The organism is Streptomyces tyrfis, from assembly GCF_037034285.1.
GTDB lineage: Bacteria > Actinomycetota > Actinomycetes > Streptomycetales > Streptomycetaceae > Streptomyces.
Map to the genome: position 1 here is coordinate 173,015 of NZ_JBAGJZ010000003.1, position 82,758 is coordinate 255,772.

The window sequence follows — 82,758 nt, forward strand, 5'->3', positions numbered from 1 at the left end:
GCCTTCGTACGACATGGGCCGAGCGGGGATACTCCCGCGGCTCTCCATAGTCCGGTACCCGCCCTCGACTCGTCGGTGACTGCACGCCGAGTACAGAGTGCGCGGCACGGTCGCCGCGCCGGACCACTGAATGGAAGTCACCCCCTAACGACCGTTATCGACCTCCATTGCCCTCTATCGACAGTTCTTGTTCGAGACTGCTCGGCCGGCTCAGCTCCCGGACTGGTTCCGGTCCTCGTCGGGCGGGGCGCCCGGCCGCGGGACCCGCCGCGGGAGGCTCCTCACGGTGCGTACGTGCACGGCCACCCCTTCCTGATCACAAGTTCGAACGCGGCCGATAGCATCCGGCGCATGGACCGCAGGGAACCCCGGCTGACGCACGCCGTCGCGGACGGTGTCGCCACCGTCGTCATCGACAACCCCGCCAAGCGCAACGCGATGACGGCCGCGATGTGGCGCGCGCTGCCCGTGCTGCTGGAGCGGCTGGCGGCCGACGGCTCGGTGCGGGCGCTGGTGCTGACGGGCGCCGGGGACACCTTCTGCGCCGGGGCGGACATCTCGTCGCTCCGCGCCCCGGCCGGATCCGGCGGCGCTTCTTCGTCCGGCGATCCCTCCTCGCCCGACGGCCCCTCCCCGTCCGGGAAGACGGCCGGGTCCGGCGGTCCGCCGGACGGTCCGCAGTCGCTCGCGGTGGCGGCGGAGGAGGCGCTGGCGGCGTTCCCGCTGCCGACGCTGGCGGCGATCCGCGGCTACTGCGTGGGCGGTGGCAGCCAGCTCGCGGCCGCCTGTGACCTGCGGTTCACGGAGGAGGGCGCGTCGTTCGGGGTGACCCCGGCCAGGCTGGGCATCGTCTACCCCGCGTCGTCGACCCGGCGGCTGGTGGCGCTGACCGGGCCCGCCACGGCGAAGCATCTGCTCTTCTCGGGCGAGCTGATCGACGCCGCGCGGGCGCTGCGGTCCGGTCTGGTGGACGAGGTGCTGCCGGCCGGCGGCCTGGACGCGCGGGTCGACGCGTACACGCGGACGCTGGCCGCGCGTTCGCGGCTCACCCAGGCGGCGGCGAAGGAGTTCGCCGACGGACGCCGGGACCGGGACGCGCACTGGGCGGAGCAGGCACGGCGCAGCGGCGACACCGCGGAGGGCGTCGCCGCGTTCCTGGAGCGGCGCGCGCCGCGGTTCGCCTGGCCCGAGGAGCCGAGCTGACGGTCCCTCGGGCGCGCGCCGCCGGGCCCGTGCCCCGTACGGTCCCCGGCTCGGCGGCCCCGCCCGGGCGTCCGGTCCGCCCGGGCTTCGGGCCGCGTCCGGCGCCGGGGGCGAGGCGGCGGCCTACCGGCCCTGGAGGAGGACGGGCGCGTTCCCGGCGCGGAACTTCTCGACCAGGGCGGCCGGGGCCTTCTCCGGCGAGCCCGCGTCGTAGGGCGGCTGCGGGTCGTACTCGGTCAGCAGCTGCACGGCCATGGCGTGCTCGTCGTCCACGAGCCGGCCGGCCAGGGCCAGTCCCATGTCGATGCCGGAGGAGACGCCCGCCGCCGTGACGTACTTGCCGTCGAACACCACGCGCTCGCCGGTCGGCTCGGCGCCGAACCCCCTCAGCGCGTCCAGCGCGAGCCAGTGCGAGGTGGCGCGCCGCCCGTCGAGCAGTCCGGCCGCCGCGAGCAGCAGCGATCCGGTGCAGACGGAGGTGGTCCAGGTGCTGGTGGCGTCGGCCGCGCGCAGCCAGCCGAGGAGGGTCTCGTCGTTCATCCGGTCGCGCTGGCCGGGGCCGCCCGGGACGACCACCACGTCCGGCGTCGGCACGTCCGCGAACGTCCGGTCGGCGACGAGCGCGAGGCCGCCGCTCTCGTTGCGCACGGGTCCGGTCCGTTCGGCGACGAACACGGTCTCCGCGCCGGGGAGGTGCTGGAGCATCTCATAGGGGCCGACGGCGTCGAGCGAGGTGAAGCGGTCGAAGAGTGCGATGGCGATCTGCATGGTTCCTCCGTGGTTCGTCGGGTGGCCCAGAAGGGCCGGGAGGGGTCCGGTCATCCCCCGGCGGGCCGGGGGCGGAAGCGTCGGCGGTATTCGGCGGGGGCCGTGCCGAGGGCCTTGACGAAGGCGCGGCGCATGGCCTCGGGGGTGCCGTATCCGCAGGCGTGCGCGATGCCGGCGACCCCGTCGGTGGTGTCCTCCAGCAGGCGGCGGGCGTGTTCGAGGCGGACCCGGTCGACATAGCGGCCCGGGGTGAGGCCGGTCTCGGCCCGGAAGGCCCGGGCGAAGTGGCGGGGCGAGAGCCGGGCGCGGGCGGCCAGTGCCTCGACGGTGAGGTCGGCGGCGGGGTGCTCGGTGATCCAGTGCTGGACCTGGCGCAGCGGTTCGCGCCGGGCGGTCTGCGCGGTGAGCTGCGCGCTGAACTGGGCCTGGTTCCCGGGCCTGCGCAGGAAGACCACGAGGTTGCGGGCGACCGCGAGGGCGATGTCCCGGCCGTGGTCCTCCTCGACGAGCGCGAGGGCGAGGTCGATCCCCGCGGTGACGCCGGCCGAGGTGGCCAGCCGGCCGTCCCGTACGAAGATGGGGTCCGGGTCGACCTCGACGGCCGGGTGGGCGCGCGCGAGGTGGTCGCAGACGCTCCAGTGCGTGGTCACCCGGTGCCCGTCCAGCTGCCCGGCCTCGGCCAGCAGCAGCGCGCCGGTGCAGACGGAGACGAGGCGTTCGGCGCGCGGGGCGTGGTCCCGCAGCCAGTCGACGAGCGCCGGGTCGGGGGCTCGGGTGCCCTCGCCGCCGGGGACCAGCAGGGTGTGCGGCGGCTCCGCGTCGGCGAGTGCGGCGTCCGGGACGAGGACGAGGCCGCTGCTGGTGCGCACCGGGGCGCCGTCGAGCGACGCGGTGCGCAGCCGGTACCCGGCCCCGGGGAAGCGGGCGGCCCCGGCGAAGACCTCCGACGGCCCGGTCACGTCCAGGCTCTGGACGCCGTCGAAGAGGACGACGAGTACGGATCGCTGCGCCATGTCCACCATCCTCGGCGGCGGCGCGGGCGGCCGCAATGACGAGGTTCCCACCTTTTCGGCCATCGCCCGCGGGCCGTGGACGTCGGGCCGCTCCGGGGGGTGACGGGCCGCGGCGGGCCACCGTAGCGTGCCGGTATGACTACTCTGCCGCCGCGCGCCGGACGCCGCTGCCACCACGTCGTCAACCCGCTGCACTCGACGGTCTACTTCTCCCCCGACCTGGGCAAGGAGTTCGGGGAGCTCGGCGTCGACGATCCGGCCGCCGTCTACTTCGCCGCGCGCGGGGCGGCGCTGGGCGCCGTCGGGCCCGGCGCGGTCACCGCGGCCTTCTACAACTTCGACCACGCCCTGGTGGCCCGGCACCTGCCCGCCCTGTGGTCCGCGGTCCCGCCGCAGGCGGCCCTGGACGCCCGGCTGCGCGCCGCCGACGCGACCCTGCGCCGGCTGCTGGGCGAGGAGGCCGTCGCCTCCGCCGAACTGGCCGAGGCGGCCCGGCTGGCCCTGCGCGCCGCCGAGGCGTGCACCCGACACGCCCGGCCGCTCTACGCCGCGCACGCGGATCTGCCGGTGCCCGAGGAGCCGCACCTGGCGTACTGGCACGCCGCGACGCTGCTGCGCGAGCACCGGGGCGACGGCCACGTCGCCGCCCTGCTCGCGGCCGGTCTCGACCCGCTGGAGGCGCTGGTCTCCCACACCGCGACCGGCAAGGGGTTCAGCCCGCGCTGGCTCCTGGCCACCCGGGGCTGGTCGCAGGACGACTGGGACGCGGCCGCCGGCCGGCTGCGCAGGCGCGGACTCCTTGACGGCGAGGGCGAGTTGACGGCGGCGGGCGCGGCGCTGCGGGCGGAGCTGGAGGAGACCACGGACCGGCTGGACCTGGCCCCGTACGAGCATCTGGGCGCGGCGGGCGTGGCCCGGCTCACCGAGCTGGGGGGCGGATTCCTGACGACGGCTCTGGCGGCGGGCGCGTTCCCCGCCGGCCTGGTCGGCAGGGACTGACCCCGGCGCCGGCCGGGCCGTGACACCCGTCACGGCGGGGAAGAAGCCGTGACGGGGTGGCCGGGCGACACGGCGCCCGGCCACCCGGCACAATGCAGGACGAAGGGGCCCCGCCCCGTGAGCACGACCAGTACAGCCCGTACAGCCCGTACGAGAAGGCGAGTCGGTAGAACCGTGACGACGTCCATCGAAGGCAGGATCGCCGAGGAGCTCGGCGTACGCGAGCGGCAGGTGAAGGCGGCCGTCGAGCTGCTCGACGGCGGGTCGACCGTGCCGTTCATCGCGCGCTACCGCAAGGAAGCGACCGAGATGCTCGACGACGCCCAGCTGCGCACCCTGGAGGAGCGGCTGCGCTATCTGCGGGAGCTGGAGGACCGCCGGACGGCGATCCTCGACTCCGTGCGCGAGCAGGGCAGGCTGGACGAGGAGCTGGAGGCCCGGATCAGGGCGGCCGACACCAAGGCGCGTCTCGAGGACATCTACCTGCCGTTCAAGCCGAAGCGGCGCACCAAGGCGCAGATCGCCCGGGAGGCGGGGCTCGAACCGCTCGCCGACGGGCTGCTGGGCGACCCGTCGGTGGAACCGTCGGCCGCTGCCGCCGCCTTCGTCGACGCGGACAAGGGGGTCGCGGACCCGGCGGCCGCGCTGGAGGGCGCCCGCGCGATTCTCACCGAGCGGTTCTCGGAGGACGCCGACCTGATCGGCGAGCTGCGCGAGCGCATGTGGACGCGCGGCCGGCTGGCGGCGAAGGTGCACGAGGGCAAGGAGGAGGCGGGCGCGAAGTTCGCCGACTACTTCGACTTCGCGGAGCCGTTCACCGAGCTGCCCTCGCACCGGGTGCTGGCGATGCTGCGGGGCGAGAAGGAGGGTGTGCTCGACCTGGTCCTGGAGCCGGAGGAGCCCTCGGAGACGCCCGGCCCGTCGTCGTACGAGGGCATCGTCGCCCAGCGCTTCGGGGTGGGCGACCGGGGCCGTCCGGGCGACAAGTGGCTGGGCGAGACCGTGCGCTGGGCCTGGCGGACCCGGATCCTGGTGCACCTCGGCATCGATCTGCGGCTGCGGCTGCGCACGGCCGCGGAGGACGAGGCGGTGCGGGTGTTCGCGTCGAACCTGCGCGATCTGCTGCTGGCCGCACCGGCCGGGACGCGCGCCACGCTGGGGCTGGACCCCGGTTTCCGCACGGGTGTGAAGGTCGCCGTCGTCGACGCGACCGGCAAGGTCGTCGCCACCGACGTCATCCACCCGCACGTGCCGGCGAACAAGTGGGACCAGGCGCTGGCGAGGCTGGAGCAGCTGGTGCGGACGCACGCCGTCGAGCTGGTCGCGATCGGCAACGGCACGGCGTCCCGGGAGACGGACAAGCTCGCGGGCGAACTGATCGAGAAGCACCCCGAGTTGAAGCTCACCAAGGTGATGGTGTCGGAGGCCGGCGCCTCGGTGTATTCGGCCTCGGCCTTCGCCTCGCAGGAACTCCCGGACATGGACGTGTCGTTGCGCGGCGCGGTGTCGATCGCGCGGCGGCTCCAGGATCCCCTCGCGGAGCTGGTGAAGATCGACCCGAAGTCGATCGGGGTGGGGCAGTACCAGCACGACCTGTCCGAGGTGAAGCTGTCGCGGTCGCTGGACGCGGTCGTCGAGGACTGTGTGAACGGTGTCGGGGTGGACGTCAACACCGCGTCCGCGCCGCTGCTCTCGCGGGTGTCGGGGATCGGCGCGGGTCTCGCGGAGAACATCGTCGCGCACCGCGACGCGAACGGGCCCTTCCGGTCGCGCCGGGCGCTGAAGGACGTGGCGCGGCTGGGCCCGAAGGCGTACGAGCAGTGCGCGGGCTTCCTGCGGATCCGGGGCGAGGACCCGCTGGACGCGTCGAGCGTGCACCCGGAGGCGTACCCGGTGGTGCGGACGATGGCGAAGCGGACGGGCGGGGACGTGGCCTCGCTGATCGGGAACACCGGGGTGCTGCGGTCGCTGCGGGCCGACGACTTCGTGGACGCGAAGTTCGGTCTGCCGACCGTCACCGACATCCTGAAGGAGCTGGAGAAGCCGGGCCGCGACCCGCGTCCGGCGTTCCGTACGGCCGCCTTCAAGGAGGGCGTCGAGAAGATCGGCGACCTGGAGTCCGGCATGGTGCTGGAGGGCGTGGTCACCAATGTGGCGGCGTTCGGCGCGTTCGTGGACGTCGGGGTGCACCAGGACGGTCTGGTGCATGTGTCGGCGATGTCGCGCACGTTCGTGAAGGATCCGCGGGACGTCGTGAAGCCGGGCGACATCGTGAAGGTGAAGGTCCTGGACGTCGACATCCCGCGCAAGCGGATCTCGTTGACGCTGCGGCTGGACGACGAGGCCGGCGCGGCCGGTCAGGGCGGCCCGCGGCGGGAGCGGGGCGGGCAGGGCGCCCGGCCGCCGCGGCCGCGTCAGGGGCAGGACCGGCGCGGCGGCGGCTCCGGCCGTCCGGCGCCGGCCCCGGCGAACAGCGCGATGGCGGACGCGTTGCGGCGGGCCGGGCTGGCGGGTCCGGACCAGGGCGGCCGGAGGCGCTGACCCCGGGGCGGGCCCGGGGCCCGGGCCCGCCCCGGGTCCCGGCCCCGGGCCCCGGACGGCCGTTCCCCGACGGCCCCATGGGCGCGGAGACCGCCTCGCGGGGTCAGAGTTCCCGGACCCCGCCGTCCACGACCTCGACGCGTCGGGTCGTCCGCACCGCCTCCAGCATCCGCCGGTCGTGCGTGACCAGCAGCAGGGTTCCCGGGTAGCCGCTCAGTGCCGATTCCAGCTGCTCGATCGCGGGCAGGTCGAGGTGGTTCGTCGGCTCGTCGAGGACCAGCAGGTTGACGCCCCGGCCCTGGAGCAGGGCGAGCGCGGCCCGGGTGCGCTCGCCCGGCGAGAGGGTGGTGGCGGGGCGCAGCACATGGTCCGCGCGCAGACCGAACTTGGCCAGCAGCGTGCGGACTTCGGCGGGTTCGGTGTCGGGCACGGCCGCGCAGAACGCGTCCAGCAGCGACTCGGTGCCGTGGAACAGTTTCCGCGCCTGGTCGACCTCGCCGACCACCACGCCGGAGCCGACTGTGCCGTGCCCGCCGTCCAGCGGGATCCGGCCGAGGAGCGCGGCGAGGAGCGTGGACTTGCCCGCCCCGTTGGCGCCGGTGATCGCGACCCGGTCCGCCCAGTCGATCTGGAGGGAGACCGGGCCGAGGACGAAGTCGCCCCGTGCGACGCGCGCTTCGCGCAGGGTCGCGACGACCGCGCCGGACCGGGGCGCGGCGGCGATCTCCATCCGCAGCTCCCACTCCTTGCGCGGTTCCTCGACGACGTCGAGTCGTTCGATCAGTCGCTGGGTCTGCCGGGCCTTCGCGGCCTGCTTCTCGCTGGCCTCGCTGCGGAACTTGCGGCCGATCTTGTCGCTGTCGGTGGCCTTGCGGCGGGCGTTCTTCACGCCCTTGTCCATCCAGGAGCGCTGCATCTGGGCGCGGCCTTCGAGCGCGGTGCGCTTGTCGGCGTACTCCTCGTACTCCTCGCGGGCGTGCCGGCGGGCCCGCTCGCGCTCCTCCAGGTAGGCCGCGTATCCCCCGCCGTACAGGGTGATCCGCTGCTGGGCCAGGTCCAGTTCGAGGACCTTGGTGACCGTGCGCGTCAGGAACTCGCGGTCGTGGCTGATGACGACGGTGCCGGCGCGCAGCCCGGAGACGAAGCGCTCCAGCCGTTCCAGTCCGTCGAGGTCGAGGTCGTTGGTCGGCTCGTCGAGCAGGAAGACGTCGTAGCGGGAGAGCAGCAGGGAGGCCAGGCCCGCGCGGGCCGCCTGGCCGCCGGAGAGCGCGGTCATCGGCAGGTCCAGGCCGATGGTGAGCCCGAGGTCGGCGGCGACCTCCTCGGCGCGCTCGTCGAGGTCCGCGCCGCCGAGCGCGAGCCAGCGTTCCAGTGTCTCGGCGTACGCGTCGTCGGCGCCGGGCGCCCCGTCGACGAGGCCCTGCGTCGCCTCGTCCATCGCCCGCTGGGCGTCGGCGACGCCGGTGCGGCGGGCCAGGAACTCCCGCACGGTCTCCCCCGGGCGCCGCTCCGGCTCCTGCGGGAGGTGGCCGACGGTGGCGGCGGGCGGCGAGAGCCGCAGTTCGCCCTGTTCCGGCCGGTCGAGCCCGGCGAGCAGCCGGAGCAGGGTCGATTTGCCCGCGCCGTTGACTCCGACGAGGCCGATCACGTCGCCGGGCGCGACGACGAGGTCGAGCCCGGCGAAGAGGGTGCGGTCGCCGTGCGCGGCGGCGAGGTCCTTGGCAACGAGAGTGGCAGTCATCAGGGTGCCGATCCTACGGGCCGCGCCGCTCCGGCCGCGGGCCGCGGGCGGCGCGGCCGGGGCGGGGCGGGGCGGCCGGGCGGGGCGGCGGGGACCCGGTGGATCCCCGGCCCGGGTCAGCAGCGGGGGTCGGGCCGCGCCTCGGTGAGGCGGTGGGCCGCGCGCGCGTCCAGCAGGAGCGGGACCAGCTTGCGGGCGGACTGCCGCAGCGGCACGTACGCGCCCTTCCCGTCGGGGCGGGCGGTGACGCCGTGCAGGGCCAGCTCGTCCTTCACCTCGCCGTACTGCCGGGCGGTGAGCCGGTATCCGCACGGCGGGTCGCGGAGGACCTGCCCGGGGGCGGGTTCCTCGTTGTCGGCGCCGCCGAGGAAGACCGGGCCGCGGTCCTTGAACCCCGCCGCCCGGGACGCCGCGGTGGCGGCCGTGATCCGGCCGCGTCGTTCGCGTGCGAAGTCGAACAGGCCGTCCAGCGCGGTGAGCTGGGAGTCGACCCGGCGACGCCGGTTGAGCGCCGGGTCGGCCTTCTCGGCGTCGTCGAGCGCGTCGACGCGGGACTCGATGAGCAGGCCGACGGCGTGCTTGAGCCCCGCGGCGTTGCGCAGGATGCGTTCTTGTCCGTCGCCCGCGGTCTGCTCGACCGGGTCGCCGGTGACCGGGTCGGTCCAGATGCCGTAGAGGCCGCTGCTGTACCCGGCCCTGCCGGCGGCGGGGCGCACATGGTCCTCGGCCAGGGTCCGGGACTCGTCGTGGACGCGGTCGGAGGTGTTGAGGTTGCGGGGCCACAGGACGAAGAGGTCCTTGTCGTAGTAGGGCGGGGTGGCCCCGTACTCGTGCAGGTCGTAGATCACGTCCGGTCTCCGGTCGCGGATCACCGCCGCCATGGCGCGGGCCTCGGCGGTGTCCAGCGCGATGTGGTCGCGGTTGACGTCGGTGCCGTCGGAGTTGCCCCGGGTGTCCGCGGCGCGCCCGTCGGGATTGGCGGTGGGCACGACGAGCACGGTGGTGCGGGAGAGGAAGGCGCGGGTCGAGCGGTCCCGGGCGCGAGCCAGGTCGCGGACGGTGCTCAGGCACGCCTCGCGGCCGGACGGCTCGTCGCCGTGCTGGCTGCAGATCAGCAGGACCGTCTCCGCGGCACGGCCCCGGCTCCCGATCCGGACGAGCTGGAGCGGGCGGCCCCGCTTCGTGGCGCCGATCCGTTCGACGGAGACCAGGTCGCTGCCCCGGTCGACGGCGGCCAGGAAGGACTGTTCCTCCTCCTGGCTCGTCCAGCGGGCCCCGCCGGTGGCGTCGAAGCCGGTGCGGGGCGGTGCGGAGGAGGCGGGCTCCGCCGCGGCGGGCACGGTGACCAGCGGCATCGCGAGCAGAGCGGCCGCGACGGCCGGGGCCGGGTTCCGGCGGACGGATGCGCGCGGCGCCGGTATGCGGGGCTTCATGAACGGCTTCCTCCCGGGATGCGGTCGGCGGGACGCGGCGGCGTCACCCCCGCGGCGCGCACGGCGTGCGGTCCGGCCGCCGCGGGTGCGGAGCCCGTGGTGGCGCGTACCAGCGCGGCGGCGCCGCCGACGATCGGCAGCTGCGCGGACGTGCGGGCCAGGTCGAGGGTGAGGGTCGGGGTGGTGTCCGGCGGGTCGATGAGGTCCCGGTCGGTTCCGGCGAGGATCAGGGCGAGGCGGTGCCCGGCCGGGACGACGTGGTCGGTGGCGGCGAGCCGGAGGGTGACCGTGCGGGCCCGGCCCGGGACGAGCGGGCCGCCGTGCCCGGTGGAGGTGCGGGCGCCGAGGTCGGCCCAGCCCCGGCTGACGACGGTCTCGCCCACGGCGACCGTGTCGGCGCGGGTCTCCTTGAAGCAGGAGCTGTCGCCGGTGGTGCTCGCGCCCCAGCAGGTGCGCCGGTGGAGGGTGGTGATGCCCTCGCCGGACGCGCCGTAGTCGCGGATGGTGTCGGGGCCGATGTCCACGAGGACGGCGGAGAGGTGGGCGCTCGACGTGCTCGGGGCGGCGGTGACGGTCACCGTGGAGGATCCGGAGAGCCGCAGGTCGCGGGCGAGCGGCCCGGTGCGGAACCCGGCCTTGGCGGCCGTGGTGCGGTCCAGGTCGGCGGCCCAGTCCAGCTCGCCCCGCGCCGGGTCGTCGGTGAACGTCTCGGTGGCGCCGGGGCGGGCGGGCCGCAGTCCCAGGACGCCGACGCCGGGCGCCTCGCCGGGGCCGGGGCGCAGGGCGACGGCGGCGGTGGTGCGCGGCGGCCAGGCCCGGTCGGTGGTCCACTGGCCGGGGCGGCGTTCGACGTCGGCCATCGGTTCGCGCTCGATGCCGTTGTCGTAGCCGAGCAGGTAGTGGTCGAACCAGCGGTGCAGGGTGTCGACCCACTCGCGGCGCCGGTAGTCGAACGGGTCCACGTGCCCGGTCCCCGAGAGCCAGATCTTGCGCTCCACGCCCCGGGCCGCGAGCGCGTCCCACCACTGGCCGAGGTGCTTGGTGCGGACGTTGAGGTCCTGCATGCCGTGCACAGCGAAGACGCTGGCGCGCACCTTGCGGGCGTCCTTCACGTAGTCGCGCTCGGTCCACAGCGGGGTCCAGTCGCCGGAGCGGGGCGCCCCCTCGACGAGCCGCCGCTGGACGGCCGCGCACCGCCCGCGCGCCTCCGGGCTCTCCACGCCGTCGGAGAGCCACTCGGGTCCGCTGCCGTAGAGGGGCGCGCCCTGGGCGAAGTAGTAGTCGTACCAGGAGGAGATGGCCCCGATCGGGACGATGGTCCGCAGTCCCTCCACGCCGGTCGCCGCGACGGCGTTGGCGATGGTGCCGTCGTAGCTCTTGCCGATCATCCCGGTGCGGCCGTCGGTCCAGCGGGCGGTGGCGCGCTCGCCGCCGGTTCGGGTGGTGTAGCCGCGGGCGCGGCCGTTCAGCCAGTCGACGACGGCCTTCGCGGACCGCACGTCGGAGGGCCCGCCCACGTCGACGCAGCCGTCGGAGCGGTTGGTGCCGGCCAGGTCGACGGCGACGAAGGCGTAGCCGCGCGGCACGAAGTAGTTGTCGTAGTACAGCGGGAACCGGACGGGCCGGCCGTCGGCGTCGTACGTCTTGAGCTGGCTCTCGTTGCCCCGGCCGCAGCAGGAGTAGTACGGGCTGGCGTCCATGACGACGGGGATCTTCCGGCCCTGCCGGGCGGGTTCGCGCGGCCGGACGATGTCGACGGCGACCCGGTCGCTGCGCCCGTCCCCGTCGGCGTCCAGTCCGGTGTCGACCCAGACGGATTCGCGCACGGCGTTCGCGTACGAGTAGACGGGTTCGCTCCGCGGACCCGCTCCCGGGCGAGCTCGGAGGGGGTCCGCGTACCCGCCGGCCGCGCGGCCGGTCTCCCGGCTCCCCGACGGCCCGGTGCTCGCGCCCTGTGCCCCCGCCGGGGCGAGCAGAGCGGTCGTCAGGGCGGCCACGGCCGCCACCACCAGCGATCTGTACGTCTTGCGGGCGCCCCGCGCGCGAATCGGCATGGGCGGAAGGTACTCCCGGTCAACTCCCTTGCGACAGAGGGCGACCGGCGATGAACACGACGTGCTCACGCCAGATTTGGCGACGGCCGCCGTGTCGGCCGGATGGCGAACGTGTGACAGCGAAGGCCATGGACATGACTAAAAGGAAGTTACTCCGCATAGGGTCCTGAGAACAGCTCAGGAGCTGATCCGCACCGACGACTTGGAGCATTCGTGCACCGTAGACTCATCGTCCCCGGCGCCCTCGCGGCCTCCCTGCTGCTGGCGATCCCGGCCTCGGCCGCCGGAGGCACCGTGGGCGCCCCGGGCATCGGCGACCCCTACTACCCGGCCAGCGGCAACGGCGGCTACGACGTCTCCCACTACGACCTGCGGCTGAAGTACCAGCCCGCGACCGATCTGCTGGAGGGCACGGCGACGATCCTCGCCACCACCACGCAGGCCCTGTCCCGTTTCAACCTCGACTTCGGACTGGACGTGTCCGAGGTGCGGGTGAACGGCAAGCAGGCCGGCTTCGCCCGGAGCGGGGAGCAGGAGCTGGAGATCACCCCGTCGTCGGTCCTGCCCAGGGGCAAGTCCGTCTCGGTGGTGGTGCGGTACGCGGGGAAGCCGTCCGAGGTGAAGATCAACGGCTGGACCTCCTGGGTCCGCACCCCCGACGGCGCGGTGGCCGCGCAGGAGCCGGAGTCGGCCGCCTGGTGGTACCCCAGCAACGACCATCCGCTGGACAAGGCGACGTACGACATCTCGGTCTCGGTGCCGGACGGCCTCCAGGCGATCAGCAACGGCACGCTCCAGTCGCAGAGTTCGAAGCTGGGCTGGACCCGCTTCAACTGGCGCTCCAGCAAGCCGCAGGCCACGTATCTGACGACGCTGGCGATCGGCAGGTTCGACATCACGACGGACACCACGGCGGACGGCCTGCCGGTCGTCAACGCGTACAGCAGGAACCTCGGCGCCAACGGCGGCGCGGCACGCGCCAGCATCGAGCGCACCACCGAGGTCGCGGAGTGGCTGACGGAGGTGTTCGGCCCGTACCCGTTCGACGCGCTCGGCGGCTACTCCCCCGACGTCACCAGCGGGTTCGCGCTGGAGACGCAGACCAGGCCGTTCTACAGCCCCAAGCAGTTCGCGAACGGCGCGAACGTCTCCGTGATCGTCCATGAGCTGGCGCACCAGTGGTACGGCGACAGCGTGTCCGTCAAGGGCTGGAAGGACATCTGGATCAACGAGGGCTTCGCCCGGTACAGCCAGTGGCTGTGGTCGGAGAAGGAGGGCGAGGGCACCGCGCGGGAACTCGCGGACCACACCTACGCCCTGCACCCGGCGGATGACCCGTTCTGGACGGTGAAGCCGGGCGACCCGGGCCCGGACGACCAGTTCGACGGGGCCGTCTACGACCGCGGGGCCCTCGCCCTCCAGGCCCTGCGCGACAAGCTGGGCGACGAGACGTTCTTCCGGCTGCTGAAGGGCTGGCCGGCCGAGCACGCGTACGGGAACGCGAGTGTGGGCGACTTCGTGGCCTACGCCGAACGGGTCTCGGGCAAGCCGCTCGCCGGCTTCTTCGACACCTGGCTGTACCAGCCCACACGGCCCGAGGCCCCGGCGGCCGGCGCGCGTGCGCTGCGCGCGCCCGAGCGGCCCGCGTCGTGGCAGCGGATCGCCGCGACGAACACCATCCACGACCGGCACTGACACGACGTCAGAACGGCGGTTCGACGGACCCGTTCCGTTCCACGGCGGACGTCGCCGCCCTCTCTCCCCCGGAGGGCGGCGGCGTCCGCTCCTCGCGCCGGGCCGACGCGTCCACGGGCGGGCCCCGGCCGCTACGCTGGGGCGTCGACGCCGCCCGGCCGGTCCGGTCCGGCCGTCCACGGCCCGTCCGCCCGCGCACGAGGAGCGTCCCTTGACCGGTCCGGCCCCCGACTCCCGCCGCGAGACCCGCCCGACGCTGGAGGCGGTGGCGGCCCTGGCCGGGGTGTCCCGGGCGACGGCCTCCCGGGTGGTGAACGGCGGCGCGGGCGTGCGGCGGCCGCTCGTGGAGCAGGTGCGCCGGGCCGTCGACGAACTCGGCTATGTGCCGAACCACGCCGCGCGGACCCTGGTCACCCGGCGCACCGGCGCGGTCGCCGTGATCATCGACGAGCCGGAGTCCCGGATCTTCTCCGACCCGTTCTTCTCCCGCCAGATCCGCGGCATCAGCCGTGAACTGACGAGACACGACACCCAGTTGGTGCTGCTGCTGGTGGAGGGCGGCGGGGACTGCGACCGGGTCGCCCGCTATCTGGCCGGCGGACATGTGGACGGCGCGCTGGTCTTCTCGCTGCACACGGGCGGCGGACTTCCCGCCGTCCTCCGCGGGTCCCGTGTGCCCACGGTGCACGGCGGCCGCCCCGCCGACGGGCGCGCGGACCCGGCGGCCGTCCCGTACGTGGACTGCGACAACCGGGGCGGGGCGGCCGAGGCCGTCCGCCATCTGGTCGCCCTGGGCCGGTGCCGGATCGCGCACATCACCGGCCCCCTCGACCAGACCTCGGCGCTGGACCGGATCGACGGCTACCGCGATGTGCTGCCCGACGCCGATCCGGCGCTGCTGGTGACGGGCGACTTCACCGCCGAGGGCGGGGCCCGGGCGATGGCCCGGCTCCTCGACCGGGCACCGGGCCCGGACGCGGTGTTCGCCGCCAACGACCTGATGGCCTCGGGCGCCCTGCGAGTGCTGCGCGAGCGGGGCCGCCGGGTGCCCGAGGACGTGGCCCTGGTGGGGTTCGACGACATCGCCTCGGTCGCCGAGGCCACCGATCCGCCGCTGACGACGGTCCGTCAGGACATCGAGGGAATGGGCCGCTTGATGGTGCGTCTGCTGATGCGGAGGCTCAACGGCACGGACGGCGCCGCCGAAGAGGAGACCGGCCCCGTGATCACCCCGACCGAGCTGGTGCGCCGGGCCTCGGCCTGACCCGCCCGCCCCGGCCCCGGAGCGCCGCCCGGTGCGCCGCCCGCGCCCGGCGCGCGTACGGCAGATAGCGCAGCCGTTCGGGGAGCAGGGGGACGACGCGCCGCACCACCGCGCCCAGCCGCCGCAGCCTCCGTTCCTGGGCGTCCGTCCACTCCAGCCCAAGCACCGCGCGCGCCTCCGGCGGCATCAGGCCGACGGTGACGAAGCGCCGGAACCGGGCCAGCGGCGGCAGCAGCACCGGCCACAGCGCCCTCAGCGCCAGGCGCAGCGGCAGCGGCCCCCGGTCCGGCGGCGGCACGGGGCGGTCGGTCGCGATCAGGTCCTCGACGACCGCGTTCCGCTCGATCTCCTCGGCGAGCACCTTGTGGAAGTACGGCCAGAACTCCTCGATCGTCTGCGGCATGTCCCGGTCGCGGATGCCGAGCACCCTGCCCACCTGGAGCCACTCCCGGTACAGGGCGCGCTCCTGGGCCTCGGTGAACGGCCGCAGGAGATGCCGCGCGGCGTGCCGGTAGACCGGGAAGCCGGTGGCGTGCACCCACGCGTAGGCGGCGGGCGACAGCGCGTGGTACGGCCGGCCGCGGCTGTCGACGCCCCGGACGGAGCGGTGCAGCCTGCGGAGCCTGCGCCCCTCCGCGGCCGCCTCCTCGCCCCCGTACACCCAGAGCTGGAGCGAGCGCAGGGACCGCTCGCCGCGCCCCCACGGGTCGGTGCGGTAGACGGAGTGCTCGTCGACGCCCGCGCCGACCGCCGGGTGGGCGACCTGGAGGGTGAAGGCGGCGGGCAGCATCAGCAGGGCCCGGACGTCGCCGGAGATGGTCCAGAGCACCCCGCCGGGCGGTGGCGGCGCGGGGTCGTGGCGTCCGGCTGCTGCGGTGCTCATGCGGTGCTCCCGGCGGTCGGCCGGGCACGCGGTCGGCTGCCCGGTCCCGGTACGGACCAGTATGCGACGCGCGCCCGCCCCGCGGACCGGCCGGAGGGCGCCGGGCGGCGCGGGCCGCCCGTGCCCCGCACGCCGGGCGGGCGTGTCGCACCGGGCCTCCCGGGCGCCGCACTCGCCGCCGGGCCGGGCGGCTCAGTCGTGGTCGTACACCGTGACCGCTATGTCCCGGCTCAGCAGCCGCCGTTCCAACAGGGGCTCGATCCTGGACCAGGTGCCGCCCGCCAGCCCGCAGCCGATCCGGGGCATGTGGACGGACGCCCCCAGCTCGACGGCCCGGCCGGCCACGGCCTCCAGCGCCGTGTCGATCGCCTCGTAGCGCACCGGCACCCCTTTGCTGCCTCTGCGCATCCCCCGCTGCCCCACCATGTTCGCCACCCAGACGTACGGGCTCACCTGGACGAACTGCGCCGCGCCGAGACCGAAGTCGTTCCCCGCCCGCTCCCGGTGCCAGCGGCGGTACGCCGCCTCCGGCTCGGGCCAGCGGCGCGAGAGCGCCAGGACGAAGCCCTTGCCCCATCCGCCGAGGTCGTTGCAGACGTGCGCGATCAGCTTGACGCCGCCGCCCTGCGGAGCGGTGGCGTCGCCCCGGATGTACGTGATCTCCGACATGCGGCCACCGTACGGGCCGCCACTGACAACGGGTGCGGTGCGGCCGGGGCGACGGGCCCGACACCGGCCCGCGCGCGTTCGACGGGCCGCCGCCGAGCACTTTCACAAGAATGGTGAGACAGCAATACTGTTGAACCGATGGGGGCGGTTGCGCCGGGTCACCGCCGGGCCGGAGTGCGAGGAGCAGACATGGCGACCGGGACCGAGGACCCGACGACGCTCACCGTGGACGAGCTGGCGGCCCGCGCCGGTGTCACCGTGCGCACCGTGCGTTTCTACAGCACTCGCGGCCTGCTGCCGCCCCCGGTGATCGGACCGCGCCGCGTCGGGCACTACGGCGCCGAGCATCTGTCCCGGCTCGCGCTCATCGAGGAGCTCCAGCACCAGGGCATGACGCTGGCCGCGATCGAACGCTATCTGGAACAGCTGCCGCCGGATCTGAGCGCGCAGGATCTGGCGATCCACCGGGCGCTGGTGGCGTCCTGGGCGCCTGACTCGGCGGAGGACGCCACCCGGGCGGAGCTGGAGCGGCGGGCCGGGCGGGCGCTGAGCGAGCAGGACATCGCCCGGCTGGCGGCGATGGGCGTGCTGGAGCGCGCGGAGCCCGTCGACGGCCGCTACCGCGTGGACCGGGGGCTGTTGCGGCTCGGGGTCGAGCTGCTCGGCGTGCCGATCGCCCACGAGACGATCCTGGCCGCGCGCACGGTGCTGCTGAAGCACTCCCGGTCCGCCGCCCAGGAGCTGACCCGGCTGTTCCGGGACGAGGTGTGGGGGCCGTACCGGGAGCGGGAGTCGGATCCGGAGCATGTGGCGGCGATGAAGTCGCTCTCCGCCCACATGCAGCCGATGGTCCTCCAGGCGCTGGTCACCGCGTTCCAGCGCTCGTTGCGCGAGGAGCTGCGGGCCGCGTTCACGGCGGAGTGAACGCGGCCCGCCCGGCCGGGCGTCAGTCGTGGAAGGTCTCGCCCCGCTCGGCCTTCTCCACGAGCAGCGCGGGCGGCAGGAAGCGGTCGCCGTACCGTGCGGCGAGTTCCCGGGCGCGGGCCGTGAATCCGGGCAGCCCGCCCTCGTACCCGTTGATGTACTGGAGCACGCCGCCGGTCCACGGCGGGAAGCCGATGCCCATGATCGAGCCGATGTTGGCGTCCGCGACGGAGGTGAGGACGTTCTCCTCCAGGCAGCGGACGCTGTCCAGCGCCTCGGAGAACAGCATCCGCTCCTGCATGTCGGTGAACGGGACGTCGGCGCCGGGCCGGGTGAAGTGCTCGCGCAGACCGGGCCAGAGGCGGGTGCGGCCGCCGTTCTCGTCGTACTCGTAGAAGCCCGCGCCGCCGCTGCGGCCGGGGCGGCCGAACTCGTCGACCATCCGGTCGACGACCGCGTCCGCCGGGTGGGCGTCCCAGACGCCGCCGGCCTCCTCGACGGCCCGCCTCGTCTCGTCCCGGATCTTGCGGGGCAGGGTGAGCGTCAGCTCGTCCATGAGGGACAGGACCTTGGCCGGATAGCCGGACTGCGCGGCGGCCTGCTCGATCGACGCGGGCTCGACGCCCTCGCCGACCATGGCGACGCCCTCGTTGATGAACTGTCCGATGACGCGCGAGGTGAAGAAGCCCCGGGAGTCGTTGACGACGATGGGGGTCTTGCCGATCTGGCGCACGAGGTCGAAGGCGCGGGCCAGGGCCTCGTCGCCGGTCTTCTCGCCCTTGATGATCTCGACCAGCGGCATCTTGTCGACGGGCGAGAAGAAGTGCAGCCCGATGAAGTCGGCGGGGCGGGCGACGCCCTCGGCGAGGACGGTGATGGGCAGGGTCGAGGTGTTGGAGCAGAGCAGGGCGTCCGGCGCGACGACGTCCTGGATCTCCTGGAACACCTGGTGCTTGAGCGCGGGGTTCTCGAAGACCGCCTCGATGACGGCGTCGCAGCCCGCCAGGTCGGCCGGGTCGGCGGTCGGGGTGATGCGGGCCAGCAGCTCGTCGCGCTTCGCCTCGGTGGTGCGGCCCCGGGAGAGCGCCTTGGCGAGGAGCTTCTCGCTGTACGCCCTGCCCCGGGCGGCGGCCTCGGCGGTGACGTCCTTGAGGACGACGTCGATGCCGGCGCGGGCGCAGGAGTACGCGATGCCCGCGCCCATCATCCCGGCGCCGAGCACGGCGACCTTGCGGACCGTGCGCTTCTCGACGTCCTTGGGGCGGCCGGCGCCGGAGTTGACGGCCTGGAGGTCGAAGAAGAACGCCTGGATCATGTTCTTGGCGACCTGGCCGGTGACGAGCTCGGTGAAGTAGCGGGCCTCGATGGTCAGCGCGGTCTCGAAGTCGACCTGGGCGCCCTCGACGGCGGCGGCCAGGATGTTGCGGGGCGCGGGCATCGGGGCGCCGGCGGTCTGCTTCTTCAGGTTGGCGGGGAAGGCCGGCAGGTTCGCGGCGAACTTCGGGTTCGACGGGGTGCCGCCGGGGATCCTGTAACCCTTGACGTCCCAGGGCTGCCGGGACTCGGGGTGGGCGTCGATGAAGGCGCGCGCCCGGTCGAGCATCTCCTCGCGGGTGGCGGCGACCTCGTGGACCAGGCCGTTCTCCAGGGCGCGCCGCGGGGTGTACTGGGTGCCCTGGAGGAGGACCTTCAGCAGGGCGTCGGCGATGCCCATCAGGCGTACGGTCCGGGTGACGCCGCCGCCGGCGGGCAGCAGACCGAGGGTGACCTCGGGCAGGCCGATCCGGGAGCCGGGGGCGTCGAGGGCGATGCGGTGGTGGCAGGCGAGCGCGATCTCGTAACCGCCGCCGAGCGCGGTGCCGTTGATGGCGGCGACGACGGGCTTGCCGAGGGTCTCGATGCGGCGCAGGGAGTTCTTGATGGCGGTGCCGGTCTCGAAGACCCGCCGGGCGTCCTCGGGGCCGACCTTGATCATGTCCTTGAGGTCGCCGCCCGCGAAGAAGGTCTTCTTCGCGGAGGTGTAGACGATGCCGCGGATGGAGTCCTGCTCGGCCTCGGCGCGGTCCGCGACGGCGGCGATGGAGTCCTTGAACGCCTGGTTCATCGTGTTGGCGGACTGGTGGGGGTCGTCCAGCACCAGGGTGACGATGCCGGTCTCGTCCTGTTCCCAGCGGATGGTCGTGCTCTCGGTCATGGGTGTTCTTCTCCGTAGGCAGGGGTGGCCGGGGACGGTCAGAGACGTTCGACGACGGTGGCGATGCCCATGCCGCCGCCGACGCAGAGGGTGACGAGGCCGTACCGCTGGTCGCGCCGTTCCAGTTCGTCGATCAGGGTGCCGAGGATCATCGCGCCGGTGGCGCCGAGCGGGTGTCCCATCGCGATGGCGCCGCCGTTGACGTTGATCCTGTCGAGGGAGAGGCCCATGTCCCGGGCGAAGCGGAGCACGACGCCGGCGAACGCCTCGTTGATCTCGACGAGGTCGATGTCGTCGATGGTCAGTCCGGCCTTGGCGAGGGCCTTGCGGGAGGCGGGCGCGGGGCCGGTGAGCATGATGGTGGGCTCGGAGCCGGAGACGGCGGCGGAGACGATCCGGGCGCGCGGCGTGAGCCCGTACCGTTCGCCGGTCTCCCGGTTGCCGATCGCGACGAGCGCGGCGCCGTCGACGATGCCGGAGGAGTTGCCCGCGTGGTGGACGTGGTCGATCTTCTCGACCCAGTGGTACTTCTGCAGCGCGACGGCGTCGAAGCCGCCCATCTCCCCGATGGCGGCGAAGGACGGCTTGAGGGAGGCGAGCGTGTCGGCAGTGGTGCCGGGGCGCAGGTGCTCGTCGTGGTCGAGGACGACGAGGCCGTTGCGGTCCTTGACGGGGACGACGGACCGGGCGAACCTGCCGTCCTTCCACGCCTCGGCGGCACGTTCCTGGGAGAGCGCGGCGTACTCGTCGACGTCGCGCCGGGAGAAGCCCTCGATGGTGGCGATGAGGTCGGCGCCGATGCCCTGCGGAGCGAAGCCGGTCTGGAAGCTGGTCATCGGGTCCATCGCCCAGGCGCCGCCGTCGGAGCCCATCGGGACGCGGGACATGGACTCGACGCCGCCCGCGAGGACGAGGTCCTCCCAGCCGGAACGGACCTTGGCGGCGGCCAGGTTGACGGCTTCCAGGCCCGAGGCGCAGAAGCGGTTCTCCTGGACGCCCGCGACGGTGTCGGGGAGGCCGGCGGCGACGGCGGCGATGCGGGCGATGTCGGAGCCCTGGTCGCCGAGCGGGCTGACCACGCCGAGGACGATGTCGTCGACGGCCGCCGGGTCCAGGCCGGGGAAGCGGGCGCGGATCTCGTGGATGAGGCCGACGACGAGGTCGATCGGCTTGGTGCCGTGCAGGGCGCCATTGGCCTTGCCGCGGCCGCGCGGGGTGCGGATCGCGTCGTAGACGAACGCTTCGGTGCTCAAGTCAGCAGCCTTTCGAGGGTGGTTGGGCGACGAGGGCCAAAGGGGCGGCGGGAAGGCCGGACGGGGCGGGTCAGGCGAGCAGCGACCGGCCGATGATCTCCTTCATGATCTCGGTCGTACCGCCGTAGATGGTCTGGATGCGGCCGTCGGTGAACGCCCTGGCGACTGGGTACTCCGCCATGTAGCCGTATCCGCCGTGGAGTTGGAGGCAGCGGTCGGCGACGCGCTTCTGGAGTTCGGTGGCCCACCACTTGGCCATCGACGCGTGCACGGCGTCGAGCCTCCCGTCGGAGTGGTCGACGACGCACCGGTCGACGAAGGTGCGGGTGACGGCGCATTCGGTGGCCATCTCCGCGATCTCGAACCGGACGTGCTGGAGCTTGGCGAGCGGCCGCCCGAACGCCTCGCGTTCCTTGACGTACCGGGTGGTGATCTCCAGCAGGTGTTCGGCGGCGGCGATTCCGGCGACCGCTATGCCCATCCGTTCCTGGGCCAGGTTGGTCATCAGGTGGACGAAGGCGCCGTCGCGTTCGCCGAGGAGGTTCTCCTTGGGGACGCGGACGTCGCGGAAGAAGAGTTCGGCGGTGTCCTGGGACTTCTGGCCGATCTTGTCGAGGTTGCGGCCGCGCTCGAAGCCCTCGGCGCCGCGCTCGACCACGATCAGGGAGAGGCCCTTCGCCCCGCCCTCGGGAGTGGTCTTCGCGACGACGACCACCAGGTCCGCGAGGATGCCGTTGGAGATGAAGGTCTTCGACCCGTTGAGCAGCCAGTGGTCGCCCTTGTCCTCGGCGGTGGTCCGGATGCCCTGGAGGTCGGAGCCGGCGCCGGGTTCGGTCATGGCGATGGCGGTGATGGTCTCGCCGCTGCAGAAGCCGGGCAGCCAGCGCCGTTTCTGTTCGTCGGTGGCGAGCCCGGTGAGGTAGGGGCCGACGATGTCGTTGTGCAGCCCGAGGGCCAGGCCGGGGGCGCCGGCGCGGGTGAACTCCTCGGCGAGCACGGCGCTGTAGCGGAAGTCGGCGGTGCCGCCGCCCCCGTACTCCTCGGGCACGGCGAGGCCGAGCAGGCCCTGCCGTCCGGCCGCCCGCCATGCCTCGCGGGAGACGATGCCGTCCTTCTCCCACTGCTCGTAGTGCGGGAGGACCTCCTTGCCGAGGAAGGTGCGGACGGTTTCGCGGAACGCGTCGTGCTCTTCGGTGAAGATCTGCCGCTGCACTGCGGGCCTCCTGGCTCGGGGGTGGTGGTCGGTCGGGGTTCGCCGGGGCCCGGGCCGGCTCCGGCGGCGGTCCTCGGGCCCGTCACCCGGAGCGGGCGCCGTCGGTCCCCGAGAGCCGGGGGACGTCCCAGTCGGCGGCCACCGTCCCGTTGTCCGCGCCGGGGCGGGCGGGGCCGGTGCGTACCGCGGTGGGGGTGGCGGAGAAGCGGGGCGCCGGGGCGGGCTGGGTGAGTCCCCCGTGCTCGACGAAGGTGGCGCGGGCGGCGAGATGCGGGTGCCCGGGGGCCTCGCGGAGCGACAGCACGGGGGCGACGCACGCGTCACCGCCTTCGAACACCTCGGTCCATTCCGCGCGGGTGCGGGTCCTGAACCGTTCGGCGACGAGGGCGCGGAGCTCGTCCCACCGTGTGACGTCCCAGCGGTCCGGGGCGTCGTCGCCGAGGCCGAGGAGGGTGCGGAACTCGTCGTAGAACCGCTCTTCCAGCGGGCCGACCGCCATGTACCGCCCGTCGGCGGTCTCGTACGTGCCGTAGAACGGGCAGCCGCCGTCCAGCAGGTTGGAGCCGCGCCGGTCCTGCCAGCCGCCGGCCGCCAGCATCCCGTGGATCATGGTGGAGAGGTGGCTGGCGCCGTCCACGATCGCCGCGTCCACGACCTGGCCCCGGCCGCCGGGCGTACGGGCGTGCTGGAGCGCGGCGAGGACGCCGACGACGAGGTAGAGCGAGCCGCCCGCGTAGTCGCCGACCAGGTTGGCCGGGACGGCGGGCGGCTCGCCGGGCCGACCGATCATGGAGAGGGCGCCGGTGAGGGCGATGTACGCGATGTCGTGCCCGGCCGCTCCGGCGAGCGGCCCGTCCTGGCCCCAGCCCGTCATCCGTCCGTAGACGAGCCGGGGGTTGCGGGCGAGCGCGGCGTCCGGCCCGACCCCGAGGCGTTCGGCGACGCCGGGGCGGTAGCCCTCGATCAGGATGTCGGCGCGCCCGGCCAGTTCGAGCACCGTGTCCGGCCCGTCCTCGGCCTTGAGGTCGACGAGCACGGACCGCTTGTTGCGGTTGGTCAGGTCGTACGCCGGGTCGATGCCGAGCCCCGGACCGCCGGGGCGGTCGACCCTGACGACGTCGGCGCCGAGGTCCGCCAGGAGCATGGCGGCGAACGGCCCGGGCCCGATGCCCGCCAGCTCCAGCACCCGCACCCCCGCCAGGGGGCCGTCCGGTCCGTGCTCCGTCGTCGTCATCGAGCCCCCAGCGGTATGACACAACTGATGTAACAGCGATGATGCTAAGAACGCACCGCGCTCCGCACAAGCCTTTGGGGCGAGCAAGCGCTTGGTCCTGTCCGGGATCCTCCCCCACGGGCGCCGCCCGGCCGCGCATCGCCACGGCTGCCGCCATCCCCACGGCATGCCGGTGTCCGGCAGCCCCGCGGCGGGCTGCCGGACAGCGTTCGTTCTCGGCGGGACCCCGGCCTCCGCCCCGGCGGACCGGCTCATCTTTCGGCGGGGTTGGGCCTCCCCCTCAGCGGGACCAGGCGCAGTGCACATGGCGGCCGTGCCCGGGGTCGCCCGGGCCGAGGACCTCCTGTGCGCCGAGCTTCCTGCACGTGGCCATGAACTGCTTGTGCGGGGCGCCGCTGCCGACGTGGCGGCCGTTGATGTGCGTGACGTCGAAGGCGATCCCGGCGTAGTGCCGGGAGTTGCCGCTGTGGTCGCCGCCGACGATCTCGGAGACCGACAGCCGGTAGCCGTACTGGGTGCGCAGCTTCAGCAGCCCGCTCAGCATGCGGGGATCGAGCGGGACCCGTCGGTTGGGCTTGTCGCCCCACGGGCTGGTGAGCGCGCCCTTCCCGACGGCCGTGTCGACGATGTTCTGCCGCGCCGTCGACCCGGCGTGCCTGCCGCCCGGGTGGACGGTGGCCAGCGCGATCTGCTTCTGGGCCAGGATCCGCTCGGCCAGGGCCGCCCGGTCGCCGGCCGGCTTCCCGCCGGTCAGCAGGGCCGCCCAGGTGGCGGGCCCGACGACGCCGTCGGCCGTGAGACCGGCCGCCTTCTGGAACGCCTTCACCTTCGCCGTCGTCGTCGCGCTGAAGGCGCCGTCGACGGTCACCGCCTGACCGCGCGCCTTCAGCAGGGTCTGGGCCGCCTTCACGGCCGCGCCCTTCGCGCCGCCGCGCAGGGTGGTGACCAGCCTGGTCCAGGTGGCGGACCCGACGACGCCGTCCGGGGTGAGCCGCTGGGTCTTCTGAAACGCCTTCACCTCGGTGGTCGTGGCCGGTCCGAAGCTCCCGTCGGCGGTCACCGGCCGGCCCCGGAAGGTCAGCAGGTGCTGGAGCGCGGTCACGCCCGCGCCCTTGCTTCCGGCCTTCAGGGTCGGCCAGTCGGCCGCCGCCGGAAGCGCGGCCGCGTCTGCGGCCGCCGGGCGGACGCCCGCAGCGGCGAGGGAGGCCGCCGGTCCGGTGAGGACGGCCAGGGCGGCGATGCCGGCGGCGAGCCGGACGGCGGTGCGACGAGCGCGGACGGACGGTGTGTTCATGGAGCACTCCTCGGATGTGGGGCGGCCCGGGATGGGGCCGGAGAGCGGATGGCGTGGGTGATGAGTCCTGGTGCGGTACGACGGCGGAGGTTCGAGGACGGGGGCGGAGGAGCCCGGTCGGCCCTCGAAGCACCTGGAGGCGCCCCGGCCTCGCCGTGCGTCGGCGGATCGCGGGCCGCGCCCGCCGTGGTCAGCGGGCGTCCGTCCGCGGCGCGCCGCCCTTCGCGAGCGCCGCCAGTTCGGACCGGCCGCCGCGGAAGACGTCACGGTCCACCGGCCCCTCGATCCCGGGAGCCGATCCCGTCCGCGTGTGCTGCCAGAAGGACCAGGAACGCCCGGCGCCCGACACCTCCCGCGGTTCGCGGGAGCCGCTGCCGTAGCGGGCGAGCCACAGCGGATGACCGGCGAACGCCTCCCCCTTGCCGCCCATGCACTCCGCCACGAAGGACGCCCGGGTGTAGACGATCGGGGTGACGCCGAACGCCTTCCGTACCTCCTGGAGGAAGATCCGCGCCTGTTGGGTGCGGAGGCGCCGCGGGCACACCTCCTTGCCGCCGCCCGCGGGCAGCTTCTCCACGTCCAGCACCGGCGGCAGCTCGCCCGCGCCGTCCCCCCGGTAGCCGGCCGCCCGGGCGGTCGCGACGAAGTGCCCCGCCTGGGCCGCCCCGTCGGCCGTGTCCTTCGGGTCGAAGAAGTGGTACGGAGCACGGAACATCGGGGTCCGGGAGACTTCGGCGTAGTCGCGGGCGAACCACGAGTCCTTGCCCGAGACCCCTTGGGTGGCCTTGAGGAAGGCGAAGTCGTTCGCGGCGGCCACCCGGCGCCAGTCGATCTCCGTCGGCCTGTCGCGCCCCTTCGACTCGTGGTTGTGGTGGCTGGTGTCCACCCCGTCGACCGGATAGGCGGAGGGCGGTGCGGCGCCGACGGCCGGGGTGATCAACCCCAGCGCGACGAGAGCCGCGCCCACCAGGGTCCCGGTCAGCGCGAGACGCACTCGAACGGGTGATGACTGAGGCATATTCAAGCCTTCATGTTCGTCGGATGAGCAGACCTCGGATGCCGCCGTCGGCCACGAACGCACAGGTGGGAGCGGCCCTTCGAGGGGCCGATGACGGAGGCGGGGTCGCGGCGCCCGTCGGGCCGGCCGCTCCTCAACTGTGCAGCACCGCACGGGGGTTTCACTACGATCTGCGTCCCGCGAATCGATGCGCCTATGCAGAGCCACCATGCACGCCGCTGAACTGCGGTTATGCACGAAGAAAGTCGAGAAGTGCCGATGACGGACAGCACCGTGACAAACGACGACGAGCATCCGGGGCGGGATCTCGCGGAGTTACTGAGGAGTTGGTGGGAGGCGTCCGCGCGCGACGGCCGCGAGAAGCCCACCCAGCGGTCGCTCGCCAAGCGGCTGGGAATCGACCAGACCACCCTGTCGCGGTATCTGAATCCCGCGCACGCCTCCAACGCCCCGTGCCGGATCGTGGAGCAGTTGCACACGGCGCTGGGGGCGCCGGCGCACGAACTGGTCCGGGCCCGCGCCCTGGCCGAGGCGGCGGCCGGTTCCGCGTCGCCCCGGAGGCGTCCGAGGCCCGGGGGCCGTCCCGCCCCGTCGGCCGCCGCCGAGGACGGCGGCACACCGGCGGCCGTCCGCGACGCGGAGCCCGCGCCCGGGTTCGGCGGCCCGGACGCCGGGCCGGCGCCCGGGCACGGTGCGGGGACCGGCCGGCCTGGTCGCTCCCGCGTCGCGTGGACGGTCGCGGCGGCCTCGGCCCTCCTTCTGCTGCTGGTGGCCGGCTGGAGCGCCTGGTGGCCCGGGCCGGCAGCGGGACGCGGCGGCGCAGAGGCCGTCGCGGAGGTGTCCGACCAGCCGTCGGAGGGCACGGGCTGGCCGCTGGCGCGCAAGGGGAACGTGCTGTGGAAGGCCCGTACGGTGCAGCTGCTGCTGCGGGCGCACGGCTACGACGTGAAGGTCGACGCGGACTACGGACCGGCCACCGCGGAGGCGGTCAGGAAATTCCAGACGGCCCATGCCCTGACGGCGGACGGCAAGGTCGGGAAGGACACCTGGCCGCTGCTGATCACCACGGTCGATTCCCGCACCCGGGAGCCCGAGGCCGTCATGGCGGTGCAGTACCTGCTGCACCGGGCGGGGGTGGCGACCGACAGCACCGGCGCGTACACCCCGTCGACGATGCGGTCGCTGAAGGAGTTCCAGGCGTCCCGGAATCTGCCCGTGACGGGCGTCGGCGACGAGGCCACCTGGCGCGCCCTGCTCAACGCCCAGGGGCCGGATCAGCACAAATAGCCTCGCCCGGGCGGACGGACGGCGTCCGGGTCAGAGCGCCCAGGACACCAGCGTGCAGATCATCGAGACGGCCCAGACCGCTCCCGCGACGATGCCGAGGCTCATGCCCACCGCGACCCGGCGCTGGGCGAGATAGACGGTTCCCGGTCGCGTGGACGTTCGATGTTCAGTCATACGCACCAGTCTGCCCGTCAAGATCGCCGAGCGACATCCGTACGCGTACTCAACTCAATCGGCGTCTCCCGCCCGGCCGGTGCGCCGACCCGGTGCGCCCGGCGGGTCAGGCCGTGGCCTCCCGCAGCGCACGCCGACAGAGCGCGTCCGCCCTGCGGGTCGTCTCCGGCTGACGGTAGTCGCGGGCGAGCAGCAGGGTGTGGGCGCAGGCGTTGTCCAGTCCGGTCCGGTGCCCGACCGAGACGAAGACGGGTTTGACGCCGTCCTGGGTGCGCAGCGCCCGGCCCACCTCCTCGTCGCCGTCGAGCAGCGGCGACCAGTCGCCCCGGCGGGGTCCGGGCCGTTCATGGGCGAAGGTGAACGGGTTCTTGGCGACGCCGAACACCGGAAGTCCGGTGAGCACCCCGAGGTGGCTGGCGAGGCCCAGGCGTCGCGGGTGCGCCAGGCCGTATCCGTCGCAGATCACCAGCCCCGGGTCGACCGGCAGCGCCTCCAGCGCGGCCAGCACGGCCGGGAGCTCGCGGAAGGCCAGGAGGCCCGGGACGTACGGGAAGGCGACCCGGCCGGCGGCGGTGGCCTCGGCGACCACGTCGAACGTCGTCCCGTCGAGGACCACCGCCGCCGCCACGACCACATCGCGCTCGTCGTCGTAGGCGACGTCGACCCCGGTGACCCGGCCGACGCCGGGCGGCGGGCCCGGTTCGTCGAGCACCACGAGGGGGCGCAACGCGTCCTGCACGGCCCGGGCCTCGGCCTCGTCGGCCGGCGTCGTGAACGTTGTCATAGTGCCGTCAAGCCTAAGGGCTGTCCCGTGGGCCGTGTCGTGGGCCGTGCCGTGGTCCGCGGGGCACGGAGGTCCCCGGGGCGGCCGGGCCCCGTCCGGGAACCCGGGAACCCGGGCCATGTCCGTCCCGTAGCCTGGCGATCATGTTCGTACTGGAATTGAGCTACACCGCGCCCGTCGAGCGCGTCGACGCGCTGCTGACGGACCATGTCGCCTGGCTGGACCGGCATTACGAGGCCGGGGCGTTCATCGCGTCGGGACGCAAGAACCCGCGCGACGGCGGGGTGATCCTGGCGGCCGGGGGCGACCGTGCGCGGATCGAGGAGATCGTGGCGGGGGATCCGTTCGTCACGGGGGGCGTGTGCGAGTACCGGATCACCGAGTTCTTCGCGACCAAGACCTCCGAGCAACTCGCCCCGTACCGCGAGCAGTTGCCGTAGCCCGGCCGGGGCAGGCCCCGAGAAGGGGGCGTCGGCGGCCCTCGGGGCGGCCGGGGCGACGCCGCCGCCCCGGACACGCACCGCCCCGGGCGCCGCGGTCCCGGGCGCGCGGGCGCCGCTGCTTCCCCGCGCGTGCCACGCGTCCGTTCTCGCCCGCGGCCCAGCAGCCGCCGTCCGGTGCGCAGTCGACCGTGTCGTACGAGCCGGTGTCGACGGTGCGCCAGGTGCGTCCGCCGTCCCGGGTGAGGTCCGTTCCGGTGGGGCCGAGCGCCAGGGCGCGCGACGTGCTGTGCGGCAGCCGGGCGACGCCGGAGCGGTATCGCGGCGGCGGGGCGGCCGACCGCCGCCGGCCGCGGCCCGCGTCCCCGGTCACGGCCGCCGCGTGGGGCGACGGCCGGTCCGCGCGGTAGTCGCCGCCGACCGCGATGCCGTGACGGCGGTCGCGGAAGGCCGGCCCGAACACACCGCGCGCCGGATCGCCCGCCGGGACCGTCGGCGCGGACGCGGTCCAGGTCAGCCCCCCCCGGTCCGCGGAGTGCAGCACCCGCGCGGTGGCGCCGCCCCCGGTCGCCTGCCAGACGTCCCGGGCGCCGGATGTCACCAGGCACTGGCCGCTCGCGGCGAAGGCCGCCTCGCCGTCCTGGGCCTGCGGCATGCCCGCGTCGGGCAGCACCCGCCGGCTCCGGCCGCCGTCCCCGGTCGAGAGGACGCGGAACCTCCTGTCGACGGGGTCGCTCACCGCGAGCCCGTGCCGGCTGTCGAAGATGGCGAGGCAGTCGTAGCAGGCGCGGGGGTCGGTGTTGCGGAACGACTCCGCCCAGGTCGCTCCCCCGTCGTCCGTGCGGAACACCCGGGACGCCTCGCCCTCGCCGATGGACAGGGCCACCGCGCGCCGGTCGTCGAACGCCTCGATGCCACGGAGTTCGAGCCCCTCCCGCACCGCTCCGGGCGGCGACACGTCGCGCCAGCGGCGTCCGCCGTCGGTGGTGCGCAGCACCGTGCCCCGGGTCCCGGCGGCCCAGGCGGTGCGCCGGTCGACCGCGGCGAGACCCCGGAAGCGGGCGTCGGTCCCGGTGGCGGTGGGCGTCCGGACGGGCCGCTCACCGGCCGGCGGCCGGTCCGGCGGCGCGGCCGCGGCCTCCGGCGCGGCCAGTGCCGCGGTCAGTGCCGCCGCGCAGAGTCCCCATGCCGTCGGCCGAGTCGTCGTTCCCCTGGCCCTCATGGCGTCGGAAGCCAGGCCCTGCCTTCAAACCGCCGCCTGCCGTGCGGCGTCTGACACTTCCCCGAGCTCTCGGCTTCGCTCGAGCAGGGGAGACCCCATTGCTCGCGGCGTTGTCGGAGTCGTCCTCGTACGTCCAGTACGAGGACGATCCTCCGCCTTGCGATCGCACGCACCAGACGCCGCACGGCCCGGCCTCCGGCCGAACGACGGCACTTTGAAGACAGGGCCTAGCCCACGGGCCGGGCTCCGTCCAGGGTGACGGGCGGGAGAACGGGTACACGACCGGTGCGACGGCGCACGGTGACACAACTCACGCCACCGCCCTGTGCACGTGAACGTGGGTTCCGCCGTCTCTGTCGGTGCCGGGAACCGTTCGTCTGGCCGAGAAAGGAAGCAGGACTTGTCCACCGTCATCGAGCAGTCCGTGCAGGCCCGCATGGTCGCGTCCGCGCCGCGGATGGAAACCCTTCCGGCCACTCTGCAGTACGACCGCAGAGACCCGTTCGCCGTGCGCATGGCGTTCCCCGCGAGGGCGACCCTGGAAGGCGCCGAGGTGTCCTGGGAGTTCTCCCGGGAACTGCTCGCCGCCGGGGTGGACGAGGCCGCCGGGGTCGGCGACGTGCGCATCAGGCCGTACGGGCACGGCCGCACGGTGCTGGAGTTCCACGCCGTCGAAGGCGTCGCGATGGTCCACGTCCGCACCGCGGAGCTGCGGCTGTTCCTCGACCGCGCGCAGAAGCTGGTGCCGTCCGGCGACGAGCACCGCTTCCTGGATCTCGACCGGGACCTGACCGATCTCTTCGGGGAAGGCTGACGGGCGGCGGGCCGCTCCGTACGGCGGGCCGGGTCGTACGGGCCCGCGCCGCGTCGTGCCGTGCGCGGGCCTGCCGCGCGGCGGGCCGTGTCGTGCGTCGCGGACCGTCGTGCGGCGGGCCGGGGCGCGCCCCGTGGCGCGTCGTCCGGTCGTGTCGTTCGGCCGCCCCGCCCGGCGGGTCCCGTCGGTCCCGCGGTGCGGGCCGGGGCGGTCGACGCGGAGTCAGCGGTGGAGTAAGGCCCATGCCTTGCAGCCGCCGGTGGGGGTCAGCGCGGGGGCGAGCCCCCAGTCCCCGCCGTGCGAGTCGACGGCGGCGGCCAGCAACCACATGCTCTCGCTGCGGCGTTCGCGGCACTCCTCGGACTTCTCGGCCGAGCCGTGGGGCGGATGCTGGTCGTAGAGGATGACGCGCAGTGCGTCGAACTGCCAGTGGACTCTCAGCAGCATCTCCCGGTCCGGGGTGAAGCGGTAGGCGGAGGCGACCAGTTCGGAGGCGGCGAGAACGGCGGTCTCACGCAGTTCGGAGAGGCCGTGCCGGTCGAGGAGGTCGCCCACGGCTCCGCGGGCGAGGCCGGCGCAGAACGCCCCTCCCGGCAGTGCGAACGAGTAACTGAGGTTGTCCACCATCGGCGGCCGGGGGCCGACCGGTACGGGAGCCGGGAGGCAACGCAATGCGCCCTTCATCAAGATGCTCACATTTCCGGTAATTGTGTTGACGTTCACAACCGGGCTCAGTCGCCCCGGGTGAGACTTGCGCTACCGACGGTAGCGCAAGTAGGAGCACAGTGCTACTACTTGCCCGGTTCCGGTTGTTTCGTTCGACCCCGTCCCCGGAAAGGACCCCGACGTGCCACCCAGAAGCACCCCGACGGCCCGACAGCAACGCCTCGGCGCCGAACTGCGCAAGCTGCGCGAGCAGTCGGGGATGTCGGTCCAGCAGGCAGCGGCCCTGCTCGGCGTCGACCGCACCCGCATCCCGAACATCGAGTCGGGCCGCTTCGGGATCAGCGCCGAGCGGGTCCGCACCCTGGCGTTCAACTACGGCTGTCCGGACGCGGTCCTGGTCGACCTGCTCGCGGAGATGGCCCGGGAGCGCGCCACGGGGTGGTGGGAGGAACACCGCGGCCTGCTGCTTCCGTCACTGCTCGACATCGCCGAACTCGAACACCACGCGGTCGAGCTGGCCACCTCCACCACCATCCACATCCCCGGCCTGCTGCAGACCGAGGAGCACGCGCGGGCGCTCTTCGCCATGGCCGATCCCCCGCTGCCGGGACCGGATCTCGGCGCCCGCCTCGCGCTGCGGCTCCGCCGCCAGGAGGTGCTGGACCGGGACCGGCCCCCGTCCTACGAGGCGGTGGTCCACGAGGCGGCGCTGCGCATGCAGTTCGGCGGCCCGAAGGTGGCGCGCGCGCAACTGGAGCACATCGCCGAGCAGTCCGAGCGGGACCGGATCACGGTCCGGGTCATCCCGTTCACCGCCGGCGGCCTCCCCGGCGCCGGACAGTCGTTCACCTACGCGGGCGCCGCGGCGCCGCAGCTCGATACGGTGCAGCTCGACTCCTCGCACGGTTCGATGTTGCTGGACTCCGACATGCAACTCCGCCGGTATCGCGGCCTGTTGGAGCGTCTGCGCACACTCGCCCTGCCGGTCGGGGAATCACGCGACCTCATCCGAGCCATAGCCCGGGACCTCTGACCCGGCATCGTCGAGAGGACAGACCATGACCGAGATCCACTGGGACGATCCCTTCTGCAGCGAGGGCGCCAACTGCTTCCGCTTCGGCCTCGACGACGAGGGGCGGGCGTACATCGGCTCCACCACGGACGCCGACGTCCATGTCAGCGACTCCGTGGAGGCGCTGCGGGCGCTGATCTCCGCGGTGAAGTCGGGGGCGGCGGACCACCTGCTCTGATCCCCCCGGCCCGACCACGCCGCCGCCCCGTCACCCCCGTCGCCCGGCCCGCGCGGCCGCACGGGCGGCGCCGAGCGGCGCCCTGCGGCGAGCACGACCGCTCCGAGCACGCCGACCGCTCTGAGCGACCCTCCCGCGGGGCCGGCCGGGCCCCGCGGGAGGCTCCGACCGCCCCGGGAAATCCAGACAGGAGATGTCGGGTATCGCGGTTAGCTTCGGCCGCATGAATCACCCCGCCCGCCGGAACACGGACCGGCACATCGTGGTCACCGGGGCGCGTGCGAACAATCTGCGCGACGTCTCACTCGCCATCCCGAAGGAACGGATCACCGTCTTCACCGGAGTGTCCGGTTCGGGCAAGTCGTCCCTCGTCTTCGGCACGATCGCCGTGGAATCGCAACGGCAGCTGAACGAGACGTTCAGCTCGTTCCTGCGCAACCGGTTGCCGAAGCACGAGCGGCCCCGCGTGGACTCGATCGACGACCTGTCCGTGGCGGTCGTGGTGGACCAGAAGCCGATCGGCGCCAACATCCGCTCCACCGTGGGCACCATGACCGACATCTGGTCGGTGATCCGGGTGCTGTTCTCCCGGCACGGGACGCCGAGCGCGGGCACGGCGACCGCGTACTCGTTCAACGAACCGGACGGCATGTGCCCGGAGTGCGACGGCGTGGGGCGCACGGTGCGTCTCGACGTCGGCCGGATCCTCGATCCCGACAAGTCGCTCAACGAGGGCGCGTTGCTGCTGCCGGGGCTCTCGGTGGGCGGCTGGGAGTGGCAGTTGTACGCCGGCTCGGGCCGCTTCGACAACGACAGGCCGCTGCGCGACTTCACCGAGGAGGAGATGCGGCTCCTGCTGCACGGCGGTGGATTCACCGTCCGGGTGAGGACGAAGTCGTCCGAGGCCGAGATGCGGTTCGAGGGCGTCGTCGAACGCTTCACCCGGCTCCATCTGAAGCGGGACACCGAGGGACTCTCGGAGCGGCGCCGCGAGACCGCCCGCCGCTTCACCGTCGAGTCCGTGTGCGCGTCCTGCGACGGCGCCCGGCTGAACGCGGCGGCGCTCGCCACCCGGATCGACGGCCTCTCCATCGCCGACTACGGGCGGATGGAGGTCGCCGACCTGGTGAAGGTGCTAGCGGCGATCGACGATCCGGTGGCCGGCCCGGTGGCCTCGGCCGCCCGCGAGCGGCTGGAGCGACTGGTGGACATCGGCCTCGGCTACCTCAGCCTGAATCGCGAGACCGGCACGCTGTCGGGCGGCGAGGGGCAGCGGCTCAAGCTGGTCCGGCACCTGGGAAGTGCGCTGACCGGACTGACCTTCGTCCTCGACGAGCCGAGCGTGGGACTGCATCCGCGCGACGTCGGCCGGCTGGGCGACCTGCTGGTCCGGCTGCGCGACCGGGGCAACACCGTCCTCGTCGTCGAGCACGACCCGGATGTGCTGGCCGTCGCGGACCACGTCGTCGACATGGGACCGCGGGCGGGCGCCGACGGCGGACGCGTCGTCTTCGAGGGGCCGGTGGAAGGGCTGCGCCGGGCCGACACGCTCACCGGACGCTGCCTGCGCCGCCGGCCACGGCTCAAGGACACGTTCCGGTCCCCCACCGGATGGATGCCGGTGACGGGCGCCGGGCTGCACAACCTCAAGAACGTGGACGCGGCGTTCCCGCGGGGTGTGCTGACAGTGGTGACGGGAGTGGCCGGATCCGGCAAGTCGACGCTGGTCTCGCGGGTGTTCACCGAGGCGTACCCGGACGCCGTGGTCGTCGACCAGGGCGCGATCACCGCGTCGTCGCGTTCGACCCCGGCGTCCTTCCTCGGCGTGCTGGACCCGATCCGCAGGATCTTCGCCCGGGAGAACGGCGTCGATCCGGGACTCTTCAGCTTCAACTCCTCGGGAGCCTGCGGACATTGCTCGGGGCGCGGGGTGATCTCCACCGACCTCGCGTTCATGGACCCGGTGACCGCCGTCTGCCCGGTGTGCGAGGGCCGGCGCTTCGACGACGAGGTGCTGCGCCACCGGGTCGGCGGCGCGTCCATCGTCGACGTGCTGGAGATGACGGCCGCACCGGCCGCCCGCCTCTTCGACGACCCGGCCCTGTCGCGCCGACTGCGCGCGCTCGACGACGTCGGCCTGGCGTACCTGCCCCTGGGCCGGTCGCTCAGCACGCTCTCGGGAGGCGAGCGCCAGCGCGTCAAACTCGCCACCCGGCTGCACCGGACCGGCGTCGTGTACGTGCTCGACGAGCCCACCGCCGGGCTGCACATGGCGGACACCGGCGCGCTCGTCGACCTGCTGGACCGGCTGGTGGACGCGGGCAACAGCGTGATCTGCGTGGAACACGACCTGGACGTGCTCAGGCGCGCGGACTGGGTGATCGACCTCGGCCCCGAGGGCGGCCGCAACGGCGGCGAAGTGCTCTTCCAGGGGACTCCGGCCGGACTGCTCGACCACCCCACCTCGTTCACCGCCGCGTATCTGCGCCGGGACCTGGGCCCGGACCCGGTCCGCGGTCCGGAACCGCCCCCGGCCGACGGGGCCGGAACGCCCGTCTCCTGACCGACGGCCGGAAGGGGTTCGCGAGCGGCTCGGCGGGGTTTGGAGGGGGCCGAGTTGGCGACGGTCTTACCGCCGCTTTAACCTACGGTCTCGTAACCTACGTGTCCGTAGGTAAACCTCCCGTCCCCAGGAGTCCCCCGTGACCATCACCGCTCCCCACCTCGGCAGTTCCAAGGCGTGGACCGACACACAATTGCTGTACGCCCTGGAAGAGGCGGTGGAGCGGGAGCTCAACCGGCACCTCAAGGTCGCCAAGGACTGGATGCCGCACGAGTACGTGCCGTTCTCCGACGGGCGGAACTTCCCGGGCGTCTTCGAGGACGGCGAGGAGTGGCGGGCCGACCAGTCCAAGGTGACTGACATCGGCAGGACCGCCCTGGTCGTCAATCTGCTGACGGAGGACAACCTCCCGAGCTACCACCACGAGATCGCCTCCCTCTTCGGCCGCGACGGCGCCTGGGGCACCTGGGTGCACCGCTGGACCGCCGAGGAGGGCCGGCACGGCATCGTGATGCGCGACTACCTGCTCACGTCGCGCGCCGTGGACCCGGACAAGCTGGAGCGGTTCCGGATGGCGCACATGGCGGAGGGCTTCGAGTCCGACAACCGCCACTCGATGCTGCGCTCCGTGGCGTACGTCGCCTTCCAGGAGCTGGCCACCCGCGTCTCGCACCGCAACACCGGCCATCAGTCGGGCGATCCGGTCTGCGACCGGATGCTGGCGCGCATCGCGACCGACGAGAACCTGCACATGGTCTTCTACCGCAACCTGCTCGGCGCGGCGTTCGAGATCGCCCCGGACGAGACGATGCGGGCGGTGCGCGACGTCGTCGTCGACTTCCGGATGCCCGGTCACGGCATCCCGGGCTTCGAGCGGGCCGCGGCGCAGATGGCGATCGGCGGGATCTACAACCTGCGCATCCACCACGACGACGTGCTCCAGCCGGTCCTGCGCTATCTGAAGGTGCTCCAGATCGGCGGCCTGGGCCCCGAGGGGCTCAGGGCGCAGGAGGAGCTGGGCCTGTACATGGGCGGTCTGAACGACGAGGCCGCGAAGTTCGACGAGAAGCTCGCCGCCCGCAAGGCGCGCATGGCCGCCCGCGCAGCCGGAGCCTGACACCCGCCGGGACCGCCGCCGCAGCGGCGCCCGTGCCGGGGCGGGCACGCCGACGGTCCCGTGCCGGGGCGGGCCCGGCCGGGGTCACACGGTCGCGCGCAGATCCTTCGCGTAGTGCTCGATCGCGCCCCGGTACTGCCGCAGCGTCGGGTCCTCGCTGGTGCCGGCCAGCAGCTCCAGCAGCAGTCGCGCGGACGCGTGGTGCTCGCCGGTGTTGAACAGGGCCATGGCGAGAAACGCGCGCAACGCGCCGTCGTCGGGGAACTCCTCGACCCCGCCGGTGAGGACCTCGACGGCCCGGTCGTACCGGCCCAGCACCCGGTAGGTGCTCCCCAGGCCGAGCAGCGCGCCCCGGCGGTCCTCCTCGGACAGCCCGGCGCCCCGCAGGGCGCGCTCGTAGAACGGCACGGCCTCGGCCTCGCGGCCGAGCACGTCGTGGACCCATGCGGCCTGATACGCCACTTCGGCGTCCTCGGGGTGGGCCGCGGACAGGTCGAGCAACCGCAGCCGGGCTTCCTCGGGGCGTCCCTCGGTACGCAGCCGCACGGCCGCTGCGAGCAGGGTGTCCCGATCGTTTCGCGTCATCAGGACACCCTCTCAGAGCGCCGGGGCGCGAGGACGGTCGGCCCGGGGCGACGCCGGGGCACGGCCCGGTCCCCCGGCCGCCGGACGTACGGCCGTGTTCACCGGGGCGCCCCGCGAAGACCCCACCGCCCCGGAACGTCGCCCGGTTCGTCCGGGCCCGAGGACGGGGGCGGGACGGGCCGACACCGCTGTTCGCCGACGGGAGGGAAGTCCGGGGGAACCGCGCCGTGCGCCGGCCCCGGTTCGGCCCCGGTCAGTTCGTACGCCGCGTCCGGGAACCCCGCACCGGATCCCTCCCGTGCGGCCGCCCGCACGGTGAGGCGTTCGCCCGGGAGGACGGCGAGAAGGGCGATCCGGGAGACGAGCGGTTTGCGCACGGAGACGGTTCCGGACGACCCGCCCCCGACGACGAGGTGGTCGGCCTCCTCGGCCACGAGGAAGGTGAAGAAGCGCAGCAGCTCATATCCGTCGTCGGCCTGTTGCCGTCCGGTGAACAGGCACGTCTCGGAGTCTCCGAACGGAATCAGCGCTCTGCCGTCCAGCGGGGCGGCGGCGCTCCGGGGGTCGGTCGGGTCGAATCCCAGCACGCCGCCGGAGAGGTGTTCCGCGGCTTCCCAGGGACCGTCGTCCTCGCGGGCGGAGAAGTAGAGCTCCTCGGCTACGAGGCCGTCCTTGCGCCGGTGCAGGAGGCAGACGAAGCCGAGGGCGCCCCGTACGCAGACGTCGGCGACGACGCCCGGGGCGGTCTCGTCGAACGCGACGGGCGCGGCCCGCGTCGCGCCGGTCTCCCGCGCGGACGCGGCGGTCAGGGCGGACCGGGCGAATCCCGCCAGGTTCTGGCGCATGGCGCTCCTTCGTCGGCTCGTTCCTCCGCGCGGCACCCCGAGGATCTCACGGGCCGTGAGCCGTTTCTTCGCCGGACATGGGCCGTCGCTCCCGCACGGCGCGGTGGCCGCGGGACCGGCACGGGGACGCGCCCGGCCGGACGGCCCGATCCCCCGACGGGCCGTCCGGCCGGGCGCGGGCCGAATGGTCAGGCCCGCCTGCGCTCGTCCCTGCGCAGCTTCTCCCGCTCCTTCTCGGAGAGGCCGCCCCAGACGCCGAAGCGCTCGTCGTTGGCGAGGGCGTACTCCAGGCAGGCCACGCGCCCCTCGCAGGCGTTGCAGAGCTGCTTGGCCTCACGCGTGGAGCTGCCGGGGGCGGGAAAGAAGAACTCGGGCCCCGCCTGCGCGCAGAGCGCCGTCTCCTGCCAGGCGAGCTCGGGATCGGCCGTGGTGTTGATCAGCATGACGTATACGGTGCCCGGTCGCGATAAACAACCGATCAACGCCGCATCAATGCGGCGCGCCGATGCTTTCCGGTCGACCTTTCCGGCCACCGCCCGCTACGGCCGGGCCGCGTTCCACCCGGCCGGAGCGAATGGCCCGCCGCCGGGTGGTCCGGAGTGTACAGCGCGGCGGGAGGGGAACCGAGGGGTTCCGCGTCGGCGGGTCCGGGCCCCGGCGGAGGCTCCACGGCCGGCGCCGGGCGGCACCGGCCGTGAGGCGCCGGCCCGCCGTCTCGGGCTCTCGGCCCTCAGGCCCGCCGCACCCCCAGGGCCGGGAGCACGGTCTCCGCGACCCGGTACGCCTCCTCCAGCAGCGGGTTGCCGGAGAGGATGAAGGTGTCGACGCCCAGGTCCTGGAACTCCTTGAGCCGCTCGGTCACCTGGGCCGCCGACCCGACGACCGCGGTGCCGGGGCCGGGGCGGAACAGGCTCATGCCCGGCCATAGGTTGGGGTGGGTCTCCAGCTCCCGGGCGTGCGCGGGAACCCTTCCGCCGTGCTGCCGGAACTGGCGCTGCCAGCCCACGCCGTCCTCCCCCGTGCGCTCGCCGAGCTGACGGGCGTAGGTCGCCTCGCTGGTGACGTCGAGGAGCCGGTCGGCGGCCGCCCATGCCTCGTCCTCGGTGTCCCGGACGATGAGGTGGAGGCGCAGGCCGATCCTGAGGGTGCGTCCGTGTGCGGCGGCGCGGGCCCGGACCCGCGCCAGCTTCTCCGCGAGCAGGTGCGGGGGCTCGCCCCAGGTGAGGAAGACGTCGACGTGCTCGGCCGCCATCTCGATGCCGGCGTCGGAGGAGCCGCCGAACCAGAGCGGGATGTGCGGGGCCTGCACCGGCCTCAGCTCCCTGAAGGACGCGCCCGCGTCCTTCAGGTCGTAGAAGCGGCCCTGGTGGTCGAAGACCTCGCCGGCGGTCAACCGTTTCACGATCGACCAGTACTCGGCGCTGAGCCGGTACCTTTCGTCGTGCTCCACATGGAGTCCGTACTCCTGGAGCGCCTTGGTGGAGCCGTTGACGACGTTGAAGCGGAGTCTGCCGCCGAAGAGGTTGTCGAAGGTGAGCGCCGTCTTGGCGAGCAGGGTGGGCGAGATCAGGCCGGGGTGGACCGCCAGCAGGGGCTTGAACCGGGTGCTGGTGGCGGCGGCCAGCGCGCTGCCGAGCGGCCAGACGTCGTACAGGTCGGTGGCCAGCAGCGCGCCGCTGTATCCGAGGCGTTCGACCGTCCCGGCGAGCTGGGTGAGGTAGCCGAGATCGACCGGCCGGCGTCCCTCGGGCTCCCAGGGGTAGGCGCCTTCGCGCGGAATGATGTACCAGAGGACTTCGGTCGCCATGTCGTCACACCGTCCCGCCGGCCGGGGCCCCCGCGAGGGCGTCGGCCACGGTGACCGGCCGGTCGATGAATCCGACGCGGTGGAAGATGTCGGCCGCCTCCTGCTGCTCGGCGAGGAACGCGTCGGTGACGGCCTCGATCCGCCAGGGCAGGGCGCGCAGCGCGGTCTCCCAGTCGTCGGCCGGTCCGCCGAGGTCGGCCGCGGCGATCTCGGCGGCCTGCCGGGGGTGGGCCGCCGCCCACGCGTCGGCGCGCCGGAGGGCGCGGATCAGGGCCTCGACGACCTCGGGGCGGTTCTCGGCCAGGTCCCGGCGGGCGAAGAAGACGGAGCGGTCGGTGATGACGTCTCCGGTGGGGATCAGGGTGCGCAGTCCGCCGGTGCGGCGGGCGCCGGCCAGTCGGTGGCCCTGGGCGACCCAGGCGGTGACGGCTCCGGTGCGCAGCAGTTCCTCGCTGTCCTCGCCGGCGCGGACGGCGGTGATGTCGTCGGCGTAGGAGAGTCCGGCGTCGTCGAGCGCCTTGGCGATCAGGTGGGTCTGCCAGGAGCCGACCGCGAGATGGACCGTGCCGCCCCTGAGGCCGGCGACGGTGCGCACGGGGCTGTCCTCGGGGACGAGGAGTGCGCCGTGCTCGGGGCGGGGCGCGGAGACGGCGGCGTAGACGATGTCGTGTCCGGCCGCCTGGGCGGTGACCGGCGGGGTGGAGCCGGTGCCGCCGAAGTCGATGACGCCGGCGGCGAGGAGTTCGCCGGTGCGCACGCCGTCGGTGTACGGGTGGAAGACGACGCTCTCGCCCAGCGGGGCGAGTTCCTCCTGGGCCAGGCCGAGGCGGGTGAGGTGGTAGAGGTGGTAGAGGGACGGATTGCTGCTGTGGACACCGATGGTGATGGGCATTCAGATCGCTCCGGCTTCGTCGTGTGCGGGGGTGTCGGGGAGTTCGGCAGTGGCGGGGAGTTCGGGGGTACCGGGAGTGGCGGGGGTATCGGCAGTGGCGGGGGGTCGTGCGGGGCGCGGGGCCCGGCCGACCCCGAGTTCGTGGAGGAGTCGTCGGCGCAGGGCCGCGAAGGCGGGGTCGCCGGGGTCGCGCGGCCGGTCGACGGCGACGGGTTCGTCGGTGACGAGGCGGCCGTCGCGCAGGACGGCGACCCGGTCGGCGAGCCGGACCGCCTCGTCGACGTCGTGGGTGACGAGCAGGACGGCGGGCCGGTGCCTGCGGCACAGTTCCCCCACCAGGTCCTGCATCTTCAGCCGGGTCAGGGCGTCGAGCGCGGCGAACGGCTCGTCCAGCAGCAGCAGTTCGGGTTGCCGGACCAGGGCGCGGGCGAGTGCGACGCGTTGTGCCTCGCCGCCGGACAGGACGGCCGGCCAGGCGTCCGCGTGCCGTTCCAGACCGACTTCGGCCAGGGCCCGCAGCCCGTCCTGACGGCGGCCGCGCGGCAGCGCCACGGTGACGTTGGCGAGGACCTTCTTCGAGGGGATCAGGCGGGGTTCCTGGAAGACCACGGTCCGGGACGGCGGCACGAGGACCTCCCCCTCGTCGGCTCCGTCGAGCGCGCCGAGGATGCGCAGCAGGGTCGTCTTGCCGCTTCCGCTGGCGCCGAGCAGGGCGACGAACTCGCCGCGTGCGATGTCCAGCCGCAGTCCGTCGAGCACGGCCCGGCCGCGGAAGACGCGGCGCAGTCCGCGGACCCGTACGGCCGCTTCGGGCCGGGGGGCGTGGTCGCTCACCGGGTGGCTCCCCTCGCGTCGCGCCAGGGCATCAGCACGCGTTCCAGCAGCCGTACGACCAGGTCGGCGGTGAGGCCGAGCAGTCCGTAGACGAGGATGCAGACGGCGAGGACGTCGGTGCGGGCGTAGCTCTGCGCCTGGGACATGAGATAGCCGATGCCGGCCGTGGCGTTGATCTCCTCGGCGGCGATCAGGGCGATGACGCTGAGTGTCATGGAGAGCCGCAGCCCGGCGAGCAGGGAGGGCAGTGCGCCGGGGAGGACGACCTCCCGCACGAGGGCGAGCCGTCCCATCCCGAAGCTGCGCATGGCCTCGACGAGCCGGGGATCGGTGTCGCGCACCCCGCTCGACGTCGACACGTACATGGGGAAGGTGGTGGCGACGGCGATGAGCAGGATCTTCGCGGTCTCGTTGATCCCGAACCAGACCATGAACAGGGGTACCAGGGAGAGGAACGGGATGGTGCGCAGGGTCTGGAGGGAGGAGTCGAGGAGTTCGTCGCCGAGGCGGGTGAATCCGGTGGTGACGCCGAGGGTGAGCCCGGCGGCGAGTCCGATGAGGAGGCCGAGGCCGGAACGGGTGAGGGAGGTGGTCAGCGCGTCGGGCAGTTGCCCGTTCCCCCACATCTCGCCCACGGCCCGGACCACTTCGGCGGGCGAGGCGAGCACGTCGGGGGTGAGGAGTCCGGTGGCGGAGGCCGCCCACCAGAGCGCGAGGAGGGCCGCGGGGCCGAGGGCGCGGACGGTGACGGCGCGGGCCCGGCTCCGTTCCCTGCGGCGCGGGGGGCGCGGCCGAACCAGCCCCGGGTGCGGGACGGCGGCGCTCATGTCAGCTTCTCGACGTCGAGGACGTGGGCGGCGACGTCGACCCGGGTCGTGGTGACCTTCCGCTGTGCGTAGAAGGCGGCGACGTCCTCGAAGCGTCTGATGTCCTCGGGGCGGATGGGGTCGACGGTGCCGCCCCGGCGGAGGAAGTCGGCCTGGATCTCCTTCGCCCTGCCGGTGACCGCGGTCGGGCCGGCGTCGGTGAAGACATTGAGATACGCGTCCGGGTTCCGCTTCTCCTTCGCGCTCGCGTCGTGGAGGTACCGGTAGAGCGCCTTCACGATGTCCGGGTGCTGTTCGACGAAGCCGGTGCGCACGGCGTCGAGGCTGTAGTTGTCGGATCCGATCGCGGCGCCGTCGGCGAGGAAGCGCGCGGCGCCGGTGCCGAGTTCGGCGACGGAGTAGGCAGACCAGACGGCCCAGGCGTCGACCTTGCCCGCGTTGAAGACGGCGGCGGTCTGGTCGGGCCGCAGATAGACCCGTTCGACCGCACCGACCGGGACGTGCGCCTCGGCGAGCGCCTTCAGCAGCAGGTACTCGCCGGTGCCGCCCTGGTTGACGGCGACCTTCCGCCCGGCCAGGTCGGCGACGGAGCGGATGCCGGAGTCGTTCTTGACGAGGATGCCCTCGCCGGCCTCGTCGGGGGCGACCGCGGTGAAGAACTTGAAGCCGGGGCGCTGGGCGAGCGAGGTGATGCCGGAGGTGATGGAGCCGGTCGCGAAGTCGAGCTGGTCGGCGTTCATGGCCTGGGCGGCGGGGGCGAAGGGGCCGGCGCTGCCGGTCCATCGCACCTTGGCCCCGACTTTCGCGAGGGCCTTGTCGAGGCTGCCGTCCTTCTTGCCGACGGCGAGCACGCCCGAGTTGCCGGGGTCGGGGATGCGGACCTCCACCGTGCCGTGCGCGCCGGAGCCGCCGCCGGGGCCGCCCTCGGAGGCGTCGCAGGCGGTGAGGGCGAGGAGCGCGGTGACTGTGAGGAGCGCGGGGGCGAGGGCCGTGCGCGGCGGCCGTGAGCGGTTCATGGTGTCGGTGTCCTCAGAGCTCGGGGGTGGAGGGGCGGTCGGCGGCGCGGGACGCGGCGAGCGCGGTGGCGCGGCGCAGGGGTTCGGGGTCGGCCCAGGCCGTGACGTCGACGGGTTCGGGGAGGAAGCCGTGGGCGCGCAGCGCGGTCTCCTGCGCGGCCAGCAGCGAGAGACGCCGGGCGGAGAGGTCCGGCCGCAGGGCGAGGTGGGTGCCGGGCCGGTAGGCGCCGGCGACGCCCTCGGCGCCCGCCCCGGTCTCGGCGCCGAGGATGCGGGCGACCTCGCCGGGCTGTCCGGCGGCCCAGTCGGCGGCCCGCAGCAGCACGGCGAGGAAGCGGTCGACGAGGTGGGGGTGGTCGTCGAGGAGCCGCTGGTGGACGGTGATGGGGCGCGGGGTGCCGTTGTTGATCCGGTGCCGGGCATCGGGCAGGTCGTCGAGTTCGACGGCGACCTCGGCGCCGGCGCGCCGCGCGGCCTCCACGGCGAGCGCGCCCTTCACGTACACGGCGTCGACGTCGCCGCGCCGCAGGGCCGCGAGTTCGGCGGCCCACTGGCCGTCGTGCCCGGCGGCGGGCACGTCCACGAACACGGCGTCGTCCGGTGCGAGTCCGGCGGAGGTGAGGGCCCCCTCGAAGCCGCGCAGGGCCATGGCCCGCCAGAAGTCGATGGCGATGCCGTGCGCGGGGACGGCGAGCCGCAGCCCGCGCAGCGCCTCGGCGCCCCGGAGGCCGGAACCGGGTGCGACCAGCACGGTCTGCCGTTCCTCGATCCAGGTGAGGCCGATCAGCCGGGTCCGCTCACCGCGTGAACGGGCCCACAGGGCGGGGACGTTGCCGCCCTCGCGGAAGAGTCCCGGCAGGGCGTGGGTGAAGTGGGCGGCCGGGTGGGCGCCGGGGTCGGCGTCCTGGAGGGAGCGCACCTCGATGCCGTCGGGGGCGAACTCCTCGGTGAGCCACCGCCGGTCGGCGGCGATTCCGGTGGCGGTGGGGACGGGGCAGCGGGTGAACCAGAGGGTCGGGGGCAGGGCGGATCGCGTCATGGAGGTCTTCCCGGGGTGCGGTGGGACGGACGGGGCGGTGCGGGGGGCGCGCGGCCGGGCGGCCCGGGTGCGGCCGGGGATCACGAGGGCCGCGGAGCGGCTTCGGAGCGTTCCGGGAACGCCCGGCGTTCTCCGGGGTTGTTCCCGGGACGTTCCGAGAACACCCGGCGTTCTCCGGGGTTTCCGGGATTCCCGGGCTCTTCCGGACTCTCCGGGCCCTTCCGGGCGCTCAGGATGCGGGAGGCGCGTGGCGGCCCGTCCGTCGGAGACACGGGCATCGCGTACGGGACGGGCCCCGGTCCGCTTCGGGACGCGCGGGGCGGCGGGGTCAGCGACAGGCGGCGCTGGAGACGCGGGCCAGGTCGATGTGGCGGCGCAGCGTCAGGGCGAGCGGCGCCGGAGCGGTGCGACCGCGGCCCGCCTGACGGGTTTCGGCCATGGCACTGCTCCCTTCCGCTCGTCGGTGATGATGCCGAGCAGCGTGTCACGGACCCGCCCGGGGTCACAACTCGCTTCCCATGATGTGGGACCGGGCGTGAACGGAGTGTTTCACCGCCCGGGTCACGGGTTCACCGACTCCCGTAATGTGGCAGAAGGATGCTCTCGCCGACGGATCCCGTTCCCTGCCGCGGTTCCCCGTTCCCGTCCCGTCTTCCCTGCCGCGGTTCCCCGTTCCCGTCCCGTCTTCCCTGCCACGAGCGGAGTGTGACCGATATGAGAGAGGGCGCGCAGGCGCGTACCCCCGGCGGCGCGCAGGCGGTGCGCCGCGCCCTGGACGTCCTGCACTGCTTCCACGACAACGGTCCCGATCTCAGCGCGTCCGATCTCGCCCGCCGCCTGGAGCTGCCGGTCTCCACAGCGCACCGGCTGGCCCGCACCCTGCTCGCAGCGGGGTTCCTGGAGCAGGACGCCCTGACGTCCCGTTACCGGCTCGGCCCCGCGGTGACCGAGCTGGGCCGGCTCTCGTACCACCGGCGCGGGCTGCATCTGGCCGCCCCGGAGCTCGCCGATCTCGCGGAGCGCACCGGCGCCACTGCGGACCTGGCGCTGCGCAGCGGACCGCACGCGGTGATCGTCGCCGGCGGTTCGGTCGCCCCGGCGACGGGACTGCGCAGGCCCCTGCACTCCACGGCGCTCGGCAAGGTGCTGCTGGCGTGGGCGCGACCGGGCGAGGGCGGCCCCTCGTCGCTGCCGTCGCTGCCCGCGTTCACGGACCGCACGATCGTCGAACCGGCGGCCCTGGAAGCCGAGTTGGCGAGGGTGCGGGCCGCGGGGCACGCGCTCAACGACGGCGAGTCGGCGTACGGGGTGCGGACGCTGGCGGTCCCGGTGCTGGACGGCGCCGGGCACGCGCGCTTCGCGCTCGCGGTCCGCGCCACCCCGTCGGTGATCACCGACGCGCGCGTCGAGTGGTTCCTGTCGCGCGCCCGGTCCTGCGCGCGGGCGCTGGAGGTGCTGCTGCTCTCCCCGGCGGAACGGCGCCCGCCCGCGCCCTGAGCACCGCCGCGCGCGTCGGACGCGACGCCGCGCGCGGGGGGCCGGGGCCGTGTCGGCGGCGCGTGGCACGATAGAGGCTGCTCGGGGCCGGCGCCGGGCAGGACGGCGGCCCGGCCGCGCGGACAAGAGGAACGCAGATGACAGAGTCCGGACCGGCTCGGGCCGGGGCACTCACGGGGCGGGCCGCCCGGGAGCTGCTGGAGCGGGCCGAGGGGCTGCTGGCCTTGGCGCGCGCGGTGCTGGCCGACCACGCGGGCGCCGTCGACGCCGTGCGGGCGGCGCTGGCCCCGCTGCTGGACGCCCTGGTCGCCCCTGAGCTGGCCGTCATCCCGGTCTCCAGGCTGAAGGACGTCACCGAGGGCCGGCTTCGGCTCGGCGCCCTGGAGCAGGCCGGTTTCACGACGGTCGGCCAGGTCCACGCGGCGAACCGCTACGAGCTCCGTCAGCTTCCCGGCATCGGCGCGCAGACGGCGGACCAGGCCCTGGCGGCGGCCGGTCAGATCGCCCACGCCGTACGGGACACGGTCGGGGTCCGGATAGACGTGGACGACCCCGACGAGGCGACGACCGCACTGGTCAAGGCGTTGCACCGGCTGGTCGAGGCCGGTCCCGACGCCCGCCGGGCGGTGGACGCGGCGGGACGGCTCGTGGCGCGTCTGGAGCCGTTGTCGGCGACGGCGGGCCCGGCCCGGGGGCGGCTGCGGCTGCTGTTCTCCGGGCGGCAGTCCCGGGCCCGGGCGCTGGAGGCCGTGGTCGCGGTGCGCGACGTCGTCGACGAGGCGACGGGGCGCGGGCTGCCCCTGCTGTTCGGGCAGGTGTCGGCCGATCTGCTGCGGGAGGCGGACTCCGACCTCGCGGCCTGGGTGGACTTCGAGGTGCGGTCCGCCGAGTACTACAGCCTGCTCGCGGAGATGTCGGGCACCGGGCCGGACCGGGACGCGGCCGAGGGGTTCATCCCGTCGCAGATCGCCGACCGGGTGCGCGGCCTGCGCCTGGACGACGCGCATCTGCGGGTCTCGCTGCGCGGATACCAGTCGTTCGGGGCCCGGTTCGCGCTGGCGCAGAAGCGGGTGATCCTCGGTGACGAGATGGGGCTGGGCAAGACCGTCCAGGCCATCGCCGCGCTCGCGCACCTCGCGGCGCGCGGCGAGACGCACTTCCTGGTGGTGTGCCCGGCGAGCGTCCTGATCAACTGGGCGCGCGAGGTGCGGGCCCGCTCCACCCTCCGGGCCCTGCCCGTGCACGGCCCGGAGCGGCAGGGCGCGTTCGCCGAGTGGCGGGAGAGCGGCGGGGTCGCCGTCACCACCTTCGACGCGCTGCACACCCTGCCGGCGCCCCGGGACTGCGGGATGAACCCGGGCATGCTGGTGGTCGACGAGGCGCATTACGTCAAGAACCCGGAGACCCGCCGCTCCCGTGCGGTGTCCGGCTGGACGCGGGGCACCGAGCGGGTGCTGTTCCTCACCGGCACGCCCATGGAGAACCGGGTCGAGGAGTTCCGCAGCCTGGTCCGCCATCTCCAGCCCGAACTCGCGCCGTCGGTGAGCACCCTGCACGGGGCCGCGGGTTCGCACGCCTTCCGCAGGGCCGTCGCCCCCGCGTATCTGCGGCGCAATCAGGAGGACGTGCTCACCGAGCTCCCGGCGCTGGTGCAGGTCGACGAGTGGGAGCAGCTCAGCGAGGAGGACCTCACGGCGTACCGGGAGGCGGTGGACGCCGGGCAGTTCATGCGGATGCGCCGGGCGGCGTACGCCCGGCCCGCCGCCTCCGCGAAGCTGCACCGGCTGCGCGAACTGGTCGCGGAGGCCGCCGAGAGCGGGCTCAAGGTCGTGGTGTTCTCGTACTTCCGCGAGGTGCTCGACACCGTCGGGCGGGCGCTGGGACCGGAGGTGTTCGGGCCGCTGGCGGGTAACGTGCCGGCCGCGCGGCGGCAGGAGCTGGTCGACGGATTCGGCGCCGCCGACGGGCACGCCGTGCTGCTGAGCCAGATCCAGGCCGGGGGCACCGGGCTCAACATGCAGGCCGCGTCCGTCGTCATCCTCTGCGAACCGCAGATCAAGCCGACGATGGAGCATCAGGCGGTGGCGCGCGCGCACCGGATGGGGCAGATACGGACCGTCCGGGTGCACCGGCTCCTCGCGACCGACAGCGTCGACGAGCGGTTGCTGGAGATCCTGGCCCGCAAGGAGCGGCTGTTCGACCTGTACGCGCGGCGCAGCGACGTCGCCGAGACGACGCCGGACGCCGTGGACGTGTCGGACGGGGCGCTCGCCCGGCGCATCGTCGAGGAGGAACAGCTGCGCCTCGCCCGGACGGCGGCCGACGGCGCCGGTGCCGCCGCGCTGCCGGGACCCGCCCGGTCGCCCGAGGCCATCGGCGCCGGGGAGACCGACGGGGCCGCCGGTGCGGCCGGGACCGCGGAGGCGCACGGAACTGCCGGGACCGCCGGTGCGGCCGGGGCCGCCGAGGCGAAGGAAACCGCCGGAACCGCCGGAACCGCCGGGACCGCGGAGGCCACCGGGACCGCGGAGGCCGCCGGGCGGGACGGCTGACGGGTCAGGTGCGGGGGCCCGCCGGTTCGCGGCCGGCCCCGGCGGGCGCCTCCCCGCCCGGCCGCTCCTTCCCGGGGGCGGCCTTGCCGGTTCCCGGCCGGTCCGGGGCCGCCTTGTCCGGGGCCGTGCTCCCGGAGGGGGTCTTGTCCGGCGCGGGGGCGGTGTGGGTCGCCGCGTCGTGCGGGTCGTAGCCCGGTACGGTGCCGTCCGGCTTGGCGACGAGCAGCAGCCCGACCATGCCCATGTCGGCATGGCTCTGCACATGGCAGTGGTACATCCACGCCCCCGCGCCGACGCGTTCGCCCGCGATGATCTGGAAGCCGAAGGACTCCGCCGGTCCGACGGTCTTCGTGTCGACGAGGCGGCTGTGGTCGTCCGGCCCCATGAGCAGACCGGTCCGGTTGTCCGCCCAGCGGTGACCGTGGAGATGGAAGGTGTGGAAGTAGTCGCCGTGGGTGATCATCACCACCTCCAGCCGCTCCCCCACCGTGGCGTGGAAGTCGGGCGCCTGGTGGGCCGGCCTGTTGTTGACCGTCGTGTCGTTGAAGACGATCGCGATCGTCCTGTCCGGGCGGACGTCGCCCCTGCGACGGACGATCAGGGGACCGTACAGGCCCTTCCGGATGCCGGTGGTGCCGTGGTCGGTGCCGACGGCGTGGTCGTGGTAGTGCCAGTAGCCCGCGCTGCCCGGCTGCCAGGTGCCGTCCCGACGACGGCCCGGGGTGTGGGTGCGCCAGGTGTAGGTGCGGGTGCCGCCCGGCTCGACCGTGCTCCGGTTCAGCCGGGTCCCGTCGCTGGCGACGTCGTAGTCGACGCCGTGGGCGTGCAGGCCCACCGGCACGTCCATGGCGTTGTGCAACTCGATGTGCAGGGTGTCGCCCTCGTTGAGCTCGATGAGCGGCCCGGGGATCGTCGCCCTGCCCTTCTCCAGGCCGTAGCCCATCTGACCGTCCGCCATCTTCTCGGCGTACAGCTTGAGATGGCGCACCTCGCCGCCGGCCGGTGCGGTTCTCGGCGGGAGCTCCGCCGAGCGGGCCTCGACCGCGTCGAGCGACAACGATGTCACCCCGACTGCGGCCGCCACCCCGCCGCCCACCAGGAATCTCCGGTTGAAGCTCCTTCTGTCCATGATGAACTCCCCACTGCGCTAAGGAATTGACGGAGTGCTTGCGAACGTGACCGGATCGCGAGGCCGCCCGGGATCGCCGGGCGGCGGCCCGTCACCAGGCCGCCCCCGATCGGGAGACTGCGGAGATTACGGAGGTTACGGCGCATGCGGCGGCTCAGCGGTAGCCGGAGTCCGGCGGGGCGCGGCTGCCCCTCGGACGGCCCACACCGCGGCGAGGGTTCCCCTCTCGTCCATACCCTGGACGGAGTTCGTCCCATGGCCGCCGTGGTCACTGGCGGGCTACGAGAAGAGGTCCGACCTCGTCCGCTGTTGCAGCGACCGCAGGACTCGCGCTGTCGCCGCCGGGCGGCGGCGCGCCTCCGGCCGCCTCGGGCTCCGGGTGCACGGCGCCGCGGGTGTGATCGCCTGCCGGGACATCCGGATCAAGGAGCTGTGGCGGCGCCCGCCGGGCCGCCTCGGGCCCGGGCTCAGCCGGCCGCGGCGGCGTGCCGGGGCATGTGGTCGCGGCCGCCGGGGTGCCGGTGGCGCCACACCCAGAACACCGTGCAGGAGACCAGTGCCCAGCCGGCGAGCACCAGATACGGGAAGAGGAACTCGTGCCCCCGGTAGTAGACGGCGGTGTGCTGGGCGTTGACCGAGGCGCCCGGCGGGAGCCAGCGGCCGATGTGCCCGAGCACCGACGGCAGCAGCGGCCAGGACACCGCCCCGCCGGAGGAGGGGTTGCCCAGCAGCACCATCAGGCTCCAGGTGGGCAGCATCGCCCAGCGCCCGATCAGGGTGTTGAACATGGTGAAGACCATGCCCGAGGTGAACATGGTGAACGCCAGAATCAGCCAGGAGTGGACGAACGGCAGGTCCAGGGCGCCGAGCAGCCAGTCGACGACCGCGGCGACGGCGAACGCGCCCAGCAGCGAGTACCCGACGGTGAAAGCGATTCGTTCCAGCGGTGACAGCGCCTTGGCGTGCACGCTCAGCTGGATCGCGCCGACGAAGCCGACGATCACCGCGGCGAGCGAGATGTAGAACAGGGCGAGCCCGTGCGGGTCGCCCTTCTGGAGGGGTTTGACGTCCCGGACCGTGACCGGCACCCCGGTCGTGGCGCCGACCTTCAGCGCGGACTCGGTGAGCAGCTGGGCCACGGTGGCGCCCGAGGCCCCGGCGACCTCCAGGCGGACCCCGCGGCCGCCGGCGCGCATGATCGCGAAGACCTCCTGCCTCTCCAGCGCCTGCCGGGCGCTCGGCGGGTCCGGGTAGGCGTGGATGACGAGCGAGGCGTCGAGCGCCTTGTCCATCGCGGCGACGAACTCCTCGCCCCGCGCCGACTCCGGGCGGCTGACCACGGCGGTCGGGATGCGGTGCGGGGCCGGGTTGGCCATCGCGTAGGTGTAGGAACCGGCGAAGACCCCGGCGGCGGCCGCGAGGATGAACAGCAGCACGGTCGCCGGGAGGTAGGGCGACTTCTTGTACGCGGCCCATTTCTCGCGGGCGTTCAACGGCCGGCCGTGTGCCCCGTGCGGTGCGGAGGGCTCCAGGTCGGATGCGCTCATGCGCCGCCGTCCTCGTCGCGCCGGGCCCGGCTGGGCTGGACTCGTCTCGGCTCGCCGGGCATCTTCGGGTACTCCGGCGGGTACGGCAGGTCGCCGAGCCCGCGGTCCCGCTCGTCCCGGTCGGCCAGTTCCAGCAGGGCGTCGAGCCGGAAGGCCTGGTCGTCCATGTCGGCGTGCACGTCGCCGAGCTCCGCGTAGCGCTTCGGCATGGTCCGGATGTCGAAGTCGCGCGGCCGGGCGTCGTCGAGCTCCTCCCAGCGCAGCGGGGCGGAGACCGGGGCGTGCGGGTGCGGGCGCACGGAGTAGGCGGAGGCGATGGTGCGGTCGCGGGCCGTCTGGTTGTAGTCGACGAAGATCCTCTCGCCGCGTTCCTCCTTCCACCAGGCGGTGGTCACCCGGTCCGGCATCCGGCGTTCCAGTTCGCGCCCGGCGGCGATGGCGGCGCGCCGGACCTCGGTGAAGGTCCAGCGCGGTTGGAGGGGGACGAAGACATGGACGCCCCGTCCGCCGGAGGTCTTGGGCCAGCCGCGCAGCCCGTGGCCGTCGAGTACGGAGCGCAGCTCGTGGGCGGCGCGCACCGCGTCCGCGTAGTCCGTTCCGGGCTGGGGGTCGAGGTCGATGCGCAGTTCGTCCGGGTGGTCGGTGTCCGTGCTCCGGACCGGCCAGGGGTGGAAGGTGAGCGTGCCGAGATTGGCCGCCCAGAGGACGGCGGCGGTCCCGGTGGGGCAGAGTTCGTCGGCGTGGCGGCCGCTGGGGAAGGTGATCCGGGCGGTGGGGATCCAGTCGGGGAGGTTCCTCGGGGCCCGCTTCTGGTAGAAGCACTCGCCCCCGACGCCGTCCACGAAGCGCTGGAGCGTGGTCGGCCTCTCGCGCAGGGCGCGGGTGATGCCCGGGCCCACGGCCAGGAAGTACTCGGCCACGTCCCGCTTCGTGTAGCCCGGCTCCGGGAAGTAGACCTTGTCCGGACTGGACAGCCGGACGGTCCGCCCGTCCGCCTCCAGCTCCACCGCTCTGCCCGCTGCACCCATGACGATCACGGTAGGCCGGGGGCGCATATGCCGCACATCGGGAGAAACAATCCCGCCCTCGGGTGAGAATCGGACCATGGATCTGCCGGTGATGCCTCCCGTGAAGCCGATGCTCGCCAAGTCCGTCACGACGATCCCGCCCGGCATGCAGTACGAGGCCAAGTGGGACGGCTACCGGGCGATCGTGCACCGCGACGGCGACGAGGTGGTGATCGGCAGCCGCACCGGGAAGCCCCTCACCCGCTACTTCCCCGAGCTGGTGACGGCGGTCCGGGAGAGCCTGCCGCCGCGCTGTGTGGTCGACGGCGAGATCGTGGTGGCGTACGACGGCCGGCTGGACTTCGACCGGCTGAGCGACCGGATCCATCCGGCGGACTCCCGGGTGCGGCTGCTCGCCGCGCGGACCCCGGCCAGTCTGGTCGTGTTCGACGTCCTGGCGGTGGGCGACGAGTCGCTGCTGTCCCTGCCCCAGTCCGACCGGCGGACCGTGCTGGAGGCGGCCCTGTCGGCCGCCTCGCCGCCCGTCCATCTGGCCCCGGTGACCACGGACCCCGAGGTCGCCCGGGAGTGGTTCGAACGCTACGAGGGCGCCGGGCTGGACGGGGTGGTCGCCAAGCCGCTCGGTCTGCCGTACCGCCCCGACACCCGGGTGATGTACAAGATCAAGCACGAGCGGACCGCCGACTGCGTGGTGGCGGGGTACCGCCTCCACCGCGGCGGCCCGGGGGTCGGCTCGCTGCTGCTGGGCCTGTACGACGCCGGGGGCGTGCTCCAGCACGTCGGAGTGTGCGCGGCCTTCTCGACGCGTCGCCGCCAGGAGCTCGTCGAGGAGCTGGAGCCGCTGCGCGTCGCCTTCGCCGCGCATCCGTGGGCGGCGTGGGCGGACGCCGAGGCGCACGGGACCGCCCGGCTGCCCGGGTCGCGGAACCGCTGGTCGGGGAAGAAGGACACGTCATGGGTGGCGCTGCGCCCGGAGCGGGTCTGCGAGGTGGCCTACGACCACATGCAGGGCGACCGTTTCCGGCACACCACCCGGTTCCGCCGGTGGCGGCCGGACCGCACCCCGGAGAGCTGCACCTACGCGCAGCTGGAGGAGGTGGTGCGGTACGACCTGGCCGAGGTGCTGTCAGCCGGCGGCTGAGCCGGACGGGGTGGCGCAGGGTTCCTCGCCGGCGCCGCGCTCCGGATCCGCCGACGGGCTCGGGGACGTGGTCGCCGACTCCTCCGGACCGGGCGACGGGGAGCCGGTCGGGCAGCCGGGGCCGGGCGACGCGCCGGGGTCCGGGGTCGCCGGTCCGCTGCCGGTGGGGTCGGGGGAAGCGCCCGGCCCGGTGGGGTCCGGGGTTCCGGTGGGGTGCGGGGAACCGGTGGGGTGCGGGGAACCGGTCGGGGTGGCGGACGGTTTCGGGGACGCCGACGAAGAGGGGCCCGGCGAGGCGCCGGGCTGCGGCCCGACGACGATCTCGCCGCCCGGCGTTCCGGGTCCGCCGACCGGCCGGGTCGGCGCGTGCGGGCCGCCCGCGCCGGGACTCCTCGGGACGACGCCCTTGCCGTCGGCCACCGGGTGGACGCCCTTGCGGTAGAACTCCAGCCAGGACAGCACGGTCCGCAGATAGGTGTCCGAGTGGTTGTAGGCGAGGATCGCCCGGTCGAGATCGGCCTTGGCGGACAGGTCGCGGGACCCGGCGCAGAGATAGGCTCCGGCGGCCAGGGCGGCGTCGTGGACGTTGTTCGGGTCGCGCCGCCCGTCCCCGTTGCCGTCCCTGCCCCAGTGGGCCCAGGTGGAGGGGATGAACTGCATCGGGCCCACCGCGCGGTCGTACCGGCGGTCCCCGTCGTAGACGCCGTGGTCGGTGTCCCGGATCCGGGCGAAGCCGGCCCCGTCCAGCACCGGGCCCAGGATCGGGGTGAGGGTCGTGCCGTGGACGTCGACCCTCCCGCCGCCCGCGTGCCCGGACTCGACCTTGCCGATCGCCGCGAGCAGCTGCCACGGCAGACGGCACCCGGGGGCGGTGCGGCGCATCGTGGCCTCCGCCCTGCGGTAGGCGGCGAGCACGGTGGTGGGGATGCCCGCCTCGGCCCAGGTCCGGGCGGCGGCCGGGCTCTGCTTCACTCCGGGCCTGGGCGCTCGGGGCGTGGCCGGCGGCGGGAGTTCGGTGTGGTAGGAGTCGTCGTTGGGCGCCTGGGACCAGATCACCTCCTCGGCCTCCTGCCGCTCCTTCGCGGTCCGTTCGTGGCGGACGGTCAGCGGCGCCTGGGACGCGGTGAGCGCGGCCATCGCGGCGACCGCGGCCGCGGTGCCGCCGATCCTCCGTCGGGTGGTGCCGGTCAGCCTCATGTGTGCTCGCCTCTCCCCCGGGTCACCGGGTGAACGTGTCGATGGCGGCGATCCGCCAGCTGCCGCCGCGCCGGACGGCGTCCACGGCGAACATGGCCGCCGCGTAGGTCGTCTCCTCGGACGCGCCGGTGCGGGTGTTGCGCTGGTCGGCGTAGATCAGCAGCCGGGCGCGGTCGCCGTCGAGGAGTTCCACGCCGCTGTCGGTGACGGTCGTGGTGAGGACGAGCTTCTGCTTCTGCCCCTGCGCCCGTACCTGGGCGAGCATGTCCCGGTGCTGCTGGACGGCCTTGCCGACCAGGTGGGTCTTCGCCGCCTGCTCGGACTTGGCGGCGGCGGCGTAGTTGTACGAGAAGACCGCGCCGACCGCCTCGGAGATCTGGCCCTTGACCTCGCTGGTTCGGCCGATGTCGGTGAGCGCGGTGTTCTGCCTTGAGGGGTCGTCGCGCAGGCTCGCCGCGGAGCCGAAGGCCCAGGCGGCGAAGGCCCCGAGGAGCACGGTGAGGGCGCAGAGCACGGCGGGCAGGCCGGCCCGGAGGCGGGACGGCCGTCTCCTCCCCGTCGACGTGCCGGGCTCCTCCGCCCCTCGGGCCGCCTCCCGCGCGCCGGCGTCGTCGGAGGAGGTGTCGGAGGTGTCGTCGGAGGTGCTCTCCCCGGCACCGGAGCCGTCGGGCCCGCTCTTCCCGGCACGGGATCCGGGCGCGCCCTCGCCGGGCCCGGCGCCGGCCGCGCCGTCGTCCTCCGCGGCCGGGGCGCGGCCGGGCTCGGCGCGGGGCGCGCCCGGGTCCGCGGGGCCGCGGGACGGTGCGGCGGCCGCGCCGCGTTCCGCGGCGACGGTGGCCAGCCGGCGACGGCGGTTGACGAGGTGACGGGTGGTCGACATGTCCGGGGGTCCTCTCGGTGACGGGGGTGGGAAGGCCGGGGGCGTCAGCCGGCCGTGTCGCCGACCGGCGCCTGGCCGAGGGCGTTGAGTTTCCACCCCTCGGGCGTGCGGGTGAGCTGCCCCAGCATCCGGCTCTCCTTCACCGCGGGTTCGCCCTTCGGGGCGGTCACGATGATGCGCAGCGCGACCATCACCGACGCCTTGCCGGCCCGCTCGTCGAGTTCGGTGACCGCCCCGGACAGCACCTTGGCGGTGCTCACGGTCTGCGCCGCCCGGATCTGCTTCTCGAACCCGCCGCGCCCGTCGACGAGTTGCTTGTGCAGGTCGCCGGTGGTCGAGTCCTCCCAGTCGTCCAGCCCCTGGCCCAGCTTCCGGTGGTCGAGGGTGTTCATGTTCTGCACGGCCTGCTCGCCCGCGGCCAGGGCGTCGTCGCGGGTGCGCGCGTAGGCGGCGCCGTCGTCGTGCGCGGCCCCGTACCAGGACCAGCCGCCCCAGACCGCCGCGCCGGCCGCCGCGACCGTGAGCGCGACCGCCGCCGCGATCAGGGGGTTCCTCGTCGTCCGTACCCGTGCCATCGCTGTCTCTCTCCTGCCGGCTGAACTGGGCTGAGCGGTGGTTGCCGCGGTCTGCTGTCGGACGGCCGTTGGGCCGTCATCGGGACACGATGTCGACGATCTGCCAGTGTCCGCCCCGCAGTTCGGCGGTGACCGACAGCTGGGCGGTGGCCGTGGTGGCGGGTTTCCCCCGCCGCTCGTAGACCTGGTCGAGGAAGACCAGCAGATGGGCGCTGGTGGCGGAGAGCCGGGTGACTCCGGTCCGTACGACATGGGTGGTGAGCGTCAGCCGCTGGTCCTCGGCCTGTTTCTCGACCTGGCCGAACAGGGCCGCGTACTGCTGGAGCGCCTTTCCGCCCAGGAGCCGTCCCGCGGACTCCTTGGTGGCGCCGGTGCTTCCCGGCCCGTAGGAGAACACCTTGCCGAGGGCGCTGCTGACGTCTCCGGTGACCCTGGCGGTCGACGCGGTGTCGGTCAGCGCCAGGTTGTCGGTGGCGGGTGTGTCCCTCAACTGCTGGGCCCTGATGAGGAATCCGGCACCCGCCGCCACCAGGGCGACGACCAGCAGCACCACGGCGCCCGTGCGGAACCGGCGGCCGACGGGCCGGGCGTCCCCCGCCCCGTCGCCCGCCTCCGCCGTCCCTGCCTCCGCCGTTCCCGTCTCCGCCGGGGCGGCGTCGTCGGCGCCGGCCTCTTCGCCGGGGACCGCTTCGGGGTCCGCGCCGGTGTCGGTCCCGGAGGCCGCCTCGGGGTCCGTCCGGTGCGGGCGGGGGTCCGCCGCCGCCTCGTCCTCGTCCGGGGTCCCGACCCGTTCGTCGGTGCTCACCATCGCCGTCCTCCCCCGCTCCTCATGCCGCACCGACCGGAATCGCGGTGAGCGCCTTGACCTTCCAGCCGTCCGCCGTACGGGCCAGCGTGGCCTCGAAGCGCTTGCGCTCGGTGCCCGCCGGGCCGGTGCGCGGGGTGATCCGCACGTCCACGGTGGCGATCAGCCCGGCGGTGCCCGCCCGCTCGTCGAGCGCGGTGAGCGCGGCGTCGGTGACGGTGCCGCGCGCCGTGCCGCCGTTCCTGCGGAGCTCGTCCGCGTCCTTCTCGCGTGTGCGGGCGAGCTGGTCGTGCAGCGGACCGGTGGAGACGTCGAGCCACTGCCGCAGCCCGTCGTCCACGCTCCGGGCGTCCGTGCCGTCCAGGCTGTTCAGCCGGGCGAGATGGTGCCTGCCCGCCGTGAGCGCGGCGTCGCGGCTCTTGGCGTAGGCGAGGGTGTCGTCGCCGCGCGCCCGCGCGTACGACCAGCCGCCGAGCGCGCAGACCAGCACGGCGACGAGTACGGCCGCCCAGCCGCCGAGGCGTGCGGTGCGCGCGCTCACCGGCCGGCCTCCAGTCCGAGCAGGCCGGACATGTCCCGGGGGGCGGGCGCGGTGTCTCCGGTGGCTCCGAGCGCGCCCGGGAGCACGCCCCCGGCGTCGGCCCCGAGACGCAGCGACCCGGGTCGGGCCGGCGCGGGCAGCGGTCCGCCCGTCGGCGCGTTCGCGCTGCCGCGCACGTTGACGCCGGTGCCGGGCGAGGAGGTGCAGCGCGCCTTGGTGTTGACGGCGGGGCCCGCCGAGGTGTCGAGGCCGTTGCGGTAGGTGGTGCCGCCGTATCCGGCGGTGCAGGGCAGCGGCTCGAAGAAGGTGACGGACATGCCGAACCTGGCGCCGTCCTCGTCGACGGCGGTGGCTCCCGCCGCGACCACGGCGGGCAGTTTCACCAGGAGTTCCTCGATGCCGCGCTGCCGGGTCACGGCGACCTCGGAGGTCGTCAGGAGGTTCGCGACGACGACGCCGAGGCCGGGATCGAGGTCGCGCAGCAGTCCGCTGATCTGTCCGGTGGCGTCGGGGGCGGCGGCGATCAGCTTCCGCAGGTCGGCGTCCGAACCCTTGAGCTGGGCCGCGAGCCGGCGGGCGCCGGAGGCGAATCCCTTGAGCGCCTCGCCCTGTTCGGCCTGGGTGCGCAGTACCACCTGGCCGTCGGCCATCAGCTTGGTGTTGACGGGAAGCGCGTCGTCGGCGGCCCGCACGAAGTCGCTGCCGGTGTCCAGGAGGACCTGGAGGTCGTCGCCCCGGCCGGTGAAGGCGGCGCCGAACTCGTCGACGACGGTGCGCAGCGACTCCAGGTCGACCGATCCGGCGAGCGCGTCGACGCTGGTGAGGATGTCGGTCACGGGCGCCGGGACGGTGGCGTCGGCCTGGTAGACGACCGAGCCGTTCGCCAGGTATGGCCCGCCGGTCCGGGTCGGCCGCAGGTCGACGTACTGCTCCCCGACCGCGGACAGGTTGGCCACGACGGCCTTCAGTCCGTCCGGGATGGGCGGGGCGGACTTGTCGATCCGCAGCTCGGCCTCGACGCCGTCGTCGGTGAGTTCGATGGGGCCGACCCGCCCGACCGAGACGCCCCGGTAGGTGACGTTGGAGTGGGTGAACAGGCCGCCGGTCCGGGGAAGTTGGAGTTTCACGGTGTAGTAGTCGCGCAGGCCGACGTAGTGGCCGAGGTCGGCGTACCGGACTCCGAGGTAGCCGAGCACCAGGACCGCGATGATCAGGAAGGCGATGTTCTTCAGCCTGATGGCGAGGGTGATCACCGGTTGCTCCCCTCCGAGGGCGACGGCCGGTCCGGGGCCGGGGCCCCGTCCGGCGATGACGGGGACGTGCCCGGGGCCGCGGTGGCCGGTGCGGTTCCCCGGGGTGTGCCCGACGGGGTCGTGCCCGGGGTCTCCGGGTTCGTCGGCGCCGTCGCGTCCGGGGTCCTGGAGACGGGCGCGGTGACCGAGGGGAGCGGCAGCGGCAGCCCCTGTCCGGCCGACGGCACGGCCGCCGCGCGCGCCCCGGCCGCCGACACCGCGTCCGGGTCGAACGCCGGGATGATCTGCGTGCCGGGCACGGCCGTCAGGTCGAGGTAGACGTTGAGGTAGTCGCCCTTCACCCCGCGCAGCACCTCGTCGGTGAACGGGTAGGTGAGCAGCACCTGGAGGGAGTCGGGCAGGTCGTTCCCGGAGTCCGCGAGCGCCTTGAGGGTGGGGGCGAGGGCCTTGAGGTCGGCGATGGTGTCGGCCTTGCTCTTGTTGACGGTGTCGACGGCGACGGTGGAGAGGGTGTCGAGGGCCCGGAGCATGGCCAGCAGTGAGCCGCGCTGTTTCTCCAGGACCTTCATGCCGGGGCTGAGGTCGGTGAGGACCTTGCCCACCTGCTGTTTGCGGGTGGCGAGGGTGGTGGAGAGCCGGTTGACGCCGTCGAGGGCCTCGGTGATGTCCTCCCGGTGGTCGTCGAGATCGCTGACGAGTGTGTCGAGCCGGTCGAGCATCGACCGGATCCTGGGCTCGTTCCCGGCCATCGCCTTGTTGAGTTCGGTGGTGATGGTCTTCAGCTGGTTGATGCCGCCGCCGTTCAGGAGCATCGACAGGGCGCCGAAGACCTCTTCGACCTCCGGGTTGCGGTTGGTGCGGGAGAGGGGGATCCGGTCCCCGTCGGAGAGGGAGCCCCGTGCGGTGCCCCGTGCGGGCGGCGAGAGCTGGATGTACTTCTCGCCGAGGAGGCTGGACTGCTCCAGGTGGGCGTAGGCGTTGGCGGGCAGCTCGACCTTCGCGTTGACCCGCATGGTGACCCGGGCCTGCCAGCTGCCCGGCACCAGGTCGATCCCGGTGACGCGGCCCACGGCGACGTCGTTGACCTTCACCGAGGACTGCGGGGAGAGGCTGAGGACGTCCCCGAAGTCGGCGGTGATCTCGTAGGGGTGGTCGCCGAGGTCCGCGCCGCCGGGCAGGGGAAGTTGCTCGATGCCGGAGAACTGCGGGGCCCCGCAGCCGGTGAGGACGAGGGCGCAGACGACGCCGGCCGCCACCCGGGCGGTGGCGCCGGCGCCCGCGAGCGCCCCGGGCGCGCGGTTCCTCCCGCTCATCGGCCGGTCCCCTTTCCCGCGTCGTGACCGGACGCGTTTCCCGCGTCGTGACCGGCCGCGCCGGTCTTCGCGGTCTTCCCCGGGGCGTCGGCTCCCGCGGGGGTGCCGTAGACCGTGCCCACCGCCGGCAGCGGCAGTGCGGGCAGCGCGCGGCGTCGTGCGGCGTCCACCGGGGAGAGTCCGCGCAGCGCGGCGGACGCGCCGGTGAGGGGGCCGCCCATGCTGAGTTCGTTGAGGTCGGTCCGCCCGTTGAGGGTGCGGTTCTTCGGGTCGTAGGCGTTCAGCACGTTGCCCGCCGAGAGCGGGAGGACGTCGAGGGACTCGGCCAGGGAGGCCCGCTGGTCGACGAGGGACTGGGTGAGCGGGACCAGCGCGTCCACGTTCTTCTTGAGCGCGGAGCGGTTGTGCTCGATGAAGGTCTTGACCTGGCCCAGCGCGGTGCCGAGCTCCTTGAGCGCGGCGCCGAGGTTCTTCCGGTCGTCGGCCAGGAAGCCGGTCACGGAGTCGAGTTGCTGTTCGGCGGCGCGCACGTCCCCGTCGTTGTCCTTCAGCATGGTGGTGAACGTCTGGAGGTGGGAGAGGGTGTCGAAGAGGTCCCCGCTGCTCTTGTCGAGGGTCTTCGTCGCCTTGCCGAACTGTTCGATGGAGTCCCCGATGTCCTTGCCGTTGCCCTTGAGGTTCTCGGCGCCGGTGTCGAGGAGCCCCGCGAGCGCGCCCTCGGAGTTCGCCCCCTTTGGACCCAGCGCGGTGGCGAGTTCGGTGATGGAGTCGTAGAGCTGGTCGACCTCGACCGGCGTGGCGTTGTGCGCGGCGGGCAGTTCGGCGCCGTCGGCGAGCAGCGGCCCGCCGGTGTAGGCGGGGGCCAGCTGCACGTACCGGTCGGCGACCAGGCTGGGGGCGACGACGACGGCGTGCGCGTCCTTCGGCACCTTGACGCCCCGGTCGACGCGCAGCACCACCTCGACCTCCTTGCCGCGCGGCTCCACCGACTGGACCCTGCCGACCTTCACACCGAGGATCCGCAGGTCGGATCCGGCGTAGACGCCGGTCGCCCGGTCGAAGTACGCGGTGACGGTGCTGCCGCCGCGGTCGTCCAGGGCCATCACCCCGGTCGTGGCGGCGACGGCGACGACGGCGAGTCCGGCGCCGACGCCGATGATGCGGGTGGTTCTCATCTCAGTGGCCGCCTTCCTGCCGGGGAGGCATGCATCCGGTGGCCGGCGGGGTGTCGGCGGGCAGGTAGTTCCTCGGCACGACCCCGCAGACGTAGTTGTCGAACCAGCGGCCGTTGCCGAGGGTGTTGCCGACGAGCCGGTTGTACGAACCGGCGAGCGACAGCACCTGGTCGAGGCTCTTGCGGTTCTTTCGCAGGACCGCGGTGACCCGGCCCAGCGCTTCGAGGGTCGGCCCCAGCTGCTTGTCGTTGTCCTCGACGAGTCCGGTGAGCTGGGTGCCCAGGTCCCGGGTGCCGGTGAGCAGCAGGTGGATCGAGTCGCGGCGGGCCTGGATCTCGCCCAGGAGCAGGTTGCCGTCCTCCAGCAGGGTCTCGATGCTGCTCTTCTTTCCGGCGAGGGTCCGGGTCAGCTGCTTGCTGCTCCTGAGCAGGACGGCCAGTTGCGCGTCGCGTTCGGAGACGGTCCTGGAGAGCGCGGAGAGCCCCTCGGCGGCGCTCTTCACGTTCGGCGGGGAGTTCTTGAAGGTGGTGGAGATGGTCTCGAAGCTCTTGGCGAGCTGCCGGGTGTCGATCTCCCCGAGGGTCTCCCCCAGCCCGTCGAACGCCTGGGTGACGTCGTACGGGGAGGTGGTGCGGCTCGTGGTGATGCGGTCGGCGGGGTCCTGCGGCCGGTCCCCGAGCGGGTCGACCGCGAGGTACTTCTCGCCGAGGAGGGTCTTGACGGCGATGCCCACGGTGCTGGAGTCGCCGATCCAGGCGTCCTTCACCCGGAAGGTGACCTTCACCCTGGCGCCGTCGAGGGCGACCCCGGTGACCTTGCCGACCTTCACGCCGGCGATCCGCACCTCGTCGCCCTCGGTGAGCCCTGCGGACTCGGTGAAGTCGGCGCTGTACACGGTGCCGCCGCCGATGAAGGGCAGCGAGTCGGCCCGGTAGGCCGCGAGTCCGACGAGGGCCAGGACGAGCAGGCCGACGACGCCGACGGCGACGGGGTTGCGTTCCCGCACGGGTCTGATCCTCATGACAGGCACCTCGGCTGGGTGATGGCGATGCCGGTGGGCGGCGGGCTGCCGTCGCTGGTCGTCACGCCGGTGACCCTCGCCTCGCAGAGGTAGAGGTTGAGCCAGGAGCCGTAGGAGGCGAGGCGGCTGATGGCCGTCATCTTGGCGGGGGTCCTCCGCAGGAAGTCCTCGATCTTCGGCGAGTTGTCGGCGAGCCGGTCGGAGAGGCGGCCGAGCTGGGCGATGTCGTCCTTGAGGGGCCCTCGTCCGTCGTCGAGGAGGTCGGCGGTGACGGTGGTCAGGGCGCCCATCGCGGTGACCGCCCGGCCCAGCGGCTCGCGGTCGCCGGCGAAACCGGTGACGAGTTTCTGCAGTGTGACGACGAGGTCGTTGAAGCCCGCCTCGCGGTCGTTGACGGTCTTCAGGACCGTGTTGAGGTTCTTGATCACCTCGCCGATCACCTTGTCCTTGGCGGCGACGGTGCCGGTCAGCGAGCCGACGTGCTGGATGATGCTGTCGACGGTGCCGCCCTCGCCCTGGAGCACCTGGACGATGGAACCGGCCAGTTTGTTGACGTCCGGCGGGGAGAGCCCTTCGAAGAGCGGCTGGAAGCCGTTGAAGAGCTGGGTGAGGTCGAGGGCCGGTGTGGTGCGGGAGAGCGGGATGGTGGAGCCGGGGGCGAAGTCCTCGCCGACCGGTCCGGCGCCCCGGTCGAGGTCGATGTAGCGCTGGCCGACCATGTTGAGGTACTTGATCGAGGCGGTCACCGACGCCGGGAGCCTCCGCCCCTTGCGTACGGTGAAACCGACCTCGGCGAGCCGTCGGTCCGCCACCTCGATGGACTCGACCTGCCCGACCTTGACCCCGGCGATCCGCACGCTGTCGCCGACGACGAGTCCGGTGGCGTCGGTGAACCTGGCCTTGTACGAACGGGTGTCCCCGACACCGGTGTTGGCGATGGACAGGGCCAGCACGCTGGTGGCCAGCGTCGTGACCAGGACGAAGACGATCGACTTCGCGAGCGGGCCCGCGAGGGAACGGCGCTTCACTTGAGCTTCACCTCCGCGCCGCGGAAGGCCGGGCCGATGAGCACGCTGCTCCAGTCGGGCAGGTCCCGCGGCTGGACCTTCAGTGAGGGAGCGACCAGCTCGTTGACGAGCCGGCTCTCCTGCCGGGAGTTGGGCATGCCGAGCGGGGCGTCGGCCGCCGGGACCTCTTGGGGGGCGCCGGGCGCGGAGCCGGCCGCAGGCCCCCGGTCCGCGGCGCGGACGTCCGCGGTCGGCACGGTGTCGCCGACGTACGGCAGCGAGTAGCAGTGCGGGCCACCGGTCGCGTCGTAGACCGGGGTGTCCCGGCCCGCCACGTACTTGCCCTTGGAGGGCACGGTCTTCAGGGTGACGTGCAGCCCCGGCTGGTTCGTTCCCTTGCCGAGCGCCTTGTCCATCGCCGGGACGAAACCGGCGAGGGTGCGCAGGGTGCAGGGGAACTCGGAGGAGTACTTCGCGAGGGTCTCCAGGGTCGGCCGGCCGGTCGCGGAGAGCCGGATGAGGTTGTCCTTGTTCTTCCGCAGGAAGTCGGTGACGTCCTGGGCCGACGCGGTCGTCGAACCGTACAGATCGGCCAGGCCGGCCTCTTGTTCGGCGAGGGTGCCGCTGGTGGTGGTGAAGTCGGTGAGCGCGTCCAGGACGTCGGGGGCGGCGTCCGCGTAGACGCTGCTCACCCTGACGAGCTCCTTGATGTCGGCGTTGAGCGTGGGCAGTTGGGGATTGAGCTTCTTCAGGTGGGCGTCGAGCGTGACCAGGGTGTCGCCCAGTTTCTCGCCCCGCCCCTGGAGCGCCTGGGAGACGGCGGTGAGGGTGGCGGAGAGCTTCTGCGGCTGCACGGCGGTGAGCAGCGGCAGGACGTCGTCGAGGACCTGTTCCAGTTCGATGGCGTTGCTGGAGCGGTCCTGCGGGATGGTGTCGCCCGCCCTCAGGGGCTTCGAGGAGGGGACCTCGGGCGGCACGAGGGCCACGAACCGCTCGCCGAAGAGGGTGGTGGGCAGCATCTGGGCGGTGACGTCCGACGGGATGCTGCCCAGCCTGTCGGGCCGGATGGCGAGGGTGAGCCGGGCCCCCTTCCCGTCGGCCTCGATGGCGCGGACCTGCCCGACGACGACGCCGCGGAGCTTCACGTCCGCGTTCTGGTGCATCTCGTTGCCGACGCTGCCGGTGCGCACGATCACGGTGGCGTCGTGGGTGAAGTCCTTGTTGTACACGGCGACGGAGGTCCATACCAGCGCGACGGGCACCAGCAGGAAGCCGACCCCGGCGAGCCGGCGGCGGATCGTGCCCGTCTTCGTCGTCTGCATCATCCGGCCACCTTCACGGTCGTCGTGGCGCCCCAGATGGCGAGCGAGAGGAAGAAGTCGGTGACGCTGATCAGCACGATGGCGTTGCGCACCGACCGGCCCACGGCGATGCCGACTCCGGCGGGCCCGCCCTCGGCGCGGAAGCCGTAGTAGCAGTGGGCGAGGATCACCATCACGCTGAAGACGAGCACCTTGAGCACGGAGAGCAGCACGTCGTCCGGCGAGAGGAAGAGGTTGAAGTAGTGGTCGTAGGTGCCCTCGGACTGCCCGTTGAACAGGACGGTGACGTAGCGGGACGCCACATAGGACGAGAGCAGTCCGATCGCGTAGAGCGGGATGATCGCGACCACTCCGGCGATGACCCGGGTCGTGACGAGGTACGGCATGGACCGCACTCCCATCGCTTCGAGGGCGTCCACCTCCTCGTTGATCCGCATCGCCCCGAGCTGGGCGGTGAACCCGGCGCCGACGGTCGCGGAGAGGGCGAGCCCGGCGACCAGCGGGGCGATCTCGCGGGTGTTGAAGTAGGCGGAGATGAAGCCGGTGAACGCGGACGTGCCGATCTGGTTGAGGGCGGCGTAGCCCTGGAGGCCGACGACCGTGCCCGTGAAGAGAGTCATGGCGATCATCACGCCGATGGTCCCGCCGACGACCCCGAGTCCGCCGCTGCCGAAGGCGACCTCGGCGAGGAGCCGCTGCACCTCCTTGAGGTAGCGCCGGAGGGTGCGCGGGATCCAGACCAGCGCGCGCAGGTAGAAGGTGAGTTGGTCGCCCGAGCGATCCAGCCAGCCGAGCATGGACATCGTCTCTCAGCTCCCCTTCGCGGGGACGATCTGGAGATAGATCGCCGTGAGGATCATGTTCACGAAGAACAGCAGCATGAAGGTGATGACGACGGACTGGTTGACCGCGTCGCCGACGCCCTTGGGGCCGCCGCGCGGGTTCAGTCCGCGGTGGGCGGCGACGATGCCCGCGATGAAGCCGAAGATCAGCGCCTTGATCTCGCTGATGTAGAGGTCGGGCAGCTGGGCGAGGGCGGAGAAGCTGGCGAGGTACGCGCCGGGCGTGCCGTGCTGCATGATCACGTTGAAGAAGTAGCCGCCGAGGGTGCCGACGACGGAGACCAGCCCGTTGAGCAGCACGGCCACGCCCATGGTGGCCAGCACTCTGGGGACGACGAGGCGCTGGACGGGCGAGACGCCCATGACCTCCATCGCGTCCAGTTCCTCGCGGATCTTCCGGGAGCCGAGGTCGGCGCAGATCGCGGAGCCGCCCGCGCCGGAGATGAGCAGCGCCACGATGAGGGGGCTGGCCTGCTGGATCACGGCGAGGACGCTGGCGCCGCCGGTGAAGGACTGGGCGCCGAGCTGCTGGGTGAGCGAGCCGACCTGGAGGGCGATGACCGCGCCGAACGGGATGGAGACGAGGGCGGCGGGCAGGATGGTGACGCTGGCGATGAACCAGAACTGCTCGACGAACTCCCGTAGCTGGAAGGGCCTCCGGAAGACCGAACGGCACACGGACAGGGCGAGCGCGAACAGCTTCCCGGTCTCGCGCAGCGGCGCGAGCAGCCGGGTCGGCGGCCGGGGCGCCGGTTCCCGGTCCTGCGGTGCGGCGTCGGCGGCGGGCGGTCCGGGGGGCCGCACCGGAATCTCGGAGGTCATGGTCTGGCACCGCCGGCGGCCGGGGCGTAGCTGTTCGTGATGGCGGTCCGGGCGGCCTCGGGGAGCCGGTCCAGCATGCCGAGGACCCGCTCGCGGCGGCGCAGGGCGGCCTGGCGGACCGGCATCCCGGGCGAGGGCTCCAGCTGGGGCACGACGGTGCGCGGGCCGGGGGCGGTTCCGGCGCCGGCGTTCAGCCGCTCGGCGGCGAGAGCGGCCGCGTCCTTCTCCTCGGACATGCCGATGGGGCCCTCCCGGCGCCCGGCGAGGAACTGGGAGACGACCGGCTCGTCGCTGGTGAGCAGCACCTCGCGCGGGCCGAAGGTCACGAGGTTGCGGCGGAACAGCATCCCCATGTTGTCGGGGACCGTGGCGGCGATGTCGAGGTTGTGGGTGACGATCAGCATCGTGGCGTCGATCTGCGCGTTCAGGTCGATGAGGAGCTGGGAGAGGTAGGCGGTGCGCACCGGGTCGAGCCCGGAGTCCGGCTCGTCGCAGAGGATGATCTGCGGGTCGAGCACGAGCGCGCGGGCCAGTCCGGCGCGCTTGCGCATTCCCCCGGAGATCTCGCCGGGCAGTTTGTCCTCGGAACCCAGCAGTCCGACGATGTCGATCCGTTCCATGACGATGCGCCGGATCTCGGATTCCTTTTTCCGGGTGTGCTCGCGCAGGGGAAAGGCGATGTTGTCGAACAGTGACATCGAGCCGAAGAGCGCTCCGTCCTGGAACATGAGCCCGAAGAGTTTGCGGGTCTCCATGATGTCCCGCTCCGGGCTGTTCACCATGTCGACGCCGTTGATGAGAACACGTCCCCGTTCCGGTTTCAGCAGTCCGATGACGGACTTGAGGAAAACCGTCTTTCCGGTGCCGGACGGGCCGAGCATGACGCTTACTTCACCGGCGGGCAAGGTGAGCGACACGTCCTGCCAGATGTTCTGCTTGCCGAAAGACTTGGTGAGGCCCTCGACGACTACTTCGATTCCCATCCCACCTCCTGCGTGCACTCACGAAGTGACAGAAGTGCACCGAGGGGCGCACGTTAAGTTCACCGGGACCGCCAGGACAAGCCCTTGAACAGCCATTTCTCGGAGAGCCCGGCCTTTTGTCACGCGATGACAAACTCCCGCGTACGGTTTGTCGGCCGATGCGCAACCGGGCGGCGGCCGCGGGCGCGTCCGACGCGTCCCGCCGGGCCGCGGGGGCGAGGCGGGAGCATGCCCCCGCGCGCCGCCCCCACCGGGCGCGGGCCGGAGGTCTTCCGGCCGGAGGCTCCCGCGCGCGCAGGTCACGACGAGGTCTCCTTTTCCCGGGGCGGCAACCACCGGGCTCCGCGGCCGAGTTGCTCAGGGAGGGACGTTACGGCCGGGTAACCTGACCGGGCAATAGCGGTTCTCCAAGTTTTCGCGCGCCCGGGCCGGGCCGGGGCGTTCTGCGCGGGAATTGAGCAGAGGGCCGGGGAAACCTGTCATTCGATGACAACTTCCCGCCGTGTCCGGGAAAACGGCCCGACGCTCCCGCGCGGCGGGCCGGCGGCGGCCGGACCGGGGAAAACGGACGCCCGGCGGGGATTCTCCCCGGTCGGCCGTTCCAGTGATGGCCGGTTCCGTCGCCACGGGATGCGCACCGGATGACAAGTCGTCCGCGGACCGCACTCATCCAGGGACGAGAAGTCGCCATCGCGACGACAATGTCGAACGACGGGATTGTGCGGGGTGTTTCCCGCCAGTAACCTCACGGCTCGGTGAAAGGGAGTCCGATCCGGCATGGTTCGCCGGGACTCCGGCACCCGTGCCGCACGCCGATGACCTGTGCGCCCGAAAAACCCTGCCCGAAAAGGCGCCCATTTCGCTGCGTCACAGGCAGACCGAACAACTCCGCCTACTCGGCCGCCCGGTGGCGGCTGCCTGGAGAATAAAGGGGACGACATGAGATCTGGTTCGAGACGGGCGCGCCTGGGGCTGCTGGCCTCCTTCACCGCGCTCGCCGCCTTCGCGTCCGTGGGATCGGCCGCCGCCGCCACACAACTCAACGGCGACTGGGCCCCGTTCACCCGGTGTCCGGTGGACGCGCCGGCCATGCTGGCCGCCGACGGGCTGAACGACACCGCGGTCTGCGTCTCCTCGCACTCGGCGAGCGGCTCCATCAAGCTCGGCAACACCACCGTGCCGGTGGGCGCCAGCGACCTCCAGGTCGGTGTGATCACGCACCCGGGCGGGGGGTCGACGGTGGTCTCGCCCCCCGGCGGCGCTCTGGTGGCCGACTCCGCGCAGATCCCCGGCGGACTGCTCGGCCTGATGTGCCCCAACGGCGTCCCGGTGATCAGCGCCATCTGCGACCAGATCACCAACAGCACGCTCAACCGGGTCACCGCCACCATCGAGTCGGTCGGCAACCCCAGCGACTTCCAGCTCCTGGCCGGTGTCACCACCGGCAAGCCGATCATCACGCTCCCGGTGCGGATCCATCTGGAGAACCCGTTCCTCGGTGACGGCTGCTACATCGGTTCCGCGTCGAACCCGATCCTGCTCCACCCGCAGAACCTGACCCGGCCCACCCCCGGGACCCAGCAGTTCGACGGCGACGGCACGCCCAACGCGGCGGGCCCCATGGGCCGCATCAGCCTGCTCGGCGCCGATCAGACGGACACCTCCTACTCGGTGCCGGGGGCCGGCGGCTGCGGGCTCGGCCTGCTCGACTGGGCGGTGAACCTGAAGACCGGGCTCCCCTCCGCCTCGGGCAAGAACAACGTGGTGCTCAACAACGCCCAGACCTATGTGGCCACGATCAACGACCCCAGCGGCGCCGCCCCGGACGCGGGCAAGCTGATGTCCCAGTACTGGCACTCGGCGGCCCGGTAACCGGCCGGGGGACCGCACGACGGACGGGGCCACCCGAGGGGGAGGGTGGCCCCGTCCGCATGTCCTCGCCGCCTCCGCCCGGCGAACGCGCCGCCCGGCGGCCGGACGCGGGCGGCGGCCGGACGCGGCCTGGGGCGGCGCGGGCCGGGGCGGCGCGGCCTGGGGCGGCGCGGGCGGCGGCTGACGGCCGGCGTCAGCCCTCGGGGGTCTCCCGGCCCGGCAGCGCGGGCACGGTGGGCGGGCAGAAGGTGCTGCTGTCCGAGGGGACGCAGGTCATGCCCTGGTTCATCGCGACGACGTTCCCCGGTCCCGAGATGGCCGCCGTGAACAGGTTGTCCAGGTCCTCGCCGCCGGTTCCGCAGCCGGAGAACGGCGGGATGTCGACCTCGCCGTTCATGGGCCCGCCGCCGAAGACGTTGACGTACTTCGGGAAGTCCCCGCTCAGCACCACCTTGTACGGCTTCGAGGTGCGGCAGTTCGGCCCCACGTCCAGAGGGGTTCCGTTGACCTCGACGTCGTGCAGGCGGAGCGACTGGGTGAAGGAGGCCGTGGCGAAGTAGGTCTTGCTCGTGCCCATGCCGATGTTTCCGGTCGAGATCGTGAGCGGTCCGTTCTCGAACGCCACCTTCGCGGACACGGGCTGGAAGCCGAACGTGAGGAAGGTGGAATCGGCGTCCGGCAGGCTCAGGTTGCCGAGCGAGTCGAGCCGGAGGTAGTAGCCGCCCTCGGCGTTGGCCGCGCGCTGGCCCCGGTGCACGTTCGCCAGGACGCTGATCAGTCCGGGCTTCTTGGCGGGGTCGTTGACGATCATCGCGCCGTTCAGCTTGTACACGTTGGCCAGGCCGACCGCGTAGGCGCAGCCGAACGTCCCGCCGCCGGGGATGTCGACCTCCATGACGTCGGCCCCGGGCGGCGGCTTCGGCGCGTCGCTCCAGTCCGCGGTTCCGGTGGGTGGGTCGACGGGGCACGGGTCCTCGTCGTCGGCCGCCGCGCGCGGCTCCACCGCGATGCCGTCACGGGCGCCGGAGGCCGTGTCCTCGTTCCCGGGTCCGTCGTCGCCCGGGCTCTTCGACGGCCAGGGGTCGGCGGCGCCGTCCGACACGGGCACGGTCGCCAGCGGCGCGCTTGCGTCCTCGCCGGGTTCGCAGGTCACCGTCGCGGCGGCGGATCCGGGCTGCTGGGCGGTGTCGGCGGCGGGGCGCACTCCGAGCGTGAGGCGGCCTGCGGTGAAGGTGGTGTCGCCCGCGGCCGGCAGGGTGACCGACGGGACGGGGCCGGTGTGGACGAGCTCCGTCCCTCCCTCGGCGGGGACCTCGGTCCCTGGGGCGGAGAGGTTCATCCACCGGGCGGTGGCGGACCGGCCCTTCTGCCGGATCTCCACGTCGAGTTCCGCGGTGCTCACCACCGCCTCGGCGCCGGGCGGCAGGAGCTTCTCCAGCTCCGCCCGCGAGAGCCGTACGCCGACCGTCACCGGTCCGGGCTCCAGCGGCGTCCCGGCGACGCCGGACGCCGGGAGGGCCGTGGTGACCTCGACGGCGACCCGCTCGGTCCCGCCGGGCAGCGCGCAGTCGTAGTCGAGGGTCGCCGGTCCGCCGCCCTCCTCCGCGGCGGATCCGGATCCGGACAGCATTCCCGCGAGGAGCGCGGCGGTCGCGACCGAGGCCAGCCGCACCGATCGTCCGCCGCCGGTCACCGTTGTCTTCACCTTCATACTGGCGCTGTCCTCCCTTGGTACGGGTATGGGGAAACGGCCGCGGCCGGCGGGTCCGGCGCGGCCCCCTGGCGCCGGACCCGCCGGGCGGGCCGTCAACGGCCGCTCGGGGCGGCGGCGGACCTGGGTCCGCCCGCCACCCCGAGCCGGTTGTGATCCGGGCTGTCCCCGCCCGGGCCGCCGCGTCAGGACGTGGCGGTGATCTTCTGCTTCGGGCTCACCACGTACTCGGCGTTGAAGCTGGCCACGTCGCCGTTGCTGATCAGGCCGAGGCAGCTGGCGTTGGACGCCTTCAGGTCGCTTCCGGTGCCGTCGATGACGAGGGAGCCCTTGGTGTTGTCGTAGTGCCCGTACACCTTGCCCTTGAAGTCCGCGTTGCAGCCGACGCCGGAGATGTGCGCCGAGATGTCGCTGACGGTGCCGTCGACCCAGTCCGTGTGCGTGGCGTTGGGCTGGAGGACGTTGAGCTTCCAGGGAGTCGCGGCCATGGAGACGGTGAAGGAGATGCCGCCCACGTCGCAGCCGGTGAAGGTGATTTTGTTGATGCTGCCGATGCCGACGCCGTCGGCGCTGCTCGCCTGGAGCGTCCCGGCCGTCACGGAGGAGGAGTCGCAGACGAGCTGGACGAGGGGCACGTCCAGGGTCGGCAGGGTGGCCTTGGCGGTGAATGCGCCGCCCGGGCTGACCGTCCAGGAATGCGACGTGGCGGTGGCCGAGGCCGACGACACGGTCATGCCGATGGCCGCGCCGAGGGCTGCGGTGACGAATGCGGCTCTGCGTGCAAGGGTGTTCACGGTTCCATTTCCCTTCAGAAGGCGTGACCCATGCGGAGAACCCGTCCCGCCGGAATGGCTGGAACTCCGATGGGGGCACAGGACAGAGAAGTGGCAGTCCAACCTGACCGACTGCGAGACCACTTGCGTTCGGCGAAGACGCTACGGTCGGGTAACGTTGCTTCGCAACAGTCACGCCGAAGAATCTCCCGCAGCGCGAATCCCGGTCGGTGATTTGTCGTACGCCGAGTGCCGGTCCCCGAAATCTTGTCCACAAGTGAGTACGGACGGCGCCCCGAGGCCGGCCCCGCCGCCGCTCGTCGGCCCCGCCCGGGGAGGGTTTCACGGCGGCCCGCACTGTCGCGAGTCCGTCCGTTATCGCGTCGCGGCCGCTTCCCGAAGGGACGTTCCCCCTCGCCCGCCGAGCGCGGGAGACCCCCGTCTCCCCGGGGCGCAACAGGGGATTCGGCCGGATCGGCCGACGGTCCCGCCTCGCGCTCGGCCGTATTCCCGGCAGGGGCTGCGGGCCGCGACACCTCGCGAAAGGGATCGTTCCTCAAGGGCCGGAGAGGCGAGTGCCGACGCCGTTCCCCGGCCCTTTCCGCCGGGCGCCGGACGGAACCGCGCCGTCCGGAGAAAGCCTTCGCGCCGCAATCGCGTTCCGCCGCCCTCTTGACTCACCGGCGGCGAGGCGGTCCACTTGTCCACCCGTCGACGGCCGTATCGCATTCCCTCATGTGAGGGCGGTACATATTCTCCGGGAAACCCCGGGAATTCCTGTCACGGAACGACAACCCGGTTCCACCCTCTTACCGGATGAAACGGAATCCGCGAGTCCGGGATTCGCGGCACTCCGCGTCCGCAGCCGCGGTAGGTGCCCCCTACATCTCGTCCTGTCGTGCCTGTGTGCACGGGCGCGCGCGTGGACTATCTTCAGCAGCCCACGTTGGTACGCACCTGACGGCTTGGGAGCGCTCCTCCCACGGCCCACCCCCCACTCGGGCGCCGGAGAGCAAGGGACACAGGAATGCCGGGAGTTGCACAGCCCTCGGAACTCGGAGAGCCGCTCGGACCCCTGCCACAGGAGTTCGCCGCGATCGTGCGTCCCGAGATACCCAGTCTGATCAAGGAGATAGGACTGGAGGTCACCCGGGCCTATCCCGTGTACGCGCGACTGCTCGACGGCCCGTACGGACAGGGCATCCGGGTCGGGGTGGAGCAGACCATCTCCGTCTTCGTGGACCAGGTCGCCGAGCCGACCGCCCCCTCCACCCTGCGCGACGAGATGTGCCGGAGGTTCGGCCGGTACGAGGCGTACGAGGGCCGCACCCTGGACCAGTTGCACGGCGCGTACCGGCTGGGCGCGCGGATCGCGCTGCGCCGGGCCAAGAAGATCGGCCGGCGCTACAACCTCTCCCCCACGATGATGCTCGCCTTCGCCGACGCCCTGTTCACCTACGTCGACGAGCTGGAGGCCCTCTCCCGCGAGGGCTATCTGGAGGTCCGCGCGGCCTCGGCCGACCACATGGGCACGCTCCGGCGCCGGCTGCTGCATCTGCTGCTCGCCGGGCGGCCGGTGCCGCGCACGGCCATCGCCGAACTGTGCGAGCAGACCGGCTGGACCATGCCCGACCAGGTGACGCTCGTGGCCGTGCGCCCGCCGGCGGATCCGGGCGGAGCGGGCGCCGACCGGGACGTCCTCGTCGACTTCACCGACCCCCAGCCGCACTTACTCGTCCCCGGGCCGCTCGACGACGCGCGAAGACGCATGCTCGAACGGGCGCTCCGGGGCCACCACGCCGCCGTCGGTCTGACCGTCCCCGCCGTCAACGCCTCCGACTCGATCCGCTGGGCCCGTCGCGTGCTCGAACTCGTCGACGCGGGCGTGATCGAGGACGGGCCGATCGTCCTTAGCGAGGACCATCTGATCACCCTCTGGCTGCTGTCCGACACGGCTCTCCTCGACCAGCTGGCACGACGCGAGCTGGCCCCGCTCGCCGGGATCAGCCCCAACCGGCGCGAGCGGCTGATCGAGACCCTGCGGATCTGGCTCGACACCCGCGGCACCGCGGCCCAGATGGGCGAACTGCTCGATGTGCACCCGCAGACGGTCCGCTACCGGATGCGCAATCTGGAGTCCATCTTCGGCGAGCAGCTCGTCGACCCCGAATCCCGGTTCTCGACCGAGGCGGTGCTGCGCGCGCTCCAACTGCAACCGCGCGCCGGAGACGACGGCGTCCCGCCCGAACCGCCGGCCGAACGGGCCGGAGCCGGATCACGTGGCGCACGGCAGGTCAACTTACCCTGGAGTAAGGCGAAATAGCCGGTCAGTCCCAAACGGTTGCCACACGGAGACGTTCTCAAGGAGAAACCCGGAACTGTGTGCCGTACACATGGAGGGGTCGGCCGCCCGCCCGGCGGCCGAGCCCGGAACCGTCTCCTGGCCGATCACCGAGAGGGAACCCCCATGACCGCCCCGTACCCGCTCTTCCCCGTGCCGATCCCGGACCGGGTCGCCGCGCTGATCGGCTCCTGCATCCCCCCGCACATCCTGCGGGCGGAGTTCGACGCCGCGTGCGCCGCACGGGAGGTGCGCCGGTTCCGCGGCCCCCTGCTCTGCACCGAGGACCAGGCCGACCGCGAACAGGCGCTCGCGGAGCTGGCGCGCGCCAACAAGATCCTCGCCGCCCATCACCCGCGGCTGCCGGTGCGCCCCGGCAGCGCGTGGTGACCCGCCCGCCCGACGCGCGGGCGGGCGCTCCGGCGGGAATTGCGCCCGGCCCCCCGCACAACGGGCGCCCCGGGGCCCCGGTCGGGCCGGGCGTCCGTCGGCGCGTGCCCGCGCGGGCGGGCCGGACGGCTCTCAGAAATCCGCGGCCACGTACACCCAGGCGCCGTCGAGACGGGTGAAGCGGCTCTTCTCGTGGAGCGCGTCCGGTTGCCCGCCGACGGTGCAGTGCGCCCGGAAGGTGACCGTGCCCGTGGTGTGGAAGGCGCTGCCGCCGGTCGTCTCCAGGACCTCCAGGCGGTCCCACCGCATCGTGGGATCGAAGTCGACGGCGGGCGGCCGGGTGTCCGGGTGCCAGGTGCGGAGCAGATACGCCTCGTCCCGGACGACGAACGCGCTGTACCGGGAACGCATCAGCGCCTCGCAGGTGGACGCGGCGGCCCCGGCGTGCAGACGGCCGCAGCAGTCGGCGTAGGCGCCGGGCAGGCCGCAGGGGCACGTCGACGGGCCGGTGATCGCGGAAGGCCGCTCCGCGCGGGCGGCGGACCGCCTCGGTCGTGTGGTGCGTCGTGACATGCCCCCATTGTCTCCCCCCGGGCCTGTTCCCCGGGCCGGGGCGGCCGTCGTCCTCCACGCCCCGGACAAGCCGCGGGACGGTCGGAACGCGTCGCCGGGGCGGTCAGGGCTTGCGGGCCACCCCGGCGTAGCCCGGGATCGGCTCGTCGCCGGGGACGTCGACGGGCTCGCCCAGCTCCGGACGCCAGTCGGCGGAGAGCGAGACGCCCGGTTCGACGAGTTCGAGGTCGTCGAAGAACGCGGTGAACTCGGCGCGCGTGCGCAGCCGCAGCGTCATGCCGCGGGCCCGGTACACGGCGGACGCCTCCTCCGCCCCGTCGGGGTCGAAGTCCCCGGTGGTCTGCGACAGGACCAGGAAACTGCCCGGGGGCAGCCGTCCGACCAGTCGGTCGACGAGGCCGGTCGCCTCGTCCTCGTCGTCCAGGAAGTGCAGCAGGGCCAGCATCGACAGCGCGATGGGCCGGTCGAAGTCGAGGATCCGGGCGGCCTCTTCGAGGATGAGTTCCGGCTCGCGGGCATCGGCCTGGAGGTACTCGGTGGCGCCCTCGGGGGTGGACCGCAGCAGGGCGGCCGCGTGCGCGAGGACGATCGGGTCGTTGTCGCAGTAGACGACGCGCGCCTCCGGGGCGACCCGCTGGGCTATCTGATGGAGGTTGGGCTCGGTGGGGATGCCGGTGCCGATGTCGAGGAACTGCCGGACGCCGTTCTCGGCCAGCCACCGGGTGGCCCGGTGCATGAAGGCCCGGTTGACCCGCGCCATGTCGCGTCCCCGGGGTTGCAGGGCCAGCAACTGCCGGGCCATCTGTTCGTCGACCGGGTAGTTGTCCTTGCCGCCGAGAAACCAGTCGTACATCCGCGCGGGATGCGGACGGCTGGTGTCGATCTCCGCGGCTCGGGGGTCGTACCCGGTCATACGCGCTCCAGGGGTCCTTGGGTCGGCGGACAGCAGCAGTGTGGGACAGGGACGGGCGGCGACGCCGGGTGTTCGGAAAGAAAGCCGTCCGGTCTGCTGCGGGGTCCTCCGTTCGGATCGGAAGGGTCGGGGCGGTCACGCCGGCCGGGCCGGACCGGCCGGATCGGGGCGTCAGGTCAGGAGGAAGTCCGCCTGACCCGACTTCGCCCCCTGGATGAAGGCGGCGATCTCGTGGTGCGAGTAGATCAGGGCGGGGCCGTCCGGATCGGCGGACTGGCGGACGGCGACCCTGCCGTCGGACAGCTTCATGGCTTCGACGCAGTTGCCTCCGTTCCCGCCGCTCCACGGCTTGTGCCAGCCCTCGGCGCCGAGCTCGGCGGCGGGCATGCCGTTGTATATGGGATCCATCACAGCTCCTTGCGGAAATCCCGGAGGATCTCCTTCGTGCGTTGTGCAGTCGCGGCCTGAGCCGCCATGCGGTCCATGACTTCGAGGTAGGAGGCCACCTCGGCGCGCGCGTCGAAGTAGACCGCGCCGGTCAGGTACTCGCTGTAAACCATGTCGGGGAGTTCGGGGACCCCGAATCGGAAGAGGACGAAGGGGCCGTAGGTGCCCGGGTGGTGACCGGTCGAGAACTCCGCGATCTGCAGGGTCACATGCGGCATCTCGGTCGCCTCGAGGAGCCGGTCGATCTGCCCGCGCATCGCGTCGGCGCCGCCGACCGGGCGGCGCAGCACCGTCTCGTCCATCACCACCCACAGCTTCGGGGCGTCCGGTCCCTGGAGCAGGGACTGCCGCCGCATCCGCAGCGCGACATGGCGCTCGATGTCCTCGGGCCTGGTCTGGCCGACGGCCCCCGTGCGCAGCACCGAACGCGCGTAGTCCTCGGTCTGGAGCAGACCGGGCACGAAGTGCGGCTCGTACATGCGCAGAAGGCTGGCGGCGCCCTCCAGGCTGACGTACATGCTGAACCAGTCGGGCAGCACGTCGTGGTAGCGCTGCCACCATCCGGGCTTGTTGGCCTCCTCGGCGAGACCGACGAAGGCCTCGACCTCGTCGTCCGGGATCCCGTACGCCTGCAGCAGCATCTGGACGTAGGGGATCTTCAGAGCGACCTCGGCGGTCTCCATCCTGCGTACCGTCGCGGGTGCGACCCGTAGCACCTTGGCAGCCTGGTCACGGCTCAGTCCGACCCGCTCCCGCAGATCCTGCAGGCGCTTGCCGAGAACGACCTGACCCACGGTCGGAGCGGACCGCGGTTCGCTCACTTCAGACCTCCCCATGCGCTGTTTGGCAGCAGTGTGCCATGCGCAGGACCCCGTGACACAGTCACTCTGAAATTTTCAGAGTGCCCCTTGCCAAGTGTTCCAGACAGGGGGAGAGTTGGTGCGTGAACCAATTCGCGTAGTCACGACCGTGCTCATTCGCGTGAGATCACGGAGTGTGACGCAGCCCCCACTGTGAGGAATGGTTGTGGCACCTGGCAGTGCGCTCATCCCCCGGCTCGTGGACCTCAGCCCCGGGACGGAAGCGCTCCGGTACTGCTTCGCGCTGCCGGCGCACCCCGAGTCCGTGGCCGGTGCGCGGCGGCTGGCCCGGGCCCGGCTCGACGCGTGGCGACTGGACGAGGTGGCGCACGAGGCCGCGGTCCTGATCGTCTCCGAGCTGGTCACCAACGCGGTGGTGCACACCATGAGCGCCCGTGTCGTGTGCGAGCTGCGCCGCCTGGACAGACGGCTCCGGATAGCCGTGCAGGACCAGGGGCACCAGCCCAGCGGGCCGAGGCTGTGCCGTACCGCCGACGACGAGCACGGACGCGGGCTGATGCTGGTCGACGCGATGAGCAGTGCCTGGGGTTCCCGCTACGCCCAGTTCGGCTCGGGCCGGATCGTCTGGGCCGAGCTGCCGCACGGCTCGGAGCCCTCGTGTTGAGGAACGCCATGTCCCATCTGCGCAAGACACGCCGCACCCACGAGGCCGGGGACCCGGCCGTCACGGGACCGGTGCGGCTTCCGCTGCCGTCCGCCTTCGCGGCGACCCTGGGGTGCGACGCCGTGGGCGTGCCGTCCCGGTACGGCTTCCGGCTGCTGTCCCACCTGCCGCGCGCCGGTTGCGTCTTCGCGGACGCCGACCAGTGGTGGTGGATCGTGCCCGCCGGCTCCGACCTGGATCTGGACTGGCCCGCGCAGGCCTCCTATGTGCGGGGCGCGCGGGTGCCGGCGGTGCGGCCCAGGCTGATCCACCAGCCCGACGGCGACACCCCGTACACCCCGCCCATCCCGCTCTTCCTGATGGTCTGCCAGGTCATGGGGGTCGCGCCGTCCTGGGCGCCGTCCGGCGACGCACGCGCGGTCTCCGCGCCCTGACGGAGCCTGACGCCCCCTCGCCCCAGGGGCCGGACCTCACCGCTCCTCTCCCCCGCTGACCTGCGCGTTCACCGCGCCGACGCCCCGTTCACGCTGCGTTGTCAGTGGCCCGTTCTACTGTGGCGCCACTGATCGAAAACCTGCCGGAGTGCGGGTGGTCCGGGAGTGAAGGGGGCGGAGCCGTGCGCCGCTGGGAGTATGTCGAGGGCACTGCGTCGAAGTTCTGGGAGACCGGGGCCGAGGGCGCCGTCGTGACGGTGCGTCACGGGCGGCGCGGGACCGACGGGATCACTCGGACGAAGGAGTACGCGTCGGCCGCGGCCGCGGCGGAGCAGGTCCGCCGCGCGATCGCGGAGAAGGAGAGGAAGGGCTACCGCGAGGTGGACCTTCCGGACGCGCCCGCGGCGACGGGGGACGCCCGGGAGGCCCCGGCCGCCGGGCCCCTGGTCCTCCCCGACGAGGACACCTTCACCCTGCCCTCCGACTGGAGGCGGGAGCTCCTTCCCCGGCGCGGCGGTATCCCCCGTGCGCGGGGCAGGACGTCGCGAGAGGACCTGGAGAGGGTCGACGCCGCGATCGTCGAGCACGCCTCCTGGATCCAGGAGTTCGTCGACTCCCCGGCCTCGGACGCCGCGTCGGCCGATCAGTTGCGGGCGTATCTCGCGGGAGACCCGGCGCCGACCGGCGCGGCCGCGCTGAGCACGATCGTCCCGCTGCCCCTGTCCTGCTCCGCCTGGGTGGACAGGTGGTGCGACCAGCACGGCCTGCCGTTCGCCGCGCGCGCCGCGGTCGAGGTGCTCCTGGTCGACGCCACCTGGGGATATCAGGGCAACAGCCGGACGACGCCCGCGCTGAAGACGCTCGACCGCCCGCATCCCCCGTTCCGGGCGCGGAGCGACCTGCTGGTGCTGAACCGGGTCCGTACGCTCCTCGCCGCGGCGGACGAGGAGACCTACCGCGCGGCGGTCGAGGCGCTGGCCGGCTGCCGTACCGACGCCGTGCGCAGGATCGTCGTCTCCTACCTGGCGCCGAGCGAGACGGCATGGGTCGACGAGCTGTGCGCCGATCCCGAGGTCACAGAGGAACACGACAGCGGCCTGCTGGCGATGGTGTTCAGCTCGCTGTACTCCGCCGACCAGCCGGCGTGCTTCTCCCGCCACCCCTCCTTCGCCCATGCCAAGGCGCTGCTCGCGACCACGGCCGAGGGAATCGGCACGGCCGTCGGGCCGCTGCTGGCCGCCGTGCTCGACGGCGGCCGGCAGTACGTCGACGCGGTGACGGACGCCGCCGAGGCCCTGGCCGAGATCCCCACCGACGAGGCGTTCCTCGCCCTGCTGTCGCACGCGGATCTGAAGCACGCCCGTCCGGCGCTCCTCGACGCCATGCGCCGCTACCCGGTGCGGGCCGCGCGGCTGCTGGCCGCCGAGTCCCGTCGTGCCGCGGGCTCGGGCGCGAGCGCCGACCGGACGCGCCAGTTGCTGCGGACCCATGTCGCGGCCCACCGCGAGCTGCTGGCCCTCGCGCTCGACGGTCTGGACGCCGAGGCGGCCGAGGTCGTGGGACCGCTGCTCGATCCCGCCGACCGGATCCCCGACGCCCCCGCGGACGTCCTCCCGGCGGTTCTGACGACGCCGCCGTGGTCCCGCCCCCGTGCCAGGGCCGAGGCCCTGGTGGTGACGGGTCTGACGGCAGAGGCCGCGCCCTCCGTCGCGTGGCTGCCCGGCGAGCGGGAGACCTGGGCGGCCTGCTCGTCCTGGTACACGACCAGGCGCGCCGACGGCCGGTGGCCGGGCCGGGACCAGGACGATCCCGCCCTTCGGCACGATCTGAACGAGGGCGGTCTCTCCTCGGCCTGGCTCTACGTCCACGGCCCGGAGGAGCTCGTCGCCCCGTATCTCGCCGACTGGGATCCGACGGACTTGTGGGACGCCGGGGACACGCTCAAGCCGATCGTCGCCCGATTCGGCGTCGCCGCGCTGCCGATGCTGCTGCGCGCGGCGCCCCGCCAGCCCGCCTCGCTCGCGCCGCTGCTGCTCCCGTTCGTCGACGTGCGGGTGGCCCGGCACATGGCGGACTGGGCGGTCCGCCTCAAGTCCGCCGCGGCGACGGCTCGCTCCTGGTTCGCCCGGCACGGCGCTGCCGCCGCCCCGCTCCTGGTGCCCGACGCCGTGGGCAGGGCCGGTGCGCCCCGGCGGGCCGCCGAGCAGGCGCTGCTCGTGACGGCCTCGCTGCACGGCGACGCGGTGGTGCGCGAGGCGGCCCGGGGGTTCGGCGCGAAGGCGCTGGCCGCGGTCGATGTGCTGCTGGCCGCGGATCCGCTGGAACGGGCGCTGCCCGCCAGGATGCCTGAGCTGCCGGCCTGGGCGGAGCCCGCGCTGCTGCCCCAGATCGTGGTCCGGTCCGGCGGCGCGCTGCCGGAGGGCTCGGTGCGCCACGCCCTGATGACGCTGGCGCTGTCGAAGCCCGGCGAGGTGTACCCGGGGGTCGCCGCGTTCGTCGAGACGGCCACGGCCGCCTCGCTCGCCGAATTCGCCTGGGCCCTGTTCGAGCAGTGGCAGATGGCCAACCTGCCCGCGAAGGAGTCGTGGGTGCTGCACGCCCTGGGACTGCTCGGCGACGACGAGACCGTGCGCAGGCTCACACCCGTCGTCCGGGCCTGGCCCGGTGACGGCGCCCATCACCGGGCCGTGGAGGGCCTGGACGTCCTGGCGACGATCGGCAGCGATGTCGCGCTGCTGCATCTGCACGGGATCGCGCAGCGGGTGAGGTTCAAGGGGCTGAAGGCCCGGGCCCAGGAGAAGATCGCCGAGGTCGCCGCCGGTCTGGGGCTGACCGGCGATCAGCTCTCCGACCGCCTGGTGCCGGACCTGGGCCTGGACGCGGACGGTTCGACCGTCGTCGACTACGGCACGCGCAGGTTCACGGTCGGCTTCGACGAGCAGCTGCGGCCGTATGTGCTGGACGAGGACGGCAAGCGCCGCAAGGACCTGCCCAAGCCCGGGGCCCGGGACGACGCGGAGCTCGCCCCGGCGGAACGCAAGCGGTTCATGGCGATCAAGAAGGACGTCCGGACGATCGCGTCGGACCAGGTGCGCAGGCTGGAGAGCGCGATGGTGACCGGGCGCTCCTGGACGGCGCGGGAGTTCGCGGAGCTGTTCGTCGCCCATCCGCTGCTCTGGCATCTGGTGCGCCGCCTGGTGTGGCTGAGCGAGACGGACGACGGGGCGCGCGCCGCGTTCCGGGTCGCGGAGGACCGCACGTTCGCCGACGTGGAGGACGAGGTCTTCGAACTGGCCGAGGACGCGACGGTGCGGCTGGCGCACCCGGTCCTTCTGGGCGGCGAACTGGCCGCCTGGTCCGAGCTGTTCGCCGACTACGAGATCCTCCAGCCGTTCCCGCAGCTGGGCCGCGCCGTGCTCACGCTGTCCGACGGGGAGCGCGAGGGCTACCGGCTCCCCCGGTTCGAGGGGCTGAAGGTGCCGACCGGGAAGGTCCTCGGCCTGGAGCGGCGCGGCTGGGAACGCGGGGAGCCGCAGGACGCCGGGGTGGAGCGCTGGATCTCCAAGCGGCTGGGCGACGACCGCTGTCTGGTGATCGCCCTGGACGGCGGCATCGCGGCCGGAGCGGTCGACGTGTTCCCCGAGCAGATCCTGGAGACGGTGTGGCTCGACGTCCGGCCCCAGGACCACTGGTCCTCGCATGAGCACCCGCTCCGCTTCTCCTCGCTGGACCCGGTCACGGTGTCCGAGCTCCTCGTCGACCTGACCGAGCTCACCGAGGGCGCCGCGTCATGACCGTAGGGAACGAACCGCGGCGCGCCGGGGAGCCGGACGGCGCGACGGGGCCGGTGCAGCGGCCCCCGGCCGAGGTGCGGTACGCGGACGAGCTCGCCGCGCTGCGGGCGGACGACCGCGGGCCCCGGCCGCCCGGCTGGGCGCTGAGCCTGCGCGCGGCGCGCCGCTTCGTCGTCGGTGACCCGGAGTCGGGCATCGGCCGGAAGTTCGTCGGCAACCCCTCGCTCGTGGACCGCGCGCTGGTGACGCTGGCGACGAACCGCGGGCTGATGCTGGTCGGGGAGCCGGGCACCGCCAAGTCGCTGCTCTCCGAGCTGATCGCGGCCGCGGTCAGCGGGGACTCGACCCTGACGGTGCAGGGCGGCGCCGCCACCACCGAGGACCAGATCAAGTACGGCTGGAACTACGCGCTGCTGGTCGCGGAGGGGCCGTCCACCCGTTCGCTGGTGCCGGCGCCGATGCTGCGCGGCATGGCCGAGGGCAGGCTGGTGCGCTTCGAGGAGATCACCCGCTGCCCACTGGAGGTGCAGGACTCGCTGCTGTCGCTGCTCTCCGAACGCGTGGTGGCGATTCCCGAGCTGACCGGGCCGGACGGCATGGTCTTCGCCCGTCAGGGGTTCAACGTCATCGCGACGGCCAACACCCGGGACCGGGGCGTCAATGAGATGAGCGCGGCGCTCAAGCGCCGGTTCAACTTCGAGACCGTGTTCCCGATCCCGGACCTGGACACCGAACTGGCGCTCGTCGAGGCGGAGGCGACGGCTCTGCTGCGGCGTTCCGGGGTGGAGCCGCCGCCGGACCGGGACGTGCTGGAGGTCCTGGTGGCGACGTTCCGGGAGCTGCGTACCGGGGTCGGCGAGCAGGGCGGAACGGGGGTGGGGCCGGACCGCCCCTCGGCGGTGATGAGCACGGCGGAGGCCGTGTCGGTCGCCCATGCCGTGGGCGTGCGCGGCTGGTTCCTGCGCGGCGAGCCGGGCAGCGCCGCCGATGTGGTGGCGTGTCTGGCGGGGACGGCGGCCAAGGACAGCCCGGAGGACCTGGCCCGGCTGCGCCGCTATCTGGAGCAGGAGGTGCCGCACCGTCGCGGGCCGGCGTGGCGGGCCCTGTACGACGCGCGTCATCTGCTGGCCGGCTGATGTCCGCGGTGTTCCTGGGGGTGCGGCACCACTCCCCCGCCTGCGCGCGGCTCGTCGAGCGGACCGTCGAGGAGCTGCGCCCCGCCCATGTGCTCGTCGAGGGGCCCGCCGAGATGAACGGGCGCCTGGACGAGCTGCTGCTCGGGCACGAGCTGCCCGTCGCGGTGTTCGGCCACTACCGCGACGAGGACCGGGCGGCGACGTCCTGGGCCCCGCTGTGCGACTACTCGCCGGAGTGGGTCGCGCTGCGGGCGGGGCGGGCGGCCGGGGCGGAGGTGCGCTTCATCGATCTCCCGGCCTGGCACCCGGCGTTCGCGGAGCGCGCCAACCGGTACGCCGACGCCGAGGCCCGCTACGCGGAGGCGACGGACCGGCTGTGCCGGCGATTCGCGGTGGATTCGCCGGACGCGCTGTGGGACCGGCTGTTCGAGGTCGAGCCTGCGGACGGTCTCGCGGAGCGGCTCGACGCGTACTTCGCCCTGGTGCGCGGGGACGCGGAGGCCGACGCGGGCGACCGGGCGCGCGAGACGTACATGGCGGCGTGGGTGCGGGCGGCCGTCGCCGCGGCCGGGGACCGTCCGGTGCTGGTGGTGACGGGCGGTTTCCACCAGCCCGCGCTCCGGGCGCTCACCGGTCCGGAACGGCCGGCCGACAGCAGCGGCAACGGCAACAGCAGCGGCAGCGGCAGCGGCAGCGGCAGCGGC

General features: G+C 73.4%; 75 protein-coding genes (1 of these 75 running past the window's edge). 24 read left to right on the top strand and 51 right to left on the bottom strand.

Annotated features, from left to right (window positions below; translation table 11 throughout):
- Window positions 1-48, bottom strand: partial view of an ATP-binding protein gene (locus WA762_RS03940; RefSeq protein ID WP_335932902.1) — the start only. 408 nt of this gene lie to the left of the window's left edge; 48 of the gene's 456 nt are visible here — the first part of the coding sequence; it begins with the start codon at window positions 46-48; the stop codon falls past the left edge of the window.
- 303 nt (window positions 49-351) lie between these two features.
- On the opposite strand from WA762_RS03940, the gene WA762_RS03945 reads away from it, so the two are divergent.
- Window positions 352-1,203, top strand: a complete 852-nt coding sequence (locus WA762_RS03945) for an enoyl-CoA hydratase/isomerase family protein (protein WP_335932904.1) — start codon at window positions 352-354, stop codon at window positions 1,201-1,203.
- A gap of 123 nt (window positions 1,204-1,326) precedes the next feature.
- Here WA762_RS03945 and WA762_RS03950 read toward each other — a convergent pair whose 3' ends face one another.
- Both WA762_RS03950 and WA762_RS03955 read right to left on the bottom strand, forming a co-directional pair.
- Entirely contained in the window at window positions 1,327-1,971 is a 645-nt protein-coding gene (locus WA762_RS03950) for a DJ-1/PfpI family protein (RefSeq protein WP_335932906.1), read from the bottom strand.
- A 50-nt stretch (window positions 1,972-2,021) separates the two neighbouring features.
- Window positions 2,022-2,984 (bottom strand): GlxA family transcriptional regulator, encoded by a 963-nt coding sequence (locus tag WA762_RS03955; protein WP_335932908.1) that lies wholly within the window; start codon window positions 2,982-2,984, stop codon window positions 2,022-2,024.
- A 135-nt stretch (window positions 2,985-3,119) separates the two neighbouring features.
- Here WA762_RS03955 and WA762_RS03960 point away from each other — a divergent pair, with 135 nt between their 5' ends.
- Both WA762_RS03960 and WA762_RS03965 read left to right on the top strand, forming a co-directional pair.
- A complete protein-coding gene (locus WA762_RS03960; protein ID WP_335932909.1) occupies window positions 3,120-3,983 on the top strand; it encodes an SCO6745 family protein in 864 nt (287 codons plus the stop codon).
- A 174-nt stretch (window positions 3,984-4,157) separates the two neighbouring features.
- Complete coding sequence (locus WA762_RS03965) at window positions 4,158-6,524, top strand: Tex family protein (protein WP_335932910.1); 2,367 nt, start codon at window positions 4,158-4,160, stop codon at window positions 6,522-6,524.
- A 103-nt stretch (window positions 6,525-6,627) separates the two neighbouring features.
- On the opposite strand, the gene WA762_RS03970 is transcribed toward WA762_RS03965, so the two are convergent.
- From WA762_RS03970 to WA762_RS03980, 3 genes are all read right to left on the bottom strand, one after another.
- Entirely contained in the window at window positions 6,628-8,265 is a 1,638-nt protein-coding gene (locus WA762_RS03970; RefSeq protein WP_335932912.1) for an ABC-F family ATP-binding cassette domain-containing protein, read from the bottom strand.
- 116 nt (window positions 8,266-8,381) lie between these two features.
- A complete protein-coding gene (locus tag WA762_RS03975) occupies window positions 8,382-9,698 on the bottom strand; it encodes a M14 family metallopeptidase (RefSeq protein WP_335932914.1) in 1,317 nt (438 codons plus the stop codon).
- The gene (locus WA762_RS03980; protein WP_335932916.1) at window positions 9,695-11,752 is read right to left on the bottom strand and encodes a Xaa-Pro dipeptidyl-peptidase; all 2,058 of its coding nucleotides are present in this window, start codon (window positions 11,750-11,752) and stop codon (window positions 9,695-9,697) included. Before WA762_RS03980 ends, WA762_RS03975 begins: the two co-directional genes overlap by 4 nt.
- A 213-nt stretch (window positions 11,753-11,965) precedes the next feature.
- Here WA762_RS03980 and WA762_RS03985 point away from each other — a divergent pair, with 213 nt between their 5' ends.
- Both WA762_RS03985 and WA762_RS03990 read left to right on the top strand, forming a co-directional pair.
- Window positions 11,966-13,447, top strand: a complete 1,482-nt coding sequence (locus WA762_RS03985) for a M1 family metallopeptidase (protein WP_335932917.1) — start codon at window positions 11,966-11,968, stop codon at window positions 13,445-13,447.
- A 211-nt stretch (window positions 13,448-13,658) separates the two neighbouring features.
- The gene (locus WA762_RS03990; protein WP_335932918.1) at window positions 13,659-14,711 is read left to right on the top strand and encodes a LacI family DNA-binding transcriptional regulator; all 1,053 of its coding nucleotides are present in this window, start codon (window positions 13,659-13,661) and stop codon (window positions 14,709-14,711) included.
- Here the strand turns inward: WA762_RS03990 and WA762_RS03995 are convergent.
- Both WA762_RS03995 and WA762_RS04000 read right to left on the bottom strand, forming a co-directional pair.
- The gene (locus tag WA762_RS03995; protein WP_335932919.1) at window positions 14,674-15,594 is read right to left on the bottom strand and encodes an oxygenase MpaB family protein; all 921 of its coding nucleotides are present in this window, start codon (window positions 15,592-15,594) and stop codon (window positions 14,674-14,676) included. The two genes, WA762_RS03990 and WA762_RS03995, sit on opposite strands and share 38 nt — an antisense overlap.
- A 192-nt stretch (window positions 15,595-15,786) precedes the next feature.
- Window positions 15,787-16,263 (bottom strand): macro domain-containing protein, encoded by a 477-nt coding sequence (locus WA762_RS04000; RefSeq protein WP_335932921.1) that lies wholly within the window; start codon window positions 16,261-16,263, stop codon window positions 15,787-15,789.
- 189 nt (window positions 16,264-16,452) lie between these two features.
- Here WA762_RS04000 and WA762_RS04005 point away from each other — a divergent pair, with 189 nt between their 5' ends.
- On the top strand, window positions 16,453-17,187 hold the full coding sequence (locus WA762_RS04005) for a MerR family transcriptional regulator (RefSeq protein ID WP_335932922.1): 735 nt from the start codon (window positions 16,453-16,455) through the stop codon (window positions 17,185-17,187).
- Between the two features lie 22 nt (window positions 17,188-17,209).
- Here WA762_RS04005 and WA762_RS04010 read toward each other — a convergent pair whose 3' ends face one another.
- The 6 genes from WA762_RS04010 to WA762_RS04035 all read right to left on the bottom strand — a co-directional run bounded on the left by WA762_RS04010 (window position 17,210) and on the right by WA762_RS04035 (window position 25,393).
- Complete coding sequence (locus WA762_RS04010) at window positions 17,210-19,381, bottom strand: 3-hydroxyacyl-CoA dehydrogenase NAD-binding domain-containing protein (protein ID WP_335932924.1); 2,172 nt, start codon at window positions 19,379-19,381, stop codon at window positions 17,210-17,212.
- A 38-nt stretch (window positions 19,382-19,419) separates the two neighbouring features.
- The gene (locus WA762_RS04015; protein ID WP_335932925.1) at window positions 19,420-20,634 is read right to left on the bottom strand and encodes an acetyl-CoA C-acetyltransferase; all 1,215 of its coding nucleotides are present in this window, start codon (window positions 20,632-20,634) and stop codon (window positions 19,420-19,422) included.
- Between the two features lie 70 nt (window positions 20,635-20,704).
- The gene (locus WA762_RS04020; protein WP_335932926.1) at window positions 20,705-21,847 is read right to left on the bottom strand and encodes an acyl-CoA dehydrogenase family protein; all 1,143 of its coding nucleotides are present in this window, start codon (window positions 21,845-21,847) and stop codon (window positions 20,705-20,707) included.
- An 82-nt stretch (window positions 21,848-21,929) separates the two neighbouring features.
- Window positions 21,930-23,081, bottom strand: coding sequence for a CaiB/BaiF CoA transferase family protein (locus WA762_RS04025; RefSeq protein WP_335932927.1), 1,152 nt, complete (start codon window positions 23,079-23,081; stop codon window positions 21,930-21,932).
- Window positions 23,082-23,361: 280 nt separating this feature from the next.
- Window positions 23,362-24,375: a peptidoglycan-binding domain-containing protein gene (locus tag WA762_RS04030; RefSeq protein WP_335932929.1), complete on the bottom strand. Its 1,014-nt coding sequence runs from the start codon at window positions 24,373-24,375 to the stop codon at window positions 23,362-23,364.
- A gap of 190 nt (window positions 24,376-24,565) precedes the next feature.
- Entirely contained in the window at window positions 24,566-25,393 is an 828-nt protein-coding gene (locus WA762_RS04035) for a glycoside hydrolase family 25 protein (RefSeq protein ID WP_335932931.1), read from the bottom strand.
- 258 nt (window positions 25,394-25,651) lie between these two features.
- Between WA762_RS04035 and WA762_RS04040 the strand changes: the two genes are divergently transcribed.
- Window positions 25,652-26,680, top strand: a complete 1,029-nt coding sequence (locus WA762_RS04040) for a peptidoglycan-binding protein (RefSeq protein ID WP_335932933.1) — start codon at window positions 25,652-25,654, stop codon at window positions 26,678-26,680.
- A gap of 30 nt (window positions 26,681-26,710) precedes the next feature.
- Here WA762_RS04040 and mmpA read toward each other — a convergent pair whose 3' ends face one another.
- Entirely contained in the window at window positions 26,711-26,854 is a 144-nt protein-coding gene (gene mmpA / locus WA762_RS04045) for a morphogenic membrane protein MmpA (RefSeq protein ID WP_335932935.1), read from the bottom strand.
- A gap of 106 nt (window positions 26,855-26,960) precedes the next feature.
- Window positions 26,961-27,638, bottom strand: coding sequence for an endonuclease V (locus WA762_RS04050; protein WP_335932937.1), 678 nt, complete (start codon window positions 27,636-27,638; stop codon window positions 26,961-26,963).
- A gap of 143 nt (window positions 27,639-27,781) precedes the next feature.
- On the opposite strand from WA762_RS04050, the gene WA762_RS04055 reads away from it, so the two are divergent.
- Window positions 27,782-28,078, top strand: coding sequence for a YciI family protein (locus tag WA762_RS04055; protein ID WP_335932939.1), 297 nt, complete (start codon window positions 27,782-27,784; stop codon window positions 28,076-28,078).
- Here WA762_RS04055 and WA762_RS04060 read toward each other — a convergent pair.
- A complete protein-coding gene (locus tag WA762_RS04060) occupies window positions 28,014-29,300 on the bottom strand; it encodes a beta propeller repeat protein (RefSeq protein ID WP_335932940.1) in 1,287 nt (428 codons plus the stop codon). The genes WA762_RS04055 and WA762_RS04060 overlap by 65 nt on opposite strands.
- 400 nt (window positions 29,301-29,700) lie before the next feature.
- Here WA762_RS04060 and ssgD point away from each other — a divergent pair, with 400 nt between their 5' ends.
- On the top strand, window positions 29,701-30,114 hold the full coding sequence (ssgD, locus tag WA762_RS04065) for a spore wall synthesis regulator SsgD (RefSeq protein WP_335932941.1): 414 nt from the start codon (window positions 29,701-29,703) through the stop codon (window positions 30,112-30,114).
- Window positions 30,115-30,336: 222 nt separating this feature from the next.
- Here ssgD and WA762_RS04070 read toward each other — a convergent pair whose 3' ends face one another.
- On the bottom strand, window positions 30,337-30,810 hold the full coding sequence (locus tag WA762_RS04070; RefSeq protein ID WP_335932942.1) for an ATP-binding protein: 474 nt from the start codon (window positions 30,808-30,810) through the stop codon (window positions 30,337-30,339).
- 151 nt (window positions 30,811-30,961) lie between these two features.
- On the opposite strand from WA762_RS04070, the gene WA762_RS04075 reads away from it, so the two are divergent.
- The 4 genes from WA762_RS04075 to WA762_RS04090 all read left to right on the top strand — a co-directional run bounded on the left by WA762_RS04075 (window position 30,962) and on the right by WA762_RS04090 (window position 35,710).
- Entirely contained in the window at window positions 30,962-31,813 is an 852-nt protein-coding gene (locus WA762_RS04075) for a helix-turn-helix domain-containing protein (protein WP_335932943.1), read from the top strand.
- A gap of 25 nt (window positions 31,814-31,838) precedes the next feature.
- Complete coding sequence (locus tag WA762_RS04080) at window positions 31,839-32,030, top strand: hypothetical protein (RefSeq protein WP_335932944.1); 192 nt, start codon at window positions 31,839-31,841, stop codon at window positions 32,028-32,030.
- 223 nt (window positions 32,031-32,253) lie between these two features.
- A complete protein-coding gene (locus tag WA762_RS04085) occupies window positions 32,254-34,593 on the top strand; it encodes an excinuclease ABC subunit UvrA (protein WP_335932945.1) in 2,340 nt (779 codons plus the stop codon).
- A 139-nt stretch (window positions 34,594-34,732) separates the two neighbouring features.
- The gene (locus WA762_RS04090; RefSeq protein WP_335932947.1) at window positions 34,733-35,710 is read left to right on the top strand and encodes an acyl-ACP desaturase; all 978 of its coding nucleotides are present in this window, start codon (window positions 34,733-34,735) and stop codon (window positions 35,708-35,710) included.
- Window positions 35,711-35,794: 84 nt separating this feature from the next.
- Here the strand turns inward: WA762_RS04090 and WA762_RS04095 are convergent, their stop codons facing one another.
- From WA762_RS04095 to WA762_RS04140, 10 genes are all read right to left on the bottom strand, one after another.
- Window positions 35,795-36,295 carry a tetratricopeptide repeat protein gene (locus WA762_RS04095; protein ID WP_335932948.1) on the bottom strand — a complete coding sequence of 167 codons (501 nt, stop codon included), beginning with the start codon at window positions 36,293-36,295 and terminating at the stop codon, window positions 35,795-35,797.
- Between the two features lie 98 nt (window positions 36,296-36,393).
- A complete protein-coding gene (locus WA762_RS04100; RefSeq protein WP_335932949.1) occupies window positions 36,394-37,140 on the bottom strand; it encodes a hypothetical protein in 747 nt (248 codons plus the stop codon).
- 188 nt (window positions 37,141-37,328) lie between these two features.
- Window positions 37,329-37,583 (bottom strand): WhiB family transcriptional regulator, encoded by a 255-nt coding sequence (locus tag WA762_RS04105; RefSeq protein WP_335932950.1) that lies wholly within the window; start codon window positions 37,581-37,583, stop codon window positions 37,329-37,331.
- A gap of 287 nt (window positions 37,584-37,870) precedes the next feature.
- A complete protein-coding gene (locus WA762_RS04110) occupies window positions 37,871-38,947 on the bottom strand; it encodes an LLM class flavin-dependent oxidoreductase (RefSeq protein ID WP_335932952.1) in 1,077 nt (358 codons plus the stop codon).
- Between the two features lie 4 nt (window positions 38,948-38,951).
- The gene (locus tag WA762_RS04115; protein ID WP_335932953.1) at window positions 38,952-39,839 is read right to left on the bottom strand and encodes an ABC transporter substrate-binding protein; all 888 of its coding nucleotides are present in this window, start codon (window positions 39,837-39,839) and stop codon (window positions 38,952-38,954) included.
- Window positions 39,840-40,673 carry an ABC transporter ATP-binding protein gene (locus tag WA762_RS04120; protein ID WP_335932955.1) on the bottom strand — a complete coding sequence of 278 codons (834 nt, stop codon included), beginning with the start codon at window positions 40,671-40,673 and terminating at the stop codon, window positions 39,840-39,842.
- On the bottom strand, window positions 40,670-41,500 hold the full coding sequence (locus tag WA762_RS04125; RefSeq protein ID WP_335932956.1) for an ABC transporter permease: 831 nt from the start codon (window positions 41,498-41,500) through the stop codon (window positions 40,670-40,672). Before WA762_RS04125 ends, WA762_RS04120 begins: the two co-directional genes overlap by 4 nt.
- Window positions 41,497-42,516 carry an ABC transporter substrate-binding protein gene (locus WA762_RS04130; RefSeq protein WP_335932958.1) on the bottom strand — a complete coding sequence of 340 codons (1,020 nt, stop codon included), beginning with the start codon at window positions 42,514-42,516 and terminating at the stop codon, window positions 41,497-41,499. Before WA762_RS04130 ends, WA762_RS04125 begins: the two co-directional genes overlap by 4 nt.
- Before the next feature lie 13 nt (window positions 42,517-42,529).
- A complete protein-coding gene (locus WA762_RS04135) occupies window positions 42,530-43,555 on the bottom strand; it encodes an ABC transporter substrate-binding protein (RefSeq protein ID WP_335932960.1) in 1,026 nt (341 codons plus the stop codon).
- Between the two features lie 328 nt (window positions 43,556-43,883).
- Window positions 43,884-43,994 (bottom strand): putative leader peptide, encoded by a 111-nt coding sequence (locus WA762_RS04140; protein ID WP_335932962.1) that lies wholly within the window; start codon window positions 43,992-43,994, stop codon window positions 43,884-43,886.
- A 275-nt stretch (window positions 43,995-44,269) separates the two neighbouring features.
- Between WA762_RS04140 and WA762_RS04145 the strand changes: the two genes are divergently transcribed.
- Entirely contained in the window at window positions 44,270-45,052 is a 783-nt protein-coding gene (locus tag WA762_RS04145; protein ID WP_335933026.1) for an IclR family transcriptional regulator, read from the top strand.
- A gap of 137 nt (window positions 45,053-45,189) precedes the next feature.
- Window positions 45,190-47,604 carry a DEAD/DEAH box helicase gene (locus WA762_RS04150; RefSeq protein ID WP_335932963.1) on the top strand — a complete coding sequence of 805 codons (2,415 nt, stop codon included), beginning with the start codon at window positions 45,190-45,192 and terminating at the stop codon, window positions 47,602-47,604.
- 4 nt (window positions 47,605-47,608) lie between these two features.
- Here WA762_RS04150 and WA762_RS04155 read toward each other — a convergent pair whose 3' ends face one another.
- The 3 genes from WA762_RS04155 to ligD all read right to left on the bottom strand — a co-directional run bounded on the left by WA762_RS04155 (window position 47,609) and on the right by ligD (window position 51,287).
- Complete coding sequence (locus WA762_RS04155) at window positions 47,609-48,733, bottom strand: multicopper oxidase domain-containing protein (RefSeq protein WP_335932965.1); 1,125 nt, start codon at window positions 48,731-48,733, stop codon at window positions 47,609-47,611.
- Window positions 48,734-49,200: 467 nt separating this feature from the next.
- Window positions 49,201-50,280, bottom strand: coding sequence for an ABC transporter permease (locus WA762_RS04160; protein WP_335932966.1), 1,080 nt, complete (start codon window positions 50,278-50,280; stop codon window positions 49,201-49,203).
- Window positions 50,277-51,287 (bottom strand): non-homologous end-joining DNA ligase, encoded by a 1,011-nt coding sequence (gene ligD / locus WA762_RS04165; RefSeq protein ID WP_335933027.1) that lies wholly within the window; start codon window positions 51,285-51,287, stop codon window positions 50,277-50,279. The genes WA762_RS04160 and ligD overlap by 4 nt, the downstream gene beginning before the upstream one ends.
- A gap of 97 nt (window positions 51,288-51,384) precedes the next feature.
- Here ligD and WA762_RS04170 point away from each other — a divergent pair, with 97 nt between their 5' ends.
- Window positions 51,385-52,449 carry an ATP-dependent DNA ligase gene (locus WA762_RS04170; RefSeq protein WP_335932967.1) on the top strand — a complete coding sequence of 355 codons (1,065 nt, stop codon included), beginning with the start codon at window positions 51,385-51,387 and terminating at the stop codon, window positions 52,447-52,449.
- On the opposite strand, the gene WA762_RS04175 is transcribed toward WA762_RS04170, so the two are convergent.
- From WA762_RS04175 to WA762_RS04240, 14 genes are all read right to left on the bottom strand, one after another.
- On the bottom strand, window positions 52,435-53,646 hold the full coding sequence (locus WA762_RS04175; protein WP_335932968.1) for a lytic transglycosylase domain-containing protein: 1,212 nt from the start codon (window positions 53,644-53,646) through the stop codon (window positions 52,435-52,437). The two genes, WA762_RS04170 and WA762_RS04175, sit on opposite strands and share 15 nt — an antisense overlap.
- Before the next feature lie 22 nt (window positions 53,647-53,668).
- Window positions 53,669-54,526: a hypothetical protein gene (locus WA762_RS04180; RefSeq protein WP_335932969.1), complete on the bottom strand. Its 858-nt coding sequence runs from the start codon at window positions 54,524-54,526 to the stop codon at window positions 53,669-53,671.
- A 44-nt stretch (window positions 54,527-54,570) separates the two neighbouring features.
- Window positions 54,571-55,101, bottom strand: coding sequence for a hypothetical protein (locus WA762_RS04185; protein WP_335932970.1), 531 nt, complete (start codon window positions 55,099-55,101; stop codon window positions 54,571-54,573).
- Window positions 55,102-55,177: 76 nt separating this feature from the next.
- Window positions 55,178-55,909, bottom strand: coding sequence for a hypothetical protein (locus WA762_RS04190; protein ID WP_335932971.1), 732 nt, complete (start codon window positions 55,907-55,909; stop codon window positions 55,178-55,180).
- 19 nt (window positions 55,910-55,928) lie between these two features.
- Window positions 55,929-56,447, bottom strand: coding sequence for a hypothetical protein (locus tag WA762_RS04195; protein ID WP_335932972.1), 519 nt, complete (start codon window positions 56,445-56,447; stop codon window positions 55,929-55,931).
- Window positions 56,444-57,700 (bottom strand): MlaD family protein, encoded by a 1,257-nt coding sequence (locus WA762_RS04200; RefSeq protein WP_335932974.1) that lies wholly within the window; start codon window positions 57,698-57,700, stop codon window positions 56,444-56,446. The genes WA762_RS04195 and WA762_RS04200 overlap by 4 nt, the downstream gene beginning before the upstream one ends.
- Entirely contained in the window at window positions 57,697-59,013 is a 1,317-nt protein-coding gene (locus WA762_RS04205; protein ID WP_335932976.1) for an MCE family protein, read from the bottom strand. Before WA762_RS04205 ends, WA762_RS04200 begins: the two co-directional genes overlap by 4 nt.
- Window positions 59,010-60,188 carry an MCE family protein gene (locus tag WA762_RS04210; RefSeq protein WP_335932977.1) on the bottom strand — a complete coding sequence of 393 codons (1,179 nt, stop codon included), beginning with the start codon at window positions 60,186-60,188 and terminating at the stop codon, window positions 59,010-59,012. The genes WA762_RS04205 and WA762_RS04210 overlap by 4 nt, the downstream gene beginning before the upstream one ends.
- 1 nt (window position 60,189) lies before the next feature.
- Window positions 60,190-61,209: an MCE family protein gene (locus WA762_RS04215; RefSeq protein ID WP_335932980.1), complete on the bottom strand. Its 1,020-nt coding sequence runs from the start codon at window positions 61,207-61,209 to the stop codon at window positions 60,190-60,192.
- Window positions 61,206-62,237 (bottom strand): MCE family protein, encoded by a 1,032-nt coding sequence (locus tag WA762_RS04220; RefSeq protein ID WP_335932982.1) that lies wholly within the window; start codon window positions 62,235-62,237, stop codon window positions 61,206-61,208. Before WA762_RS04220 ends, WA762_RS04215 begins: the two co-directional genes overlap by 4 nt.
- Window positions 62,234-63,538 carry an MCE family protein gene (locus WA762_RS04225; protein WP_335933029.1) on the bottom strand — a complete coding sequence of 435 codons (1,305 nt, stop codon included), beginning with the start codon at window positions 63,536-63,538 and terminating at the stop codon, window positions 62,234-62,236. Before WA762_RS04225 ends, WA762_RS04220 begins: the two co-directional genes overlap by 4 nt.
- Window positions 63,538-64,341, bottom strand: coding sequence for an MlaE family ABC transporter permease (locus tag WA762_RS04230; RefSeq protein WP_335932983.1), 804 nt, complete (start codon window positions 64,339-64,341; stop codon window positions 63,538-63,540). The genes WA762_RS04225 and WA762_RS04230 overlap by 1 nt, the downstream gene beginning before the upstream one ends.
- Before the next feature lie 6 nt (window positions 64,342-64,347).
- Window positions 64,348-65,202, bottom strand: coding sequence for an MlaE family ABC transporter permease (locus WA762_RS04235; RefSeq protein ID WP_335932985.1), 855 nt, complete (start codon window positions 65,200-65,202; stop codon window positions 64,348-64,350).
- A complete protein-coding gene (locus WA762_RS04240; protein WP_335932986.1) occupies window positions 65,199-66,185 on the bottom strand; it encodes an ABC transporter ATP-binding protein in 987 nt (328 codons plus the stop codon). Before WA762_RS04240 ends, WA762_RS04235 begins: the two co-directional genes overlap by 4 nt.
- A 939-nt stretch (window positions 66,186-67,124) precedes the next feature.
- On the opposite strand from WA762_RS04240, the gene WA762_RS04245 reads away from it, so the two are divergent.
- On the top strand, window positions 67,125-68,057 hold the full coding sequence (locus tag WA762_RS04245) for a hypothetical protein (RefSeq protein ID WP_335932987.1): 933 nt from the start codon (window positions 67,125-67,127) through the stop codon (window positions 68,055-68,057).
- Between the two features lie 193 nt (window positions 68,058-68,250).
- Here WA762_RS04245 and WA762_RS04250 read toward each other — a convergent pair whose 3' ends face one another.
- Both WA762_RS04250 and WA762_RS04255 read right to left on the bottom strand, forming a co-directional pair.
- Window positions 68,251-69,768: a DUF6801 domain-containing protein gene (locus tag WA762_RS04250; RefSeq protein WP_335932988.1), complete on the bottom strand. Its 1,518-nt coding sequence runs from the start codon at window positions 69,766-69,768 to the stop codon at window positions 68,251-68,253.
- A 185-nt stretch (window positions 69,769-69,953) separates the two neighbouring features.
- Window positions 69,954-70,562: a hypothetical protein gene (locus tag WA762_RS04255; RefSeq protein WP_335932990.1), complete on the bottom strand. Its 609-nt coding sequence runs from the start codon at window positions 70,560-70,562 to the stop codon at window positions 69,954-69,956.
- A gap of 1,006 nt (window positions 70,563-71,568) precedes the next feature.
- Here WA762_RS04255 and WA762_RS04260 point away from each other — a divergent pair.
- The gene (locus tag WA762_RS04260; RefSeq protein WP_335932992.1) at window positions 71,569-72,864 is read left to right on the top strand and encodes a PucR-like N-terminal domain-containing protein; all 1,296 of its coding nucleotides are present in this window, start codon (window positions 71,569-71,571) and stop codon (window positions 72,862-72,864) included.
- Window positions 72,865-73,008: 144 nt separating this feature from the next.
- Window positions 73,009-73,272, top strand: a complete 264-nt coding sequence (locus tag WA762_RS04265; RefSeq protein WP_335932993.1) for a hypothetical protein — start codon at window positions 73,009-73,011, stop codon at window positions 73,270-73,272.
- A gap of 132 nt (window positions 73,273-73,404) precedes the next feature.
- Here WA762_RS04265 and WA762_RS04270 read toward each other — a convergent pair whose 3' ends face one another.
- The 4 genes from WA762_RS04270 to WA762_RS04285 form a co-directional block, all read right to left on the bottom strand.
- The gene (locus WA762_RS04270; RefSeq protein ID WP_335932994.1) at window positions 73,405-73,845 is read right to left on the bottom strand and encodes a YchJ family protein; all 441 of its coding nucleotides are present in this window, start codon (window positions 73,843-73,845) and stop codon (window positions 73,405-73,407) included.
- A gap of 103 nt (window positions 73,846-73,948) precedes the next feature.
- A complete protein-coding gene (locus WA762_RS04275) occupies window positions 73,949-74,758 on the bottom strand; it encodes an SAM-dependent methyltransferase (RefSeq protein ID WP_335932996.1) in 810 nt (269 codons plus the stop codon).
- Window positions 74,759-74,929: 171 nt separating this feature from the next.
- Entirely contained in the window at window positions 74,930-75,166 is a 237-nt protein-coding gene (locus tag WA762_RS04280; RefSeq protein WP_335932997.1) for a DUF397 domain-containing protein, read from the bottom strand.
- A complete protein-coding gene (locus tag WA762_RS04285; RefSeq protein ID WP_335932999.1) occupies window positions 75,166-76,026 on the bottom strand; it encodes a helix-turn-helix domain-containing protein in 861 nt (286 codons plus the stop codon). The genes WA762_RS04280 and WA762_RS04285 overlap by 1 nt, the downstream gene beginning before the upstream one ends.
- A gap of 205 nt (window positions 76,027-76,231) precedes the next feature.
- Between WA762_RS04285 and WA762_RS04290 the strand changes: the two genes are divergently transcribed.
- The 5 genes from WA762_RS04290 to WA762_RS04310 form a co-directional block, all read left to right on the top strand.
- Complete coding sequence (locus WA762_RS04290; RefSeq protein ID WP_335933001.1) at window positions 76,232-76,690, top strand: ATP-binding protein; 459 nt, start codon at window positions 76,232-76,234, stop codon at window positions 76,688-76,690.
- Window positions 76,684-77,124, top strand: a complete 441-nt coding sequence (locus tag WA762_RS04295) for a hypothetical protein (RefSeq protein WP_335933002.1) — start codon at window positions 76,684-76,686, stop codon at window positions 77,122-77,124. Before WA762_RS04290 ends, WA762_RS04295 begins: the two co-directional genes overlap by 7 nt.
- 182 nt (window positions 77,125-77,306) lie before the next feature.
- Window positions 77,307-80,918, top strand: a complete 3,612-nt coding sequence (locus WA762_RS04300; protein WP_335933004.1) for a DUF4132 domain-containing protein — start codon at window positions 77,307-77,309, stop codon at window positions 80,916-80,918.
- Window positions 80,915-82,054, top strand: coding sequence for an ATP-binding protein (locus tag WA762_RS04305; protein ID WP_335933006.1), 1,140 nt, complete (start codon window positions 80,915-80,917; stop codon window positions 82,052-82,054). Before WA762_RS04300 ends, WA762_RS04305 begins: the two co-directional genes overlap by 4 nt.
- The coding region (locus tag WA762_RS04310) for a DUF5682 family protein (RefSeq protein WP_335933009.1) at window positions 82,054-82,758 on the top strand (705 nt) is incomplete at its 3' end. The genes WA762_RS04305 and WA762_RS04310, both read left to right, overlap by 1 nt.

Excerpts from the sequence above, each read along its gene's own strand:
- WA762_RS03945 (WP_335932904.1), top strand. The coding sequence starts at position 352 with ATGGACCGCAGGGAACCCCGGCTGACGCACGCCGTCGCGGACGGTGTC.
- WA762_RS03950 (WP_335932906.1), bottom strand. The coding sequence starts at position 1,971 with ATGCAGATCGCCATCGCACTCTTCGACCGCTTCACCTCGCTCGACGCC.
- WA762_RS03955 (WP_335932908.1), bottom strand. The coding sequence starts at position 2,984 with ATGGCGCAGCGATCCGTACTCGTCGTCCTCTTCGACGGCGTCCAGAGC.
- WA762_RS03960 (WP_335932909.1), top strand. The coding sequence starts at position 3,120 with ATGACTACTCTGCCGCCGCGCGCCGGACGCCGCTGCCACCACGTCGTC.
- WA762_RS03970 (WP_335932912.1), bottom strand. The coding sequence starts at position 8,265 with ATGACTGCCACTCTCGTTGCCAAGGACCTCGCCGCCGCGCACGGCGAC.
- WA762_RS03975 (WP_335932914.1), bottom strand. The coding sequence starts at position 9,698 with ATGAAGCCCCGCATACCGGCGCCGCGCGCATCCGTCCGCCGGAACCCG.
- WA762_RS03980 (WP_335932916.1), bottom strand. The coding sequence starts at position 11,752 with ATGCCGATTCGCGCGCGGGGCGCCCGCAAGACGTACAGATCGCTGGTG.
- WA762_RS03995 (WP_335932919.1), bottom strand. The coding sequence starts at position 15,594 with ATGAGCACCGCAGCAGCCGGACGCCACGACCCCGCGCCGCCACCGCCC.
- WA762_RS04000 (WP_335932921.1), bottom strand. The coding sequence starts at position 16,263 with ATGTCGGAGATCACGTACATCCGGGGCGACGCCACCGCTCCGCAGGGC.
- WA762_RS04005 (WP_335932922.1), top strand. The coding sequence starts at position 16,453 with ATGGCGACCGGGACCGAGGACCCGACGACGCTCACCGTGGACGAGCTG.
- WA762_RS04010 (WP_335932924.1), bottom strand. The coding sequence starts at position 19,381 with ATGACCGAGAGCACGACCATCCGCTGGGAACAGGACGAGACCGGCATC.
- WA762_RS04025 (WP_335932927.1), bottom strand. The coding sequence starts at position 23,081 with ATGACGACGACGGAGCACGGACCGGACGGCCCCCTGGCGGGGGTGCGG.
- WA762_RS04030 (WP_335932929.1), bottom strand. The coding sequence starts at position 24,375 with ATGAACACACCGTCCGTCCGCGCTCGTCGCACCGCCGTCCGGCTCGCC.
- WA762_RS04035 (WP_335932931.1), bottom strand. The coding sequence starts at position 25,393 with ATGCCTCAGTCATCACCCGTTCGAGTGCGTCTCGCGCTGACCGGGACC.
- WA762_RS04040 (WP_335932933.1), top strand. The coding sequence starts at position 25,652 with ATGACGGACAGCACCGTGACAAACGACGACGAGCATCCGGGGCGGGAT.
- mmpA (WP_335932935.1), bottom strand. The coding sequence starts at position 26,854 with ATGACTGAACATCGAACGTCCACGCGACCGGGAACCGTCTATCTCGCC.
- WA762_RS04050 (WP_335932937.1), bottom strand. The coding sequence starts at position 27,638 with ATGACAACGTTCACGACGCCGGCCGACGAGGCCGAGGCCCGGGCCGTG.
- WA762_RS04055 (WP_335932939.1), top strand. The coding sequence starts at position 27,782 with ATGTTCGTACTGGAATTGAGCTACACCGCGCCCGTCGAGCGCGTCGAC.
- WA762_RS04060 (WP_335932940.1), bottom strand. The coding sequence starts at position 29,300 with ATGAGGGCCAGGGGAACGACGACTCGGCCGACGGCATGGGGACTCTGC.
- WA762_RS04080 (WP_335932944.1), top strand. The coding sequence starts at position 31,839 with ATGACCGAGATCCACTGGGACGATCCCTTCTGCAGCGAGGGCGCCAAC.
- WA762_RS04085 (WP_335932945.1), top strand. The coding sequence starts at position 32,254 with ATGAATCACCCCGCCCGCCGGAACACGGACCGGCACATCGTGGTCACC.
- WA762_RS04095 (WP_335932948.1), bottom strand. The coding sequence starts at position 36,295 with ATGACGCGAAACGATCGGGACACCCTGCTCGCAGCGGCCGTGCGGCTG.
- WA762_RS04100 (WP_335932949.1), bottom strand. The coding sequence starts at position 37,140 with ATGCGCCAGAACCTGGCGGGATTCGCCCGGTCCGCCCTGACCGCCGCG.
- WA762_RS04105 (WP_335932950.1), bottom strand. The coding sequence starts at position 37,583 with ATGCTGATCAACACCACGGCCGATCCCGAGCTCGCCTGGCAGGAGACG.
- WA762_RS04110 (WP_335932952.1), bottom strand. The coding sequence starts at position 38,947 with ATGGCGACCGAAGTCCTCTGGTACATCATTCCGCGCGAAGGCGCCTAC.
- WA762_RS04115 (WP_335932953.1), bottom strand. The coding sequence starts at position 39,839 with ATGCCCATCACCATCGGTGTCCACAGCAGCAATCCGTCCCTCTACCAC.
- WA762_RS04125 (WP_335932956.1), bottom strand. The coding sequence starts at position 41,500 with ATGAGCGCCGCCGTCCCGCACCCGGGGCTGGTTCGGCCGCGCCCCCCG.
- WA762_RS04130 (WP_335932958.1), bottom strand. The coding sequence starts at position 42,516 with ATGAACCGCTCACGGCCGCCGCGCACGGCCCTCGCCCCCGCGCTCCTC.
- WA762_RS04135 (WP_335932960.1), bottom strand. The coding sequence starts at position 43,555 with ATGACGCGATCCGCCCTGCCCCCGACCCTCTGGTTCACCCGCTGCCCC.
- WA762_RS04140 (WP_335932962.1), bottom strand. The coding sequence starts at position 43,994 with ATGGCCGAAACCCGTCAGGCGGGCCGCGGTCGCACCGCTCCGGCGCCG.
- WA762_RS04145 (WP_335933026.1), top strand. The coding sequence starts at position 44,270 with ATGAGAGAGGGCGCGCAGGCGCGTACCCCCGGCGGCGCGCAGGCGGTG.
- WA762_RS04150 (WP_335932963.1), top strand. The coding sequence starts at position 45,190 with ATGACAGAGTCCGGACCGGCTCGGGCCGGGGCACTCACGGGGCGGGCC.
- WA762_RS04155 (WP_335932965.1), bottom strand. The coding sequence starts at position 48,733 with ATGGACAGAAGGAGCTTCAACCGGAGATTCCTGGTGGGCGGCGGGGTG.
- WA762_RS04160 (WP_335932966.1), bottom strand. The coding sequence starts at position 50,280 with ATGAGCGCATCCGACCTGGAGCCCTCCGCACCGCACGGGGCACACGGC.
- WA762_RS04170 (WP_335932967.1), top strand. The coding sequence starts at position 51,385 with ATGGATCTGCCGGTGATGCCTCCCGTGAAGCCGATGCTCGCCAAGTCC.
- WA762_RS04175 (WP_335932968.1), bottom strand. The coding sequence starts at position 53,646 with ATGAGGCTGACCGGCACCACCCGACGGAGGATCGGCGGCACCGCGGCC.
- WA762_RS04180 (WP_335932969.1), bottom strand. The coding sequence starts at position 54,526 with ATGTCGACCACCCGTCACCTCGTCAACCGCCGTCGCCGGCTGGCCACC.
- WA762_RS04185 (WP_335932970.1), bottom strand. The coding sequence starts at position 55,101 with ATGGCACGGGTACGGACGACGAGGAACCCCCTGATCGCGGCGGCGGTC.
- WA762_RS04190 (WP_335932971.1), bottom strand. The coding sequence starts at position 55,909 with ATGGTGAGCACCGACGAACGGGTCGGGACCCCGGACGAGGACGAGGCG.
- WA762_RS04205 (WP_335932976.1), bottom strand. The coding sequence starts at position 59,013 with ATGAGCGGGAGGAACCGCGCGCCCGGGGCGCTCGCGGGCGCCGGCGCC.
- WA762_RS04210 (WP_335932977.1), bottom strand. The coding sequence starts at position 60,188 with ATGAGAACCACCCGCATCATCGGCGTCGGCGCCGGACTCGCCGTCGTC.
- WA762_RS04215 (WP_335932980.1), bottom strand. The coding sequence starts at position 61,209 with ATGAGGATCAGACCCGTGCGGGAACGCAACCCCGTCGCCGTCGGCGTC.
- WA762_RS04225 (WP_335933029.1), bottom strand. The coding sequence starts at position 63,538 with ATGCAGACGACGAAGACGGGCACGATCCGCCGCCGGCTCGCCGGGGTC.
- WA762_RS04230 (WP_335932983.1), bottom strand. The coding sequence starts at position 64,341 with ATGTCCATGCTCGGCTGGCTGGATCGCTCGGGCGACCAACTCACCTTC.
- WA762_RS04235 (WP_335932985.1), bottom strand. The coding sequence starts at position 65,202 with ATGACCTCCGAGATTCCGGTGCGGCCCCCCGGACCGCCCGCCGCCGAC.
- WA762_RS04240 (WP_335932986.1), bottom strand. The coding sequence starts at position 66,185 with ATGGGAATCGAAGTAGTCGTCGAGGGCCTCACCAAGTCTTTCGGCAAG.
- WA762_RS04245 (WP_335932987.1), top strand. The coding sequence starts at position 67,125 with ATGAGATCTGGTTCGAGACGGGCGCGCCTGGGGCTGCTGGCCTCCTTC.
- WA762_RS04250 (WP_335932988.1), bottom strand. The coding sequence starts at position 69,768 with ATGAAGGTGAAGACAACGGTGACCGGCGGCGGACGATCGGTGCGGCTG.
- WA762_RS04260 (WP_335932992.1), top strand. The coding sequence starts at position 71,569 with ATGCCGGGAGTTGCACAGCCCTCGGAACTCGGAGAGCCGCTCGGACCC.
- WA762_RS04265 (WP_335932993.1), top strand. The coding sequence starts at position 73,009 with ATGACCGCCCCGTACCCGCTCTTCCCCGTGCCGATCCCGGACCGGGTC.
- WA762_RS04270 (WP_335932994.1), bottom strand. The coding sequence starts at position 73,845 with ATGTCACGACGCACCACACGACCGAGGCGGTCCGCCGCCCGCGCGGAG.
- WA762_RS04275 (WP_335932996.1), bottom strand. The coding sequence starts at position 74,758 with ATGACCGGGTACGACCCCCGAGCCGCGGAGATCGACACCAGCCGTCCG.
- WA762_RS04280 (WP_335932997.1), bottom strand. The coding sequence starts at position 75,166 with ATGGATCCCATATACAACGGCATGCCCGCCGCCGAGCTCGGCGCCGAG.
- WA762_RS04305 (WP_335933006.1), top strand. The coding sequence starts at position 80,915 with ATGACCGTAGGGAACGAACCGCGGCGCGCCGGGGAGCCGGACGGCGCG.